The following is an 87,245-nucleotide window of genomic DNA, read 5'->3' on the forward strand; positions in this document are numbered from 1 at the left end:
TTTCTTTGACATTTGTAAACACTCCCAAGACTTAAATTTAAATGTATGATCATATTAATTTAAACATAATTATTTATGTTGTGTATATATTTACAGATATTTAATATAAAATAAGCACAAATCTATATTCCACTATTAAACCTGACTTATTTATAAATAAATTAAAAAGCCAATTAGATTTTAAAAATCTAATTGGCTTGTCTTTAAAATGTATAGCATTATATCATAATTTTCATATTAATTGCATGACATAGTCATATGTATTTTTTAATATCAATATTGCTGTAACAACTATAAATAATGTTTTGACATAACCCACACCTTTTTTAATCGCAAACATTGCACCTACGTATGAACCACAAATCATACTTGCCGCCATTATTAAACCATAAAAATAGTCTACTTGATGTAAAAAGATAAATAATATTAGTGCACCTAAATTAGATGCGAAATTTAACACCTTTGCATTACCTGCCGCACCAAGAAAATCAAAACCAAACATTAGTAATACAAAAAGCATGAATGAACCAGTGCCTCCACCAAGGAAACCGTCATAAAATCCTATTAAGCACATTAAAGCAATAAATAATATTGCTTTTCCAATCGATAATTTAGAAAATGTACGTACACTGCCCCAGTCTTTTTTTATTAATGTATAAATCATGACTAATGTTAATACTACGATTACTACCGGTTTTAATAATTGTGATGGTAAAAATGTCGCAATACTCGCACCACCTATTGCCATTAAAAAGATAAATGGAAATAATTTACCCACAAGTTTTAAATCGACATTACCAGATCTCAGAAAGCGAAATGCGCTGGTCATAGAACCGAACGCACTCGCTAATTTATTAGTTCCTAATGCCATTGATGGCGACATACCTACTGCTAATAGTGCTGGAATAGATATCAATCCACCTCCACCGACGACTGCATCAATAAATGCAGCCAGAAACCCAAGTAATATGACAATAATCACTATTGAAGTATCCCACTCTAACATCACGTCACCCTTTTCTATTTCAACCATGTCCTTTATTAAGATTATTTTAAATTAATAAAGCTGTATAGATCCACAAGTTCAATCAAATACATGATTTTAATTTATAGTTCTTTTAAAATAAATCATCAGCTAAAGCTTGCGTGGCTGTATCTTTTTCACTCTGATAATCTTTTGAAATCGTTAATGTTTCTATGCCGTCTACCGCTTCTTGGATTAATTCATCAAAGTCATAGACATTTTCATATTTTTCAACTTTTTCAAAATTAGGTTCAGTGACTGGATTTTTGGGTGTGAAGATTGTACAACAATCTTCATATGGCTGAATAGATACATCAAATGTGCCTATAGCTTTTGCTTTTTTTACTATTTCTTCTTTATCAAAGGTTAATAAAGGACGTAATACCGGCGTAGAAGTAACGTGATTAATCGCATACATACTTTTCAGTGTTTGACTCGCTACTTGCCCTAAATTCTCACCATTTACAATAGCATGTGCGTCAATTTGATGAACAAATTGATCAGCTACGCGCATCATCATTCGTCGTGTAGAAGTCATTGTATAACGTTCATGAACAACTTTATTGATTTGCTTCTGTAAATTCGTAAACGGCACGATATGCAATTTAATCGGCCCTACATGAGATGATAAAATACGTGTTAATTCAATCACTTTTTCTTTGGCTTTTTCACTTGTAAACGGTGGACTATGAAAATGAATCGCTTCAATTGTAACACCTCTACGCATCACTTCTATACCCGCTACTGGTGAGTCAATGCCACCTGATAACATAAGTAACGTTTTACCACCTGTACCAACTGGTAAGCCGCCAGCACCATTAATCACTTTATCATAAACATAAATCGCATCTAAACGAACTTCCACTTTGATATTATGATTAGGATGATGTACGTCTACAGAAAGATGTTCCACTTCACTTAAGACAGCTCCCCCAATTTCTCTTTGTAATTGATAAGTATCATAAGGGAAATTTTTATCAGAGCGCTTAACATCAATTTTAAACGTGTCGCCTTCTGCATAATCTTTTGCAAATTCAACTGCTTGAGCTTTAGCTGCATCTATTGTTTTTTCTATTTTTAATACAGGACTAATAGAATAAATACCAAAAACTTGTTTCAGTCTATGACACATTTCGTCTATGTCTGCCCCTTCGTCTAACTCAATGTACATTCTATCTCTATTTGCCTTTACTTTGTAACCTTGTAGTGGCATTAATGAACGTTTAACATTTGATCGTAATTGATTCACAAACATTTTACGATTTGCACCTTTTAACGTTAATTCACCGTATCTGACTAGTAGGTGATCATAAATCATCTTAACAACTCCCTTACTTCTTCATATACTTTATTAAACTTATCTTTAAATATTTCAATATGCTCATGCGTAGTATGACTACCCATGGATATGCGGATACTGCCTTCGATTTGTTTCACTGGTATATCCATTGCTAGCAACACTTCGTTTAAGCTTGCTTTTTTAGAGGAACATGCGCTTGTCGTCGATAACATAATATCATGTTTTGAAAATGCATTAACTAACACTTCACCTTTAACACCTGGCAAACCAACATTAAGTATATGTGGCGCTGAACCTTGTGGTGAATGTATTTGAACACCTTGAAAACGCGATAAATAATCACATATATCTTTATTGAATTGATGTAAAGTTTTATTTAGCTCAGACGTGTTTTGTACAGAGGTCTTCATTGCTTTTACGATAGCGATATCCATAGGTAAATTCACCGTTCCGCTTCTCACACCAAATTCTTGACCTCCACCATGAATCGTAGGTTGTATTTGATGGATGTTACGAACAAATAATACACCTTGTCCTTTTAGACCATGGAATTTATGTCCACTTAAGCTCATGGAATCAACACCTTCAAATATCAATGGTATTTTACCAATGGCTTGCACTGCATCAACATGCAAATGTGCTTTAGGGAATTGATGTACAATTTCAGCCACTTCGCTAATAGGTTGTACTTGTCCCATGACGTTGTTTACGTGCATACATGTCACTAACCCTACACTATCTGTCATTAAATTGGCTAAATGGTTTAAATCAACTTTCCCTTCCTTTGTCACATCAACGTATTTCACTTTAAAACCTTCTAATTCCAATGAACGAACAACTTCTAATACAGAAGGGTGTTCAAGCACAGAAGTAATAATTTCATCAGCAAATGCTTTTTTCTTATAGGCAATACCTTTTAAAGCAATATTATTAGATTCTGTGGCCCCACTTGTAAAGACGATATCAAAAGCTTGATTTAAGTTTAAGATATCATTTATTTGTGATTTAGTTTGTTGTAATAATTGGTCTGCTTGCAAACCAGCCTGATGCGGACTATTTGGATTGAAATATAATGATTGATTTACTTTGAGATACGTATCTAACACGTCTTGGTTAGGCTTTGTAGTTGCAGCATTATCAAGATATATCACGTTTTCCACTCCTTTTTATATTAACATATAGAATCAATGAGACACTATGGTCGATTTATATTTAATAGCACAGTTTTTTAATACTTACCTTTAAGCATTATACTCGCTTTTATAGAAAAGAAAAGACACGAAATAATAATATCATTTCGTGTCTTATATTTACTATTTAGAACCCCAATATTTGGTTAAGCTGTAACTTGAGATTCGATTTGTTTTGTAATTCCAGGTTCTACACTTTCCAAAGCTTGTTCAGAAATTTCAATTGAACGTTTATATCTATTATTTTTAAATAATCGTTCAGCTTCGTTAAGACTTTTATCTATATTTGAACTTTCTTTACGATAGCGATTTCCGTATTCAATAAGTTTCTCAGCATAAACTGCATTGACGAGTACATCAGTCGCTTCGTCTTCAAATTTATTCATTTGCAAAACAACTTTTGATACTTTGTCTTTTAATTGTTTAACATGAATTGGGCGTACGCTAAACTTCTTATTCACTTCACGTACTTCATAGTCGATTTCATTTTTCATAATAATAAATCGTTCCGGAACACTAGGTAAATTAGAAGCCAATAATTTTCTATATACTTCTTCTTTCTTACTTTGGATTCGTAAAATATTTTCTTCAGCTTCAGCTTCATCTTCTCGAAGTTGAATTAAGTGATTTTGTAATTTTTCTTGCTTATCATTAATGACTGCCACATGTTCTTCAATATATTTGAGATTATCTTGAACTTCACTATATCGAACTGCAGTTTTAGCCATCTCTTTTAAAATGTCATCATAAACAGTAATTAAATTTTGAATTTCATTTTCAAACTGCCTTACATTTTGCACGTCGCTTTCATTAATATAATAATTCTCACGTACATATTCAATTTCAGTTTGTAATGTATAATTCATTTCTTTTGCTCTAAATAAATTGTCTGTAATCACTTCTTTAGTTTCTTCTACGTCGTTTTTCGCTTTAACTTCATGCTCGATGAGTTCATACATTTCATCAAGACGGTCGTTGATACTATTTAATTTATCATTAGCTTCATCTAATTCTAATCTACTTATCATAGGTTCTACAAAGCTAAGTTCGGTCTTTAATGTTTGCAAAGTACTATCTATTTTAACATGATCTAAATCGTAACCTTCGACTTTCAAATCTCTACAACCGTATTTCAAGTCTTGGAATTGACCTGGCAACTCTTTTTGTGCTTCTTTAATTAAATCAGGGATTTCTGACATATCTTTTTTCAAGAAGTTCATATCTTCATGTAAAACTTTGATATGTTCATGTGCTTGATTAAAGTTACCCTCTTCTTTATATGCTTCATAATTTTCCATTTCTGGAACAAATGATTCGATTTCTTGCTCTAGTGGTTCAGCAGCTTCACCAAATTGATGTCTGTTTGCCAGGACATCACGTTTCATTTCACGATAATTATTTTTACATTCGTTGTAAAATTTATCGTTTTCATTATGTAGGCCTTTAATCTTTTCTACATCAGTAGTCAAAGTTTTATAATTCTCTTCATATTTATCCATCAGTTCGTGTGCTTCATCAATTTCAGTTTCAGCTTGCGAAAATTTGAATTTGTATAGTAGACCCTCTGCATTATGAATCTTTTCTTCAACAGGTGCTAAATATTGTTCTTTACTATCTAATGACGATTGTTTAAGTTTATCGTATGTTGATTTAGTTTCGCCTGTTAAAGTAAAATCAGATAATTGAGATAAACTCTCGTCGTACGGTAATTTTTCAACTTCTGATTTTCGTTCTTCAGCCTTTTCTATCATTTGGCTTTTATTTGAACGCATATAGAATAATACACCGACTATAATCAGTATAATGACAATAATCGCTAAAATGATATACAATGCCATAAGTTTTCTCCTCCTATTTTATCACTATTCATTATAACGTAATTCACCTATTCATTAAAATAGAAAATGAACGAATTGATAAGAATATTTTTATTCTCGTAATAAATCTAACTATATATATTATATGTATAGCATCATTACTTTAAAAAGCCCTTACAAATCATTTGATTGATTACTATTAAAACAGTCTTTATACTAAATGAAAAGTAAAAAGTGAGGTTTTTTAAATGTCAGAGATAAAAGAAACAAATTATAATTTATTACAAAAGCAAGTTGCTAGTTTAATTGAAGACGAATCAAATCTAATCGCTATTCTTAGTAACGTCTCCGCATTATTAAATGATTCATTAGATCAAATTAATTGGGTAGGCTTTTATTTAAAAGAAAATGATGAATTGATACTAGGACCTTTCCAAGGACATCCCGCATGTGTTCATATCGCTATTGGCAAAGGTGTCTGTGGTACTGCTGTTGCAGAAAATACAACACAACTCGTGGAAGATGTGCACGCGTTCCCTGGACATATTGCATGTGATGCTAATAGTAAATCAGAAATTGTAGTTCCACTTCACAGAAACGGTGACATTATTGGTGTACTTGATATCGACGCACCTATCATTGGTCGCTTTTCAAACAACGATCAACATGCCTTAGAAGAAATTGTAAACATTATTGAGCAGCAAATAAAATAACTGGGCTCAAAGGCACTTTTTACAACAATCATTATATATACTGTTGACACATTGCAATATCATGTTACAATGGTCTTTGTGTGAATAAACGAAATTAGCAGTTGTATATTAGTTGGCTCTATGTTGTTCCCAACGCGGACGTGCCGTGTAACCGTTGCTAAAAGGCGAGGACACATAAAACAATATATCCAATTAAGCATACAACACTCTTTTTTGTTTTTTCATAACAACAAAAAAGAAAAAGGAGGAGTCTTATTATGGCTCGATTCAGAGGTTCGAACTGGAAAAAATCACGTCGTTTAGGTATCTCATTAAGTGGTACTGGTAAAGAATTAGAGAAGCGTCCTTACGCTCCAGGCCAACACGGTCCTAACCAACGTAAAAAATTATCAGAATATGCATTACAATTACGTGAGAAACAAAAATTACGTTATTTATACGGAATGACTGAAAGACAATTCCGTAACACATTTGAAATTGCTGGTAACCAACATGGTGTACATGGTGAAAGCTTCATGCAATTATTAGCTGCTCGTTTAGATGCAGTTGTATATTCATTAGGTTTAGCTCGTACTCGCCGTCAAGCGCGTCAATTAGTTAACCATGGTCACGTTGAAGTTGATGGTAAACGTGTAGACATTCCATCATATACTTTAAAACCTGGTCAAGAAATTACAGTTCGCGAGAAATCTTTAAAATTAGATATCATTGCTGAATCTGTTGAAATCAATAACTTTGTACCAGAGTACTTAGAATTTGATGCTGACAACTTAAAAGGTAAATATATCCGCGTTCCAGAACGTAGTGAATTACCTGCTGAAATTAATGAACAACTTATCGTTGAGTACTACTCAAGATAAGCATTATGTCTTCAAAACAAGTATACCTTTCACAAGGTGTACTTGTTTTTTTATTGCATTCTCCCCTATTACAAATCAGTTATTCATAGACTTCCAACGTTAATGCTTATTTTATGAATATTTTACCGCCGCTTCATAGCTCACTGCATTTTACTTTTATAATATAATTGCGTATCCTAAATATAAAGATAAAGGAGTGTTAACTTTGATTATTAGAGCTTTAGAAGAAACTGATTTAGATTTTGTACATCACTTAAACAACGAATATTCTATAATGTCGTATTGGTTTGAAGAACCTTATCAGTCACTTAGCGAACTTCAATCTCTTTATAAAAAACACCTACACGATGAATCTGAACGCCGTTTCATAATAGAGACTGAGCAAACACGCATTGGCGTCGTAGAATTAGTAGAGATTAACTTTATACATAGTAATTGCGAAATACAAATCATCATAGATTCGCAATTTGGTGGCAAAGGGTATGCAAAAACTGCATTTAAAATGGCCATTGATTATGCTTTTCTTGTACTTAATCTCAATAAAATATATTTATTTGTAGATGTAAATAATGAAAAAGCCGTACATATTTATAAGGGCCAAAATTTTATTATTGAAGGTACTTTGCAGGAACATTTTTATGCACGGGGTGAATTTAACGACTGCTATGTTATGGGTTTACTCAAAAAGCATTGGGTCAACCAACATGATAATGATTTGTCTCAACTTGAACCTTAGTCTCATACACTAAACAATTTTGAATATAGCATTTAAAAGCTTAGAAACACCTGATGCGGTTTCTAAGCTTTTATTAAGTGCTTAAATTTTTATTTAAAATCGTATGAGGATTATCTGAAATAATACCATCTACCCCTAATTTAATTAGTGCCATTGCTTCAAAGTAATTATTTACTGTATAAGGCATAACACTTAATTGATAATTATGTGCAGCAGTTATAAATTTTTGATTAACCAAAGAAAAATGTGGATTTACATAATCTGCATATGTAGCGATTTGCTTAAAATCAGGTAATTTATACCAATATTTCCTTTTACTTATTAATACACCTAGTTGATACCCAACGTTCATATCATAAATTTTCCTAATGCTTTTTTGATCAAAAGATTGTAAAATCACCTTGTCTTTCGGTATGTTCCAAACTATTAATTTATCTATAATATCCTGTTCTATTCCAGGATATTGTTGTGGTTTTTTTATTTCAATTAATAATTTTTGAGGATGCTCTTTTATTAATGCGAGTACTTCATCCAATGTCATTAACGTTTGTTCGGAAAATACATCATCTTTCCACGAACCATAATCATATGCTTGCAAAGTAGCCAATGTTGAAGACTTTATTTTCCCTTTTCCATTAGAAGTTCGATCAATTGTATCATCGTGTATAACCACAAGATAATCATCTGAAGTTCTGTGAATATCTATTTCTAATATATCAATGTTGTTTGAAAGTGCAGCTACAAAAGCAACTAATGTATTTTCTGGATAATTTGTGGCCATACCACGATGTGCTATAAGTGTAATATTATCATTAAGATAATTCATGGTCATGAAGTAATTCGCCTCTCTTTCTTTATTTCTTACGTTCGTCTAAACTTAAGTTATCACAAATAAATTGGAGGTCAATTGTTATGGTTCAACATGAATTTAAAGTCAGTACACATTGGACAGAAGGCCGTGAATCAGTAGGACAGCTTAAAGGTGATATATTAAACGAGCAAATTTCTATTCCTGCTGGTTTAGGGGGCAATGGGACAGGGACAAATCCTGACGAATTACTCGTTTCAGCTGCATCATCTTGTTATATAATTTCACTAGCTGCGGTATTAGAACGCGCTGGATTTACAGATATTGAAATACAACAATCTTCTATTGGTACAGCTATATTTGAACAGTCAAAATTCCGAATGGATAGAATCACTCACTATCCTGAAATATATGTTTCAAAAAATCAAAAAGATATGCTATCCAGAAAAATAGAAAAATTATTAAAAGTTGCAGATAACAATTGTATGATTTCAAATTCAATTAAAGGTAACGTTTCTGTAAAAATCGAACCAATTTTAAAATAATTTTAAAAAATTTTTTATACTTATTAAAAAGTGGACACTATAACGATGTATGCCCTTACATTTGCTGGTTTATAGTGTTCATTTTCAATAAGTTGTAACTTTTGCACTTTTATATTGTCTGAAAATTTGCTAAACTTATACAATCTTACTCAATGGGGGAATTACAAAATGAAATATTATCATCCTTTGTTATTAACACCAGGACCTACACCTGTACCAGAACAAATTTTACACGCTACACAAGAACCAATGGTCGGTCATCGATCAAGTGATTTTGAAACAATTGCTGAAGAAGCGTTTCGTGCACTTAAACCAATATTCGGCGCACAAAATGATGTAATGATATTAACATCAAGTGGTACAAGCTCTTTAGAAGCTAGCATGTTAAATATAGCTAATCCTGAAGATGATATTGTTATCATCGTATCAGGTGCTTTTGGTAATCGTTTTAAACAAATAGCAGAAACATATTATGATAATGTACATATTTTTGAAGTTGAATGGGGAGAAGCTGTAAATGTCCCTGATTTCATCGATTTCTTAAAATCTCTAAATACAACTGTAACAGCTGTTTATAGTCAATATTGTGAAACATCAACGGCTGTTGTTCATCCAATTAATGAATTAGGCCACGCTCTTAAAACATATGACGAATCAATTTATTTTGTTGTCGATGGTGTAAGTTGTATCGGTGCGGTCGACGTTGACTTACAACGTGATCAAATAGACGTCCTTATTTCTGGTAGTCAAAAAGCAATCATGTTACCCCCAGGCTTAGCATTCGTAGCATACAATGATCGTGCTAAAGAACGCTTTAGTCAAGTGACTACACCACGATTCTATTTAGATTTAAACAAATATTTAAAATCATTAGCTGATCATTCAACACCTTTTACCCCAAATGTTTCATTATTCAGAGGTGTAAATGCTTATGCTAAGTTAGTTGAAGAAGAAGGTTTTGAACAAGTTATTGCACGTCACTATGCAATACGAGATGGTTTAAGAGAAGCACTTAAGGCTTTAGACTTAGACTTACTTGTTAAAGATGAGTTTGCCTCACCTACTGTTACAGCTTTAATACCTAAATCTAAAGATGAATTAAATTTCATCAAAAAAGAACTTAAAGATCGTTTCTCTATCACAATCGCTGGCGGTCAAGGTCACCTTAAAGGAGAAATATTGCGTATTGGTCATATGGGACAAATTTCACCATTTGATATTTTACAAGTAGTTTCTGCTTTAGAAATTTTATTATCAGAATTTAGAAATGAATCTTATATTGGTAAAGCAATTACACAATACATGGAGGTCGTAAAAGCATATGTATAAAATTTTAGTCTCTGATCCAATTTCACCTGAAGGTTTAAAAAGTTTGTTTGACCATAAAGACTTTGAAATTGAAACAAATACAGAATTAAATGAAAGCGAATTAATTGAAAAAATTGTGGATTTCGAAGGTTTAATCGTTAGAAGTCAAACACAAGTTACTGCTGATATTATCGCAGCTGCGCCTAACTTAAAAGTTATCGCTAGAGCCGGTGTAGGTGTTGATAACATTGACGTAGATGCTGCTACAAAACATGGTGTCATCGTTATTAATGCGCCAGATGGCAATACGATTTCTGCGACTGAACATTCTATGGCCATGATTTTATCAATGGCACGTAACATTCCTCAAGCTCACCTATCATTAAAAGATGGTAGATGGGATCGTAAAACATTTAGAGGAACAGAACTTTATAATAAAACACTTGGCGTTATTGGTGCAGGTAGAATTGGTTTAGGCGTTGCGAAACGTGCACAAAGTTTCGGTATGCATATTTTAGCTTTTGACCCTTATTTATCTGAAGATAAAGCAAAAGAATTAAACGTAACGCGTGCAACGGTAGAAGAAATTGCTGAACAAGCTGACTTTGTAACTGTTCATACCCCATTAACACCTAAAACGAAAGGCATTGTTGGAGAAGCATTTTTTGAAAAAGCTAAGCCTACATTACAAATTATTAACGTAGCACGTGGCGGTATTATTGATGAAGAAGCATTACTAAAAGCATTAGACAATAATCAAATTCAGACAGCTGCTATCGATGTGTTTGAAACAGAACCAGCAACTGAATCACCACTTGTTAAGCATGACAAAGTGATTGTTACCCCACACTTGGGTGCCTCTACAGTTGAAGCACAAGAAAAAGTAGCGGTTTCTGTCGCTAATGAAATTATTGATATATTTGAAAATGGTAATGTCTTAAACGCAATTAATGCTCCGAAAATGACTTATAGCGAAATTAACGACGAGTTAAAACCTTATATCGAATTAACAAAATTAACAGGTGAAGTTGGTATTCAATTACTTGAAAAAGCACCACGTGAACTCCAAATTAAATATGAAGGTGATATTGCACTTGATGACACAAGTTTATTAACGAGAACACTGGTTTCTGGTGTGTTACGCCAAGATCTTGGCGAACGCGTAAACCTTATCAATGCATTAGTGCTTCTTAATGAGCAAGGCGTTTCTTATAACATCGAAAAAAATACAAAACACCGTGGCTTTAGTAACTATATTGAGTTAACTTTAATCAATAAAGATACTAAGATTACTATCGGTGCCACTGTACTTAATGGCTATGGTCCAAGAATTGTACGTATCAATGACTATCCTGTAGACTTTAAACCTGAACAATATCAACTTGTTGTTAACCATACAGACAAACCAGGCATTGTTGGACATACAGGACAAATCTTAGGTGAATATAATATTAATATCGCTTCTATGCACTTAGGCCGTACAAATCAAGGTGGTAATGCTCTAATGGTACTATCTATTGACCACCCTGTTAATGAAGATGTAATTAACAGCTTATATAGCATCGAAGGTTTCAATTTAGTTCGAAATGTAGAATTAGATATAGTAAATGAACCAAGCTATAATATTTAATAACGTAATTCCACCTAAATAATCTGTTATTTTATATACACAGCGTAAAAAAGCTGGAAGATTTTCTTAATTGAAAACCTTCCAGCTTTTTATATTGAATAACATCGTTTTAAATAAATATAAAAAAACACATGCAAGCCGCCTACTACGTATACGTCCTACATGTGTATGAATGCTTTATAAAAGAATCGCTCTTATCTCACCTACGTGATCTACGATGTGCTCTGCGCCATAACTTTCTAATTCTTCACGCGCATCGGTTCCTTTCAATCCTGTTAATGGCCCAATAAACGTTGCTCCAATTTTTTTAGCACTTAATAAATCTGCTAATGAATCGCCTACAACAAAAACATCATTTTTTTCTACACGATTTTCTTGATTGGTTGCATATTTTTCATAATTTTCCAGATTATTACCTTCTAAAGTAGCTAAATAACTAAAAGGATTCGGTTTCCCTAACGGTTTTAAGTCTGGGTAACGATCTTCAGCAATAAGTACTTCGCTTGCAGTAACAATATGTTGGTCATCAAAAAGATCTTTAATACCGATTGTATCAAATGGTACTAAGGTTTCAGTTCTTGGTCTACCAGTTGCAATGGCAATGTGGTAACCAGCTGCCTTTAAGTCTTCTAGTAATTGTTTAATTTCTTCTACAGGTCTTAAAACTACTTCTTCATATATGTAACCTTTTTTAAATTCAGAACGGTTTGGTTTGTCCTCTACTTTATTAAAAAGTTTATAGCCAAGATACCATTCTTGATAAATTTCTTGAGCAAATGTCCAAAAAGAACTCTTTAACTCAAAAATCGCTGTTTGATCTGTATTTAGACTTTCACCTGCAAATTCCACTAATGTTTGGTAGATGTTATCCTTTCCTGAACTTACACCATCCAAAAATGATAACGGTGCTGCAAAATTAAGTTCTACATCTGTTACATTTTCACCAACAAATTGTAATGTCTCTTGGTTGAAGTTCTCAGATTGTAATACTCCCATCAGTTTATCTTCCGGTAATGCTTTGCATAGTTCTATAAAATGAATAGCAAGAACTACAAATAGCATATCCCAATTTGAATTTAAACCAAGCGATTTTAACTTAGTTAGTATTTCATCATGATAAAATACAATATCTCTTATTTCAGTTATTTGTTGGTCACTTAAACCATCAAATTGTATTGAAGAATCCAGTCCAATGTACGCTTTACTCATTAATATTTCATAAACAGTTAATGCAGAAACATCGAAACACCTTTCTTCACTTAAAAACACACCATCTACATCAAATAATACCGACTTCATCCTACCTACTCTCCTTTAATCAGAAAATTCTGATACTAGTATATCGTACTATTTACATGTGAAAAGCGCAAATGTATTTTATTCTTTTTTCCAAAATAATATAAATAATAATCATACATAAAATAAATAAAAATATGCCTTTCAACAATTGCACACTTTTCCGTGCTTTTCTTGAAAGACATATCTTATACTAATCATCCAATTCGCTTGTAATGGGCTTTTTAATTCACAGATTCCATTTGATTTTCTATTTCGTCTGCTACTTGTTGTACTTGCGTACCAATAATAACTTGAGTATTATGCTTACCACTGTGCGTCACCCCAACAGCTCCAGCACTTTTTATCTTGGTTTCATCCACAATACTATTATCGTGTAACTCCATACGTAAACGTGTCGCACAATTTGTAAGCGACATAATATTATCTTGACCACCCAAGCCCTCTAAAATTTGGGCAGCTGATTTTGAATATTTATTTGTAGCTTGTGTTAATCCATCTTCTGAACTAGCTGTTTCTCCTGTAGAAGCTTCTTCTGAAGTCGGATCTGGTAATAAATTATCTCCACGTCCTGGTGTATTTAGTTTTAGAAACTTAATTGCCATTCTAAATACTACATAATAAATTACAAAGAATACAAGTCCTTGTACTAACAGCATAAATGGATAGTTAGCAACTGGGTTAATCAGTGAAAGTACAAAGTCAATGAGACCCGCACTAAAGGCAAACCCTGCTGTCCAGTGAAATAATGCTGCGATAAATAATGATAGACCTGTTAAAAATGCATGTATGACGAAAAGTATAGGTGCAACAAACATGAATGCAAATTCAATTGGCTCCGTTACACCAACGAAAAAGGCTGAAATCGCACCTGCTAACATTAAACCGTATACGCGTTTTTTCTGTTTTGTTTCAGCAGTATGATACATTGCTAAAGCTGCTGCAGGCACACCAAACATCATTACTGGGAAAAAGCCGGCCATATAACGGCCCGTTTCACCTTTGACTGCGCCATCACCAGTTTGGAATTTAGCAATATCATTAATACCTGCTAAATCAAACCAAAATACTGCATTTAAAGCATGATGTAATCCTGTTGGTATTAATAATCTATTAAAGAAACCATATAGAAAAGCACCAAACGGTCCTAAATCTATAATCCATGTACCAAACGTTACAATGGCTGCATATATAAGCGGCCATACAAATAGCATAATCACAGCTAAAATAATACTAAAGAACGCTGTTAATATAGGTACTAAACGTTTACCACTAAAAAATGATAATGCTGCTGGTAATTCTGTTTGACTAAACTTGTTATAAGTATAAGCAGCTATTAAACCTACAAATAATCCTATTAACACATTAGAATTATTCATTTGTTCGAAAGCAGCATCAACATGTGACTGCTTTACACCTAATAGTGGTGCTAATTTCTCTGGACTTAACACGACTGTCGTTAAAAAGAAACCTACTGTTGCAGCTAATGCAACTGCTCCGTCATTTTTCTTGGCCATTCCAAGTGCAACCCCGATTGCAAATAAAATACCCAATTGATCAAGTATTGTTGTCCCTGCCGTTGTGAAGAAAGTAGCGACTGTCGGTAAAATACCAATCGCCGTTAAAGCATTCCCTATTCCAGCAATAATAGCCGCTGCTGGTAGTACTGCAACAGGTAGCATGAGTGACCTACCTAATCTTTGTAAGAAACTAAACATATTCATTCCCCATTTCCTAGCTCGCATTCACACAAACAAACACCACATGCACAAGTTGTCCACGTGGTGTTTGTAAACGCTATACTAGCTGTCATTGTACAGTTATATAATAACATAACTTATTCAACAATCGTATTCTAATTTAGAAGTCAACGATTTTGAATTTAGTCTACACTTTTACTTAATATTTACGTATGCATCCAATTCTTGTTGCAATTGCTTTGTTCTATTTTCCAATTCTTTTGTTAAATATTCTAATTTTTCATTTCGTTTCATATCTTTTGGTAAATGTTTTGTCTCAATGGGTTCACCAAATTTTATGATAGCTTTTCCAGTAATAAGCCCTTTAATTTCATTTGGGCCTACATATGCAGCTGGTAATATCGGTGCTTGGGCCATCATAGCAATGGTTACTGCTCCTCTTTTTAAAGGTGCACCCTCATCATATTTTTTACGTTGACCTGTAGGGAAAATACCTACCGTTTTATTTTCTTTCAATAATTTAATTGGTCTTTTTAAAGTACTTGGACCCGGATTATCTCTGTCTACAGGAAAAGCATTTAATGACGTTAAAAATCTACCAAACCATTTATTATTAAATAATTCTTTCTTAGCCATATAATGGATTTGGTTAGGATATATAGCCGTTCCGAGCATGATTACTTCATTATAGCTCTCATGCGTACAAGTAACTACATATCTATGTAACTGCGGTATGTTTTCTTTACCCTGTACTTCTAAAGAATTACTTAGTTTGACTATAATGAGCTTCAACAAGCCACTAATCAGTTTATACATTTCTCCACCTACTTCATTTTCCTTTTAATACCCTATTGATTTTATCATTTAGTTAACTTATGGACAAGAAAATTAATATTTCAGTCTAAAGTCGTATGGTGATATACTAGAAAAAGTATTCAAATCCTATCATAATAGGATTTAGAGAATGAATTGGAGGTTTACTATGTCTAATAATGATAATCACTCAAACGGAAATCAACATTATGAGCAAGCACAACAGCCCTTTAAAGGTGAGCAGCGTTCGACAAACAAACCCAAATTCCCATGGTTTAAAACAATGGTCGTCGCATTAATTGCTGGAATTATTGGTGCTCTAATTGTGTTAGGGGTTGGAAAGTTCATGGAACATACCGTATTAGATGATGATGGTTCTTCTGTAAAAGAAACATCTAATAGTACGAATGGTGGTAATACACTTGATGGAAAAAGTGAAAAATATGATTCTGTCAACCAAATGATTAACGATGTATCACCTGCTATTGTAGGCGTAATAAATATGCAAAAAGCGCAAAACTTAGATGCTTTATTAAAAGGTAAATCATCTAAATCACAAGAGGCAGGCGTTGGTTCAGGAGTAATTTATCAAAAAAATAATGGTTCTGCGTACATCGTAACAAATAACCATGTTATTGATGGTGCAAGTGAAATTAAAGTACAATTACATAATTCTAAACAGGTTGAAGCAAAACTCATTGGTAAAGATGCATTGACTGACATGGCAGTTTTAAAAATAGATGATACAAAAGGTACAAAAGCAATTGAATTTGCGAATTCCTCTAAAGTTAAAACAGGCGATAGTGTTTTTGCAATGGGTAATCCACTTGGTTTAGAATTTGCGAATTCAGTTACTTCTGGTATCATATCTGCAAGTGAACGTACGATTGATACACAGACTACAGCTGGTGCAAATAAAGTAAATGTATTACAAACAGATGCCGCTATTAATCCAGGTAACTCTGGTGGCGCATTGGTTGATATTAATGGAAATCTTGTAGGTATTAATTCTATGAAAATTGCTAATGAACAAGTTGAAGGCATTGGCTTTGCAATACCTAGTAACGAAGTAAAAGTTACGATAAAAGAACTTGTGAAGCATGGTAAAGTTGAACGCCCTTCAATTGGAATTGGTTTGCTCAATTTAAGTGAAATTCCAGATGAATATAAAGCACAACTTGATACCAAACGTAAAGAAGGTGTTTATATCGCCAAAGTTGATGAGAATAATGGGCTCAAAGAAGGCGACATTATTACCGCTATCGATGACAATAAAGTAAAAGAAGATACAGATTTACGTAACTACTTATATCAACAGAAAAAACCGGGCGACACAGTCAAACTCACTTTAGAAAGAAAAGGTAAGGTCCAGACTGTTAAGGTCGATCTTAAAGAACAAAAATCCGCTTCAACACAATCAAGCAACGAAGATAGTGAAGACAGTTCTGAAAGTGCAAACCCTTTTAATTAACGATTCTAACTCAATAAACCATGGGTAAAATATCTTAATGTAATGCAGATAAACCAAACACTTTTCAGTGTTTGGTTTATCTTTTTATTTATTAAATTAAAATTCAGAATAATAACGGTTGGTTTTCAGATGATTTGAGCAGTCGCTTTTACAAAACATCTGTGTAAGACCATAATCCTAGACATGTGCAACAAAAAACTGCCAACAAAATCCTCGACTTTGTTGGCAGTTTGAAAGAATTCATCCATTTACTGCAAATCATCTTTTTATCTATAGTTAATCATAAAGTATTTCTTTTTGCCTCGACGAATAATCGTAAATTCATTTTCAATTTTATCGTCTGCCGACAACTCAAAGTTTACATCTTGTTGCCTTACACCATTCACGTAAATTGCCCCATTGTTCACATCTTCACGCGCTTGACGTTTAGATGGTGAAATACCAGTTTCAACAATAGCCTCTACAATATTCGTAGTATCATTACTTAATTCAACTTGAGGTACATCTTTAAAGCCTTCTTTCAATTCCTTAGCAGAAAGTGCCTGTAAATCACCAGCAAACAACGCTTTTGAAATACGCATCGCATCATCTAAAGCGTCTTGACCATGAATAAAACGTGTCACATTTTCAGCCAAAGCTTTTTGCGCTTCACGTAAATGTGGCGCTTCATTTAATGATTGTTCTAAAGTTTCAATTTCCTCTTTGCTTAAGAAAGTAAAGTATTTCAAGAATTTGATGACATCTTCATCAGTAGTATTAATCCAAAATTGGTAGAATTCATATGGGCTTGTTTTGTCAGCATCTAACCAAACAGCGCCACCTTCAGTCTTGCCAAATTTCTTACCATCTGATTTTACAACAAGCGGAATCGTAAGGCCATATGCTTCTGTTTGACCATACATTCTACGCATTAATTCTATACCGCTTGTAATGTTACCCCATTGGTCAGAACCACCTACTTGAATTTTACAATTATATGTTCTATTTAAATGCCCAAAGTCTATAGCTTGTAAAATGGTATAAGTAAATTCAGTGTATGAGATCCCATGTTCTAGACGTGTCTGGATAGAATCTTTACCTAACATGTAATTTACACCTACATGTTTACCATAATCTCTTAAAAAGTCTATCAACGATATTTGACTAAGCCAATCTCTATTGTTTACAAGTTTAGCACCTTTATCAGTATCAAATTCGAAAATTTTATGCATTTGTTCATTGATACCTTTAACATTTAATTCAACTTGTTCTTCAGTTTGTAATGTACGTTCTTCAGATTTACCAGAAGGATCACCAATCATACCTGTACCGCCACCAACTAACACAAGTGGTCTATGACCATTCTCTTGGAAACGTCGTAATGTTAAAAATGGTAATAAATGACCAATGTGTAAACTATCAGCTGTTGGATCGGCACCGCAATACAATGTAACTTGTTCTTTATTTAATAATTCTTCAATTCCTGATTCATCTGTCTGTTGATAAATCAAGCCTCTCCATTGTAAGTCTTCTAATAATGCGTTTGTCATTTTATCAACCTCCTATTTTACTTAAGATATCTCTTTGTATAAGAATTAGTAACCTTTAACAACATTCATAACGTTGACGATGGAACGAATATCAAAAAACATAAAAACGCCCTTACAAATTAATGTAAGGGCGCATGCGCACGGTACCACCATACTTAAGTCAAACAACTTTATTAATGATACGTTCATTAACTTAAACGTTTGGATTGTTAAACAGTCAAAGGTGTATTCGTATAGAAGAAAATGTTAGTTCACAGCTACCACTAACTCTCTGAAGATTTTCTATATATACTACTTTTCCTTTATCCAAAAACGATATCGAATTGATATTAATTATAAGTAACTCTATTTTAAAAGTCAACATCATAAATTATGTTATAATATTGCATACACAAGGAGGATGCATATGGCGCGTCAAACATATGATAAAAGTGTTCAAGATAGCAACGAGATACGACCATTTCATAGATATGAAATAGTTTATAAAAAAATAAAACATATATTTTTAGGCTTGTTTACAATTTTTACATGTACCTTTCTCATACTTATGGCAATATCAGTGTTTTATTTTCAACATTTAACTGATACAACGATTCATCTGTCAGATAAAGATTTGAGATTGAATTTGTTACATATTGTTGGCGACGAAGATATTGATAATACTAAGCGTAATATCTTAGAAGAGTATAATCATTCAACCAATACGCTTATTGTCGGACCTAACCAAGTTAGTCCAAATGTCATTAAAGCACTGACCTCTTCTGAAGACAGCTTATTTTTTTACCATAATGGCATTTTACCGAAAGCCATAGTGCGTGCCGTTGGGCAAGATATCTTTAATACTGAAGCTCCCACGGGTGGTAGTACCATTACACAGCAACTCGTAAAAAATCAACTACTGACTAACGAAAGAACATATGACCGAAAAGCGAATGAACTTGTACTTTCTATGCGCGCCGAACACGTGTTAACCAAAGATGAAATTATTTATACGTATTTAAACATCGTTCCCTTTGGACGAGATAACCATGGTTCTGATATAACAGGTATTGCTTCAGCTTCATATAGTTTGTTTGGAAAATCAGCAACAAACTTGAATATTGCTGAATCTGCTTACCTTATCGGTTTGCTTCAAAGTCCATACTACTATACACCTTATACTGAGGATGGTTCATTGAAACCTGATCAAGAGATAAAGATCAGTTTAAATCGTCAACATTATGTACTTAAACGCATGTTAGTCGAAGAAAAAATCACGCCTGATGATTTTAAAAATGCTGAAAAATATAACGTACAACAACATTTAATTACAAGATAAAAGGACGCATGTATTTATTACCATGCGTCCTTTTATCATAATGGCTTCAACTTTAAAATAAACCTACTGCATGTCCATCATCTGTAACATCCATATTTAATGCTGCTGGTTTCTTTGGTAGACCTGGCATCGTCATAATTGCGCCTGTTAATGCAACTATAAATCCAGCACCTGTCTTGGCCTCCAATTCACGAATCGTAATTTCAAATCCTTCTGGAGCACCTAACTGTGTGGCATCATCAGAAAATGAATATTGCGTTTTAGCCATACAAATAGGATAATTATCCCAACCATTTTCTTTAAACTGTTGTAATTGTTTTTGTGCCTTACTGCTAAAGGTAACTTTAGAGCCACCATATATTTCTCGTACAATTGTTTCTATTTTCGTTTCAAGCGGTTGATTAAGTTCATATAAATGTTTAAAGTTTTGAGGTTCATCGATAACTTCTAAAACTTCATTGGCTAAATCAATACCTCCATTGCCGCCCTTTTCCCAAACCTCAGTTAAAGCTATACGTATACCATTGTCTTTGGCCCATTTTTGTACAAATTTCGTTTCTTCATCTGTATCATGGATAAATGCATTTAAAGCAACTACCGGCTCCAATCCATATTTTCTAACATTTTTAACATGACGTTCTAAATTAACAATTCCTTTTTCAAGTGCTAACACATTTTCTTCTTTAAGATTATCTTTCTCTACACCACCATGCATTTTAATAGCACGAATTGTTGCCACTACAACGACGGCTGAAGGTGTAAAACCTGCTTCTCGAGCTTTAATATTAATGAACTTTTCAGCGCCTAAATCTGAACCAAAACCTGCTTCTGTTACTACGATGTCTGCCAAGTCTCTAGCAGTTTCAGTAGCTAAAATAGAATTACAGCCATGTGCAATATTCGCAAATGGCCCACCATGTACAAGTGCAGGCGTGCCTTCAATTGTTTGTACAAGATTAGGTTTAATCGCATCTTTAAGAATCATAGCCAATGCACCTTCAACTTTTAAATCAGCAACTGTAACTGGCTGACGTTCACGTGTATAACCAATAGTAATATGGCTTATTTTCACTTTTAAATCTTTGATATCATTTGCTAAACATAAAATAGCCATTATTTCAGAAGCCACAGTAATATTGAAACCATCTTCCCGTGGCACACCTTGTGTAGGACCACCTAAACCAACGATAACATTACGTAAAGCACGATCATTCATATCTAATACACGCTTCCATTCTATTCGGCGTTGATCAATACCTAATTCATTCCCTTGGTGTATATGATTATCTATAAATGCTGAAAGTGCATTATTTGCAGTCGTAATTGCATGAAAATCACCGTTAAAGTGCAGGTTGATATCTTCCATTGGTAATACTTGTGCATATCCTCCGCCTGTAGCTCCACCCTTTATACCAAATGTTGGTCCTAAAGCAGGTTCTCGTAATGCTACCATAACGTTTTTCTTAAGTTGATTAAATGCATCAGCTAACCCTACAGTAACAGTTGATTTTCCTTCCCCAGCCGGTGTTGGGCTCATAGCTGTCACCAATACTACGTTTCCCTTGCCATTATGCTGTTGAACTTGATTAATATCAATCTTAGCTTTATAGTGCCCGTATGGTTCTAATGCATTTGACGGAATACCTGCCTTTTCAGCAATTTCTCCAATTGGTTTTAGTGTTGATTGATTCGCAATATCTAGATCAGATAAATGTGCCAAATTCACTCGTCCCTTCTTAATTTAAATATCCTTCGTATTTGTAACAAAAACGGTAAGTCCTTATATCATTATACTAACCAAATTCAGATATATTGTCGATAATTAAAGATAGCGCTTCCATATAATTTGTATATAAAATCGTAAACATTATACTATTTAGTACTTTTACTTAACATTTTACACAAAAACCTCTTTTGTACTATATACAAAAGAGGTTTTCTTAAAATAATTAAACACGACTATAGTTTATCAATCATTTCGCCTTTAATATCGCTATATTATATTTTAGTCTTCCATCGTACTTAAATCTCCTGCGGGTAAGTCGAGTTCCCAAGCTTTAAGTACACGGCGCATAATCTTACCTGAACGTGTTTTTGGTAATTTATCTTTAAACTCTATTTCTCTAGGTGCAGCATGTGCGGCTAAGCCTTCTTTAACAAATTTACGAATTTCTTCTTTTAACTCATCACTTGGTTCATATTCTGGACGTAAAGCAACAAATGCTTTAATAATTTCACCTCTGATAGGGTCAGGCTTACCAATCACTCCTGCTTCTGCTACTGAGTCATGTTCTACTAGTTTAGATTCTACTTCAAATGGTCCTACACGTTCTCCAGCTGTCATAATTACATCATCTACACGACCTTGGAACCAATAATAACCTTCTTCATCTTTGTATGCAGAATCTCCTGAAACATACCAATCTCCAATAAAGTATGAATCATATTTTTCCGGGTTCTTCCAAATAGACACCATCATAGATGGCCATCCTTTTTTAATAGCAAGATTCCCCATTCTATTTGCCGGTAGTTCATTCCCTTGATCATCTACAATTGCTGCTTCAACACCAGGTAAAGGTTTTCCCATAGATCCTAATTTCACATCCATCGTTGGATAATTCACAATCATATGGCCACCTGTTTCCGTCATCCACCAAGTATCTAACACCCGTTTGCCGTACACATCTTTAGACCATTTTATAACTTCAGGATTCAATGGCTCTCCTACTGATAAAATCAATTTAAGTGATGATAAATCATACTTTCCAACAATATCATCTCCTGCACTCATTAGCATTCTTAATGCAGTTGGTGCAGTATACCAAATAGTGACTTTAAACTCCTCAATCATGCCATACCATCCCTCAGGTGAAAATCTTCCACCTGCAATACAATTTGTTACACCATTTAACCATGGGCTAAAAATACCATATGATGTACCTGTAACCCATCCAGGATCAGCCGTACACCAATATACATCATCATCCTTAAAGTCTAATACAAACTTACCAGAAATATAATGTAACAACATGGCTTTTTGTGCGTGTAAAACACCTTTAGGTTGGCCAGTTGAACCAGAAGTATAATGTAATATCAGTCCATCATCTAAAGTTAACCATTCCGTTTCAAAATCATCACTTGCTTTTACAAATTCTTTATTAAAATCAACATATTCATTTTCAACATTGTCGTCCACGACAACGATAGTTTCTAAATTGGGTAATTGATCTTTAGGTATACGTGGTAATAATTCATTAGTCGTTATTATGACCTTAGCATCGCTATTTTCTAATCGATCTGCAACTGCCTTTTCCATAAATGCTTCAAATAAAGGACCTACTATCGCGCCAATTTTCAATATGCCAAATAGAGCAAAATATAGCTCAGGCGTTCTTGGCATAAAAATAAAAACACGGTCTCCTTTTTCAACATTTGCTTGTTCTTTTAATACATTAGCAGCTTTGTTTGAATTAGATTTCATTTCACTGAAAGTATAGCTTTCTTTACGTTTTTCATCTTTATAATGTAAAGCAATCTTATCACTTTTACCTTCTTCAACATGACGATCAATACATTCATGTGCCATATTCACTTTTCCAGTGTCATACCATGAAAATACCTTTTCAACTTCCTTCCAATCAAAGTTATTATATGTTTTATCATAGTCTTGAAGGTTAAAATTTCCGTTTTCCCCTTGATATACTTCTACTTTCATTTTAAATCCCCCTCTTAATGAAATCGTTTACTTAAAATTTATTATAACGAACATTTTCGGAATTTTCAAAATAATACCGTGTAAACAAATACATTTAATGTTATTTTAGCTTTAATTCACTTATAATATAGTTAATTAATATTGTTTGCTGTATTCTTATGCGGTAGTTTGGAGTGAAAAAATGGAACATATAAAAACGTATCAATCTCAAACTTATCACTTGGATGAAGGTACCTTTGTTATAGAAGGACCTATTTCACGCACGAAACTTGATTCTATGACTTTTGACGAAGGCCTAAATGCTTTTCGTCCTCCAATCGATCAGTTTGAAGCAGTAAAAGAAATTAGTGAATTAGACGAAGGAAGAATATTTGTGTTACACCATGAACAGCATATTGTCGGCTATGTCACCTATCATTACCCTGACCCATTAGAACGTTGGTCTACAGGAAATTTAGCATATCTGATTGAATTAGGTGCAATAGAAATTAGTTTATCTTACCGTCGTTTAAAATTAGGCAGTGAGCTCATTAAAATAAGTTTAAGTGCTGATGAATATGAAGATTATATCGTCTTAACCACTGAATATTATTGGCATTGGGACTTGAAAAATTCAAAGCTTGATGTCTATGAATATAAGAAATTAATGCAGAAATTGATGGGATATGGGGGCCTAGAAATTTTTGCAACTGACGATCCAGAAATTACGAGTCATCCAGCCAATTGCTTAATGGCACGAATTGGATCGCGCATTACAATTGAACAATTACAAGCATTTGACAACATTCGATACATGAATCGCTTTTTCTTTTAAAGGGGAGACTTATATGAATCATACGCAACAAAAAACGGGCTATGTATATTCAAATGAACTATTACAATATCGATTTAGTAATAGTCATCCTTTTAATCAAATGAGATTAAAATTAACAACTGAATTACTCGCTGATTTGGGTTACTTAAAACCAAACCATATCATTCAACCTAGGATTGCCAATGACAAAGAATTAGCTTTAATACATTCTTATGATTATATCCAAGCTATTCGGCATGCATCACATGGCATTTTAAGCGATAATGAAGCCCAAAAATATGGTTTAGATGGCGATGACACATTACAATTTCGCATGATGCATAAACACAGTGCACGAATTGTTGGTGGTGCATTAAATTTAGCTGACTGTATCATGGATGGTACAGTTACGAATGGTTGTCATTTAGGTGGTGGTTTACACCATAGCTTGCCTGGCCGTGCAAATGGCTTTTGTATTTATAATGATGTAGCCATTACTATCGCTTATCTCATCAAAAATTACAATCAACGTGTATTATGTATAGATACTGATGCGCATCATGGCGATGGTACACAGTGGAGTTTTTATACAAATGATCAATCTTTAATTTATTCTATACATGAAACAGGCAAATTCCTATTTCCTGGTTCGGGTCATTATACCGAACGTGGTGCTGAAAAAGGATTTGGTTATACAGTGAATGTTCCCTTAGAGCCATATACAGAAGATGTTTCATTTCTAGAAGTGTTTAAAGAAACTGTTGAGCCGGTCGTTGCTTCATTTAAACCTGATATTATCGTTAGTGTGCACGGTGTAGATATTCATTATTTAGACCCCCTCACTCATATGAGTTGTACATTAGAGGCTTTATATCAAATTCCATATATCATTAAGTCCTTAGCTGATACATACACAGATAGTAAAGTACTTATGTTTGGTGGTGGTGGATACAATATTTGGAAAGTTGTACCTCGCGCATGGAGTCATGTCTTTTTGGCGCTAATCAATGCACCACAACCATCAGGTGATTTACCAAAGACATGGCTACACAAATGGCAACAATATGCCCCTTTCAAACTACCCGTCACGTGGAGCGATGATATGCAAGATTTCCAACCTATACCTCGAACAGAAGAAATATCAGCAAAAAATCTGAAACATGCGCACCAAGTAAGTAGCTGGTTTAAATCATAGGTATTTCAAAAGGATTATGACAAACTGCTCATCTATCATTCGAACCATAATTTTTATAAAAAAAGAAACCTTATGACAATGTCATAAAGTTTAAAGATAGACAAACCAATTGCTATGATTTAGCACTTGGTTTGTTTTTTTATTATATCTATGTTCCGACTCCTATCTATGATCTTTAGGAGTCTTTTAAAATGTCTATTCCATTTTATTCTTCGTGATTACGGTTGAGACTAAATTCTTGAGGTACAGTAATGCCCCAAAATACGGAATACGATAATACCCACGAAAACAAGCAAAAAACTCAACACCATCAGAAGCTTTATCCATATATTGAAAGCAACCTTATCATTAAAATAAGATTGCTTTTTCATTCGTATTTTAGTAATTATTAGCCTATTTTCAACTGATCACTATTTAGTTGTGCCTCTATATTCAATTCTATGCGGTAATATTACATTGGGTTCTTCAATTTCTTCTTCATTCATATATTTTGTTAACAATCTCATGCCTACTGCCCCAATATCATAAAGTGGCTGAATCACACTAGATAATTGTGGTCTTACCATTTCAACTAATCTCGTATTATTAAAGCTTACAATTTGTAATGAATCAGGAATGCTTACCCCAACATCTTGCGCAGAATGGACTAATCCAATAGCCTGTTCATCACTGATTGACAGAATCGCATCTGGTTTTGATGCTTTTAATGTTTCAAAGGCACGCACACCATCTTTATACGTTTCGTTTCCATTAAATATATTATTCTCATTTAATGTTAGCTGATGTTGTGATAATACTTCTTTAAGACCAGCTAAAACGTCTTCTTGCGCTTTTTTAGAATAATCTCCACCTACAAAGGCAAATTCTTTAGCGCCACTTTCGATTAAGTGAGTTGTAATTTCTTTAGCAGCTGATTTGAAATCGATATTAACTGATGCAATATCAGCATCCTTACCGTTAGTTCCAGAAACTACTACAGGCACTGAAGATTTACTAATTAAGTCCTTAATCTCTTCAGAAATTGTACCACCTAAGAAAATAATGCCATCTACTTGTTTACTTAATAAATTATTAAAAATTTCTTTTTCTTTAACTGGATCGTTATCAGAATTAGAAATAATTGAATGGTACTTATACATTGTAGCTATATCTTCTAATCCTCGAGCAAGTTGAGAATAGTAAACATTAGAAATGTCTGGAATAACAACTCCAACTGTTGTAGTACGTTTACTCGCTAATCCTCGTGCCACTGCATTTGGACGATAATTTAATTTTTGAATCACTTCATTCACTTTGTCACGTGTTTCAGGTTTAACATTTTGGTTACCATTAACTACTCGTGAGACCGTTGCCATAGAAACGCGGGCTTCTCTTGCAACATCATATATTGTAACAGTCATAATTTCCTCCTTGTAAGCGGTTTATTTATTATTATACTCTGTTTTCATAACTTTTCAAATTTTACCATATTTTTTGAATTTGTAAAACAATTTGTTTACAATGTCATAATTATGTCATTAAATATAATTGAATCTAGTTATTATTTATAATATTATTTTTTATATATAACACAAGATTTATTGTCCAACTTACCTTTGTTAATATACATATATAGTTCAATAAATGATTACACTATAAGCTTTTACATATAAAAATGCCCCGATGCAAATACTATATCCTAGTACACGCATCAGGGCATTTATGTTTATCTTAGCTTTAATATTATTTTAATTGCTTATTATTGTACATATCCGCAAGTGGTTTAATTTCGTTGTAGAATTTTTCAAATTCATTAAAGTCCATTTGTTGACCACTATCACTTAATGCTACTGATGGATCAGGATGAACCTCTGCCATAATACCATCAGCGCCAACTGCTAATCCAGCTTTAGCTGTTGGTAACATAATATCTTTACGACCAGTACTATGTGTAACATCAACCATGACTGGTAAATGTGTACCTTGTTTTAAGATAGGAACAGCAGAGATATCTAATGTGTTTCTTGTAGCATTTTCGTAAGTACGAATACCACGTTCACATAAAATAATGTTGTTATTACCTTGAGATGCAATGTATTCAGCTGCATAAATAAATTCTTCAATTGTTGCTGATAAACCACGTTTTAATAATACTGGTTTATTTGAACGTCCTGCTTCTTTTAATAATTCAAAGTTTTGCATGTTACGTGCGCCAATTTGGAATACATCTAAATAATCGTCAGCCACTTCAAAATCAGCTGGATTTACAATTTCACTTACTACATTTAAACCGTATTTATCTTTAGTGTTTTTAAGAATTTTTAATCCTTCAACACCTAAACCTTGGAAATCATATGGTGATGTACGAGGTTTGAATGCACCACCTCTAATAAATTTTTCACCTCTAGCTTGTAAATTAGCTGCTACAGCATCAACTTGTTCTTGAGATTCAACTGAACATGGACCAAATACAAATGATTTGTTACCATCTCCAATAATGCCGCCATTATCAAATTGAACAATTGTATCTTCTGGTTTTAATTTTCTAGAAACATATAAGTGTTTTTCATTTTCAGATTTTTGTAAATCTGTAGAGGCTTTAAAAATTTCTTTAAATAATTGTTTGATTGTATTGTCATTGAAAGGTCCTTCATTTTTATCTAATAATACGTTGATCATTTCTTTTTCTCGTTGAGGATCATATACAAGTGTACCTTTTTTACGTTTTTCCTCTCCAATTTTTTGTGCTAACTTTCCTCTTCTAGATAAAAGTTTTAAAATCTCATCATTAATTTCTACAATTTCGTCTCTGTATTCTTGTAATTTGTCTGTCATTTATAGTCACCTCTATGAAAAATTTAAAATCGATATTTTATTCTGCTTTAAAGCGATAAAACATTTGTTAAACGTAATTCTAACAAGAACTCTATATAAGTTCAAGTCACGATTTAAAAAAATCACTTTTTTAAGTGAATAATTTCAATGATAACTGAATTTTCTGTAACTTACCACCTATATTTTACACTATTCTGACATTTCACTCTATATATTTAAGCCCTTGTCACATGCGGTTTTAAACAAAAAAGAACCGAACAAAACTGTTGAACGGTTCTTTTTTATATTAAAACTATTAAGTTGTTATAATAAATATGCTAAATTATTAATTTCAGCCATTATTAGTCATTAAATGTTCTTTTATCAATTTTACTCTTGGCTTTTTCAGTTTTTTTAGATTGCGCTCTATTTTTAGTATAAGTTTGTGCACTTTTACCTTGTTTAGATTTACTGTCCTGAGTTGATTGCTTTTTCAAGCCATTTCCAGCCTGGTCATGCGCAATAATCCCATCATTAAACGTTACACTCTCATGAGTTTGTTTTACGCGTTGTTCAGCCGGTTCTGGCTTAGATTTAAACGTTTGTTTTTTTGATTTATCTGCAGAATTATCTACCTTATTTGTAGATTCCACAGCATGATCAACTTTATGCGTCACTAAGTGAGGAACTACTTTGTTATTATTAGATTTTACTGCTTCAGGCTTCAATAAGTTGGCTGTATTATCAGCAACATTTTGATTTTCATTTATTGCTTTATATTTATTTTTTGCCGCTAAAGCTAATCCAGTAGCTGTAAGACTACTTGGTATAGCCGTTTTCTTTGATGATTGTTTTGATGTTATTTCTTCACTTTCTTTTGAATCTTTAGTAACTAAGTGAGGTGTTTGCTCTTTTGAATTACTACTTGATTCTTCTTGTTGCAGGCTTTTTGTATTTTTAGCAACTTGTTCATTTTCATTAAGTGCTTGCTTTTTATCGCTTGCTGCTTTTGCGATACCAGTCGCTGCAATCGTACCACCTGTAGCTGCTGCAATCTTAGTACCTTTACCTGTAGAATCATTATCTTTATCCGTTACTTCTTCTTTAATTGCTGTTTGTTGTGCCTCGACCTCATCTTTTGTTGGTTGTGCTTGTGCATCAATATGTGTAGAGTCTGTATTACTTGTAGCAGATGTCGTTGCCGAATCATTATCCGTTACTTCTTCTTTAATTGCCGCTTGTTGTGCGTCAACTTCATCTTTTGTTGGCTGTGCCTGTGCATCAATATGTGTAGGAGCTGTATCTTTGGATTCTCCATTATCTACACCTTGTTGCTCTTGTGCTGCTTGTGCATCTGGTGACATATCCGCTAAATTGTTATCTGAAGTTTCTTGTTGAATAGCATTTTTTTGAGCAGTCAATGCTGATGTAGAAACTTCATTATCTTGAGCGCTTGATACTGTTGACTTAATATGGCTAACTTGACGATCTGCATTAGCTTTTTCACTTTCTGATTGTTCGATAATGTGCGACTTGAATTGTGAAGCTTCGTCTGATTTTGGAGTAGTTTTATCATTAGCTTTTGTTTTACTTAAAGATACTAACCCTATAGCTGAACCTATTACTGCCCCTACAATAAATCCATAAACAAATTCATTTCTTGCTCCTTTTGTAAAATACTCAGGAACTTCATAACTTTCTAGATTTCTTTCATAATCATCACGGTTGTAATATTTCATAATTGAAGGCCTCCTATAACAAATGCACTTAAATAAGTTTCAAAACCTCATTTAAGTGCATTTGTTTGTTTAAGTATATGATTTATTTGTTATCTACGCGTGTAGTATAGCTATGTGTTGAATGATTTGACTCATTTGCATTTGCATCACTAGCTACGCTGCTCGCTTTGTAGTTTGCACTATCTCTACGATTTCTTCTGTTTTGCCATTTATCAGCAACTTCCATTGCTACGTTTGACCATTGAACAACTTGTGAGATTTTATCTTCATTTTGAGAAATATTGTGCGTAATTGAGTTTGTAACTCTATCAACAGATCCATTTAAAGTTTGTACTGAATCACCAATACCTTTAACAGCATCAATAACAGAGTTCAAACGATCTGATTTATCTTGAATATCTTCAGTTAAGCGATTAGCTTTATGAAGTAAGTCAGTAGATTCACGCGTAATACCTTGTATTTGTCCCTCAACCCCATCAAGAGTTTTAGCAACGTGATCTAAATTTTTCTTAACTGAAAGTAAAACTACTACGATACCAATGACTAATACTAAAAATGCAATCGCAGCTATAATTCCAGCTATAGGTAAAATCCATTCCATTTAAAACGCCTCCTAATAAACATATGTTGTTATTTAATATAAATACCCATCTCATTTTAACATAAACATATTAGAATGAGGTAGTGACACCAATATTTTCCATATATGCACGTTGAATTTTTTGAATATCTCCAGCGCCCATAAATAATATAACTGCATCATTATATTGTTCTAAATTATTCACAGATGCTTCATCAATAAGTTTTGCACCATCAATTTTTTGAACAAGGTCTTGAATTGTTAGATTACCACTATTCTCTCTTATTGAACCAAATATTTCACATAAGAATGTTTGATCTGCTACATTTAAACATTCAGCGAATTCATCTAAGAACGCTTTAGTTCTACTAAAAGTATGTGGTTGGAATACTGCGACTACATCTTTCGTTGGGTATTTCTTACGTGCTGTTTCAATTGTAGCACTTATCTCTCTAGGATGGTGTGCATAATCATCAACTAATATTTGTTTACCAATTTTTGTTTCGTTAAAACGACGTTTCACGCCACCGAATGTTTCTAGAGCTTCTTTAATATTTTCAATATTAAGCTCTTCTAGATAACTGATTGTGATAACAGAAAGCGCATTTAAAATATTATGATCGCCGAATTGCGGTGAAAGGAATGTATCATAGTATTTATTTTCAATATACACATCAAATTGTGTACCTTTTTCATTAATTTGAATATTATCAGCATACACATTATCATCTTTCGAGAACCCATAATAATATACTGGTACATCTGATTTTATATTACGTAGATGTGTATCGCCACCCCAAGCAATAATTGCTTTTTTTACATTATGTGCCATCTCTTGGAATGCATCAAAAACATCATTTACATCTTTAAAATAATCTGGGTGATCGAAATCAATATTTGTCATAATTGCGTAGTCAGGATGATAACTTAAAAAATGTCTGCGATATTCACACGCTTCAAAAGCAAAGTAATCACTTTCTGGAATACCTAATCCTGTGCCATCACCAATTAAGAATGATGTTTTTTTATCACCGTTCATTACATGAGATAATAATCCTGTTGTAGAAGTCTTGCCATGTGCGCCTGTAACCGCAACAGATGTATATTGGTTTATCACATGGCCTAAGAAATCATGATAACGAATTACTTCTAATTTTAATTCGTGTGCTCTTACTACTTCTTCATGTGTATCTGGAAATGCATTACCTTGAACAATAACCATATCTTCCTTAATGTTATTTGCATCAAATGGTAATATTTCGATACCATTATTTTTTAAAGCTACCTCTGTAAATACGTAATTTTTTATATCTGAACCTTGTACATCATTTCCAAGATCATGCATGATTTGTGCTAATGAACTCATACCGGCTCCTTTAATACCGACAAAATGATAATGTGTCATCGTAACACTCCTTAATCTCTATATTAATTTTTGTTTTTCTCTAAATTAATTACCGTCTAAATCTGATTCTGTAATATACACATCTCTAGGTTTAGAACCATTCGCACCGGAAACATAACCAAGTTGCTCCAATTGATCTACAATTCTTGCCGCTCGATTATAACCTATTTGGAAATGTCTTTGAACTAATGAAGTTGAAATGTGCCCCTCTTGTAACATAAAACGACATACATCATCGAATAAGTCATCTTGAGGCTGTGTTTCAGTTTTTTTCAATAGCTCTTTTTCTTCAAATAGATAATTTGGATCTCGCTGTTGCTTAATAAAATCAACTACATCATCAATTTCATCATCAGATACAAATGTACCTTGTACACGAATCGGTTTGTTCATACCACTACCTAAGTACAACATATCTCCATAACCTAATAAACGTTCTGCTCCACCACTATCTAAAATGGTTCTTGAATCCACGCTAGATGATACCATAAATGCTATTCTCGTTGGAATATTTGCTTTAATTAAACCTGTAATAACATTAACTGATGGTCTTTGTGTTGCGACTAACATGTGTATACCACAAGCACGTGCTTTTTGAGCTATACGTGCAATAGATTGCTCAACTTCTTGCGGTGCCATCATCATTAAATCTGCAAGTTCATCTATTACTATAACAATTTTTGGCATTCTATCATCGTATGTTGCCTTCTTATTATAAGCTGTAATATTTCTTACATGATATTTAGCAAAAACTTTATAACGGCGTTCCATTTCTTCAACAGCCCACTTAAGACTTTGCGTCGCCGCTTTAACATCTGTAATTACTGGTGCTACAAGATGTGGTAAATCATTGTATGGCGCGAGTTCAACCATCTTAGGATCAATTAGTAGTAACCTCAACTCTTCTGGATGGTTTTTATATAATAATGACATTAATATGCTGTTGATGCATACTGATTTTCCTGAACCTGTTGCGCCTGCAATTAAAGCATGTGGTGTTTTAGCTATATCCATCAGCAGGGGTTCATTATTAATGCCAAAGCCCATCGCAACATTCAATTTAGATTCTGAATTTTTAAAGCTAGGGGCATCAATGATTGAACGTAGATTAACTTTGGTTGACGTGACATTTGGCACTTCAATCCCTACCAAACTCGTCCCTGGTATTGGTGCTTCTATACGAATGTCCTTCGCTGCTAATGCCATTTTAATATCATCTTGCAGTGCAGTGATTCTAGACACTTTAACACCTTTTTCAACAGAAAGTTCAAAGCGTGTCACACTTGGTCCTTCTGTAACATTTTGTACTTCAGCTGGTACATTAAAATAATAAAAGGCTTCATTTAGTTCTTGTTTTTTCTCTTCTATCCATGAATTATCAATTTCATGTTCTTCAGGCTCGTCTAATAAACTTGCGCTCGGCAATTTAATGTTTGGCCCTCTTCTAATAGTTGGCTTATCACTATCGTTATTGGTAACACCCTCGCCTACTTGCTTGGTATCTATATCTGATAGTGATGTCTCTATATTTTGTTTGTTATCTTGTTGATGTGTTACTTCTCTTTTAGCAACTTCAGATTGATTCTGCAGACCATCTGCGTTCTGGCCCTGTGGCTGATTAATATTTTTTTCATCTTGAATCGTTGTCTCCTCATGAATATGGGGCGAGTCAGAAATTTGTGCATCTGTTTGCAAGTCGTTCTCTTTTTCATTATGACTTGGCGTCAATATGTCTGTTTCATATTGTGCTAGTTGTGTTTCATCCATTTCTAGTGCTTTGTAATCTGCGTCTGTTACCTCTGTTTCACTCACATCGCTATCTGATACTAGCGTTTTTTTATTTGTTTCAGTGATAGGCTCAGTGTGGTTTTCGACATAACTAGACACATGTTGATTATTTTCTATACTAGATTTCTGACGTTGTTGTTCTGATGTTGTGTGCATATCTTCTTGCTTCGTTGTATGTCTCTCATTTTTTGATACATCATGCGATTTACTAGCATTATTTGAGTCAAATTTTCTTTGCTTTTTAGCATCCATCATACGCTTTTTATCTGATGGTGTCATTACCACATTAAATGGTTTACTACCTTTTCTAGTTGGCGGTTGAATACGATTTGTTTGTCTAGTACTACTTTCATCTGACTGTTTGCTATTTAAGTCTTGTGTATCTTGTACAGCAGACGCTTCATTTTCTTGATTTTCGTTCATTTCCGATGAAGGTTGTTCACTTGTAACATCATTCAAGTGCGTCGTTGCTGTTTCCTGTAATGATTCGTGAATGTTGTCACTATCTTTATCTTCACTGTCTGAATTGAAGTCATCATGTTCATAACTAGATATATTTATACCTTCTGATGTATGCACAGATGTTTCTAAATCATCCTCTGATTCTGAATGATTATCTTCTTCTTGATTTGTCAATTCACTATGTGATTGTGTTAATTCTCTATATTGTGCATCTGTAAATGATGTTTCTGATGCTTGATAATGATTAAAATCGCTTGCTTGTTCACTGTTTAATTCATTTTCTGATAGTGCTTGTTGCGGTACATTGTTTTCTTCAAATAAAGCATTGGCTTTTTCATTAATTGAATTGTCAACGTCATCGTTAGAACTATCATATTCGGCTTCAGCGATTTCATCATCGTCTTTGTTGTTTATTTGTTTAGTGCTTACATCCACATATTCATCATTTATAGTATGTACATCACTTACTTGATCTAAATCAATTTCTTCATAATTAAATGGTGACGACGCCCCTACTTGAGCATCTTCGTTATTATCATTATTGAATTCTTCTGTATTAGTTTGATTGTGTTCACTTTCTATTGTGTCTATACTGTCATATGCATCAGCTACCATATTACTTTCTTCATCGAGCGAACTTTCACCAATGTGATTTTGCGCTTGCTTAGCATACATTTCATCGATTGCTTTTTGAATATCATTCTCATTATTTTCTTGTTGTGCATTTCTCTTTTGTTGTAACGCTTTTTTAAATTGACGCTTTTGTAATACTTTGCGTTCTCTTTCACGTCGAATTTCTTCTACAATTTGAGAGGCATAGATATTTTCAATACTAATTTTATTATCTCGCGCGGTAGATGAAGTTTGTTTGGTAGATTCCTTGGATTCATCTTCAGTTGAATTTTGAGATAAATCATTATCCCAAGTACTTTCTCTTTCTACAGTGTTCGCACTGTTTTGTGAGGTAATTGGTTGCTCTTCATCAACTTGTGTACTTTGGTGCGCCTCTGATGTACTAACATCTGCATCATTATCGTGTACCTGTTCTGTTGCACTACTTTGTTTTTGAATGTTCGAATCATCAGGTTTAGATGTAGGTTGCTTATCTTCTTCTGATTGCTCTGAAGTACGAATTACGCCATTGTCTAAAGGACGTGGTTTTTGAGTACCAAAAATTGCTGACGGTACTTCACTCGCTTTAAAGTCACTATGCTGATAACTTGGCGTTTTATGACTGCTTTTAGTCTCAGCATTAGCTCTCAACACATCTGTTTGAATTCTCATTCTAGTCCCTCTATGGGGCTTATGCTCACTTACAGTGTCAGCAGATGCAGATTGATGTTCAGTTGGATGTTCACTTCTGTCTTGTTTCTTAACATCATTAGGTTTCGCTGTATCATATGCATGTCTGCGTCTTCTTTGTTTATGATGTGTATTAAGCGCATCTGAAGAGGCCTCATAGCGTTTTCTATTTTCATGAGATGACTGATTATTAGAAGTAGATTGTTCTTCTGATTGACTTGCTTCTTCTAAAACACGCATAGGAAATCTGAATTTACCTTTAGGTCTTTCATAAACATCATTGTTCTGGGGAAGTAATGAATCTTGCTCTTCTTGTTGTGTAGCTTTTTGACGTCGTTGGCTTCTTTTATTGAGATAATCTTCTGTTGAGTCATTATCTTCTCCAAATAACTTGTCGAACCAGCTCATTCGCACATTACCTCCTTTTAATCTTCAAAAAATGCTTGTCCTACAGTGTAATCATCTGTTAAGACCATGATACCTTTTTCTTGTGGTGCATCAGGTAAATTTAATTCTTTCATTGAACAAACCATTCCACTTGATGGCACACCTCTAAGCTCTGCATCTTTAATAACCATTCCACTTGGCATCACTGCCCCTACTTTTGCCACTACAACTTTTTGTCCTGCTTCAATATTTGGAGCGCCACATACAATTTGTAATTGTTCGTTGCCCACATCAATACGCAATACACTTAATTTGTCTGCGTCAGGATGTTTTTCCTTAGTTTCAACATAACCTACTACAAACTTAGGAGAGAAGTCTGCATTTAATTCAAAAGTAAACCCATCATTTTTGATAGCTTTTTGCAATGCTTCAACTAATACTTCAGTTAGTTTGATATGACCATTTCCAACAATATCAGCTTTTTTAGATGCATTGAAAATATTATAGCCCACTACTTTGTTTTCGTGTTTTATTTCAACTACATCGCCTCTTGTTTCGTAATTGAACTCACCATTAATAGTTTCAATTTGTAAAAATGCTACATCTCCCACTGCTTCTTTATTATAAAATAAATTCATGGTTATTAATCTCCTTAATCTTTATCTTTATTTTCGTATTTTTTTCGTGTTGCTTCTAATCTTTGTATTACATTAGGATCTCTTTTTTGCTTATTATTTTTACCTAATATAAATATAGGCTCAAAATGACCCTTGTCATAGCCAAGTGATAATGAAGTAATAGGAACTAAACCTTTTGTAAAGAATTCCATTGTTAGGTGAGCCATTACATCGTAGCCTGTTTTATTGCGAATATCTGCAATAATCAATACATCTTGGTGCGGCACAGCTACCAGCATTTCACCTTCACATTGGTCTTGGATTTCATTTAAAAAAGTCGTGTTCAAAATTCTACTTGCATCATAACCATCATTTGAATTGACGAAATAAAATATATTTCCTTTCACTTCATCTGTTGTATATTTATTTTCTAGCTTTCTAATGTTAAATAAAGCCATTTCTTTTAATTGTTGCTTGGTTAATTTCATTTGTTCAAGCATTTGTTCATCAACTAAACGGTATGATTTACCTAAATCAACTGCATAATATATATTGGTTTCAGCAGTATGCCTCTCAATCACAAATTTATTACCATTTTTATCTTTTTTATCAAAACTCGGAGACCTAAGTACCGGCATAATCTGAATATCATCTATACCTGACAGTGTGTCTCCTTTCATTTGTTCAATTGCTTCTTCAACATAATAGACTATTTCATCTACTATTTTTTCTTTTTGATTATTATATTTAGCTACTATTGTAGAAAGTTTAACAGTAACACCTTCACCATTATCCACTCTAGAAATACGCAGCGTTTCTTCTTCACGATTAAAGCTAAACTTCACATTTAAATGACTCAATCGATCTTTTAATTTATCTCTCATTTGAAAGACATTCATCTTTAACACTCCTATTTACGTGCCTTATTACAGTTTACAATAAATATACCCTTAGGAACAGAAAAAAAGTAAGTTCTAAGGGTATATATTTGTATAATTCATTTTAAATGATTTTGGCTGTTTTTATTTACAATGAAGCTAAAAATTCATCAATTTGTTCAATAGATTTGCGCTCTTTTCCAATATAACTACCAATTTGTTTATCATCTTTAAATACTAAGAAACTAGGTATACCCATAATGTCATAATCTATACAAATATCTATAAATTTATCTCTATCTACAGATATAAATTTATAATTTGTATATTTACTTTCTAATTGTGGTAAATCGGGTTCGATGACTTTACAATCAGGACACCAATCTGCAGTAAATAAAAATACCGTTTGTTCTTTTTTTAACTCATCAAATTGTTGGGCATTTTCTAATTGTTTCATTCTAATCACTCCTAAATTATTTATATTGTAATGCTTTGATTTTGTCTTCATTCAAATGTGTGACAGATTGTGTTAATAGTTGTCTAGCAGCTGTGTAATCTCTCATATCAAACACTGCATTTGTACTGTGGATGTAACGTGCACATACACCAATAACCGCAGTGGGTATGCCAATATTCGCTTTATGAATTTCTCCGCCATCGGTGCCGCCTGGCGATATATAATATTGATGAGATATTTCAAATTGATTGGCTAAGTCTAGCAAATAATCTCTAAAAGTTGGTTTCAGTATCATTGTGCCATCTTTTATCCTAATCAATGTACCTTTGCCTAATTCTCCAGATAGATGTTGTTTACCTTTCATATCATTTGCAGGAGAACAATCTACAACAAAAGCTACATCAGGATCTATTAATTCTGCAGAGGCACGTGCTCCCCTTAACCCTACTTCTTCTTGAACATTAGCACCTACATACAAATCAAAGTTTAAATCTACATCTTTTAATAATTCTAATAATTCAATACCGATTAGACAACCATAACGATTGTCCCAAGCTTTACTTGCAAATCGGTGTTCAGATAATTGGATAAATGGCGTTTCTGGAACAATTGAATCTCCAATATTTATACCACGCGCTAAAACTTCTTCTTGATTTTCACAACCAATATCCAATAATAAGTCTTCTATTTTAGGGGCGCCTTCATTCCCAGTTCTAAAATGCTTAGGTATATTGGCTACTATTCCAACAATCTCCTCGTTTTTACGTGATTTTACCTTAAGTCGTTGACCTTGCCAAATATCCGTAGCTACACCACCTAAATTTGTAAATTGTAGCATGCCATTCTTAGTAATATGAGTAATCATAAATCCAATTTCATCCATATGCGCAGCCACCATTACACGTTTAGGATTATCTACTTTCGCACGTTTAACTCCGTAAAATCCCCCCATACGATTATAAACAAATTCATCTACATAAGGTTCCATTTCTGCTTTTAAATATGATTGTACTTCATCTTCAAACCCTGGTGCGCCGTGTAATTCTGTTAATGTTTTCATTCTTGATATTGTTTTATTCTTGTCTATATTCAACGTTGCTCACTCCTTAATATTTATTATATCATCTTCGTTATGGTAAACTATTAATATGACTTTATTGGGGGTAGATGCTGTTATGTTGAATAAAAAGAATTGGATTTTCATCCTATTTATTTCACTAACAACAATTATTGGAATATACTATTTTTATAAACGTCAAACTCATCTAAGATATCAAGATCCAGAAAAATTATTATCAGAAGTAAAAACATATTTTATGAATGTTGCAGGATCTTACATATTAAATGAAACGATAGCTTATAAAGATTCCACAGACAATAATAATATTGTTTTCCAGGGGGGTATCACCACACAGCACAATGGTAAACTAACTTATTATGACTTTTTTGCTGATGCAAAAACCGGGGAAATTATCGATATAATTGAATGCGATTAATATAAGGTTAAAGTTATGAGAAAATGATGTGTAGTGTCTTTTAAATGAAAAAGGCCTATACAGTAATTTTGGAGTATAACACCATTCTAGTAATAGATATCAATAGCATCTCTTACTAGAATCATGTTGTAAATGCTCTTCCACTCATAACTTTAACCTTATTAATTTCTGGTAATATAACTTTCTATTTCTTTATTATTACCTTTATCAAATTTCACTGCGAAGTATGTCACATCATGATAATACAAGAACCAATAATCTTGTATAATAAAATTAGGTATTAAGCGTTCTTTCTCTCTTATAGATTGCATCGGATAATCATCGTATGCCGTCACCCATAATGGATTTCTATGTGCTATCGTTGGAAAGATATCTCCCATATGCACAGCCTTTTCTCCTTCACTTTCAATTGTTACAATTGCATGCCCATAACTATGGCCCCCAGTATGAAAAAGTTTTATCCCTGGATAAATTTCTATTTCTTTTTCAAATAAAAGCAATTTTTCTTTAAAATCGCCATCATTCTTCGACCAATATGTAGACTTACTACGGATGTTTGGACTTTGAAATTCATGCCACTCATCTTGCTGTATGACGTGAATAGCATTTTTAAAAATAGCACGTCCCTCATTGTCTGTTAACCCAGCTGCATGGTCAAAATGTAAATGCGTCATTAATACATAATCTATATCCTCTACTGTTAATTCTAAAGCCTTTAAATCTTCTTCAATTTTAGATTCATACTCGACACCAAAATTTTTACGTTCTTTAGCTGTTAACTTACCAGTGCCTATACCAGTATCAATTAGAATAGACTTGTCTTCCGTTTGTATAAGAATAGGATGTGTCGGCAAAGGAATTTGATTCTTATCATTCACCTCATATTTCCTTGTCCATAGCGCTTTAGGTACAACACCAAACATAGCACCGCCATCAATTTGTGTTATCCCACCATTTAAAGAATGGATTTTAAAATCACCCAATTTCATTTTATTTCCTCCTTTACTCGCAATAAATTTTACTTAATTACCATAGTAATACATTACCCTATCTACTTTAAAGCAAGACGCAAAACAATTAAAATATGCATTAATTTTCATGAAATATAACTCCTTCAATCTAAATTAAAGCAAAAAAAATTGATAGAAACGAATGTTCTATCAATCAAATTTTATAGTATTTTTAATGAAATTTAGCTTCCATACGATAGATTCTTGAACCTTTCTCAGAAAACTTCGTTTCATATTCTGTCGTTATATTACTACCATCATCTTCTTGATGGAGATTTAAGTTTATCTTAATAAAATACATACCAAATTGTGACATACTCTCTAAGCTATAAGCGAAAAGACCTCTATTGTCCGTTTTGAAATGTAATTCTCCATCTTTTTGTAAAATTTGTTTATATAATGCTAAATATGTGTGATATGTCAATCTACGTTTTGTATGTTTTCTCTTCGGCCAAGGATCAGAGAAATTCAAATAAACACGTGCCACTTCGCCATCTACAAAGTAGTCATTAAGTTCTGCAGCATCATTACAAATCAATTTAATGTTAGTTAGATTTTGTTCTAAAACTTTATCTAACACTTTTATCATCACACTACTTTCACGCTCCATTGATATAAAATTAATATCAGGATTGCGCGCAGCTAGTGTAGTAATAAATTGGCCCATGCCTGAACCTATTTCAATGTATATCGGTTGGTCTTTATCAAACCATTCCGAGATTTTCCCTGCATGACGACCATCTAAATCTACAATATTTGGATGTGATTTTAAATAATCTTCTGCCCAAGGCTTGTGACGCATTCTCATTCTCATAACTCCTTATATAAACGCATTGTTGTTCATTACTTCATTCAAAAAGTTCAGCCATAAATTCATATCTTTGTAACGCTTCTGTTCTTCATACCATTGCACCATGCCAATAGATTGTATTACTGTATACCATTTCATTCTTTTTTGTAAGTCCATGGAATCTTTTGCACCATATACTTCTAACCATTGAGACCATTTTTTCTCTGGAACGTAATTGTATAGCAGCATGCCTAAATCAATTGCTGGGTCAGCAATCATAGCACCTTCCCAATCAACTAGGTATAGTTCATCATGATCCGACAATAACCAATTGTTATGATTAACATCACCATGAACTACTGTAAAGAAACGCGGATCTAAATTAGGCATATGATCTTCTAAATAAGTCAAAGCTTTTCTAACAACATGATGTGTCAAAACTTCTCTAGATAATGAAGCGTTTATTTTATTTAATAAAATATCTGGTGTAATAGGCTCCATTTCCATACGTTTCAACATATTTAATAATGTTCTAGAATTGTGTATTTTTTTCAATAAATGTGCGACTCGTTGTTCGTGCATTTCATTGAAAGTAAGCTCTCTACCATTTTTCCAATGTTGTGCCGTTACGACTTCTCCGGTTTCAATGCGCTTGGTCCAAACTAATTTGGGCACAATACCTTCAGCAGATAGCGCTGCAATAAAAGGGTTTGAATTTCTCTTTAAGAATAACTTTTGTCCATCTTGTTCTGCCATATAAGCTTCACCCGATGCACCACCTGCTGAATCTAGCGTCCATCCTAATTGATAAAACTGCTCCAACACGTTCACCTCACTTTCAATTAGAAAATGGCTCAAGAAAACAATTTTCGAGAGCCATATATAATAATTTTATTTCAAAATTATAAACTTCAACCAGAATTGTGTAGCCTCACGTCTTATGACATACACATTGTCCCTCCATGGTTCAAGTTCCATTTTTTATATAATATAGATACCGTTCCATCCAATTTATAATAACTTATATAGCATATCACAAATCACCTTAGAACAGACCATTAAATTTAACATTTTTCTATCTTTTTCATGAAATTTTCCACTTCAAAATTTCATCGCTCATAAAGATTTTATATTGTTTGACTTACTATTTCAACCAAAAATGAGAAACAAAAAGTCACATTTTACTTTCGTCATTTTATGGTATTCTTTTAAACGGCTCATTAAGAATTATAACATAATTTATCATCAATTTATGTTACATTTTCTATCCATTTATGGAAATTATGAACTAACCGTGTCAATATATCTATTAAATCCTTCTTGTAATTCTTTAGTAATTGGACCTACTTGACCATCACCAACGGGATTACCATTTAATTTAATAACTGGTGTTACTTCTATTGAAGTACTTGAAACAATAATCTCATCTGCGTTCTCTAAGAAATCTAATGTAAATGTTTCTTCATTGAATGGTATTTGTTTTTCCTCTGCTATAGATTTTATAACTCTACGCGTAATCCCATTTAAAATGTAATTATTAGTTGGATGTGTATAGATTTCACCATCTTTAATCACATAAACATTACTAGATGATCCTTCAGTTACGATATCACCACGGTGTTGGATTGCCTCTTTAGCATTGTACTTTGTTGCAAGCTCTTTTGCTAATACATTGCCTAGTAAATTCAAACTCTTAATATCACATCTTAACCAACGTACATCTTCTGTAGTTACAGCATTGATACCTTCTTCTAATTGTTTATATGGACGATCATATGATTTTGTAAACGCCATAATATTCGCTTCTACTGATGGAGTTGGGAAAGCATGATCACGAGGTGCTGCACCACGTGTAACTTGAATATATACACCACCATTAACTACGCCATTCGCATTAATCAATTCTTGAACAAGCTCAATAATCGAATCCACATCGTGTTTCAAATCTAAACCAATTTCTGCGGCACTTCTTAATAGTCTTTCAAAGTGAGGTCTGGCAGTAAATAAGTGATTGTCATAAATTCTTACATATTCATATATACCATCACCAAAAACGTACCCTCTATCGTTATAAGGCACCTTAGCGTCATGCTCTTCTAATAATTGTTCGTTGATTAATACTTTTGTCATAGTTATCCCTCCACACATAATGCATACAATGATTCTAAATAAATACTCGTTGCATTAAATAATTGTTTTTTTGTAATGTACTCATTTTTTTGGTGCATTAAATCTTCTGAATCGCTGAACATTGCGCCAAATGCAACGCCTTTATCTAAATTACGTGCATATGTGCCTCCACCAATCGTATACGGCTCAGTTTCATCACCAGTTTGGTTTCTATAAGCTTGAACTAGCGTTTGTACGAATGGATCATCCTTTTCTACATAATGTGGAACTTGATTTTTCCCTAATTTCATTGAAAACCCTAATTGTTGAATTTCATTTTCAAATCTTGTCATAGCTTCTTCAAACTCAAAACCTTCTGGATATCTCAGATTAATACCAAATTTACCGCCGTTGTTATTATTATATGAAATAATACCAATATTTGTAGTAACGTCGCCCATAATCTCAGTATGATATTTCATACCCATTTTTTCTCCAAAATGAGAATTAAATAAGTATCGCTCACTGAAATTAACGAAGTTAGCTGCAGATTGATCTAAATCAATTGTAGCTAAGAAATTCAATAAATATAATCCTGCATTCACACCTTTAGATGGGTCCATACCATGCACTGCTTTACCTTGAACTTTAAGCACTAACACACCACTATCAACAGCACTTTCTCCTTCTAAATGATTTTCATAAAGAAATTGTTCAAAGTTTTGAATGACATCAGTCATGTTTTCTTTCACTGCAACATTAGCCACCGCTTCATCTGGAACCATATTATAACGTTGACCTGAAGTGAATGAACGTAACTCGTATTCTGGTTCATCTTGTGCTTCATCTTTTTCATTTTGAATCACATCGAATGTGCTAATTCCTTTTTCGCCATGAATTGCTGGGAATTCAGCATCCGGAGCAAAGCCAAGCGCAGGCATTTCCTCAGTTTTAAAATATCGATCTGTACATAGCCAATCAGATTCTTCATCCGTTCCGATTATAATATGTATACGTTTTTTCCAATTGACGTTCATGTCATTCAGAATTTTCACTGCATAATACGCCGCTATTGTAGGCCCTTTATCATCCAGCGTACCTCGTGCTATAACTTTGTCATCAGTAATGACTGGTTCAAAAGGATTAGATTCCCAACCATCTCCAGCTGGCACAACATCTACGTGACATAGAATCCCGAATACATCTTCTCCAGAGCCCGCTTCAATTCTTCCTGCAATGTGATCCACATCATGTGTCCCGAAACCATCGCGTTCCGCAATTTTATACATATAATCTAGTGCTCTACGCGGACCTGGTCCGACTGGGTTATCTAATGACGCTTTACTGTCATCTCTCACACTTTCAATTGATAATAAACCTTTCAAATCTTCAATGATGAAATCTTCGTATTCTTGCACTTTTTCTTTCCACATTTGAGATCAACTTCTTTCTTAAGACTAATGTAATTAATATTTTACATGAAGTAATGAAGAAACTACAGTGAGATGGCACTATTATTTTAAAATTCCGACTGTTTCTTTTTTAATGTAAACAGTGTGAGCACTATAATACAGTATTTTACAAATGCTGTATTAATCTCAAAAAGCCTAGTTCAAAAATTGAACTAGGCTTTTACAATTTATCTATATAACAGAAATATTATTTATCTTCGTGTTTATTACTATTATTTTTTAATTCTTCTTCAGTAACTACACGAAGGTTATTTGAAGGATCAGCTGCACCCTCGTCAGTGAATCTTGCTTCTTCAATATGTTCATCATCTTTTTTAGCTGAACCTTTGAAGTGTTCTCTTTGACTATTAATAAATCCTTTTGGATCTTCTTTTACTTTAGAAGCATATCCTTTTGGATCACCTTTTACTTCGTTAAAAGTTTCTCCTGCCTTAGAGCTAATTTGACTTGCGATGTCTTTGGCATTTTGTTTATATGATTCAGGGTTAGCCTTATATTTATTATACTCGCCTTTTAATTTATCTCTATTTTCTTTTTTAGAAAGAACAACTGCTGCAGCTGCTCCACCAATTCCTACCACTGCTTTTAAAATTTTTGACATAATAGCACCTCTTCTTTATTTTAATCCTAATTTTTTGAAATCTTCTTGGGTTAATTGACGATACTCGCCTGGCGCTAATGATTGATCCAGTTGTAAATCGCCAATACTCATACGTTTCAAAGCTATCACTTCATTGTTTATAGCATGAAACATACGCTTAACCTGATGATACCTTCCTTCGTAAATTGTGACAAGTGATTTTCTTTCTTCATCACATTGAACCAAATCAGCTGGCTTCACCAATCCTTCATCCAATGCTATACCCGATTTAAACAATTCTATATCATTTTTTGTAATTGTTTTTTCAGAAATTACTTCATATGTCTTAGAAACGTGCTTTGACGGGCTCATTAAGTCGTGATTAAATTGTCCATCATTAGTGATTAAAAGTAATCCTTCCGTATCTTTGTCTAGTCGTCCTACAGGGAAAACATCCAAGTATCTATATTTACCTACTAAATCAATTACTGTCTTATGCTTATCATCTTCTGTTGCTGACACATAGCCTTGTGGTTTATTTAGCATTAAATAAATTTTATCTATATATTGAACGATTTCCTCATGAACTTTAACTTTATCTACCGATGGATTAATATGTGCTTTGGGTGATTTTTCTTGGGTTTCATTGACTGTAACTTCACCCTTTTTTAATAATTGCTTCACTTCTGTACGTGTACCCATTCCCATATTCGCTAAAAACTTATCTAATCTCATGAAGCAATTCCTAACTTACGTCTGATTTTATTTGGAATATCACCTAAAAATTCATCGGCAAGTCTTGTCTTCATTGTCATACTTGCATAAACAAGCATTCCAATTGCAACACTAATAATTATAATTGTTAACGAACCAAATTTTGATTGAACAGGGATGAATATTTTAAGAACAAAGAATACTGCTTCAACGACAATCATCATGATAAGTCCATATAAGAATATCTTACTAAAGTGTAACCAAGTCTCACCAAAGTTGAATTTAGCATATTTTTTCAGAATAACAAAATTGCATGATATGGCGAATAATAAGGCTAAAGCTGTACTTAACACTGCACCTTGTGAATGGAAAACAACAATAAGTGGTGTATTTAAAATAATTTTTATAACGACTGCTACTAAAATAACGTAAACTGTTAATTTTTGTTTATCAATACCTTGTAACATAGATGCCGTTACACTTAACAAGGCAATCAATATCGCAACAGGTGCATAATAGAATAAAACATTACTTCCATCAACATTATAACTATAGAAAACTGTGTAAATCGGTAAAGCAAGTGCCATAATACCTAAACTTGCCGGTACAGTAATAAACATTAATACACCTAAAGATGTACGTATCTGTCTATGCATTTCTTGTATTTCACCAGCTGCATACGTTTTTGTAATAAACGGAATCAAACTTACTGCAAACCCAGCCGATAAAGAAGTTGGAATCATCACAATTTTATTAGTGGTCATATTTAATATTGTGAAGAAATAGTCATGCATACGACTCGGTACACCTGCAATATCTAAAGCACCATTATGTGTAAATTGGTCGACTAAGTTAAATAGTGGGAAATTTAAACTCACAATAACAAATGGAATACTATAAGAAATAATTTCTTTATACATTTTCCCATAAGATACATCAATACCTGTTGTATCACTATCTACCATTTTCTGTATATTAGGCTTTCGTTTTCTCCAGTAATACCATAATGTAAATATCCCAGCAATTGCACCAACCGCTGCTGCAAACGTTGCAACACCATTAGCTGCTAAAATACTTCCATTAAAAACGTTAAGCACTATGTAACTACCTATTAGAATAAATAGGATACGTGCAATTTGCTCAATAACTTCTGATACTGCCGTAGGTCCCATTGATTTATAACCTTGGAATACACCACGCCATGTAGCAAGTAAAGGAATGAAAATAACAACCATACTTATAATTCTAATAATCCAAGTAATATTTTCTACTGACCAGCCACCTTTAGCACCTGATTCATGCGCTAAAGTTATCGTTGCGATACTTGGAGCTAATAAATATAAAATAATAAAACCTATAAATCCTGTTACTGTCATTACCATAAAGCTTGATTTATATAACTTTTCACTAACTTTATATGCACCTATAGCATTATACTTAGACACATATTTCGAGGCAGCTAATGGAACTCCAGCAGTCGCAATTGCAATTGCAATGTTATATGGGGTATATGCATAGTTGAAAGGCGCCAAATTTTCTTCTCCGCCTATAATCGCGTAGAATGGAATAATATAAACTACGCCCAATACTTTGGTAATTAGTATACTAAGCGTGATTAAAAAGGTTCCCCTCACTAATTCTTTACTTTCACTCATTCAGATCTTCCTATCTCAAATTAATTTTTACACTCATAACTTCAATAATAACGTTATAACTACTTTTTTTCAAAACTATATTACTATAAAATACCACACATGTTTTACCCAGTGCCAGTGATTGTAAACTAAGGGCTTAGGTATAAGCTTTCTTTGTTATGATTTAATTAATTATTTTACTAGCTATTCGTCACAGTTAACTTACTTAATCTTATCTTAATTAAACCAGTTTCTTCATACTCCAAATAAAAAAACATATAAATGATTTAAGACAAGAATTAAAAGCACGAAGATTTGGTTATGATTTAGCTTTACCTTTCCAAAAATTAATAGATTGTTATGTACAAGGATGATATATGTCTGTCAACGGGAATAGACAGATTTTATTTCAAACAAGTGATAGAAGATTATAAGGTATGGCCTTTTTGTCGAACACAATGAATATATAATAAATTTTATGCAATTAGACATCGAAAAATCGTAATTATATTTTTTAAGTCTAAATAGAACGTATGTTCCCTTTTAAATCTAACGTTTATAGCAAATTTGTTTTGATAAACTAAAAAACAACTAACCTTTTCACCCAATATTATATATAATGAAATATGTAACGTACAAACAATATTAAGGGAGAGAGTTTATTATGGCAGATAAATTAGGTTTTAGAGAAAGTATGACCGAAACTGAAATCGTTGCTACTTTCAAAAAAAACAAAGAAGAAAAGGATTATTGGGAAAGTTTAGATGTGGAAACTAAAAAACCACTTATTAAAGAGTACAAAAATAATAAACGAGAATTTTATGACCATTTTCAAACAAAAATGCAAGAAACAAACCCAACTTATCAAAATGAAACATTAATAAAAAGTAATGAAAAATTAGATAAGTTCTTTGCTACACAAGGTATTTATAAACCTAGCCAAACAACAACAGACGCCTTTTGTAAGCAAAATATTATGGCAAACTTCGATAAATTCTATCATGCATTGGGTGCGTTCACGTTGAATATGGAAAAGCAAGCTATGTATAACTACTATCAAACGCAACAAAATCAAAATTTCATACAAATTGCTCAAAACGATAAATTAATCAAGCAAAATGATGAAATCATAGAGTTATTAAAAATTGTAGCAAATAAATAATTTTTCGGGGGTATGTAAAATGAAAAAAGTATTATTCTTAGTATTAGCAAGTTTTTTAGCATTATCAGCATGTGGGAATTCGGAAGAAAGTAAGTCAGAAGATAAAAAAGAAAAACAATCGTCATCAAAAGACGATAAGAAAAATGAAGAAAGTAAGAGACCTAACAAAGATAAAAAAGAGGAATTAGATAAAGAAGATACTGATAATAACAGTGAATCAAATTCTGATTCACTGAATGAACACAAAAAAGATAATAATGTTAATAGAGAATTTAAAAATGCGTTAGACAGCGCTAAAAACTATCAAAGTGTTATGCCTATGTCAAAGGCTGGATTGTATGAACAACTAACATCAAGTGCTGGTGATCAATATCCAGCAGAAGCAGCACAATATGCTATTGATAACTTAGACGCTGATTATAAAGAAAATGCATTAAAAAGCGCTAAAAACTATCAAGATATTATGCCTATGTCTGACAATGAGTTATTTAAACAATTGACTTCTGATGCCGGTGATAAATACACCCAAGAAGAAGCTAAATATGCTATTGATAATATAGAAAACAAAAAATCTAACCAAGATACTGATTATGAAGACGATACAAATACAGTAACTCGAGAGAACGTAATGGATTTCGTAGAAACTTACGAAGGTGAAACGTTAGATACTGGCACCTATACATTTAAAGAACCAGAACAAAGAGAGAATGGAAGTTGGGGGTTTGCTTTTTATACTAAAGATGGTGACCTTGCTGGTTCATATATTGTAGATGAGGATGGAAATGTTACTAAATATGATAAAAATGGTGTAGAAGAATAATTCAATGGGCAGTCCCTACTGCCCTATATTTTTTATCTTTTTTAGGAGGAATTTTGTACACAGCTTTAGCAATAGAGTTTCAGTCTTTAACAGGTTTACGTATAGGCGAATTATTAGCAATAAAAGTTAATGATATTGATTTTGAGAACAAAACATTAAGCGTAAATGGTACAATGTTTTGGGCGAAAAGTGATGAGGGATTCGGTTCGAAAGAAACAACGAAGACTAATAAAAGTTATAGAGTAATAAATTTAACGACAAGATGTATTGAAATCATTAATAAACTTGTGTTAGAAAAGTAAGAAGTTAAAACTTATGAAAGTTAAATATACTGATTGTGGTTTTATATTTTGTGCTTTAAGTGGTAACACTATCCAATCTAATAGAATAAATAAGGCTTTGCATGAATGTACAACTGAATTAAAAATCAATAAACATGTGACTAGTCATACTTTAAGACATACATATATTTCAATACTTGCTGAATTGGGTATGAGTTTAAAAGTAATCATGAATCGTGTCGGATACAGTAACTCAAATACAACATTAAAAGTGTATACATATGTTACTGATAAGATGGAAAAAGCTATGGTTAATAAATTAGAGGCAATAAAAATTATTTATGTTTGCCCTTTTTATGCCCTTAAAATAATTTACATGTCATTATAAAACCTTATAAACTCCGTTAATATAGCGATTCATAGCAACAAGAATGTTATTACTATAAAATAACATTATATTGTAAAGGGAGGCAATTAAATGTATCAAACAATTATTATAGGCGGCGGTCCCAGTGGACTGATGGCGGCTGCTGCGGCAAGTACTAACAGTGATGATATCTTATTGATTGAAAAGAAAAAAGGACTTGGTCGTAAATTAAAAATTTCTGGTGGTGGCCGTTGTAATGTTACCAACCGTCTTCCTTATGACGAAATTATAAAAAACATACCTGGTAACGGAAAGTTTTTATATAGCCCCTTTTCTGTATTCGATAATGAATCTATTATTCAATTTTTTGAATCGAGAGGTGTCAAACTTAAAGAAGAAGATCATGGGCGAATGTTCCCCGTATCAAACAAAGCACAAGATGTAGTGGATACTCTGACGCACACTATTCAACAAAATAAGGTAGACGTAATGGAGGAATCAACTGTTCACTCTATTACTTACACTGAAGATCAAACATTCCAAGTTACACTCAATGATCAACAGCAATTTACTAGTAAGAGTCTCATCATTGCAACTGGTGGTACGAGCGTGCCACAAACAGGTTCAACCGGTGACGGTTACAAATTTGCAGAAGCTCTTGGTCATACTATAACAGAGTTATTTCCTACAGAAGTACCCATCACGTCTGCCGAACCATTTATTAAACAAAAACGTCTAAAAGGGTTAAGTTTAAAGAATGTAGCTTTATCTGTATTAAAGAAAAATGGCAAACATCGTATCACTCATCAAATGGATATGATTTTCACTCATTTCGGAATCAGTGGCCCTGCTGCTTTACGCTGTAGTCAATTTGTATATAAAGAGCAAAAGAATCAAAAAAAACAAGATATACAAATGCAATTAGATGTATTTCCAGAACTTTCAACGAATGACTTAGAGGTACAAATTAGGTCATTATTAAAGGAAACGCCAGATAAATATGTAAAAAACAGCTTACATGGCTTAATAGAAGAACGTTATTTATTATTTATGTTAGAACAAGCTGGAGTTACAGAGGAAATTACAGCCCACCACATTTCTAACATACAAATTAATGAGTTAGTTAAATTATTGAAAGGCTTCATTTTTAGCGTGAACGGTACACTACCTATTGATAAAGCTTTTGTAACTGGAGGAGGCGTTTCATTAAAAGAAATCCACCCCAAAACAATGATGTCCAAAATAGTACCAGGCTTATTCTTATGTGGTGAAGTATTAGATATACATGGCTATACTGGCGGATATAACATCACTAGCGCCTTAGTAACAGGACATGTGTCAGGGACTAATGCAGGTGTCTTTCAGCCATAAGACTATAAAGTCTAGCTACACAACTATCATATAACTTGTCCCACTATTCCCATTAGAAACCAATTAACCGCAAAATTTTGTATTTAAATTTTTCAACTAAAAAAGGTCCTATTACGTTTACAGTAATAGGACCCTTAATCTTTATATTTAATCTTTATTATACACTTTTAACATCTAGACCTTCGTCTCCCCAAGCATCCATGCCACCTTCGACATTTACTGCACGTACATCATTTTGTTCTAAATACTGAACAACTTGTGCACTACGACCGCCAACTTTACATATGATGTAATAAGTTTCATCTTCATTAAAATGGCTTAAATTTTCTGGAATTTGGTTCATGGGAATTGTTTCTGCGCCTGGTATAATGCCCATAGCTGTTTCTGCATCCGTTCTCACATCTACAATATTAACTGGGTTTGCGTTTAAAACTTTTTCTTTTAATTCATCAACTGTAATAGATTCCATGTTCAATTCCTCCAAAGATTTATTTAGCTACGATATTAACAAGTTTTTGTGGTACAGCAATTACTTTTTTAATCTCTTTACCTTCAATTTCACCTTTAATAATATCATTATCAAGCGCTATTTGTTGCATATCCTCTTTTGAAACATCTCTTGAAACTTTAATCTTGGCACGTACTTTACCGTTTACTTGTACAACAATTTCCACTTCATCATCGACTAATAATGATTCATCATATGAAGGCCACGGTTGGTAAGTAATTGTTTCATCATGACCTAGACGAGACCATAGTTCTTCTGATATGTGAGGTGCAATTGGTGATAACATTTTTACAAATCCTTCAATATACGGTTTGTATATTTCATCAGTTTTGTAACAATCATTGATGAAGACCATCAATTGACTAATTGCAGTATTGAAATTCAAAGTGTTAAAGTCTTCAGTGACTTTTTTAACGGTTTGATGGTAACTCTTATCTAAATTTTTACTATTGTTATTTACCACTTTAATAGAAAGTGAATCATCTTCAGTAACGAGCAAACGCCATATTCTATCTAGGAAGCGTCTTGAACCATCTAAGCCATTTTCACTCCAAGCTATTGCAGCATCAAGCGGCCCCATAAACATTTCGTATAAACGTAGTGTATCTGCGCCATGTGATGTGACGATATCATCTGGATTAATTACGTTACCTTTAGATTTACTCATTTTTTCATTACCTTCACCAAGAATCATGCCTTGATTATATAATTTTTGGAATGGCTCTTTTGTTGGTACAACACCTAAATCATAAAGTACTTTGTGCCAGAATCTTGCATATAATAAATGTAAAACAGCATGTTCTACGCCACCTATATATAAATCAACTGGTAACCAATGTTTTAATTTTTCCGGGTCAGCAAGCATTTGGTCATTATTTGGGTCTATATATCTTAAATAGTACCAGCAACTACCTGCCCATTGCGGCATCGTATTAGTTTCACGACGACCTTTCATACCAGTTTCTTGGTCTACTACATTTACAAAACTATCAATATTAGCTAATGGTGATTCACCTGTACCTGATGGCTTGATTTCATCCGTTTCAGGTAACAATAATGGCAATTCATCTTCCGGTACCGTAGTCATCGATCCATCTTCCCAATGAATGACTGGTATAGGCTCTCCCCAGTATCTTTGACGACTGAATAACCAATCTCTAAGTTTATAGTTAACTTTTTTCGTGCCAGCGTTTTTCTGTTCTAATAATTCTATTGCTTTTGAAATAGCATCTGCGTTATACAGACCATTCAATTCTCCTGAGTTGATATGAGGGCCATCACCAGCATATGCTTCTTTTGATAAATCTCCACCTTCAATAACTTCCACAATTGGCAAATCAAATGTTTGAGCAAATTCATAGTCTCTTTGGTCACCACTTGGCACAGCCATTACAGCTCCAGTACCATATGTTGATAAAACATAGTCAGCAATCCATATCGGTGTACGTTCACCTGATAACGGATTTACCGCATACGCGCCAATAAATACACCTGATTTTTCTTTAGAGAGACCTGTACGCTCTAAATCAGATTTTTTCGCCGCTTCTTGTTGATATTGTTCAACTGCTTCTTTTTTATCTTCAGTTGTAATTTGGTTTACTAATTCATGTTCAGGACTCAACACTAAGAACGTTGCACCATAAATCGTATCAGGACGTGTTGTAAATACTTCAACCTGTGCATCACTATTTTCTACATCAAACGCAATAGCCGCACCTTCTGAACGACCTATCCAGTTACGTTGCATGTCTTTTAATGATTCAGGCCAATCTAAATCATCTAAGTCTTCTAATAAACGATCGGCATATTCAGTGATTTTTAATACCCATTGTTTCATCGGTCTACGATACACTGGATGTCCACCACGTTCAGAAACTCCATCTATTACTTCTTCATTTGAAAGCACTGTACCTAAAGCTGGGCACCAGTTTACTGCAACTTCATCAACATAAGCAAGTCCTTTATTATACAACTGTATAAAAATCCATTGCGTCCATTTATAATATTCAGGATCAGTTGTATTCACTTCTCTATCCCAATCATAACTAAAACCTAATTCTTTTATTTGGCGTTTAAAGGTTTGAATATTCTGTTTAGTGAACTCACGTGGATCATTACCTGTATCCAAGGCATATTGTTCTGCAGGAAGCCCAAAAGCGTCCCATCCCATTGGATGTAATACATTATACCCTTGCATGCGTTTATATCTTGAAACGATATCCGTTGCAGTATAACCCTCTGGATGTCCAACATGTAGCCCTGCGCCTGATGGATAAGGGAACATATCTAGTGCGTAGAATTTCTTCTGCCCTAAATTGTCACTTGTTTTAAAAGTTTTAAATTCTTCCCAATAATCCTGCCACTTTTTTTCTATTTGATTATGATTGTAATTCACTACTACTTCCTCCTATTCAATAAAAAAACACCTCAAACTATTATTCATTACTAAGGGACGACTATGCCGCGGTACCACCCTGTTTCACATTAAATGTGCGCTCATTTTAATTAAATAGTTAGAGATGTTATAAATTCACTTTGAGTTCTGGTAAGTTCACTCAAGACTTAACACTAGGTTCCACCCTTCCTAGTTCTCTGTAGATAAGCTCTCAAATTACTACTCCTATACATTATTAATAATATTTGAAATAAGGGTTTATTTCAAGTGGAAAAATTGAAATATCAGTTTATCAAACAGAATTAAAGTCAAAACCATATGTCAACAGTATACTTACACCTTAAGTATCATTCGATAGCTTTCTATCATAAATCATTAAAAAAATGAGTGCAATGACTAGTAATGCAATCATACTTAAAAACATTGCCTGCATGTTAAATGTATCGACAACGATTCCACCTAGAAGCGGACCAAATGCTTTTCCAACTGTAGCCGCAGAATTCACATACCCTTGAAAAGATCCTTCTTTACCTTTAGGTGCTAATTGATTAGCGATGGTAGGAACAGCTGGCCATACAAACATCTCTCCTAGAGTAAGTATAATCATTCCTATCATAAACACTGAAAATTGTTGTGCAAAGCTCGTCACAAAGAATGAAAGTATAAATATACATATACCCACAAGCATTTGATATTTTAAATTGCCTTTTAATAATTTTATAATTGGTAATATTAGTGGTTGTGCGACTAATATCATTATGCCATTTACAGTCCATAGCAAACTATATTGGCCCATCGAAATATTTATTTCCTGTGTAAACGAAGCAATAGTACTTTCCCATTGAATGTATGCTATCCAACAAATACTAAACATTACACACAAGAGCGTTAATGCTGTAACTTGCACTCTATTGTCTTTAGATAATAAATTCATTGCATCATTTGTTTTAACTTTTAAATCAAGTTTTATATTAAATTGCGTTACAGCCACAACGGCAAATGCAACATACATTAATAAGTTTGCTATAAAAATATAATTAAAACTCAATTCTGCTACAAAACCACCTGAAGCCGCCCCAATTGCAACTCCTAAATTTTGCGCTAAATAAATGGCATTAAAAGTTTGCCTACCACCATTGGGCCACACCGCTCCTGCCATAGCATAAATCGCTGGAACAATCATGCCACCACCAAAGCCTAATGCAACTAACCATACAGCATACCATGGCCAACCATGAAAGAAATTCAATAATGTGGTACTCATTAAACATATGACTGTGCCTATCATTATCGTTCGATAACCACCCAATTTATCAAATAAGCTACCGCCTAATAAATTACCGACAACCATGCCAAAGGAATTAATCATTAATACCAATCCAGCGATTGTCAGACTCTTATCTAATTGTTCATTCATATATATTGTATTTAATGGCCATAAGAAGCTTGAACCAGTAATATTTAATGCCATACCAATAACCAACCACCACACTGATTTAGGCATGTTCATGCACTAAGCCCCTCTCTAAATTTAATTTTCTAATTTTACACTAAACACTATATCACTAAAATATGTTAAAATCTTTAACTATAATGATTTTAGAAAGGAAAATGTTATATGGGGCAATTTTTCCCTTACGCATTCGAAAATAAAAGGTATCACACATGGAACTATCACTTGAAAAATAAATTTGGCCAGAAAATTTTCAAAGTAGCTATTGATGGCGGTTTTGATTGTCCAAATAGAGATGGAACTGTAGCACATGGCGGTTGCACATTTTGTTCAGCTGCAGGAAGTGGCGACTTTGCAGGCGATCGCGTCGATCCAATTGAAGTACAATTTCGACAAATCAAAGATAGAATGCATGAAAAATGGCATGATGGTCAGTACATTGCATATTTTCAAGCATTCACTAACACACATGCACCAGTTGAAGTATTACGAGAAAAGTATGAAACGGCATTAAAAGAACCTGGTGTAGTCGGACTATCTATAGGTACAAGACCTGATTGTTTACCAGATGATGTTGTAGAGTATTTAGCAGAGTTGAATGAGCGCACGTATTTATGGGTAGAACTTGGTTTACAAACAGTACACCAAGAAACTTCAGATTTAATTAATCGCGCCCATGATATGCAGACATATTATGAAGGTATCCAAAAATTACGTAAGCATAATATCAATATTTGCACTCATATCATTAATGGACTGCCTGGCGAAGATTACAATATGATGATGGAAACTGCTAAAACAGTTGCACAAATGGATGTCCAAGGTATTAAAATACATTTGCTTCATTTATTAAAAGGCACACCAATGGTTAAGCAATATGATAAAGGTATGTTGGAATTTATGTCACAAGAAGAATATACCAATTTGGTTTGTGATCAGTTAGAAATCATCCCCAAAGAAATGATTGTCCACAGAATAACTGGTGATGGTCCTATTGATTTAATGGTCGGGCCCATGTGGAGTGTAAATAAATGGGAAGTTTTAAATGAAATTGATAACGAGCTTGCACGAAGAGCATCCTATCAAGGCAAACTTTTTGAAAGTACTGTTCAATCATGAAATTAGAACGTATACTACCATTTGCCAAAACCTTACTCACCACACATATTAATAAAGAGAGTATTGTAATTGATGCCACATGTGGCAATGGCAATGATACATACTTCCTTGCACAACAAGTACCTAATGGTAAAGTCTATGGCTTTGATATTCAGACGAAAGCTATCCATAATACGCAACAAAAAACAGTCGAATTTCATAATGTCGAATTGTTTCAAGCAAGTCATGACAACGTACAACAATATATTCCAACAGAAGAACACGGGCAAATAGATGCAGCAATTTTCAATTTGGGTTATTTACCTAAAGGCGATAAATCAATCGTTACACATCCTGAAAGTACGATTGCTGCAATTAATTCCATCTTCGATATATTAGCACCAGAAGGTGTAATTGTTTTAGTAATATATCATGGACATGAAGAAGGTATAATAGAACGAGATGCTGTCATTGAATACTTAAGATGCTTCGATCAAAATAAAGCTCATGTACTTCAATACCAATTTATAAATCAACAAAACAACCCACCTTTTATCTGTGCAATAGAAAAAAGGTTATAAATTGTTCTTGTTCTCATTTCTGTATATTAAGATCACTAACCACTATTTGTATAAAATAAAAGACCAATCAGATTTAAAAAATCTGATTGGTCTTTTTAGATTTAGGATACATATCCCAACCTATAATTATTCCCTATAAGTTTATGATAGATTTAAGACTAGTTTGGATACTTGTTGCTTTTGCTTCAATTTCCTCTTTGAAGAAATTCAAAAGATCTTCCCTTTGATCTTTTAAATCTTCGTTAAAATGAATAATAACTGTACGCTCGTCATTTTGAGGTCTTTCTTTAATAACCCACTCTTTTTCGACTAAATCATTATAAGTTCTTGTACGCTTATATGATTTGACATGTACAAAGTCATCCATTTCCTTTAAAGTCATTGAACCTTCTTTCCAAAGTGTTAAAAGAATCAAGATTTCTTCTTTAGACATCTTGTATTGCTTTTGTACTTTAGAAAAAATATCCTCGATGTCTTGCAAGATCATTTCTAATCTCAACACTCCATCAACATTATCAATAAGTGTTTTTCCCATAGAGTAATCCCCCAATCATAGTAAATATTAAACATGTAAAATTAATTCGTAAAACTCTCATTCCTAGAGTATAAAATTCTACTCTGTATAAATAATAGAATTTTAAATAAAATTAATCTTATAAACAGTTTAAAATTAAACTATGAATTATGCAATTATATGAGAGATTTTATTTTGCATTTCTTTTAATACTGTCACTGAATTATCAAATAATGCGCTTTCTTCATCATTCAATGGTGTTTCATACACTTTAACCGCTCCTGCTCGATTAATTAAAGTAGGTACACCTATATAAACATCATTCTTATCGTACTCACCTTCTAAATAGCTAGACACTGTTAAAACTACATTTTGATTTTTTAAGATAGCTTTCGTAATGTGCAATAAGCCCATAGCTATACCATAATATGTTGCACCTTTAGCTTGAATAATATCGTATGCTGCATCACGAGTATTTATAAAAATTTCTTCAATTCTATGTTGCTTTTGACTATCCCCATGTAAAATTTCATATAATGGTTGGCCCGCAATATTAGCTTGAGACCAAACGGCCAATTCTGAATCACCATGTTCTCCAATAATTTGGCCCTCTACACTCATTGGTGAAACATCAAATTCTTTAGCTAATTCATATTTAAAACGTGCTGTATCTAATATTGTACCAGAACCAATAACACGTTCTTTTGGTAAACCTGAAATTTTTTGTGTTACATATGATAATACATCCACAGGGTTTGTAGCAACTAAGAATATTCCATCAAATCCTGAATCCATAATTTCTGTCACAATAGATTTAAATATTTTAGTGTTTTTTTCAATAAGATCTAATCTTGTTTCTCCAGGCTTTTGTGCTGCTCCAGCAGTTATGACGACTAAATCAGCATCTGTACAGTCTTTATAATTTCCTGCTTTGATATTTACAGGTGAATCTCCGTATGGTGCGCCATGATTTAAATCCATAACATCACCTTTAACCTTCTCTTCCGCCAAGTCAATAATAACTAGTTCGTCAGCAACACCTTGTGCAACTAGAGCAAAAGCATAACTTGAACCAACTGCGCCATCACCAATTAATACAACTTTATTACTTTTAATATTTTTCATATTTTGACTCTCCTCACTTATTTTTCTACGAATCACTATTGTGATTTATTTCACAATTAAAATATAACAAATATTTCCAGTTAGCGCAATATTTTTTGTGATTTATTTCACATTTATTTGTGCAATGTTTTCTCTTGTCTAATAAAAAGCACCAAACAACATCTACATTGTTTGGTGTCTGTATATTACACGAATCATTAACTTATGAGGGCTCGTTCTCATCATGAATGATAAAGCCATTGTTACTAGCACTATTGTTTAAAAAGGCTAACATATATCTCATAACTTCATCACGCTCAGGTTCATTGTGAATTTCATGGTATAAACCATCCCAAGCTTTAAAATATAATTCATTTGTAGTGACTTTATCTTTAATTAGTTTCATTGTAGAAACGTCAGCCACTTTATCTTCTTGGCCATACATCAAAAGTAATGGTAATGGGCTAACATCTTTTAAATGTGTTACTGTTTCTTTCATTATCTCAGTGATTTGTTTATACCAATGGTATGTCACTTTTTGAAGCATTAATTGGTCATTGCGCGTTTCTTCTATCACTTCTTCATTACGAGTTAAATCTTCAACAGTTATACCTACTTTAAACCTCTTATCTTTAGCTAATCTTCCTACATTAGATATAATTTTATCTTTTCGAGATTTATTGCTTTTTTTAAATTCTAATAAAGGAGAAACAAGTATAAGGCCTTCTATTGGTACTTCTACTTTTTCGAGAAGATTGAGGATAATCAAACCACCTAAACCAACACCCATCACATAGGTTGGAATCTTATATTCATTTGCGATTTTAATCCATTCAAGAATATGCTCATGATATATATCAAAATTATTTATTTGGCCTTTATTTGAACGTGATGTTTGACCTTGCCCGGGCAAATCGCCCATGATTACATGATACCCATTACGGCGAAGCATCGTAATAACATATGCATATCGTCCCGTATGTTCAAGCATGTTGTGTGCAATCACAACAACGCCTTTTGCTTCATTTTCGGTTTCCCATTTCCACATTTATCCATACTTCCCCTTCTACATAAATTTCCTTACATTTATTGTATCAAAATATGCTATACTTTTTCCATTTTAAACATAGAATTTGTAGTGAAACACTTATTTTGTTAAACACTATAAATCAGAACTATGTTATATAGTAATACCATGAGTATATATTTCGATTTAAAGTGTAATATATTTTATTGCAAACGATTTCATTACTTTTAAATTCATGCTACACTGATATTGAAACATAAGCTATAAGCAGAATGGGAGGAATTAATATGCCAATTGTGAAAAACTTTTTTATAGGATTATCTAATAATTCATTACTAAACAATACTGCTAAGGAAATAGGACCTATGTTAGGTGCTAATAAGGTCGTTGCAGGAAATACGATCCCCGCCTTAGTAGACACAATTGAACGTTTAAACAACAAAGGAATTACAGTTACCGTAGATTGCCTTGGGGAATTTGTTGTAACTGAAGGAGAGGCGATAAGAGCAAAAGATCAAATATTAGAAGTCATGTATGCTATCTATAACCATAACTTAGATGGACATATATCAGTTAAACTGAGTCAACTCGGTTCTGAATTTGATATCGATCTTGCTTATCGTAATTTACGTGAAATATTATTGAAAGCAAATGAGTTCAATAATATGCATATTAATATTGATACCGAGAAATACAATAGTTTATTTGACATTACACAGGTATTAGATCGCTTAAAAGGCGAATTTAAAAATGTAGGTACCGTTATACAAGCTTATTTATATAAAGCAGATGCGCTTGTAGACAAATACCCCGAGTTAAGATTACGCATGGTTAAAGGTGCTTATAAAGAAGCAGATACGATTGCATTTCAAACTAAAGAAGAAATAGACGAAAACTACATACGTCTAATTGAAAAAAGATTATTAAGTGCCAAAAACGTAACATCTATTGCTACGCATGATGACAGAGTCATCACGCATATCAAACAATTTATTAAAGATAATAAAATTGAACGAGATAGATATGAGTTCCAAATGTTATATGGTTTTCGCTCTGATTTAGCAGAAACGATTGCAAAAGAGGGTAATAACTTCTGCATTTATGTACCTTATGGTGACGATTGGTTCAGTTATTTTATGAGAAGATTAGCAGAGAGACCTCAGAATTTAAATCTTATGTTCAAAGAAATTATGAAGCCTAAAGTACTCAAAAAAGCCGGTTTTGTCACTTTAGGTATCACAGCAATCGGTGCGACAATTGCATTAGTAAGCCGTTTATTTAAAAAATAACCATTAAAATGAAAAAATGATACAAAAAAAGACTTGGACAACCACAATAAAGCGTTTGTCCAAGTCTTTTAGTTAGCGAATAAAAATCATTTCAACCTACTGTTTAATAATTTAAATCTCTCTTAATAAGTTAGCCATTTCTATTGCACTTACTGCTGCTTCTGACCCTTTATTTCCAGCTTTAGTACCGGCGCGTTCAACAGCTTGTTCAATACTTTCAGTAGTTAATATACCAAATATTACTGGTGTATCCGTAACATCGTTGGCTTTAGAGATACCTTTAGCCACTTCATTACATACATAGTCATAATGAGTTGTAGCCCCTCTTATAACACAGCCTAATGTGATAACTGCATCATATTCATTTTTTTGAGCTAATTTTTTTGCTACTAAAGGAATTTCAAATGCGCCTGGTACATATGCAACATCAATATTGCCTTCAGGTACTTCGTGACGCACTAACGTATCCTTAGCTCCATCTAATAAACGATTTGTAATAAAATCATTAAACCTACTTACTACAACTGCAACTTTTAAATCTGAACCTATTAATTTACCTTCAAAATTCATTCCAATGACCTCCTATATTAAATGACCCATTTTAACTTTTTTTGTATCCATATAACCTTGATTGTGTTTGTTTGTTGGCACCACGAGTTCAATTCTTTTCGCAATATCTATGCCATATATTTCTAAGCTTTCAAATTTCTTAGGATTATTACTTAACAAATTCACTTTTTCAATACCGAAATATTTTAGAATTTGTGCAGCTTCTTTATAATCTCTTAAATCTTCTTCAAAACCTAAAGCAATATTCGCTGTTACTGTATCGTAACCTTGTTCAATAAGCTCATAAGCTTTTAATTTATTAATTAAGCCTATGCCACGACCTTCTTGTGGCAAGTATAAAATAACGCCACCATGTTCATTTATATATTTCATAGAGGCCGCTAATTGCTCACCACAATCACATCTTTGGCTATGGAAGATATCGCCAGTCAGACATGCTGAATGAATACGCACATTTGTCGTTTCTTTAATCTCACCACTCACAATTGCAACAAGTTCTTCGTTACTGTTTGCCGTTGTGAAACCATACATATCAAATTCTCCATACTCAGTAGGCATTTTAACTTTGGCTTTTGCTTCTAAGTTGGATGAAGAAGCCTGTCTATATTTGACTAAATCTTCAATTGAAATCATCACAAGTTGATGTTCTTCTTTAAATCTTTCTAACTCTTCACCTTTAGCCATTGACCCATCTTCGTTCATTATCTCACATATTAATGCTGCTGGTTTAGCCCCACTCAATGTTGCTAAATCAACTGAGGCCTCAGTATGCCCAAGTCTTGATAAAACACCATTATTTTGTGCAATTAAAGGAAATAGATGGCCTGGTTTATTAAAATCGTTAGATGTGGCATGATCGTCTATTAACGCTCTTGCTGTCATCGTTCTTTCTACCGCGCTAATTCCTGTCGTTGTATTAACATGATCCACACTAACTGTAAACTGTGTACCGTATACATCAGAATTATGATTTACCATTGGATTAAGATCTAATTTTTCAGCTATGCTATGACTTATAGGCGCACATATTAATCCTCTACCATAAGTAGCCATAAAATTAACTGTATTATCTTTCATCCATTCAGTTACAGCAACTAAGTCGCCTTCATTTTCTCTATTTTCATCATCTACAACGATGATACTATCGCCATTTTTAAGTGCTTTAAGTGCAGTATCTATACTATCTAATTTCATATATTTGCCCTCCTAAAATCCAAACGCTTTAAGCTTATCTGAAGTTAATCCCACATCATTATTGCTGACTATTTTCTCTACATATTTAAACAACATATCCGTCTCAATATGCACAGGATCACCTATACGTTTTAGATTTAAAATAGTGGATCTACGTGTTTCCGGAATAAGATGAATATCAAATTCAGCATCTTTCAATTGAAAAATCGTTAAACTTACACCATCAACTGTTATAGATCCTTGTTGGACCATTTGTTTAATTAAATCCGTAGATGGTTTAATAGTTACAATTTTAGAATTATTAGATGATTGTATGCGTGTCACTTTGGCAACTTCATCAACATGTCCTAAAACAAAATGGCCGCCAAATCGACCTTGTCCACTCATCGCTCTCTCTAAATTTACTTCTGCAGATTGTTTCAACTGATTGAGATATGTCTTGTTTTCAGTTCCCTTAATTACTTGAACTGAAAACGAACGATTATCAAAATCAACAACCGTTAAACATGCACCGTTAACACTTATCGAGTCACCAATATGCATATCTGCTAATATCGTTTGGCAATCAATCGTTAAGTTAACCACAGATTGTTGTGTGGTCACTTTTTTTATAGTCCCTATTTCTTCAACAATACCGGTAAACATGTGTCATCACTTCTTTCGCAACTCTAATTTGATATTTTGCTCAATCATTTGGGAATTTATAATTTCAAATTGAGGTGCTTCTGATAAATCAAAAACATTTTCAGTTTGAAAGAATTGATAATTTCCAGAACCACCTATAATTTTCGGGGCATAATATAAGACAAGTTCATTCGTAAAATCTGATTGTAGAAATTCAGAAGTTATAGTTGGACCAGCTTCTACCAACAATCTTCCAATTCCTTTTTTATATAAATCTTTTAAAATTTTATTGATTGAACATGATTCTAGTGTAATCACTTCAACTTGTTCAATATTAGTTTTTAAAGTTTCATTTTCAGTATAAATCCATATAGATTCATTAGGATTTTTAAACATATCTAATTCGAAGTTAATTTGGCCAGACTTTGATAAGACGATTCTTATAGGATTTTTTCCCTCTTCAATACGTGTCGTATATTGAGGATTATCTGAATCAAGTGTTCCTCTACCTGTTAACACAGCATCATGTGTATGCCGTAATTGAAATACATCTTGCTTTACAGCTTTATTAGTAATCCATTTACTTTGACCTTGATCAGTCGCTTGTTTGCCATCTAAACTACATGATACTTTCACAGTTACATTAGGAACCTCATTACTCTTCGCTATAAAAAAGTCTTTATATAATGCTTCGGCTTCGCTATTTTGACGAAATTCAACTTCTATCCCAGCACGCTTCAATATTTCATCACCTTCTGAAGGTAATGTTGTATCTTTTACGGCATAGATTACTTTTTGAATGCCATGCTCAATAATTTTATTCACACAAGGTGGTGTCGATCCATAATGTGTACATGGTTCTAATGAAATATAAATTGTGCCACCCTTTGCTTTATCCTGAGCCATGTCTAAAGCTTGTACCTCTGCATGTTTATCGCCTTTTTCCAAATGTGCACCCATACCGACAATACGCCCATTGTTAACTACTACAGAGCCTACCGGAGGATTCACACCTGTTTGACCATCAACCATTTTAGCTAATTGAATAGCATAATTTGAATATTGACTCACATTATCACCTCTAAATAATAAAAAACACCTAAAATTTAAAATTTCAGGTGTGGGATTTATCGATATAACAATGTCTATTTATAACTAAATACACTTACAGAAAATTAACAAAATAAGTGTACGCTAAATAAACACATAATAAGTGTTGTTTTGTTATACGTCATTCTTTCTCCCATCCAGACTTTACTGTCGGCTCTAGATTCACACTAGATCAGCCACATCTGTATCAACAAATGCAGGTCGCAGGCTTAATTTACTGCCGGTTGGGAATTTCACCCTGCCCCGAAAGAATATCTATGAAATTGTAATTGATGATTGAGTCAAGTAACCATTAAATAAGTTACCTAATTATAGTACTACATTTTCATGAAAATAACAATTCTTATTATCTAAGTCGGCTTTATTTTTTTATTAAAATTTTTAAAAATCGGAATTTATTATACATCGAAAAGATTATAACACTACTCATCTACACAACGAATTACCCCATTTATTTAGGATTTAACAATTGGTTAATGATAGTCACAGCTTGCTTAACTATCATAGTTACGCCATTTCGTGATTGATTGATGCCATTAGTCAATTGTCCTAAGGCATACATACGTTTTAGCGTTCCATACCTTGGACTTATAATTTGATTTGTCTCAGGCACAATTTGAATACCGCCAAGTGGATGCGCTTGAACAACTTGTCTGTTTTCCATATTTAAAACGAGTTGGTCATCACTATCAAGGTCTGAAAGTTGAGTTTTAGAACCTGTAGCGTTAATGACAATATCAAATTTTTCTACATCAGCCGCTCGATTACTATATTTAAAACAAAATTGCTTTTCATCATGATATACATCTTCTAAACCACTTTGTATTTCAATAATTCCATTTTGCAAATGATCTATAATTAACTTCGCCGTTCGTGGAGGCATAGGATTAGAATTCTCTTTCAATATCGCTTGATAATCCTTCAAAAACCTCTTTTGATCTTCACGACTAAAACTGTTCCATATCCAATTCAAATTTTCTTTCGCTAATTCTAACATACTTTGAAACTTACCCAACTCTTCTGGATGTTCTAAATCATATGTCAAATCTTTTATAGGATCGTTCACTTTTCGGTGTATTAATGCTCTTATGGGAATGTCATAACGTTTACAGTCCTTCAGAAACAAATCTAAAGCTGCATCTAATGGCACATTACCAAAGTTTTCGCTTTTAAGTTTATTAAAATGCTCAGGTGTTAAATACTTAAATTCAACATCAGGCATTTTTCCCCTTACACTGGGTAAATTACCTTTACGACTTGCCACTGTAATAGGTAATTGAGGATGATGTGTTGTCACATAGCGTATAACATCTAAGCTAGCTAAACCTGTTCCTATAATAGCAATACGGTCTGTATCTTCCACTTCATCTAAAGTATTATAAGTTGGATATGGTGTTGGTATATACCCTTCTGTTCCTTTGAGTTGATAAGGATCATGATAAGATAATGTTCCAATAGTTACAAAAACGACGTCGTATAAATTACAATCGGCCATCGCTTTTGACGTACAAACATAATAATTAACATCTGTTTGTCCTATATCAGATTCAATAAATATTTCAGATACTTCTTTTTTAATTACATGAATATTATCGTAAACTTGATTATACTTTTCCACGTAATCCTTCATGTAGTGTCCAAAAATGAATCGCGGTAAATATTCGGGATTAGAAAACTTGAATTCCGACTGCTGCTCATACCATTCATAAAACTCACGCTTATTATCTAAATTCAATGACATCTGAGCTGCTGGTAAATTAATTAAGAGTTGATCACTGTCATTTTGAAACGGTACGCCTTGCCCCATATTTTTAGGATTATCATATACATCTACTTGTATACTTGAAAATTCATCATATTTCACTAGTTCTTTTAATAAACTAACACCTGCCGTACCCATTCCAATAATCGCTACTCGCATTTTACACACCCTAACTAATGTTATTTTATATTTATTATAGCAATGTTTACTACTATATAACATTTTAATGAGTAACATACATATATCTACTTGCTGTTATAATATTTTGCTAAATATGGTAATCTTAAATTATTGTAATAAAATAATTATTTTTCAATTTAATTTAAGGGGACAAATAATGAGATTTCTAAAACGTAATTTATTTTTACTAATTATAAGCACGGTATTATTAGCAGGCTGCGATTTGCCAGGCCTAGGTGGAGGTCAGTCGCAGAAATCGGTTAAAATATCTGCGTTAGCTACAAGCGAATCTCAAATTATGGCTTATATGTTAAAAGAACTCATTGAACATGACACCAAGGGAAAGATAACGGGTTCTATCATTAATAACTTGGGTTCCGCAACCATACAACATAACGCCTTACTAAATGGTGATGCTGATATCTCGAGCACACGTTATACCGGGACGGATTTATCAGGAGTGCTTGAACAAAAACCTATTACTAATTCTAAAAAAGCTATGCAAATAACCCAAAAAGGTTTCACACAAAAATTTGATCAAACATTTTTTAATTCATATGGGTTTGAGAATACATTTGCTTTTATGGTGACTAAAGAAACTGCTAAAAAATATGACTTACATACAGTATCAGATTTAGAAAAAATCAAAAATCAAGTTAATGTAGGTACTGATACTACATGGATTAAAAGAGGGGGCGATGGGTATGCCCCTTTTAAATCACATTATGGTTTCGGTTTTAATTCGTTAAAACCTATGCAAATTGGTTTAGTATACGATGCATTAAAAAACAAAAAACTAGATGTAGCTTTGGGTTATACTACTGACGGTAGAATTTCGGCTTATGATTTAGTAGTACTCAAAGATGATAAAAACTTCTTCCCACCTTATGACGCTAGCGCAGTGGCACCAAACAAATTGTTAAAAAAACATCCTGAAGTAAGAAAATCTATAGAAAAGTTAGATAATAAAATTGGTACAAAAGAAATGCAAAAGTTAAATTACGAAGCTGATGGCGAAGGAAAAGAACCTGCAGTAGTGGCTAACGACTTCTTAAAGCAACACGATTACTTTGATCATGAATAAATCTTATTATTTTGATGAAATTGTTATCTTTTTATTTGAACGATAATTTAATGTAAAATATGTCCATAGATGAGGAAGTGATTATATGAAATTCATTTTAAAAGTCTTTATCTCCGCACTTATGCTATTCATACTTCTCGGACAGAAAAATAAAGCACAATAATTAAAACGCTTAGTAGCTATCAGTAACTACTAAGCGTTTTTTAATTATTACGAAATTGATAAAAAAGATTGATAGAACGTGTTCTATCAATCTCAAATTGCTTATTATTTATGTTTTTCATCATCTTTATATACAAAATACTTAAAATACTTACCTTCTGTTTTCATGTTTTTGTAGAAATCAGCCATTAAGCTAGCATTACTTTCTGCCCATTTGATATCGGTAGCATATTGATGTTCCCCAGGATTCTTAGGATTCCATCTCATACTATAAAGTGTATTTTGATCTTTATGCGATAAGAAATGTTCATGAATAAAGTTAGCGCCACCGCTAATTGCTTTTTCAGGTGTATCCCAACCATGCTTTTTAGCGTATTCTGCACCGGTATTGATTGGGTCTTCATCTAAAGCACCTACACCAAAGAAGTTATAATATTTTTTCCCATCAATTTCTACACCACTTGCCAGTTCACTTTTTGCTGAACCCGTTTCAAGTAACGCATGTGAAATTAAATATACTTCATTAACGTGTTTTTCTTTAGCTGCCTGTATAAAATCATCTGTATGTTTCAACAATGTTGGATTATCTATTAACATACGTTTTATTCTGTTTTGATCAATCCCTTGATATTTATCTAATTCTAAAAATTGATATTTTTGAGTATCACTGTCGATAAATGCTTTACTGTTCATCGCTTGTTTAATTTCAGTAGATGACGCATCTCTCCAGGTTTTATTATCTTTACTTGAAACTTGTTGACTCGTGTAATTATCAATTTGTTTTTTAGATGCTTTGTCTAAACTTACTTTAAGATTTTCTACTTTTTCTTGTTCGTCAACATCTTTAAAGAATATTTGATCTGAAATCATTGAAAAAACAATGACCGCAGCTACACCTAAAATTACCAATAAACCAATAATTGATAATATTGAGCCTTTTTTATGCTTCGTCATTTTCACACCTCGTAGGTAAAAGTTAAGAATGCAACCTCAGCGACTATGTATATTACGTTAAGGCTATCCGATTATAAATTCTAACACTAAATAGATGAACGTACAATTTTATACAAATGTTGTTACATATTCATAAAAAAAGTAATGAAATTTTAATTTCATTACTCTTGACTTTTATTATAATCCATCATAATAAAACTTGCAGCTTGTGATCTATTTTTATAATAATAACGATTTAAATCAATTGTGCCTTCTATTTCTCCATCTCGATACATCATTTCTTTTGTCATGTTATTAATCATCACAAAATCTGATTTGTCTTTAATCATATCTAAATCATTGTGTTTAGCAAAAAAATGTTCTAAATTCAAATGTGCGTAATCCATATAAACCTCCTGAAAATTGTCCGAAGATAATAATATACCTCTAAATTGCTATATATTTAAGTTGAATACGCGTTAGTGTTATAAAACTTAAAATGTTATCTATCTATGTCTCCTATTTAACACCTAAAATTCAAATTTAGCAAATGAAAATTTTTAATTCCTAAAATAAAATGATTATATCCGGAAATTCATGTTGTATATATGACGTTGGAGATATAAATGCTTTTTGAAAAATGCTACAAAAAACATAAACACATTATTCCTTATCTGTTAAAAAAATACAATATTAAGTATAATAAGGATGAATTCGCTCAACTCTTATTGATACGAATGTGGGAACTATTTTACGATTATAACCCTACAAAATCAATGGCAATGTCTACTTTTCTATATCGTAGATTGAATTTTTACTTGATTGACCTTTTAAGAAAAATACCACAAGCCCAACATTTGACATTCGAAGAACACGAGCACCAAGTGTACTTTAATTTTCAAGATTATGAAAATCGGTTAATTCAACAAAATTTCTATTCCTCACTAACATCAAATGAAAAACAATGGTTAACTTTAAAAGTTGAAGGTTATAAACAACATGAAATAGCCGACATACTTCACTGCTCTCTTTCCACTATAAAAAATTATCAGAAACGTGTCAGATCAAAATTTAATGCATATTATCATAACTACTGAGGTGATCTTTCAAATGACCCCTATTGCAAAATTATTATATTTCAAATCAGTCATTGGTCCAGAGAATCTTACTATTAGCCAGTTTACAACGCATCAATTTACCTACCCCTCAACTATAAATAACACTTTACACTATTTTTTAGAAACTCATCAAAAATCCTATACATTACAAATAAAACAAGCTAGACAAATATTGAAAATACGTAAGTTTGTACCTATCTATGTCAAAAAGTATATTATTTTATTTCCACTAAAAACACAACGTGCACCTATACAATACTATATTAACGCTCATATGATTACTGGGTTAAAATCTCAAGGTCCACAAACAATCATATTCTTTGAAAATGGATTTCATATCACAAATTGATTCTAGTTATATGTTTATATATAAAAAATGGCAAGAAAGTTTGACCCTTTCCCGCCTTTTACAATAGTTAAATATTTAAAGTGCTTTATTATGCTTGTACTCCAACAATTTTTTAGTGAAATAGGCAGTCGCAATTTTGATTAAATATAAACTTACTACAATCAATAATAACGCGCCTACTAAAGTTAATATCACTGTAATCGTAGATAGTTGTACTTCTGGCTTCACAAAATATTGTACAGATGTAAGACTAGTTAAAAATCCAAATAGAAACAAACCAAGTAATATAATATAGGAAATTAAAATACCTATGAGTAACGCAAATAATTGTGTTGTTGATACTACTTTTTCCTTAAAAACATGTGTTTTTAAAAATTGATTAGAAAATGCAATGGGACGATTTAATTCCTCCCCATCTTTTTCGTCAATCGCTTGCGTAAGTACATCTTCTAATTTATTTTTTTCTTTTTTATTTAAAAACCACAATTGTTTCTTAACCTTCTGCTTAAAAATATTAACTTTCATCAAATGTCTCCTTTAATGCTTATACTTTCAATACTTAAACAACGTTATTTAGGTTTGATAATTTAAGTCTTGTTGTCAAAGTTAATCTTTGACGACAAGACCCATGAGTGTAGCAAATTGTACTGCTTGATCTCTAGAAACGATACAGCCAAATAAATCCTCTTGATTAACTACAAATGACTCAAAATATGATTGGCTTAAATCACAATCTTTTAACGCGGTTTGATAGACGGATAAATGTTCTAAATTTGTTTTGTCAAATACAACTTGCTTTAGCTTTGAACTAAAGAGTTCTGCATTTTCTAAACTACTTTTTTGCGTTTTAAAGTTAGTTATTTTTGAATTAGTAACACTTATAAAATCTGCTTTCACTTCATCAAATAATACGTTTCCAAAACGCATGTAATTAAACCGAGTTCCTGTCAAACGACAATTTTTAAATATCGCACGATGAATAGATCCATGATCCATATTCGCATTAGAAAAATCACAATTCTCAAAAATAACATCTGTAAAATCAACACGACCTAAATCTGAATTAGAAAAGTCACAATCCTTAATACGAGAAGCATAGACCGCAAACCTTTCTAACACTTGATTACTTAGACTGGAGTCATGAATTTCGGCCGATTCAATTAAATCTTCATCTTCATCAAAAACATCTAGAAGTGTTTGGTTTTTTAACGTTGTGGCAAGCTTAGGTTGTTGTAATATCATAGTGTATCCATTGCTCCTAACTATATAAAAAACTAAGACTCATTATTAGATTAGTATTTATAAATATTTAACTTTATGATTATTTTTAGTGCTAAAAACGAAGTTGTATATAGTATAGCAAATATCATAACCCATGATATACACTCATTTGAATTATTTTAAAAGCTTTTTTATTCTTATAGTTATTTACACATTTATTTTAATGATGAATCATTACGTAAAATAAGCTGTTCAACATAAAGATAAACAAAAACTGAGACAATTCAATTGAATGAATTGCCTCAGTTTTTATTTATGTGCTATAAATGACTCAACTATTATAAAATTGATAATCCTGAACTTTGGATATCTTTTGCAAATCCTTGAACTGTATCAACTGATAACTCGTTAATATCGCGACCCAGATTTGTATTTACTTTTTTAACAACGTCAGCAGGACAAGTAATAATGTCAGCTCCAACTTCATCCGCTTCGATAACATTAATTACTTCACGACAGCTTGCCCAAAGTAATTTCACACCGTCTTTGCTATGCGTTACTTCTGCTGCTTCTTTCATTAATGGAATTGGATTAACACCAGTGTCAGCAATACGACCAGCGAACACTGATACATATGTTGGTACACCTTCAGTTACAGCTTCAGTAATTTCTTTAACTTGCTCTATTGTATAAACAGCAGTTACGTTTAAACGTACATTATCTGCTGATAATTTTTTAATTAAAGAAATAGTTGATTCACCTTTTGTGTTTACAACTGGAATTTTCACAAATACATTTTCACCATATTGTTTTAAAATTTCAGCTTCTTTTTCCATTGTTTCTAAATCATCTGCGAATACTTCAAATGAGATAGATGCATCTGGAATTTCACGAACAGCTTCTTCAGCGAAAGCTTTATAATCCGTAACGCCTGCTTTTGCCATTAAACTAGGATTTGTAGTAAAACCATCTACTTGTTTATTTTTATAAGCCGCTTTCATTTCTTCGATATCTGCACCATCTGCAAACACTTCAACATTTAACTTTGCCATTACTAATTCCTCCTGACTAAAATAAATAATTCTATTAAGAATTATTTTTATAACGGTTTAATTAACCATACACTCCATTTATACCACCAATATTATTTAATTTCTAATCTTTTGCTTGAATTGTCAAAATTTTTAGAGTAAAAATAAACAATTATTTTGTTAAAATGCATTTTTCTAGTTTAAATTTTCATAAGTTAAAACTATTTTAACTACTATTAAATTGTAAAATTCGTTAATTTTTTGTAAAACTATGGTATTATTATTTAATGAATTGCACTAGGAGGTAAATATGGCACGTTCAAAACTTTATTTTTATTTGTCTACTTTATTAATCATTATTAGTTTTTATTTTAATACTAGAAACCCTCTACTTAACATGCATTTTAATTCAATAATCAAATTAATATTTGTTTGTAGTATTATAAACGCTATTATTTTAATAATTTCTATTATTTTTGCAGATAAATCAATTAAACATCTTCATGAAAAGTCAGGCTGGGTTAGCAAAGCTAGCAAGTGCTTACCTTTTGTTTTATTAATCGTTATAATAATTCATATTGTGGCTGCACTATCGACGTTTGGCATCATTTTCTAATCTATACTACATAAGTTAAAATACTTGTGTAGTATTTTATTTTTCATTGAGAGGAATCATCTAAACAATGCAATATTTATACATCTTTATCGGAGGAATGATAGGTGCCTCAATACGATACGGGTTATCATTCTCTAACCACTATATTCATTTCCCTTTTGGTACTTTTATCGCTAATATTTTAGGTGCATTTTTAATGGGATTTTTGGGCACTTTAACAATAAAGTATTTCAAAAATAACCCATTGCTTAAAAAAGGTATCACTACAGGTTGCCTTGGCGCTCTCACAACATTTTCAACCTTTCAATTTGAACTTATTCATTTGTTAGAACAACAAGCTTATCTTACATTATTTATTTATGCATTAAGTAGTTATGTTTTAGGAATCATTGTTTGTTATATCGGTGTGAAAATGGGGGCACGTTTATCATGACACAGCTTTTATTAATCATGTTAGGTGGCGGTATTGGTGCAGTAATAAGGGGCTTTATTACTAATCTATGTACTCAACGTTTTAATAGCGATCTGCCTATTGCAACGCCTATTGTTAATATTTCGGGTAGCTTTCTCATAGGATTAATAATGGGCATGATGCTAAATGTAGACTGGATTCAATCCTTTGTAGTTATCGGGATACTTGGTGGATTAACCACTTTTTCAACTTTATCTTCTGAATTAGTTAAGTTATTGATTGATGATAAAAAAATCATAAGCTTTATTATTTATTCCGTAATACAATACGGCGCTTCATTTTTGGCATGTTTTGTAGGATATACACTATTTTAAATACGAAAAATGGTCAAGCCGATTTTTAGAAATTTGCTTGACCATTATATTTTCTATGACGTATTCATGTACTTAACATAAAATAAGGCACTTGTGTAGTTATCTTTCGAAATAACATACTTTACAAACTTAAAGCTTAATGACCATTGTAACCGATTGGGTCTGGTCCAATTCTTCGGTCTTCATTTAAGCGATCTAATTGTTCTACCTGTTCAGTCGTTAACGAGAAATTAAAGACATCTAAATTTTCTTCGATTCTTGAAGGTGTTACTGATTTAGGTATAACTACAACACCATGTTCAATATTCCAACGAATGATTACTTGTGCAGGTGATTTACCTGTTTCACTAGCCACAGCTTTTACAGTTTCATCATCTAATATTTGAGCGTTCATAAGTGGCGACCAAGATTCAGCATGAATATTTTGAACTTCTAAATACCTTCTCAATGATTCTTGTAACAAGTATGGATGGAATTCAACTTGATTAATTACAGGTTTGATTGAAACTTGTGCTAACAAAGCTTCAAAGTGTTCTACATTAAAGTTACTCACTCCAATGTTCTTCACTTTATCTTCTTTATATAAATCTTCCATACCTTGCCATGTATCAATCATTAAAGCCTCATCTGTGCCCGGCCAATGCATTAAGTATAAATCTAAATAATCTAAGCCTAATTTTTTCAAACTTGTTTCATAAGCAGTAGCAACATTAGTTCTTCCATAATCAGCTAACCATAATTTAGATGTAATAAATAAATCACTTCTATCTAATCCTGTCGTTGCCAAAGCCTCAGCGATGCCTTCCCCGACTTTCTCTTCATTATCATAAATCATTGCAGTATCAATATGTCTATAGCCACTTTCAATTGCATGCTTTACTGCCGCTTTACACTGCTCACTATTTTCTACACGAAATGTTCCTAATCCTACAATCGGCATTTCATTGCCATTATAAAACGTTATATTCTCCATTAAAAAATCCCCTTTTTCATCAATTAAATACTATATTAATTAAAATACCCTATCATATAAATTAAAATGCTTATTTATTTAAAATCCCTCTTTTTACTATAAATAACACTCAAAAAAATTTACTTTCTAAAAAACCCTTATGACTTTTGTCATAAGGGTTTTTCTATTCTAATTAAATGATTCTATTTCATCCATAATACGTTGTAAATCTTCCACTGTATATTGAATACGACCGTGGAATACAAACTTATTAAAGAATTCATCAAGCTGTTCAGGCCCAACTAGTACTTTTGAGCTTGAGCTTTGTGCATAATTAGAAATTGTGACTGCACCTTCATTCTTCGGATTAAAGTACAAAATAGTGGTAGGCGCAAATTTTAAATTCAATTCTGTTTGAATATCACCAGCAAGTTTTTCTATTTCATTTAAGTGATCAGAATAATTAACAAATGATAATGAATTTTTATCTTCGTTTTGATCTAATACAAGCGTTTGTGGTGATTGTTTATCAAGGTCAAGTGTGTCAAATACTTGTTCCATCATAGGCTGTTCTTTAAATTGTCCAGCACTAATGCCATTATAAACATGCCCTTTTAGTAATTGAGAATCGATTATATATAGTCCTGTACGCGTAAGTACTAAATGACTGATTCGTTGTACATCACTAAACTCATTTTTAGGTAAGAAAATATTTGCCATGATATGCATATCTTCAGGACGAATTCTCTTTTCATTTACAAGACGTTCACGAATGCCAATCAATCTCATATCTGTTACATATTCACTATGGTTTTTAGAAAATAATTTTAGCGCATCAATTTCTCTATTTTTAGAGCTTACAGTTGCGGTATATTCTTCTTTTTGTTTAGTTACCGTTTTTTTATTTTCAATTCTTTCTTTTTCTAATTCTTCTTCATGTTCATCGCTTAATTTTTTCTCTCTCGCTTTATATTGGTCTTCTACTTTTTTCTGCGCTTTCTTTTTACTTTTTAAAGCAACAAAAAATAATATTAAACAAATAATAGCCACGATGATTGCCACGATCAAACCAATTTCTAACGGTCCAAATGAATTCATAACAATAGCGCTCCTTTATATGTTCAGTAACTTTATTATAATCGATAATCGCTCTTCATACGATAAAAAAGTATTCTATTACTTTTATTATGCATTAACAGAATCTTTCAGTAAATTTACTTTATCTAATTTTTCCCATGGTAATAATACATCTGTACGACCAAAATGACCGTAAGCAGCCGTTTGTTTATAGATTGGATGTTTCAAGTCTAACATTTTTATAATACCTGCTGGTCTGAGATCAAAATGGCTTCTGACAGCCTCTACTAAACTATCTTCGCTAACTTTCCCAGTACCAAATGTGTCAATAGAGATCGATACAGGCTCAGCCACTCCAATTGCATAAGCAAGTTGAACTTCACATTTTTTAGCCAAGTCAGCAGCAACAATATTTTTAGCTACATAGCGGGCAGCATACGCAGCAGAACGGTCCACTTTTGTTGGATCCTTACCACTGAAACAACCGCCGCCATGACGCGCATAACCACCATACGTATCCACAATAATCTTACGACCAGTAAGTCCTGCGTCACCTTGAGGGCCGCCAATCACAAATCTACCTGTAGGATTTATATAGAATTTCGTTGCTTCATCTAATAAGTCTTGTGATACAGTTGGATAAATAACATGTGCTTTAATATCAGCTTGAATTTGTTCTAACTCAATATCTTCAGCGTGTTGAGTAGACACTACTATGGTATCAATACGACGCGGTTCATCATGTTCATCATATTCTACAGTTACTTGCACTTTACCATCTGGACGTAAATAATTTAATGTTTCATCTTTGCGAACATCAGATAATCGTTTAGCTAACTGATGTGATAAGAAGATTGGTAACGGCATATAAGTATCCGTTTCATTTGTAGCGTAACCAAACATCAAGCCCTGATCTCCGGCACCTGTTGCTTCAATTTCTTCTTCTGAAACATCATTGCGATATTCTAAAGCTGTATCAACGCCTTGTGCAATATCTGCAGATTGTTCATCAATTGCTGTTAATACTGCCATTGTTTGACTATCATAGCCATATTTTGCACGTGTATAACCAATTTCTTTAATCGTTTCTCTTACGACTTTGGGAATATCTACATAAGTTGAAGTTGATATTTCCCCTGAAATTAATGCCATACCTGTAGTTACTGTTGTTTCACAAGCTACACGCGCATTAGGATCATCCTTAAGTATTTCATCTAATATTGCATCTGATACTTGGTCAGCAATTTTATCTGGATGCCCCTCTGTTACAGATTCTGAAGTGAATAATCTTTTATTGTAAGTCATAATTTGCTCCTTTAGTTTTAAATTACGAAAATTCTCTCTCTGTTGAGCTAAATAAAAAAGGCCTTCATCACTATATTAAATAGAGAGAAGGCCCTTATACGTCCATTCGCTCTTATCGTTCAGACGCTATTTGTCTGCAAACGGTTTGGCACCTTTCTTCGTATTAAGAAGAGGTTGCTGGGCTTCATTGGGTCCATGTCCCTCCGCCACTCAGGATAAGAGAATCCGTTAATCCCTATAGTACAGAATCTCTGATATATTGTCAATTTAACATTTATTAAAATTCCTTCTAAAATGGTGTGGACTAATAATGCATATGTGTTATACTTTTTAATTGTAAAGGCTTACATTTAAAATTAACTATGGAGGGATTCAGTATGGCGGTAGATACATACACTTATACAAATAAAATTGACAGCATTTTAGGGAAAAGTTCATCATTATTTCAATTGTCGACGACTCAGTTATATAACAAAATTTTGAATAATAATGAAGGCGAACTCACTGAGTTAGGTGCCATAAATGCCAAAACTGGGAAATATACAGGACGCTCCCCTAAAGATAAATTCATCGTTACTGAACCGTCTTATAGAGATGCAATTGATTGGGGAGACATTAATCAACCAATTGAAGAAGAAACATTTTTAAAATTATACGATAAAGTTTTAGCTTATCTTGATAAAAAAGATGAATTATATGTATTCAATGGATACGCAGGTAGCGATGTAGATTCGCAATTAAAACTCACTGTCATTAATGAGTTAGCTTGGCATAACCTATTCGCGCAGAATATGTTTATTCGACCTAATTCATACGAAGAAGCATTAGATATTAAAGCGAATTTCACAATCGTTTCAGCACCGCACTTTAAAGCTGATCCAACCATTGACGGTACGCATTCTGAAACGTTCATTATAACTTCGTTTAAACATAAAGTTATTTTAATCGGCGGTACGGAATATGCTGGCGAAATGAAAAAAGGCATCTTCTCAGTAATGAACTACTTACTTCCTAAAGACGACATCATGAGCATGCATTGTTCAGCTAACGTTGGTGACAAAGGTGATGTCGCATTATTCTTTGGTTTATCTGGAACTGGAAAGACAACACTTTCTGCTGATGCTAATCGTAAACTTATTGGCGATGATGAACATGGATGGAATGATAACGGTATCTTTAATATCGAAGGTGGATGCTATGCTAAAGCCATTAATCTTTCATATAAAAAAGAACCACAAATATATGATGCCATTAAGTATGGGACAATTTTAGAAAATGTAGTGGTCGACGAAGAAGGCGATGTTGATTTCGACGATAACTATTATACTGAAAACACAAGAGCTGCTTATCCTATTAACCATATTGATAATATTGTTACACCCTCTAAAGCGGCACATCCTAACACAATTATTTTCTTAACCGCCGATGCTTTTGGTGTATTACCTCCGATTTCTAAATTAACTAAAGATCAAGCGATGTATCATTTCTTAAGTGGTTTCACTGCCAAACTAGCGGGTACAGAACGCGGTGTCACTGAACCTGAACCTTCATTTTCAACTTGTTTTGGTTCACCTTTCCTACCGCTTAATGCTAAGGTTTATGCAGATTTGTTAGGTGACCTTATAGATAAACATGACGTAGACGTATACTTAGTTAACACTGGATGGACCGGTGGTAAATATGGTGTCGGCCGTCGTATTAGCTTAAGTTACACAAGACAGATGGTCAATCAAGCAATTACAGGTGAATTAAAAGAGGCAGAATATATTAAAGATGATATGTTCGGACTAAATATCCCAGTCTCTGTAGAAGATGTACCGCAAACATTACTCAATCCAATTAATGCTTGGAATAAACCAGAAGCATATAGAGCACAGGCACAAGACTTAATTGACCGTTTCAATTATAATTTCGAAAAATTTGGAGAAGACGTAGAAGATCTGGCTATCAAAGGCGGCTTCAAATAAGTCTAATCATAAAAAACATGTACTACTCATTTTGGGTAGTACATGTTTTTTATATTTTATTATTTAAATTATAATCGTTTTTAATACTTTGTTGTTCAACATCCGTCATCCATTGTTTTACAGTATTAAGCGCCTTATCTAATGCAAATGGCTTAGGTACATGTCCTTCCTCCATTTGATAGAATGTGCGATAAGTCGCGCCAATTTTATCTAATTGCTCTGCTAAATAATATGCTTGGTGGATACCCACTTGATGATCTTTTCCGCCATGAACGATAAGTATGGGCGGACTAGATTTTGTGATTTTAGATATAGCATCTCGTTGTTGGTAAGCCTCTCTTTGTTTTTTTGGATGGCCCACCATACGCTTAAGCATCCCTCTCAAATCTACACGTTCTTCATACATTAAATAGATATCAGGTACACCGCCCCAAATAGTATAACTTGAAACCGGTAAATCTTGGAAAGTTAATAAACCTTGTAATCCACCTCTAGAGAAACCAATCATATGTATATGTACATTCGGATATTTATGATTTAAGATACGAATTGCTGAAGTGACATCGTTTAAATCTTTCCCATAAAATTCATCTTTACCTTCACTGCCATTGTTGCCTCTATAGTAAGGTCCAAAAACGAGTGTTTGCTCATTCGAAAATTGTAACAGACGACCTGTTCTTACTTTTCCTACTTGACCCTTTCCACCACGCAAATAAATCACAATGCGTTTGACTTGTTGCTTTGGCGTCATTAACAATCCTCGTACATGTAAACCATCTATTTGATACGTTACTTCTTCAAAAATGTGAGTAGGTACATCTACAGGCATACGTTTTTTATTGATAAAATCCAAGTTCCATCACTCTCTCTAAGCATTGTAAAATTGCTGCATCCTTTAACAAATAACTTTTTTGTTCATTCGGAATATCATCAACTGAATCGAATAATAAGGGCCCGTTTGTTTCAAAATAATCACTTTTTGTATGAATTTCATTTACTACAGCCATATAGACATCTTTAGTAAAACTTGTACCATTCGTCCTGTCGACACAATATTGGGCGATGTAATAACAATTTTGCATTGTAGCGCCTGTCTCTTCAAATAGCTCCCTGTTTGCAGCCACAAGACTTGTTTCTCCCTTTTCTACTTTCCCACCTGGAAATTCAACGCCTCGTATGTTGTGTTGTGTAAACAATAATTGCCCCTTATATTCAGGAAGGATTAGAACGTGTTCACCATTAGCTATATCATTATCGTCTTTATACGTTAAATATACATTGTCATTTTCTTTATCTATAAACTTCACGTTCATCACTCTTCCTCTAATTATGTTAAACTAATTATGCTATTTTATTTGTTGGAGGCAAAAACTATGAAAACATTGTTTTTAGGGCTAGTTCGTTTTTATCAGCGCTTTATTTCACCAATGACACCTGCTTCTTGCCGATTTTATCCCACTTGTTCTGAATATACAAGAGAATCTATAGAAGTTTATGGTGCCTTTAAAGGAACATGGTTAGGTGTTAAGAGAATTTCAAAGTGTCACCCGCTTCATAAAGGCGGCTTCGATCCTGTACCCTTGAAGAAAAAGAAATCTGACAAAGACTAATAAATTCGCTCCATACGCACAGTATTTACTGTAGGAGGTTCAAAATAAATTGAGCCTCCTTTTAATATACCTGCATTTTCAACAATATCTCTTTTGAAATAGAATCCTTCTGGCGTAATATCACTTGGATAATCTGCGTATTGGGCTAACATCGCAGTAAAATATCGACTTAAACCATATTCATACATCCCGCCAATGACCACTTTAACTTTGTAGTTTTTTAAGATATTTATCATTTCAAACACTTTATCAATACCACCCAATCTGAATGGTTTCAATATCACTACATCTATTTTATATTTACTAATAGCATCAATAATTGCTGATTGAGTGACTGCTTTTTCATCTATTGCTACCGGCGGCAAAACTGTAGGCTGAAATCGCTGTAGTTGTTCTAAATGTTTAAAAGGCTCCTCAATATAGAGAATATCGTATTGAACTAATGCTTTAAACTGATTTATTCCCTTTTCATCGATAGATTCATTAGCATCGACCACCAAGTCCACTTCAAAAGGTAGATGCTTAATTATTTCTATGTGCTTTAAAATATCAGATGTCCATTTAAGTTTAACTCGTTGTGGGCGGGTGTTTATTAATTGCGTTAAATTATATTCAGACAACCCGCTAATTGTAGCCCCATAATCAACGTTAAATGTGGTCAATTTATGAAATGCTTGATACACCGCCATCATAATCATGCTTCTCGTTGCTGGGTAATCATTCAATTGATTGAGTGAATGTTGTGCTTCTGTAAAACTCTCGAATGTTACATCTTTATATTGTTGAAACCATTTTATCGTTTGTTGTTGCACATCTGTAATGGTTTCTTCAGCATACCAATTTGTTTCAAAAGCATTACATTCTCCAAAATAATGTAGTGCTTCATCTGTAATTACTTCAACAAATAATGATTTCCTACTCTCCATGCAGACCTTTGGCGTAATAATAGGAGATTGAAAAGGCTCATTATATGCATACAAGTGTATAGCACTCAATTTCATAAAGCATTCACTCCTATCATTTCATACGACTTCTTTGAAGTTTACCTGTTGAAGTATAAGGCAGTGTAGATACACGTTCAAATCGCTTCGGTATTTTATACTTAGCAATGTTATCTTTAAAATGCTTTAGTAATTCTGTTTTAGGTATTATTTCATTTGAAATATAATATAGGCATGGAACCTCGCCCCATTGCTCATCTTTTATACCAACACACATTGCATCTTCTATACTATGATATTGCTTAGCAACAGTTTCTATTTGATATGGATATATATTTTCCCCACCGCTAATAATCAAATCTTTTCTACGATCATATACCATGACATAGCCTTCTGCATCAATTTCTGCGATATCACCTGTTTTAAAATAGCCATCCTCAAAGGTGTCACGTTTATTCTCAGGATATAAATAACCCTTCATAACATTATCACCTTTAATCAGTAATTCTCCATGCCCCAATTCATTTGGTTTAGCAATTTTAACTTTTACATTTTCACTAGGCTTCCCAACCGTGTCATAACGCTGCGCTAACATATCCGGTGAAGCAGTTAAAAATTGTGAACATGTCTCTGTCATACCAAATGAATTATAAATAGGTAAATGATATTTAAGTGCTTGTTCAATGAGCGAACTCGATAACTTTGCGCCACCTAGTAAAATTTTTTCAATGTGGAAAGGTTGGTTCATACCTGTATCCATGAGCCATTTTAAAGTTTGTGGTACAAGCGATACATGTGTTGGTAATTCCTGTTTTATAATAGCTAACATCGTATCCGCATTAAACCTCGACTCAATGCGTACTGTAAAACCTTCAATTAACGCTCTAAGTATAACGCTTAAACCTGATATATGATAAATTGGCAATACAGATAACCATTTAGTACTTTGATTAAAGCCAAGGGTCTCTTTACAACCTAATGCACTCGCATAATGATTCATAAATGTTTGTGGCACTGCTTTTTGAGGTCCAGTAGTACCAGATGTAAACATAATAGAAGCGATACTGTTTATTGAAAATTGTGCAGTAAACACCTCATCATTTACCTGTACTAGTAGATCCGAATACGCCATCACATTTAGATCCTCTAAGTCTAATTCGTTCATAGCAATGATTGTATCTACGTCTACAGAGTTCATTTGTGCTAACATTTCAGATTTAGTTAACCTTGTATTTAGCATTGCAATTTCTATACCTGCTAACCATGCAGCATTAATCAAAATGACAGACTCAATCGAATTATCGATATATAAACCTATTCTATGTTTCCCAAGTTGCGAGAGTACACGAGCAAGCCTTGATGCCTGTGTGTATGCTGATGCAAAAGTAACATTGTTTTCCCCATCATCTATAAACACACGCGCTCCGTTTAACTCTGCTTGTTTTTTTAACCAAAATTCCACGCAAACATTCCTCCATCTCACATTTTATTATAACGTTTTTAATATTATTTGACAGTGCCTAAGCTCTTTTTTTATAGAAGTATCATAAGTTAAACGGTAATTATATTTATTACTATGCATAGACTAGAAATATAGTATTTTCACTTTTTATCTAAACATTGTTCTACTATAATTTTGATACTCTATGTTACTGTTAAGTTATTAAATTATATAGAAATCTGCCGCTATATCAAATGAGATAAACATATTATTTTTAAAAGTGAAGGGGGTATTATGTTAATAAATAGAATTGATCATTTCGTTTTAACAGTATCGAGCATTGAAAACACTATTCATTTTTATAAGACATTTTAGAAATAAAAGTCATTTGATAGTTTACACCATAAAGATCATATTTTAAGCCCTACCTCACGTCATCTAACGCCTGGATCAGCTAATCTTTATTTAATATCTGACACGCTGATTAATCAAGTTATTTCACATTTCAATACACATAAGATACATATTGAATTACGCTCTGTAACTAGAACACGTGCTGAAGGATATACCTTATCAACTTAAGAAATCCGGATAGGAATCTTATAGAAATATCAAATTATATAGACTAACTATTTAATCATTATTTTCAACATATCGCATGATAATTCAAAAGAGCTACAACCTAATGAATAAGTTGTAGCTCTTTTATGTATCTATATTATGTAGAAATGAGTGAGCTAGTGCCCTGCTAACTCATAATTCATAATACACTATATTTTCTGAAAATAAAAATATATGTAAGATTAGTTAACATTTTTATCGTAAATCATTTAAATATTACAGCAGCTAAATATACATTTCACTTTATATATTAAATCACGGTTCTACTTCTTTACTATGAATTAAATTTTTCATTTAACAATTTCGAGAGCTGCTGTGCTGTTTCTTTTTTATTATGTGCTTCAATAACATCATTTTCTCTCGTTATGATATGATGATGCACTCCATGATTTTTCAAGGAGTTTGCGTGATTAGCAATCATTACATCCACATCTGACGATTTCATTCTCTTAAGTGCCCTCTCTATAATATCCTCAGTTTCTAATTTAAAACCAACTACAAATAGATCATTCTTCCATTCTTTAAATAATTTAAGGACTTTAGGCGCTTTTTTCAAATGAACAACAGGAACAATATCACTACTTATCTTATTGTTATTATCTAATATTTCACCCGTCTCCTTATCTTCTATGTAATCAAATATCCAATCCGAACCAGCAGCTGACATAATCACTACGTCAATATCGTGTTGCAAGATAATCGCTTTAGCTTTGTCTCTTAAATCTACTATCCCTAAAAATGTCTGTCTATCTTTAATATTATCTAGAGGATCTGGTTGTTTACTTGTATAACCAGACAGATAATATATATTAAAATCATAGTTTGACAGTTCATTAGAAAGATATGTTCCAATGCTGCCGGTAGCCAAATTTGTATGGCCCCTAACGTCATCCCATTTTTCTATACAACCACCAGTAATAATTAGTATGTTTTTCATCGTAGCACCTCATTATTTTAAATACTCCATGGTAAATCATAGCATAAAATATTTCTTGATAAGACGATATTTTAAATCAGCTAACAAAGTTAACCCATTTTAACAATTAAATATATAAAAATTATTCACATACTACTGATTTCAATCTGTAATCAGAACAAAATATCATTTAGTATAAGTAAATAAAAAAATAGATGCCACTAAAGTGACATCCATCATAGTCTTACAAAATAGAAAAGGTAATGCAACATTATCAGAATATTCTTATTAATTCAATTGATAATTAAATAAATCTACAACTTGTTTGAATAAGTTGTAGATTTATTTATCTAACTATAGAAGAAAGTAAGTGTGTTAGGCTAACTAAATATAATTATAATACATTTTATTAAAAAATAAAATATGTGTTAAGAAAATTGACAAACAATATATTTCTTTTTAAAAATTAATTTTCTATTAAAGCGAAGAATATTCATAAGTAATTATCTTTGTAATTTTTTTCTCATAAGAGATAATATGTAGTTTAACCAGATTACTATTATACAAAAATAACCACCCCGAAGGGTGGTTATATCTGGGAGTTGTCTGAACGCACACCCTAAGGCATGCATTAGACCCACTCTAATGGCAACACCCTAAGGTGTGCTCAATTATATTAAACTATAAGTGATAATTTGTAAACAACCAAAAGAGTTTCTTTTATTAGCATCACTTTTCTAGTGTGAAATGAAATTAATACTACAATATCAAAACACTATAAATAGCATAAAATAACCTTCAATAACTACTATGAATGGCTTTCAAATGCGTTACTTAGTTAAACATTCATAACAAACCACTATATGTTTAGTTTTTAATAACGATCATTCGATCTCTTTTAAAGCTTTTTTTGGTACCTCATTCTTTTTAACTTCTTTATAAGTCTCAACATGCGCGCCTTTATGGATTATTTTCATGTACCTATCCACTTTTAATTTTTCAATTGCGGAAAAAGTTAAAGTCCTACCTTCTCCTTTCGCATTATAAACTTTCTGTGTATAACTCGCTCTATTATGATCAAGTATTTCATCTGGATTTTTCGTTTTTATATAACTATTTTCTTTTTTGACAAATGGATTAAGTTGATGGAATATTGCTACTGCCTCTCCAGATTGATTTCTATTATTTGAAACCAAATAAAGACTCGTTACAATTACAGCTATAGCTATAATTATAATTATAAATTTTTTCATTTTCCGCTCCCTTTCTTGTATTACATTAAGTATTCTAGCAAAGGAACCATACGTCGTATACTTACAATACTGTCACTTTTTTGAAATATAATCATAAAATTACCCAATCATTGACTAGCAGAGATAGCTTATGTAACTTTATTAAGTTGTAAAAACAAGATAAATATATGACGGCGTCTATCTTATCAGTATAAAAATAGCAAGTACATTTATACTAATACCTTGCTCCTATTATTTTCATAATTTAACTTTTTATATTTTGAGTTGATTGTCTATAGAAATACACAATATATTATAAAATCTTCTTCGATAAATAATTCATATGCTATATCCTTTTTATGCTACGCTTTTATACTTTGATTAATGTTAAAGAACTAGAAGCCCTAATCAGTATATCGTGCATAAATTCTATATCAACGATAAAGTTACTTTGATATGTAAATGACAAATTTTTATAAAAGTCTGTATAAAGAAAAAA

General features: G+C 32.8%; 82 protein-coding genes and 2 riboswitches (1 of these 84 only partly in view). Of the genes, 27 read left to right on the forward strand and 55 right to left on the reverse strand.

Features of this window, described 5'->3' with window-relative positions; translation table 11 throughout:
• The 5 genes from sppA to ezrA all read right to left on the reverse strand — a co-directional run.
• Positions 1–12, reverse strand: partial view of a signal peptide peptidase SppA gene (sppA, locus tag BK821_RS10580; protein ID WP_046836703.1) — the 5' end (the start) only. Its footprint begins 981 nt before the window's first position; the window shows 12 of its 993 coding nt (coding positions 1–12); the start codon lies at positions 10–12; the stop codon falls past the left edge of the window.
• A 220-nt stretch (positions 13–232) separates the two neighbouring features.
• Positions 233–1,006: a sulfite exporter TauE/SafE family protein gene (locus tag BK821_RS10585; RefSeq protein WP_046836704.1), complete on the reverse strand. Its 774-nt coding sequence runs from the start codon at positions 1,004–1,006 to the stop codon at positions 233–235.
• A 112-nt stretch (positions 1,007–1,118) separates the two neighbouring features.
• Complete coding sequence (gene thiI, locus BK821_RS10590) at positions 1,119–2,342, reverse strand: tRNA uracil 4-sulfurtransferase ThiI (protein ID WP_071331651.1); 1,224 nt, start codon at positions 2,340–2,342, stop codon at positions 1,119–1,121.
• Positions 2,339–3,475, reverse strand: coding sequence for a cysteine desulfurase family protein (locus BK821_RS10595; protein WP_071331652.1), 1,137 nt, complete (start codon positions 3,473–3,475; stop codon positions 2,339–2,341). The genes thiI and BK821_RS10595 overlap by 4 nt, the downstream gene beginning before the upstream one ends.
• Positions 3,476–3,660: 185 nt before the next feature.
• The gene (gene ezrA, locus BK821_RS10600; RefSeq protein ID WP_046836707.1) at positions 3,661–5,352 is read right to left on the reverse strand and encodes a septation ring formation regulator EzrA; all 1,692 of its coding nucleotides are present in this window, start codon (positions 5,350–5,352) and stop codon (positions 3,661–3,663) included.
• 227 nt (positions 5,353–5,579) lie between these two features.
• Between ezrA and BK821_RS10605 the strand changes: the two genes are divergently transcribed.
• From BK821_RS10605 to BK821_RS10615, 3 genes are all read left to right on the forward strand, one after another.
• Complete coding sequence (locus tag BK821_RS10605; RefSeq protein ID WP_046836708.1) at positions 5,580–6,044, forward strand: GAF domain-containing protein; 465 nt, start codon at positions 5,580–5,582, stop codon at positions 6,042–6,044.
• A 257-nt stretch (positions 6,045–6,301) separates the two neighbouring features.
• Entirely contained in the window at positions 6,302–6,904 is a 603-nt protein-coding gene (gene rpsD, locus BK821_RS10610; protein WP_046836709.1) for a 30S ribosomal protein S4, read from the forward strand.
• A gap of 205 nt (positions 6,905–7,109) precedes the next feature.
• A complete protein-coding gene (locus BK821_RS10615) occupies positions 7,110–7,640 on the forward strand; it encodes a GNAT family N-acetyltransferase (RefSeq protein ID WP_046836710.1) in 531 nt (176 codons plus the stop codon).
• Between the two features lie 73 nt (positions 7,641–7,713).
• On the opposite strand, the gene BK821_RS10620 is transcribed toward BK821_RS10615, so the two are convergent.
• Entirely contained in the window at positions 7,714–8,472 is a 759-nt protein-coding gene (locus BK821_RS10620) for a glycerophosphodiester phosphodiesterase (RefSeq protein WP_046836711.1), read from the reverse strand.
• An 80-nt stretch (positions 8,473–8,552) separates the two neighbouring features.
• Here BK821_RS10620 and BK821_RS10625 point away from each other — a divergent pair, with 80 nt between their 5' ends.
• From BK821_RS10625 to serA, 3 genes are all read left to right on the forward strand, one after another.
• Positions 8,553–8,993: an SACOL1771 family peroxiredoxin gene (locus BK821_RS10625; RefSeq protein WP_046836712.1), complete on the forward strand. Its 441-nt coding sequence runs from the start codon at positions 8,553–8,555 to the stop codon at positions 8,991–8,993.
• Positions 8,994–9,161: 168 nt separating this feature from the next.
• Positions 9,162–10,322 carry a pyridoxal-phosphate-dependent aminotransferase family protein gene (locus BK821_RS10630; protein ID WP_046836713.1) on the forward strand — a complete coding sequence of 387 codons (1,161 nt, stop codon included), beginning with the start codon at positions 9,162–9,164 and terminating at the stop codon, positions 10,320–10,322.
• Positions 10,315–11,931 carry a phosphoglycerate dehydrogenase gene (serA, locus tag BK821_RS10635; RefSeq protein ID WP_046836714.1) on the forward strand — a complete coding sequence of 539 codons (1,617 nt, stop codon included), beginning with the start codon at positions 10,315–10,317 and terminating at the stop codon, positions 11,929–11,931. Before BK821_RS10630 ends, serA begins: the two co-directional genes overlap by 8 nt.
• A 177-nt stretch (positions 11,932–12,108) precedes the next feature.
• On the opposite strand, the gene BK821_RS10640 is transcribed toward serA, so the two are convergent.
• The 3 genes from BK821_RS10640 to BK821_RS10650 all read right to left on the reverse strand — a co-directional run bounded on the left by BK821_RS10640 (position 12,109) and on the right by BK821_RS10650 (position 15,743).
• Positions 12,109–13,230: an HAD family hydrolase gene (locus tag BK821_RS10640; RefSeq protein WP_071331653.1), complete on the reverse strand. Its 1,122-nt coding sequence runs from the start codon at positions 13,228–13,230 to the stop codon at positions 12,109–12,111.
• A gap of 221 nt (positions 13,231–13,451) precedes the next feature.
• Positions 13,452–14,945, reverse strand: coding sequence for an N-acetylglucosamine-specific PTS transporter subunit IIBC (gene nagE, locus BK821_RS10645; protein ID WP_046836716.1), 1,494 nt, complete (start codon positions 14,943–14,945; stop codon positions 13,452–13,454).
• Positions 14,946–15,122: 177 nt separating this feature from the next.
• Positions 15,123–15,743 carry a lysophospholipid acyltransferase family protein gene (locus BK821_RS10650; RefSeq protein ID WP_046836717.1) on the reverse strand — a complete coding sequence of 207 codons (621 nt, stop codon included), beginning with the start codon at positions 15,741–15,743 and terminating at the stop codon, positions 15,123–15,125.
• A gap of 166 nt (positions 15,744–15,909) precedes the next feature.
• Here BK821_RS10650 and BK821_RS10655 point away from each other — a divergent pair, with 166 nt between their 5' ends.
• On the forward strand, positions 15,910–17,211 hold the full coding sequence (locus BK821_RS10655; protein WP_046836718.1) for a S1C family serine protease: 1,302 nt from the start codon (positions 15,910–15,912) through the stop codon (positions 17,209–17,211).
• A 266-nt stretch (positions 17,212–17,477) separates the two neighbouring features.
• Here the strand turns inward: BK821_RS10655 and tyrS are convergent, their stop codons facing one another.
• Positions 17,478–18,740: a tyrosine--tRNA ligase gene (gene tyrS, locus BK821_RS10660; RefSeq protein WP_071331654.1), complete on the reverse strand. Its 1,263-nt coding sequence runs from the start codon at positions 18,738–18,740 to the stop codon at positions 17,478–17,480.
• Between the two features lie 406 nt (positions 18,741–19,146).
• Between tyrS and BK821_RS10665 the strand changes: the two genes are divergently transcribed.
• On the forward strand, positions 19,147–20,058 hold the full coding sequence (locus BK821_RS10665; RefSeq protein WP_046836720.1) for a transglycosylase domain-containing protein: 912 nt from the start codon (positions 19,147–19,149) through the stop codon (positions 20,056–20,058).
• A gap of 52 nt (positions 20,059–20,110) precedes the next feature.
• Here BK821_RS10665 and BK821_RS10670 read toward each other — a convergent pair whose 3' ends face one another.
• Together BK821_RS10670 and acsA are read right to left on the reverse strand one after the other, a co-directional pair.
• Positions 20,111–21,778: a formate--tetrahydrofolate ligase gene (locus tag BK821_RS10670; RefSeq protein ID WP_071331671.1), complete on the reverse strand. Its 1,668-nt coding sequence runs from the start codon at positions 21,776–21,778 to the stop codon at positions 20,111–20,113.
• 285 nt (positions 21,779–22,063) lie between these two features.
• The gene (acsA, locus tag BK821_RS10675; protein WP_046836721.1) at positions 22,064–23,773 is read right to left on the reverse strand and encodes an acetate--CoA ligase; all 1,710 of its coding nucleotides are present in this window, start codon (positions 23,771–23,773) and stop codon (positions 22,064–22,066) included.
• Positions 23,774–23,954: 181 nt separating this feature from the next.
• Here acsA and BK821_RS10680 point away from each other — a divergent pair, with 181 nt between their 5' ends.
• Together BK821_RS10680 and BK821_RS10685 are read left to right on the forward strand one after the other, a co-directional pair.
• Positions 23,955–24,587 (forward strand): GNAT family N-acetyltransferase, encoded by a 633-nt coding sequence (locus tag BK821_RS10680; protein WP_046836722.1) that lies wholly within the window; start codon positions 23,955–23,957, stop codon positions 24,585–24,587.
• A 13-nt stretch (positions 24,588–24,600) separates the two neighbouring features.
• A complete protein-coding gene (locus tag BK821_RS10685) occupies positions 24,601–25,761 on the forward strand; it encodes an acetoin utilization protein AcuC (protein WP_046836723.1) in 1,161 nt (386 codons plus the stop codon).
• A gap of 410 nt (positions 25,762–26,171) precedes the next feature.
• Here BK821_RS10685 and ccpA read toward each other — a convergent pair whose 3' ends face one another.
• The 10 genes from ccpA to BK821_RS10735 all read right to left on the reverse strand — a co-directional run bounded on the left by ccpA (position 26,172) and on the right by BK821_RS10735 (position 39,262).
• Positions 26,172–27,161 (reverse strand): catabolite control protein A, encoded by a 990-nt coding sequence (gene ccpA / locus BK821_RS10690; RefSeq protein WP_046836724.1) that lies wholly within the window; start codon positions 27,159–27,161, stop codon positions 26,172–26,174.
• A gap of 322 nt (positions 27,162–27,483) precedes the next feature.
• Positions 27,484–28,575, reverse strand: a complete 1,092-nt coding sequence (locus BK821_RS10695) for a bifunctional 3-deoxy-7-phosphoheptulonate synthase/chorismate mutase (RefSeq protein WP_046836725.1) — start codon at positions 28,573–28,575, stop codon at positions 27,484–27,486.
• A gap of 341 nt (positions 28,576–28,916) precedes the next feature.
• Positions 28,917–30,293, reverse strand: coding sequence for a hypothetical protein (locus tag BK821_RS10700; protein ID WP_071331655.1), 1,377 nt, complete (start codon positions 30,291–30,293; stop codon positions 28,917–28,919).
• Positions 30,294–30,375: 82 nt separating this feature from the next.
• Entirely contained in the window at positions 30,376–30,894 is a 519-nt protein-coding gene (locus BK821_RS10705) for a DUF948 domain-containing protein (RefSeq protein ID WP_046836727.1), read from the reverse strand.
• Positions 30,895–30,964: 70 nt separating this feature from the next.
• Positions 30,965–32,278 (reverse strand): UDP-N-acetylmuramate--L-alanine ligase, encoded by a 1,314-nt coding sequence (murC, locus tag BK821_RS10710; protein ID WP_046836728.1) that lies wholly within the window; start codon positions 32,276–32,278, stop codon positions 30,965–30,967.
• 45 nt (positions 32,279–32,323) lie between these two features.
• Positions 32,324–36,238 carry a DNA translocase FtsK gene (locus tag BK821_RS10715; protein ID WP_071331656.1) on the reverse strand — a complete coding sequence of 1,305 codons (3,915 nt, stop codon included), beginning with the start codon at positions 36,236–36,238 and terminating at the stop codon, positions 32,324–32,326.
• Between the two features lie 17 nt (positions 36,239–36,255).
• Complete coding sequence (gene ytpR / locus BK821_RS10720) at positions 36,256–36,855, reverse strand: YtpR family tRNA-binding protein (RefSeq protein ID WP_071331657.1); 600 nt, start codon at positions 36,853–36,855, stop codon at positions 36,256–36,258.
• A gap of 14 nt (positions 36,856–36,869) precedes the next feature.
• Positions 36,870–37,733: a DUF1444 domain-containing protein gene (locus BK821_RS10725; RefSeq protein WP_046836731.1), complete on the reverse strand. Its 864-nt coding sequence runs from the start codon at positions 37,731–37,733 to the stop codon at positions 36,870–36,872.
• A 127-nt stretch (positions 37,734–37,860) separates the two neighbouring features.
• Positions 37,861–38,169, reverse strand: coding sequence for a thioredoxin family protein (locus BK821_RS10730; RefSeq protein ID WP_046836732.1), 309 nt, complete (start codon positions 38,167–38,169; stop codon positions 37,861–37,863).
• Between the two features lie 16 nt (positions 38,170–38,185).
• Positions 38,186–39,262, reverse strand: a complete 1,077-nt coding sequence (locus BK821_RS10735; protein WP_046836733.1) for a M42 family metallopeptidase — start codon at positions 39,260–39,262, stop codon at positions 38,186–38,188.
• 82 nt (positions 39,263–39,344) lie between these two features.
• Between BK821_RS10735 and BK821_RS10740 the strand changes: the two genes are divergently transcribed.
• The gene (locus BK821_RS10740) at positions 39,345–39,665 is read left to right on the forward strand and encodes a hypothetical protein (RefSeq protein ID WP_046836734.1); all 321 of its coding nucleotides are present in this window, start codon (positions 39,345–39,347) and stop codon (positions 39,663–39,665) included.
• A 161-nt stretch (positions 39,666–39,826) separates the two neighbouring features.
• Here BK821_RS10740 and BK821_RS10745 read toward each other — a convergent pair whose 3' ends face one another.
• The 8 genes from BK821_RS10745 to BK821_RS10780 all read right to left on the reverse strand — a co-directional run bounded on the left by BK821_RS10745 (position 39,827) and on the right by BK821_RS10780 (position 47,995).
• Positions 39,827–40,654, reverse strand: a complete 828-nt coding sequence (locus tag BK821_RS10745; protein ID WP_046836735.1) for a YtnP family quorum-quenching lactonase — start codon at positions 40,652–40,654, stop codon at positions 39,827–39,829.
• Between the two features lie 193 nt (positions 40,655–40,847).
• Complete coding sequence (gene trmB, locus BK821_RS10750) at positions 40,848–41,483, reverse strand: tRNA (guanosine(46)-N7)-methyltransferase TrmB (RefSeq protein ID WP_071331658.1); 636 nt, start codon at positions 41,481–41,483, stop codon at positions 40,848–40,850.
• Positions 41,484–41,495: 12 nt separating this feature from the next.
• Complete coding sequence (locus tag BK821_RS10755; RefSeq protein WP_046836737.1) at positions 41,496–42,287, reverse strand: phosphotransferase family protein; 792 nt, start codon at positions 42,285–42,287, stop codon at positions 41,496–41,498.
• 459 nt (positions 42,288–42,746) lie between these two features.
• Positions 42,747–43,595: a D-amino-acid transaminase gene (gene dat, locus BK821_RS10760; RefSeq protein ID WP_046836738.1), complete on the reverse strand. Its 849-nt coding sequence runs from the start codon at positions 43,593–43,595 to the stop codon at positions 42,747–42,749.
• Between the two features lie 2 nt (positions 43,596–43,597).
• Entirely contained in the window at positions 43,598–45,007 is a 1,410-nt protein-coding gene (pepV, locus tag BK821_RS10765) for a dipeptidase PepV (protein ID WP_046836739.1), read from the reverse strand.
• 226 nt (positions 45,008–45,233) lie between these two features.
• Positions 45,234–45,647, reverse strand: coding sequence for a YtxH domain-containing protein (locus BK821_RS10770; protein WP_046836740.1), 414 nt, complete (start codon positions 45,645–45,647; stop codon positions 45,234–45,236).
• Positions 45,648–45,662: 15 nt separating this feature from the next.
• Positions 45,663–46,361: a pseudouridine synthase gene (locus BK821_RS10775; RefSeq protein ID WP_071331659.1), complete on the reverse strand. Its 699-nt coding sequence runs from the start codon at positions 46,359–46,361 to the stop codon at positions 45,663–45,665.
• Positions 46,358–47,995 carry a putative polysaccharide biosynthesis protein gene (locus BK821_RS10780; RefSeq protein WP_046836742.1) on the reverse strand — a complete coding sequence of 546 codons (1,638 nt, stop codon included), beginning with the start codon at positions 47,993–47,995 and terminating at the stop codon, positions 46,358–46,360. Before BK821_RS10780 ends, BK821_RS10775 begins: the two co-directional genes overlap by 4 nt.
• 643 nt (positions 47,996–48,638) lie before the next feature.
• On the opposite strand from BK821_RS10780, the gene BK821_RS13645 reads away from it, so the two are divergent.
• From BK821_RS13645 to BK821_RS10805, 5 genes are all read left to right on the forward strand, one after another.
• Positions 48,639–49,136: a hypothetical protein gene (locus BK821_RS13645; protein ID WP_256201630.1), complete on the forward strand. Its 498-nt coding sequence runs from the start codon at positions 48,639–48,641 to the stop codon at positions 49,134–49,136.
• A 19-nt stretch (positions 49,137–49,155) separates the two neighbouring features.
• Positions 49,156–49,956 carry an Ltp family lipoprotein gene (locus BK821_RS10790; RefSeq protein ID WP_063410274.1) on the forward strand — a complete coding sequence of 267 codons (801 nt, stop codon included), beginning with the start codon at positions 49,156–49,158 and terminating at the stop codon, positions 49,954–49,956.
• Positions 49,957–50,009: 53 nt separating this feature from the next.
• Positions 50,010–50,258: a tyrosine-type recombinase/integrase gene (locus tag BK821_RS10795; RefSeq protein WP_071331660.1), complete on the forward strand. Its 249-nt coding sequence runs from the start codon at positions 50,010–50,012 to the stop codon at positions 50,256–50,258.
• A 13-nt stretch (positions 50,259–50,271) separates the two neighbouring features.
• A complete protein-coding gene (locus BK821_RS10800) occupies positions 50,272–50,625 on the forward strand; it encodes a tyrosine-type recombinase/integrase (RefSeq protein WP_071331661.1) in 354 nt (117 codons plus the stop codon).
• A 90-nt stretch (positions 50,626–50,715) separates the two neighbouring features.
• Positions 50,716–51,975 carry a BaiN/RdsA family NAD(P)/FAD-dependent oxidoreductase gene (locus BK821_RS10805; protein WP_071331662.1) on the forward strand — a complete coding sequence of 420 codons (1,260 nt, stop codon included), beginning with the start codon at positions 50,716–50,718 and terminating at the stop codon, positions 51,973–51,975.
• A gap of 157 nt (positions 51,976–52,132) precedes the next feature.
• Here the strand turns inward: BK821_RS10805 and BK821_RS10810 are convergent, their stop codons facing one another.
• The 3 genes from BK821_RS10810 to BK821_RS10820 all read right to left on the reverse strand — a co-directional run bounded on the left by BK821_RS10810 (position 52,133) and on the right by BK821_RS10820 (position 56,388).
• Complete coding sequence (locus BK821_RS10810) at positions 52,133–52,444, reverse strand: rhodanese-like domain-containing protein (protein ID WP_071331663.1); 312 nt, start codon at positions 52,442–52,444, stop codon at positions 52,133–52,135.
• Between the two features lie 19 nt (positions 52,445–52,463).
• Entirely contained in the window at positions 52,464–54,878 is a 2,415-nt protein-coding gene (gene leuS, locus BK821_RS10815) for a leucine--tRNA ligase (RefSeq protein ID WP_046836745.1), read from the reverse strand.
• A 340-nt stretch (positions 54,879–55,218) separates the two neighbouring features.
• On the reverse strand, positions 55,219–56,388 hold the full coding sequence (locus tag BK821_RS10820) for an MDR family MFS transporter (protein WP_046836746.1): 1,170 nt from the start codon (positions 56,386–56,388) through the stop codon (positions 55,219–55,221).
• A gap of 108 nt (positions 56,389–56,496) precedes the next feature.
• Between BK821_RS10820 and mnmL the strand changes: the two genes are divergently transcribed.
• Positions 56,497–57,450 (forward strand): tRNA modification radical SAM protein MnmL/YtqA, encoded by a 954-nt coding sequence (mnmL, locus tag BK821_RS10825; RefSeq protein ID WP_046836747.1) that lies wholly within the window; start codon positions 56,497–56,499, stop codon positions 57,448–57,450.
• Positions 57,447–58,010, forward strand: coding sequence for a tRNA 5-(aminomethyl)-2-thiouridylate-methyltransferase MnmM (gene mnmM / locus BK821_RS10830; RefSeq protein ID WP_071331664.1), 564 nt, complete (start codon positions 57,447–57,449; stop codon positions 58,008–58,010). Before mnmL ends, mnmM begins: the two co-directional genes overlap by 4 nt.
• A 133-nt stretch (positions 58,011–58,143) precedes the next feature.
• Here mnmM and BK821_RS10835 read toward each other — a convergent pair whose 3' ends face one another.
• The 3 genes from BK821_RS10835 to BK821_RS10845 form a co-directional block, all read right to left on the reverse strand.
• Positions 58,144–58,545, reverse strand: coding sequence for a transcriptional regulator, SarA/Rot family (locus BK821_RS10835; RefSeq protein ID WP_046836749.1), 402 nt, complete (start codon positions 58,543–58,545; stop codon positions 58,144–58,146).
• A gap of 147 nt (positions 58,546–58,692) precedes the next feature.
• Positions 58,693–59,649 carry an L-lactate dehydrogenase gene (locus BK821_RS10840; RefSeq protein ID WP_071331665.1) on the reverse strand — a complete coding sequence of 319 codons (957 nt, stop codon included), beginning with the start codon at positions 59,647–59,649 and terminating at the stop codon, positions 58,693–58,695.
• A gap of 202 nt (positions 59,650–59,851) precedes the next feature.
• Positions 59,852–60,676: an alpha/beta fold hydrolase gene (locus BK821_RS10845; protein ID WP_046836751.1), complete on the reverse strand. Its 825-nt coding sequence runs from the start codon at positions 60,674–60,676 to the stop codon at positions 59,852–59,854.
• Positions 60,677–60,942: 266 nt separating this feature from the next.
• On the opposite strand from BK821_RS10845, the gene BK821_RS10850 reads away from it, so the two are divergent.
• Positions 60,943–61,944, forward strand: a complete 1,002-nt coding sequence (locus BK821_RS10850; RefSeq protein ID WP_046836752.1) for a proline dehydrogenase family protein — start codon at positions 60,943–60,945, stop codon at positions 61,942–61,944.
• 111 nt (positions 61,945–62,055) lie between these two features.
• Here BK821_RS10850 and ribH read toward each other — a convergent pair whose 3' ends face one another.
• The 5 genes from ribH to BK821_RS10875 form a co-directional block, all read right to left on the reverse strand.
• The gene (ribH, locus tag BK821_RS10855; RefSeq protein ID WP_046836753.1) at positions 62,056–62,514 is read right to left on the reverse strand and encodes a 6,7-dimethyl-8-ribityllumazine synthase; all 459 of its coding nucleotides are present in this window, start codon (positions 62,512–62,514) and stop codon (positions 62,056–62,058) included.
• A 12-nt stretch (positions 62,515–62,526) separates the two neighbouring features.
• The gene (locus BK821_RS10860; RefSeq protein WP_046836754.1) at positions 62,527–63,708 is read right to left on the reverse strand and encodes a bifunctional 3,4-dihydroxy-2-butanone-4-phosphate synthase/GTP cyclohydrolase II; all 1,182 of its coding nucleotides are present in this window, start codon (positions 63,706–63,708) and stop codon (positions 62,527–62,529) included.
• 12 nt (positions 63,709–63,720) lie between these two features.
• Positions 63,721–64,353: a riboflavin synthase gene (ribE, locus tag BK821_RS10865; protein WP_046836755.1), complete on the reverse strand. Its 633-nt coding sequence runs from the start codon at positions 64,351–64,353 to the stop codon at positions 63,721–63,723.
• 6 nt (positions 64,354–64,359) lie between these two features.
• Positions 64,360–65,403 (reverse strand): bifunctional diaminohydroxyphosphoribosylaminopyrimidine deaminase/5-amino-6-(5-phosphoribosylamino)uracil reductase RibD, encoded by a 1,044-nt coding sequence (ribD, locus tag BK821_RS10870; protein WP_071331666.1) that lies wholly within the window; start codon positions 65,401–65,403, stop codon positions 64,360–64,362.
• Positions 65,404–65,563: 160 nt separating this feature from the next.
• Positions 65,564–65,697: riboswitch (FMN riboswitch) on the reverse strand.
• A 196-nt stretch (positions 65,698–65,893) separates the two neighbouring features.
• Positions 65,894–67,363, reverse strand: coding sequence for an FAD/NAD(P)-binding protein (locus BK821_RS10875; protein WP_071331667.1), 1,470 nt, complete (start codon positions 67,361–67,363; stop codon positions 65,894–65,896).
• Between the two features lie 178 nt (positions 67,364–67,541).
• On the opposite strand from BK821_RS10875, the gene BK821_RS10880 reads away from it, so the two are divergent.
• Complete coding sequence (locus tag BK821_RS10880) at positions 67,542–68,468, forward strand: osmoprotectant ABC transporter substrate-binding protein (protein ID WP_046836758.1); 927 nt, start codon at positions 67,542–67,544, stop codon at positions 68,466–68,468.
• 267 nt (positions 68,469–68,735) lie between these two features.
• On the opposite strand, the gene sagB is transcribed toward BK821_RS10880, so the two are convergent.
• Positions 68,736–69,584, reverse strand: coding sequence for a peptidoglycan release complex glucosaminidase SagB (gene sagB / locus BK821_RS10885; protein ID WP_046836759.1), 849 nt, complete (start codon positions 69,582–69,584; stop codon positions 68,736–68,738).
• Between the two features lie 161 nt (positions 69,585–69,745).
• A complete protein-coding gene (locus BK821_RS10890) occupies positions 69,746–69,970 on the reverse strand; it encodes a hypothetical protein (protein ID WP_046836760.1) in 225 nt (74 codons plus the stop codon).
• A gap of 219 nt (positions 69,971–70,189) precedes the next feature.
• Here BK821_RS10890 and BK821_RS10895 point away from each other — a divergent pair, with 219 nt between their 5' ends.
• Both BK821_RS10895 and BK821_RS10900 read left to right on the forward strand, forming a co-directional pair.
• Positions 70,190–70,660, forward strand: coding sequence for a sigma-70 family RNA polymerase sigma factor (locus tag BK821_RS10895; protein ID WP_046836761.1), 471 nt, complete (start codon positions 70,190–70,192; stop codon positions 70,658–70,660).
• Positions 70,661–70,673: 13 nt separating this feature from the next.
• On the forward strand, positions 70,674–71,030 hold the full coding sequence (locus BK821_RS10900) for a competence protein ComK (protein WP_256201631.1): 357 nt from the start codon (positions 70,674–70,676) through the stop codon (positions 71,028–71,030).
• 75 nt (positions 71,031–71,105) lie between these two features.
• Here the strand turns inward: BK821_RS10900 and BK821_RS10905 are convergent, their stop codons facing one another.
• The 3 genes from BK821_RS10905 to BK821_RS10915 all read right to left on the reverse strand — a co-directional run bounded on the left by BK821_RS10905 (position 71,106) and on the right by BK821_RS10915 (position 73,303).
• Entirely contained in the window at positions 71,106–71,555 is a 450-nt protein-coding gene (locus BK821_RS10905) for a hypothetical protein (RefSeq protein ID WP_046836763.1), read from the reverse strand.
• A gap of 81 nt (positions 71,556–71,636) precedes the next feature.
• Complete coding sequence (locus BK821_RS10910) at positions 71,637–72,272, reverse strand: pentapeptide repeat-containing protein (RefSeq protein ID WP_046836764.1); 636 nt, start codon at positions 72,270–72,272, stop codon at positions 71,637–71,639.
• Between the two features lie 317 nt (positions 72,273–72,589).
• Complete coding sequence (locus BK821_RS10915; RefSeq protein WP_046836765.1) at positions 72,590–73,303, reverse strand: transaldolase; 714 nt, start codon at positions 73,301–73,303, stop codon at positions 72,590–72,592.
• Positions 73,304–73,592: 289 nt separating this feature from the next.
• Here BK821_RS10915 and BK821_RS10920 point away from each other — a divergent pair, with 289 nt between their 5' ends.
• The 3 genes from BK821_RS10920 (at position 73,593) to BK821_RS10930 (ending at position 74,684) form a co-directional block, all read left to right on the forward strand.
• Positions 73,593–73,898: a hypothetical protein gene (locus BK821_RS10920; RefSeq protein ID WP_046836766.1), complete on the forward strand. Its 306-nt coding sequence runs from the start codon at positions 73,593–73,595 to the stop codon at positions 73,896–73,898.
• A 67-nt stretch (positions 73,899–73,965) separates the two neighbouring features.
• Positions 73,966–74,331: a fluoride efflux transporter CrcB gene (gene crcB, locus BK821_RS10925; RefSeq protein ID WP_046836767.1), complete on the forward strand. Its 366-nt coding sequence runs from the start codon at positions 73,966–73,968 to the stop codon at positions 74,329–74,331.
• Complete coding sequence (locus BK821_RS10930; protein ID WP_046836768.1) at positions 74,328–74,684, forward strand: fluoride efflux transporter FluC; 357 nt, start codon at positions 74,328–74,330, stop codon at positions 74,682–74,684. Before crcB ends, BK821_RS10930 begins: the two co-directional genes overlap by 4 nt.
• A 136-nt stretch (positions 74,685–74,820) precedes the next feature.
• Here the strand turns inward: BK821_RS10930 and BK821_RS10935 are convergent, their stop codons facing one another.
• The 3 genes from BK821_RS10935 to metK form a co-directional block, all read right to left on the reverse strand.
• Entirely contained in the window at positions 74,821–75,657 is an 837-nt protein-coding gene (locus BK821_RS10935) for an aldo/keto reductase (RefSeq protein ID WP_046836769.1), read from the reverse strand.
• A gap of 168 nt (positions 75,658–75,825) precedes the next feature.
• Positions 75,826–76,734 (reverse strand): nuclease-related domain-containing protein, encoded by a 909-nt coding sequence (locus BK821_RS10940; protein ID WP_046836770.1) that lies wholly within the window; start codon positions 76,732–76,734, stop codon positions 75,826–75,828.
• 87 nt (positions 76,735–76,821) lie between these two features.
• Positions 76,822–78,018 carry a methionine adenosyltransferase gene (metK, locus tag BK821_RS10945; RefSeq protein WP_046836771.1) on the reverse strand — a complete coding sequence of 399 codons (1,197 nt, stop codon included), beginning with the start codon at positions 78,016–78,018 and terminating at the stop codon, positions 76,822–76,824.
• 109 nt (positions 78,019–78,127) lie between these two features.
• A riboswitch (SAM riboswitch) is annotated at positions 78,128–78,240 on the reverse strand.
• A gap of 155 nt (positions 78,241–78,395) precedes the next feature.
• Here metK and pckA point away from each other — a divergent pair.
• The gene (gene pckA / locus BK821_RS10950; protein ID WP_046836772.1) at positions 78,396–79,985 is read left to right on the forward strand and encodes a phosphoenolpyruvate carboxykinase (ATP); all 1,590 of its coding nucleotides are present in this window, start codon (positions 78,396–78,398) and stop codon (positions 79,983–79,985) included.
• A 49-nt stretch (positions 79,986–80,034) separates the two neighbouring features.
• On the opposite strand, the gene BK821_RS10955 is transcribed toward pckA, so the two are convergent.
• Positions 80,035–80,838, reverse strand: coding sequence for an alpha/beta hydrolase family protein (locus tag BK821_RS10955; RefSeq protein WP_177165134.1), 804 nt, complete (start codon positions 80,836–80,838; stop codon positions 80,035–80,037).
• A complete protein-coding gene (gene ytkD, locus BK821_RS10960; protein ID WP_071331668.1) occupies positions 80,822–81,298 on the reverse strand; it encodes an RNA deprotection pyrophosphohydrolase in 477 nt (158 codons plus the stop codon). Before ytkD ends, BK821_RS10955 begins: the two co-directional genes overlap by 17 nt.
• 60 nt (positions 81,299–81,358) lie before the next feature.
• Here ytkD and yidD point away from each other — a divergent pair, with 60 nt between their 5' ends.
• Positions 81,359–81,595, forward strand: coding sequence for a membrane protein insertion efficiency factor YidD (yidD, locus tag BK821_RS10965; protein WP_046836774.1), 237 nt, complete (start codon positions 81,359–81,361; stop codon positions 81,593–81,595).
• Here the strand turns inward: yidD and menC are convergent.
• The 4 genes from menC to BK821_RS10985 form a co-directional block, all read right to left on the reverse strand.
• On the reverse strand, positions 81,592–82,596 hold the full coding sequence (gene menC / locus BK821_RS10970) for an o-succinylbenzoate synthase (protein WP_046836775.1): 1,005 nt from the start codon (positions 82,594–82,596) through the stop codon (positions 81,592–81,594). The two genes, yidD and menC, sit on opposite strands and share 4 nt — an antisense overlap.
• A 16-nt stretch (positions 82,597–82,612) precedes the next feature.
• The gene (menE, locus tag BK821_RS10975) at positions 82,613–83,998 is read right to left on the reverse strand and encodes an o-succinylbenzoate--CoA ligase (protein ID WP_046836776.1); all 1,386 of its coding nucleotides are present in this window, start codon (positions 83,996–83,998) and stop codon (positions 82,613–82,615) included.
• Positions 83,999–84,872: 874 nt separating this feature from the next.
• Complete coding sequence (locus BK821_RS10980; protein ID WP_046836777.1) at positions 84,873–85,535, reverse strand: phosphopantothenoylcysteine decarboxylase domain-containing protein; 663 nt, start codon at positions 85,533–85,535, stop codon at positions 84,873–84,875.
• An 863-nt stretch (positions 85,536–86,398) separates the two neighbouring features.
• The gene (locus BK821_RS10985) at positions 86,399–86,767 is read right to left on the reverse strand and encodes a YxeA family protein (RefSeq protein WP_046836778.1); all 369 of its coding nucleotides are present in this window, start codon (positions 86,765–86,767) and stop codon (positions 86,399–86,401) included.
• Positions 86,768–87,245: the final 478 nt, after the last annotated feature.

The sequence above is a fragment of the Staphylococcus sp. LCT-H4 genome, assembly GCF_001866145.1.
GTDB classification, from domain to species: Bacteria; Bacillota; Bacilli; order Staphylococcales; family Staphylococcaceae; genus Staphylococcus; species Staphylococcus succinus.

What these genes read in the sequence shown, in the direction of transcription:
- BK821_RS10715 (WP_071331656.1), bottom strand. Translation starts at nt 36,238, where the DNA reads ATGAGCTGGTTCGACAAGTTATTTGGAGAAGATAATGACTCAACAGAA.
- serA (WP_046836714.1), top strand. Translation starts at nt 10,315, where the DNA reads ATGTATAAAATTTTAGTCTCTGATCCAATTTCACCTGAAGGTTTAAAA.
- rpsD (WP_046836709.1), top strand. Translation starts at nt 6,302, where the DNA reads ATGGCTCGATTCAGAGGTTCGAACTGGAAAAAATCACGTCGTTTAGGT.
- tyrS (WP_071331654.1), bottom strand. Translation starts at nt 18,740, where the DNA reads ATGACAAACGCATTATTAGAAGACTTACAATGGAGAGGCTTGATTTAT.
- BK821_RS10905 (WP_046836763.1), bottom strand. Translation starts at nt 71,555, where the DNA reads ATGAAAGTTAATATTTTTAAGCAGAAGGTTAAGAAACAATTGTGGTTT.
- nagE (WP_046836716.1), bottom strand. Translation starts at nt 14,945, where the DNA reads ATGTTTAGTTTCTTACAAAGATTAGGTAGGTCACTCATGCTACCTGTT.
- BK821_RS10890 (WP_046836760.1), bottom strand. Translation starts at nt 69,970, where the DNA reads ATGGATTACGCACATTTGAATTTAGAACATTTTTTTGCTAAACACAAT.
- BK821_RS10835 (WP_046836749.1), bottom strand. Translation starts at nt 58,545, where the DNA reads ATGGGAAAAACACTTATTGATAATGTTGATGGAGTGTTGAGATTAGAA.
- BK821_RS10695 (WP_046836725.1), bottom strand. Translation starts at nt 28,575, where the DNA reads ATGACAGACAAATTACAAGAATACAGAGACGAAATTGTAGAAATTAAT.
- acsA (WP_046836721.1), bottom strand. Translation starts at nt 23,773, where the DNA reads ATGAAAGTAGAAGTATATCAAGGGGAAAACGGAAATTTTAACCTTCAA.
- BK821_RS10800 (WP_071331661.1), top strand. Translation starts at nt 50,272, where the DNA reads ATGAAAGTTAAATATACTGATTGTGGTTTTATATTTTGTGCTTTAAGT.
- BK821_RS10805 (WP_071331662.1), top strand. Translation starts at nt 50,716, where the DNA reads ATGTATCAAACAATTATTATAGGCGGCGGTCCCAGTGGACTGATGGCG.
- metK (WP_046836771.1), bottom strand. Translation starts at nt 78,018, where the DNA reads ATGACTTACAATAAAAGATTATTCACTTCAGAATCTGTAACAGAGGGG.
- BK821_RS10920 (WP_046836766.1), top strand. Translation starts at nt 73,593, where the DNA reads ATGGCACGTTCAAAACTTTATTTTTATTTGTCTACTTTATTAATCATT.
- BK821_RS10780 (WP_046836742.1), bottom strand. Translation starts at nt 47,995, where the DNA reads ATGAGTGAAAGTAAAGAATTAGTGAGGGGAACCTTTTTAATCACGCTT.
- BK821_RS10725 (WP_046836731.1), bottom strand. Translation starts at nt 37,733, where the DNA reads ATGAATGTCTTTCAAATGAGAGATAAATTAAAAGATCGATTGAGTCAT.
- BK821_RS10640 (WP_071331653.1), bottom strand. Translation starts at nt 13,230, where the DNA reads ATGAAGTCGGTATTATTTGATGTAGATGGTGTGTTTTTAAGTGAAGAA.
- thiI (WP_071331651.1), bottom strand. Translation starts at nt 2,342, where the DNA reads ATGATTTATGATCACCTACTAGTCAGATACGGTGAATTAACGTTAAAA.
- BK821_RS10930 (WP_046836768.1), top strand. Translation starts at nt 74,328, where the DNA reads ATGACACAGCTTTTATTAATCATGTTAGGTGGCGGTATTGGTGCAGTA.
- BK821_RS10895 (WP_046836761.1), top strand. Translation starts at nt 70,190, where the DNA reads ATGCTTTTTGAAAAATGCTACAAAAAACATAAACACATTATTCCTTAT.
- ccpA (WP_046836724.1), bottom strand. Translation starts at nt 27,161, where the DNA reads ATGACTGTTACAATATATGATGTTGCAAGAGAAGCCCGCGTTTCTATG.
- BK821_RS10650 (WP_046836717.1), bottom strand. Translation starts at nt 15,743, where the DNA reads ATGTATAAACTGATTAGTGGCTTGTTGAAGCTCATTATAGTCAAACTA.
- trmB (WP_071331658.1), bottom strand. Translation starts at nt 41,483, where the DNA reads ATGAGAATGCGTCACAAGCCTTGGGCAGAAGATTATTTAAAATCACAT.
- BK821_RS10850 (WP_046836752.1), top strand. Translation starts at nt 60,943, where the DNA reads ATGCCAATTGTGAAAAACTTTTTTATAGGATTATCTAATAATTCATTA.
- BK821_RS10680 (WP_046836722.1), top strand. Translation starts at nt 23,955, where the DNA reads ATGGAACATATAAAAACGTATCAATCTCAAACTTATCACTTGGATGAA.
- yidD (WP_046836774.1), top strand. Translation starts at nt 81,359, where the DNA reads ATGAAAACATTGTTTTTAGGGCTAGTTCGTTTTTATCAGCGCTTTATT.
- BK821_RS10875 (WP_071331667.1), bottom strand. Translation starts at nt 67,363, where the DNA reads ATGCGAGTAGCGATTATTGGAATGGGTACGGCAGGTGTTAGTTTATTA.
- BK821_RS10685 (WP_046836723.1), top strand. Translation starts at nt 24,601, where the DNA reads ATGAATCATACGCAACAAAAAACGGGCTATGTATATTCAAATGAACTA.
- mnmL (WP_046836747.1), top strand. Translation starts at nt 56,497, where the DNA reads ATGGGGCAATTTTTCCCTTACGCATTCGAAAATAAAAGGTATCACACA.
- BK821_RS10810 (WP_071331663.1), bottom strand. Translation starts at nt 52,444, where the DNA reads ATGGAATCTATTACAGTTGATGAATTAAAAGAAAAAGTTTTAAACGCA.
- pckA (WP_046836772.1), top strand. Translation starts at nt 78,396, where the DNA reads ATGGCGGTAGATACATACACTTATACAAATAAAATTGACAGCATTTTA.
- ytkD (WP_071331668.1), bottom strand. Translation starts at nt 81,298, where the DNA reads ATGAACGTGAAGTTTATAGATAAAGAAAATGACAATGTATATTTAACG.
- BK821_RS10980 (WP_046836777.1), bottom strand. Translation starts at nt 85,535, where the DNA reads ATGAAAAACATACTAATTATTACTGGTGGTTGTATAGAAAAATGGGAT.
- BK821_RS10625 (WP_046836712.1), top strand. Translation starts at nt 8,553, where the DNA reads ATGGTTCAACATGAATTTAAAGTCAGTACACATTGGACAGAAGGCCGT.
- sagB (WP_046836759.1), bottom strand. Translation starts at nt 69,584, where the DNA reads ATGACGAAGCATAAAAAAGGCTCAATATTATCAATTATTGGTTTATTG.
- ytpR (WP_071331657.1), bottom strand. Translation starts at nt 36,855, where the DNA reads ATGAATTTATTTTATAATAAAGAAGCAGTGGGAGATGTAGCATTTTTA.
- BK821_RS10620 (WP_046836711.1), bottom strand. Translation starts at nt 8,472, where the DNA reads ATGACCATGAATTATCTTAATGATAATATTACACTTATAGCACATCGT.
- BK821_RS10820 (WP_046836746.1), bottom strand. Translation starts at nt 56,388, where the DNA reads ATGAACATGCCTAAATCAGTGTGGTGGTTGGTTATTGGTATGGCATTA.
- BK821_RS10880 (WP_046836758.1), top strand. Translation starts at nt 67,542, where the DNA reads ATGAGATTTCTAAAACGTAATTTATTTTTACTAATTATAAGCACGGTA.
- BK821_RS10900 (WP_256201631.1), top strand. Translation starts at nt 70,674, where the DNA reads ATGACCCCTATTGCAAAATTATTATATTTCAAATCAGTCATTGGTCCA.
- BK821_RS10910 (WP_046836764.1), bottom strand. Translation starts at nt 72,272, where the DNA reads ATGATATTACAACAACCTAAGCTTGCCACAACGTTAAAAAACCAAACA.
- ezrA (WP_046836707.1), bottom strand. Translation starts at nt 5,352, where the DNA reads ATGGCATTGTATATCATTTTAGCGATTATTGTCATTATACTGATTATA.
- BK821_RS10840 (WP_071331665.1), bottom strand. Translation starts at nt 59,649, where the DNA reads ATGAAAAATATTAAAAGTAATAAAGTTGTATTAATTGGTGATGGCGCA.
- pepV (WP_046836739.1), bottom strand. Translation starts at nt 45,007, where the DNA reads ATGTGGAAAGAAAAAGTGCAAGAATACGAAGATTTCATCATTGAAGAT.
- BK821_RS10940 (WP_046836770.1), bottom strand. Translation starts at nt 76,734, where the DNA reads ATGAATTCATTTGGACCGTTAGAAATTGGTTTGATCGTGGCAATCATC.
- BK821_RS10605 (WP_046836708.1), top strand. Translation starts at nt 5,580, where the DNA reads ATGTCAGAGATAAAAGAAACAAATTATAATTTATTACAAAAGCAAGTT.
- BK821_RS13645 (WP_256201630.1), top strand. Translation starts at nt 48,639, where the DNA reads ATGGCAGATAAATTAGGTTTTAGAGAAAGTATGACCGAAACTGAAATC.
- BK821_RS10655 (WP_046836718.1), top strand. Translation starts at nt 15,910, where the DNA reads ATGTCTAATAATGATAATCACTCAAACGGAAATCAACATTATGAGCAA.
- menC (WP_046836775.1), bottom strand. Translation starts at nt 82,596, where the DNA reads ATGAAATTGAGTGCTATACACTTGTATGCATATAATGAGCCTTTTCAA.
- ribE (WP_046836755.1), bottom strand. Translation starts at nt 64,353, where the DNA reads ATGTTTACCGGTATTGTTGAAGAAATAGGGACTATAAAAAAAGTGACC.
- BK821_RS10845 (WP_046836751.1), bottom strand. Translation starts at nt 60,676, where the DNA reads ATGTGGAAATGGGAAACCGAAAATGAAGCAAAAGGCGTTGTTGTGATT.
- BK821_RS10790 (WP_063410274.1), top strand. Translation starts at nt 49,156, where the DNA reads ATGAAAAAAGTATTATTCTTAGTATTAGCAAGTTTTTTAGCATTATCA.
- ribH (WP_046836753.1), bottom strand. Translation starts at nt 62,514, where the DNA reads ATGAATTTTGAAGGTAAATTAATAGGTTCAGATTTAAAAGTTGCAGTT.
- BK821_RS10740 (WP_046836734.1), top strand. Translation starts at nt 39,345, where the DNA reads ATGTTGAATAAAAAGAATTGGATTTTCATCCTATTTATTTCACTAACA.
- BK821_RS10700 (WP_071331655.1), bottom strand. Translation starts at nt 30,293, where the DNA reads ATGAAATATTACAACCGTGATGATTATGAAAGAAATCTAGAAAGTTAT.
- mnmM (WP_071331664.1), top strand. Translation starts at nt 57,447, where the DNA reads ATGAAATTAGAACGTATACTACCATTTGCCAAAACCTTACTCACCACA.
- BK821_RS10665 (WP_046836720.1), top strand. Translation starts at nt 19,147, where the DNA reads ATGGCGCGTCAAACATATGATAAAAGTGTTCAAGATAGCAACGAGATA.
- dat (WP_046836738.1), bottom strand. Translation starts at nt 43,595, where the DNA reads ATGACAAAAGTATTAATCAACGAACAATTATTAGAAGAGCATGACGCT.
- BK821_RS10935 (WP_046836769.1), bottom strand. Translation starts at nt 75,657, where the DNA reads ATGGAGAATATAACGTTTTATAATGGCAATGAAATGCCGATTGTAGGA.
- BK821_RS10775 (WP_071331659.1), bottom strand. Translation starts at nt 46,361, where the DNA reads ATGAGATTAGATAAGTTTTTAGCGAATATGGGAATGGGTACACGTACA.
- BK821_RS10585 (WP_046836704.1), bottom strand. Translation starts at nt 1,006, where the DNA reads ATGTTAGAGTGGGATACTTCAATAGTGATTATTGTCATATTACTTGGG.
- crcB (WP_046836767.1), top strand. Translation starts at nt 73,966, where the DNA reads ATGCAATATTTATACATCTTTATCGGAGGAATGATAGGTGCCTCAATA.
- BK821_RS10705 (WP_046836727.1), bottom strand. Translation starts at nt 30,894, where the DNA reads ATGGAATGGATTTTACCTATAGCTGGAATTATAGCTGCGATTGCATTT.
- BK821_RS10915 (WP_046836765.1), bottom strand. Translation starts at nt 73,303, where the DNA reads ATGGCAAAGTTAAATGTTGAAGTGTTTGCAGATGGTGCAGATATCGAA.
- BK821_RS10985 (WP_046836778.1), bottom strand. Translation starts at nt 86,767, where the DNA reads ATGAAAAAATTTATAATTATAATTATAGCTATAGCTGTAATTGTAACG.
- BK821_RS10730 (WP_046836732.1), bottom strand. Translation starts at nt 38,169, where the DNA reads ATGAAACAATTAGAAAATGCCCAACAATTTGATGAGTTAAAAAAAGAA.
- BK821_RS10770 (WP_046836740.1), bottom strand. Translation starts at nt 45,647, where the DNA reads ATGTCAAAAATTTTAAAAGCAGTGGTAGGAATTGGTGGAGCAGCTGCA.
- murC (WP_046836728.1), bottom strand. Translation starts at nt 32,278, where the DNA reads ATGACACATTATCATTTTGTCGGTATTAAAGGAGCCGGTATGAGTTCA.
- BK821_RS10860 (WP_046836754.1), bottom strand. Translation starts at nt 63,708, where the DNA reads ATGAAATTAGATAGTATAGATACTGCACTTAAAGCACTTAAAAATGGC.
- BK821_RS10745 (WP_046836735.1), bottom strand. Translation starts at nt 40,654, where the DNA reads ATGAAATTGGGTGATTTTAAAATCCATTCTTTAAATGGTGGGATAACA.
- BK821_RS10630 (WP_046836713.1), top strand. Translation starts at nt 9,162, where the DNA reads ATGAAATATTATCATCCTTTGTTATTAACACCAGGACCTACACCTGTA.